Annotated in this window: 103 protein-coding genes, 1 tRNA gene and 1 riboswitch (2 of these 105 cut by a window edge); of the genes, 43 read left to right on the forward strand and 61 right to left on the reverse strand. The window is 39.4% G+C overall.

The features are described from left to right. The 23 genes from ABXG98_RS10510 to ABXG98_RS10620 form a co-directional block, all read right to left on the reverse strand. Positions 1 to 372: the beginning of a YhdP family protein gene (locus tag ABXG98_RS10510; protein WP_353538639.1), read on the reverse strand. The gene continues 3621 nt to the left of window position 1, outside the view; only the first 372 of its 3993 coding nucleotides appear in the window; its start codon is at positions 370 to 372; the stop codon falls past the left edge of the window. 35 nt (positions 373 to 407) lie between these two features. Beyond that, the gene (gene rng, locus ABXG98_RS10515) at positions 408 to 1865 is read right to left on the reverse strand and encodes a ribonuclease G (RefSeq protein WP_353538640.1); all 1458 of its coding nucleotides are present in this window, start codon (positions 1863 to 1865) and stop codon (positions 408 to 410) included. 1 nt (position 1866) lies between these two features. After that, a complete protein-coding gene (locus tag ABXG98_RS10520; RefSeq protein ID WP_353538641.1) occupies positions 1867 to 2484 on the reverse strand; it encodes a Maf family protein in 618 nt (205 codons plus the stop codon). Positions 2485 to 2512: 28 nt separating this feature from the next. After that, positions 2513 to 2992 carry a rod shape-determining protein MreD gene (gene mreD / locus ABXG98_RS10525; protein ID WP_353538642.1) on the reverse strand — a complete coding sequence of 160 codons (480 nt, stop codon included), beginning with the start codon at positions 2990 to 2992 and terminating at the stop codon, positions 2513 to 2515. Continuing rightward, positions 2992 to 3906 carry a rod shape-determining protein MreC gene (gene mreC, locus ABXG98_RS10530; RefSeq protein WP_353538643.1) on the reverse strand — a complete coding sequence of 305 codons (915 nt, stop codon included), beginning with the start codon at positions 3904 to 3906 and terminating at the stop codon, positions 2992 to 2994. The genes mreD and mreC overlap by 1 nt, the downstream gene beginning before the upstream one ends. Positions 3907 to 4084: 178 nt before the next feature. Beyond that, positions 4085 to 5128, reverse strand: coding sequence for a rod shape-determining protein (locus ABXG98_RS10535; RefSeq protein ID WP_353538644.1), 1044 nt, complete (start codon positions 5126 to 5128; stop codon positions 4085 to 4087). Between the two features lie 152 nt (positions 5129 to 5280). Then, positions 5281 to 10806 (reverse strand): LamG-like jellyroll fold domain-containing protein, encoded by a 5526-nt coding sequence (locus tag ABXG98_RS10540; RefSeq protein ID WP_353538645.1) that lies wholly within the window; start codon positions 10804 to 10806, stop codon positions 5281 to 5283. Then, positions 10807 to 11274, reverse strand: coding sequence for a hypothetical protein (locus tag ABXG98_RS10545; protein ID WP_353538646.1), 468 nt, complete (start codon positions 11272 to 11274; stop codon positions 10807 to 10809). It lies immediately after the preceding gene. A gap of 145 nt (positions 11275 to 11419) precedes the next feature. Beyond that, complete coding sequence (locus ABXG98_RS10550; RefSeq protein WP_353538647.1) at positions 11420 to 12310, reverse strand: PulJ/GspJ family protein; 891 nt, start codon at positions 12308 to 12310, stop codon at positions 11420 to 11422. After that, a complete protein-coding gene (locus ABXG98_RS10555; protein WP_353538648.1) occupies positions 12310 to 12897 on the reverse strand; it encodes a prepilin-type N-terminal cleavage/methylation domain-containing protein in 588 nt (195 codons plus the stop codon). The genes ABXG98_RS10550 and ABXG98_RS10555 overlap by 1 nt, the downstream gene beginning before the upstream one ends. Beyond that, positions 12887 to 13426: a prepilin-type N-terminal cleavage/methylation domain-containing protein gene (locus ABXG98_RS10560; protein ID WP_353538649.1), complete on the reverse strand. Its 540-nt coding sequence runs from the start codon at positions 13424 to 13426 to the stop codon at positions 12887 to 12889. The genes ABXG98_RS10555 and ABXG98_RS10560 overlap by 11 nt, the downstream gene beginning before the upstream one ends. 101 nt (positions 13427 to 13527) lie before the next feature. Then, complete coding sequence (locus ABXG98_RS10565; RefSeq protein WP_353538650.1) at positions 13528 to 14067, reverse strand: type II secretion system protein; 540 nt, start codon at positions 14065 to 14067, stop codon at positions 13528 to 13530. Between the two features lie 69 nt (positions 14068 to 14136). After that, positions 14137 to 14748, reverse strand: a complete 612-nt coding sequence (locus tag ABXG98_RS10570) for a type II secretion system protein (RefSeq protein WP_353538651.1) — start codon at positions 14746 to 14748, stop codon at positions 14137 to 14139. A 111-nt stretch (positions 14749 to 14859) separates the two neighbouring features. Continuing rightward, a complete protein-coding gene (locus ABXG98_RS10575) occupies positions 14860 to 15375 on the reverse strand; it encodes a hypothetical protein (RefSeq protein ID WP_353538652.1) in 516 nt (171 codons plus the stop codon). A gap of 341 nt (positions 15376 to 15716) precedes the next feature. Beyond that, positions 15717 to 16952, reverse strand: a complete 1236-nt coding sequence (locus ABXG98_RS10580) for a type II secretion system F family protein (RefSeq protein WP_353538653.1) — start codon at positions 16950 to 16952, stop codon at positions 15717 to 15719. Between the two features lie 43 nt (positions 16953 to 16995). Beyond that, positions 16996 to 18708 (reverse strand): GspE/PulE family protein, encoded by a 1713-nt coding sequence (locus ABXG98_RS10585; RefSeq protein WP_353538654.1) that lies wholly within the window; start codon positions 18706 to 18708, stop codon positions 16996 to 16998. Positions 18709 to 18814: 106 nt separating this feature from the next. Further along, positions 18815 to 20005: a tetratricopeptide repeat protein gene (locus tag ABXG98_RS10590; protein WP_353538655.1), complete on the reverse strand. Its 1191-nt coding sequence runs from the start codon at positions 20003 to 20005 to the stop codon at positions 18815 to 18817. Beyond that, positions 20002 to 20937 (reverse strand): ExeA family protein, encoded by a 936-nt coding sequence (locus tag ABXG98_RS10595; RefSeq protein ID WP_353538656.1) that lies wholly within the window; start codon positions 20935 to 20937, stop codon positions 20002 to 20004. Before ABXG98_RS10595 ends, ABXG98_RS10590 begins: the two co-directional genes overlap by 4 nt. A gap of 15 nt (positions 20938 to 20952) precedes the next feature. Then, entirely contained in the window at positions 20953 to 22623 is a 1671-nt protein-coding gene (gene mshL, locus ABXG98_RS10600; protein WP_353538657.1) for a pilus (MSHA type) biogenesis protein MshL, read from the reverse strand. A 57-nt stretch (positions 22624 to 22680) separates the two neighbouring features. Continuing rightward, entirely contained in the window at positions 22681 to 23022 is a 342-nt protein-coding gene (locus ABXG98_RS10605) for a hypothetical protein (RefSeq protein WP_353538658.1), read from the reverse strand. Continuing rightward, on the reverse strand, positions 23015 to 23743 hold the full coding sequence (locus ABXG98_RS10610; RefSeq protein WP_353538659.1) for a hypothetical protein: 729 nt from the start codon (positions 23741 to 23743) through the stop codon (positions 23015 to 23017). The genes ABXG98_RS10605 and ABXG98_RS10610 overlap by 8 nt, the downstream gene beginning before the upstream one ends. After that, a complete protein-coding gene (locus tag ABXG98_RS10615; RefSeq protein ID WP_353538660.1) occupies positions 23736 to 24371 on the reverse strand; it encodes a PilN domain-containing protein in 636 nt (211 codons plus the stop codon). Before ABXG98_RS10615 ends, ABXG98_RS10610 begins: the two co-directional genes overlap by 8 nt. Further along, entirely contained in the window at positions 24361 to 25323 is a 963-nt protein-coding gene (locus tag ABXG98_RS10620; RefSeq protein ID WP_353538661.1) for a hypothetical protein, read from the reverse strand. The genes ABXG98_RS10615 and ABXG98_RS10620 overlap by 11 nt, the downstream gene beginning before the upstream one ends. A 162-nt stretch (positions 25324 to 25485) precedes the next feature. Here ABXG98_RS10620 and ABXG98_RS10625 point away from each other — a divergent pair, with 162 nt between their 5' ends. Beyond that, positions 25486 to 26451: a 1-aminocyclopropane-1-carboxylate deaminase/D-cysteine desulfhydrase gene (locus ABXG98_RS10625; protein WP_353538662.1), complete on the forward strand. Its 966-nt coding sequence runs from the start codon at positions 25486 to 25488 to the stop codon at positions 26449 to 26451. 63 nt (positions 26452 to 26514) lie between these two features. Here the strand turns inward: ABXG98_RS10625 and rplI are convergent, their stop codons facing one another. The 8 genes from rplI to ABXG98_RS10665 form a co-directional block, all read right to left on the reverse strand. Continuing rightward, positions 26515 to 26967 (reverse strand): 50S ribosomal protein L9, encoded by a 453-nt coding sequence (gene rplI, locus ABXG98_RS10630; protein ID WP_353538663.1) that lies wholly within the window; start codon positions 26965 to 26967, stop codon positions 26515 to 26517. Positions 26968 to 26985: 18 nt separating this feature from the next. Beyond that, positions 26986 to 27213, reverse strand: coding sequence for a 30S ribosomal protein S18 (rpsR, locus tag ABXG98_RS10635; protein WP_011041278.1), 228 nt, complete (start codon positions 27211 to 27213; stop codon positions 26986 to 26988). Between the two features lie 51 nt (positions 27214 to 27264). After that, entirely contained in the window at positions 27265 to 27576 is a 312-nt protein-coding gene (priB, locus tag ABXG98_RS10640) for a primosomal replication protein N (RefSeq protein WP_353538880.1), read from the reverse strand. A 9-nt stretch (positions 27577 to 27585) separates the two neighbouring features. Further along, the gene (gene rpsF / locus ABXG98_RS10645; protein WP_353538664.1) at positions 27586 to 28017 is read right to left on the reverse strand and encodes a 30S ribosomal protein S6; all 432 of its coding nucleotides are present in this window, start codon (positions 28015 to 28017) and stop codon (positions 27586 to 27588) included. Positions 28018 to 28208: 191 nt separating this feature from the next. After that, a complete protein-coding gene (locus tag ABXG98_RS10650; protein WP_353538665.1) occupies positions 28209 to 29492 on the reverse strand; it encodes a DUF945 family protein in 1284 nt (427 codons plus the stop codon). 139 nt (positions 29493 to 29631) lie between these two features. Next, a complete protein-coding gene (gene rlmB / locus ABXG98_RS10655; RefSeq protein ID WP_353538666.1) occupies positions 29632 to 30393 on the reverse strand; it encodes a 23S rRNA (guanosine(2251)-2'-O)-methyltransferase RlmB in 762 nt (253 codons plus the stop codon). A 39-nt stretch (positions 30394 to 30432) separates the two neighbouring features. Beyond that, complete coding sequence (gene rnr / locus ABXG98_RS10660) at positions 30433 to 32874, reverse strand: ribonuclease R (protein ID WP_353538667.1); 2442 nt, start codon at positions 32872 to 32874, stop codon at positions 30433 to 30435. Between the two features lie 139 nt (positions 32875 to 33013). Continuing rightward, positions 33014 to 33631, reverse strand: a complete 618-nt coding sequence (locus ABXG98_RS10665; RefSeq protein ID WP_353538668.1) for a tetratricopeptide repeat protein — start codon at positions 33629 to 33631, stop codon at positions 33014 to 33016. Between the two features lie 244 nt (positions 33632 to 33875). Between ABXG98_RS10665 and ABXG98_RS10670 the strand changes: the two genes are divergently transcribed. Continuing rightward, positions 33876 to 35027 (forward strand): cyclic di-GMP phosphodiesterase, encoded by a 1152-nt coding sequence (locus ABXG98_RS10670; RefSeq protein WP_353538669.1) that lies wholly within the window; start codon positions 33876 to 33878, stop codon positions 35025 to 35027. Between the two features lie 59 nt (positions 35028 to 35086). Then, a complete protein-coding gene (locus ABXG98_RS10675) occupies positions 35087 to 36121 on the forward strand; it encodes a DUF484 family protein (protein ID WP_353538670.1) in 1035 nt (344 codons plus the stop codon). 86 nt (positions 36122 to 36207) lie between these two features. On the opposite strand, the gene erpA is transcribed toward ABXG98_RS10675, so the two are convergent. Beyond that, complete coding sequence (gene erpA / locus ABXG98_RS10680) at positions 36208 to 36561, reverse strand: iron-sulfur cluster insertion protein ErpA (protein WP_353538671.1); 354 nt, start codon at positions 36559 to 36561, stop codon at positions 36208 to 36210. An 89-nt stretch (positions 36562 to 36650) separates the two neighbouring features. Continuing rightward, positions 36651 to 37367 (reverse strand): DUF6776 family protein, encoded by a 717-nt coding sequence (locus ABXG98_RS10685; protein WP_353538672.1) that lies wholly within the window; start codon positions 37365 to 37367, stop codon positions 36651 to 36653. A gap of 80 nt (positions 37368 to 37447) precedes the next feature. Here ABXG98_RS10685 and ABXG98_RS10690 point away from each other — a divergent pair, with 80 nt between their 5' ends. The 5 genes from ABXG98_RS10690 to ABXG98_RS10710 all read left to right on the forward strand — a co-directional run bounded on the left by ABXG98_RS10690 (position 37448) and on the right by ABXG98_RS10710 (position 46727). Next, positions 37448 to 39262: a chloride channel protein gene (locus ABXG98_RS10690; protein ID WP_353538673.1), complete on the forward strand. Its 1815-nt coding sequence runs from the start codon at positions 37448 to 37450 to the stop codon at positions 39260 to 39262. A 5-nt stretch (positions 39263 to 39267) separates the two neighbouring features. Beyond that, positions 39268 to 39720 carry a protoporphyrinogen oxidase HemJ gene (gene hemJ / locus ABXG98_RS10695; RefSeq protein ID WP_353538674.1) on the forward strand — a complete coding sequence of 151 codons (453 nt, stop codon included), beginning with the start codon at positions 39268 to 39270 and terminating at the stop codon, positions 39718 to 39720. Between the two features lie 159 nt (positions 39721 to 39879). Further along, the gene (locus ABXG98_RS10700) at positions 39880 to 42360 is read left to right on the forward strand and encodes an FG-GAP-like repeat-containing protein (protein ID WP_353538675.1); all 2481 of its coding nucleotides are present in this window, start codon (positions 39880 to 39882) and stop codon (positions 42358 to 42360) included. A 48-nt stretch (positions 42361 to 42408) separates the two neighbouring features. Continuing rightward, on the forward strand, positions 42409 to 46353 hold the full coding sequence (locus tag ABXG98_RS10705) for an RHS repeat domain-containing protein (RefSeq protein ID WP_353538676.1): 3945 nt from the start codon (positions 42409 to 42411) through the stop codon (positions 46351 to 46353). Between the two features lie 8 nt (positions 46354 to 46361). Beyond that, positions 46362 to 46727 carry a hypothetical protein gene (locus ABXG98_RS10710; protein WP_353538677.1) on the forward strand — a complete coding sequence of 122 codons (366 nt, stop codon included), beginning with the start codon at positions 46362 to 46364 and terminating at the stop codon, positions 46725 to 46727. Between the two features lie 787 nt (positions 46728 to 47514). On the opposite strand, the gene ABXG98_RS10715 is transcribed toward ABXG98_RS10710, so the two are convergent. Continuing rightward, the gene (locus ABXG98_RS10715; protein ID WP_353538678.1) at positions 47515 to 48540 is read right to left on the reverse strand and encodes an IS110 family RNA-guided transposase; all 1026 of its coding nucleotides are present in this window, start codon (positions 48538 to 48540) and stop codon (positions 47515 to 47517) included. 426 nt (positions 48541 to 48966) lie between these two features. Between ABXG98_RS10715 and ABXG98_RS10720 the strand changes: the two genes are divergently transcribed. The 3 genes from ABXG98_RS10720 to hemL all read left to right on the forward strand — a co-directional run bounded on the left by ABXG98_RS10720 (position 48967) and on the right by hemL (position 53580). Beyond that, positions 48967 to 50982, forward strand: a complete 2016-nt coding sequence (locus tag ABXG98_RS10720; RefSeq protein ID WP_353538679.1) for an alpha-amylase — start codon at positions 48967 to 48969, stop codon at positions 50980 to 50982. Positions 50983 to 51174: 192 nt separating this feature from the next. Next, entirely contained in the window at positions 51175 to 52185 is a 1011-nt protein-coding gene (locus ABXG98_RS10725) for an aspartate carbamoyltransferase (RefSeq protein ID WP_353538680.1), read from the forward strand. Between the two features lie 87 nt (positions 52186 to 52272). Continuing rightward, positions 52273 to 53580 (forward strand): glutamate-1-semialdehyde 2,1-aminomutase, encoded by a 1308-nt coding sequence (gene hemL, locus ABXG98_RS10730; protein ID WP_353538681.1) that lies wholly within the window; start codon positions 52273 to 52275, stop codon positions 53578 to 53580. 63 nt (positions 53581 to 53643) lie between these two features. Here the strand turns inward: hemL and moeA are convergent, their stop codons facing one another. After that, positions 53644 to 54879 (reverse strand): molybdopterin molybdotransferase MoeA, encoded by a 1236-nt coding sequence (gene moeA, locus ABXG98_RS10735; protein WP_353538682.1) that lies wholly within the window; start codon positions 54877 to 54879, stop codon positions 53644 to 53646. Positions 54880 to 55078: 199 nt separating this feature from the next. Next, positions 55079 to 55244, forward strand: a riboswitch (molybdenum cofactor riboswitch). Between moeA and moaA the strand changes: the two genes are divergently transcribed. The 10 genes from moaA (at position 55231) to ABXG98_RS10785 (ending at position 62134) form a co-directional block, all read left to right on the forward strand. Beyond that, complete coding sequence (gene moaA / locus ABXG98_RS10740) at positions 55231 to 56202, forward strand: GTP 3',8-cyclase MoaA (protein ID WP_353538683.1); 972 nt, start codon at positions 55231 to 55233, stop codon at positions 56200 to 56202. It overlaps the preceding riboswitch by 14 nt. A 1-nt stretch (position 56203) precedes the next feature. Beyond that, entirely contained in the window at positions 56204 to 56848 is a 645-nt protein-coding gene (gene mobA / locus ABXG98_RS10745) for a molybdenum cofactor guanylyltransferase (RefSeq protein ID WP_353538684.1), read from the forward strand. 58 nt (positions 56849 to 56906) lie between these two features. After that, positions 56907 to 57449 carry a molybdenum cofactor biosynthesis protein B gene (gene moaB, locus ABXG98_RS10750; RefSeq protein ID WP_353538685.1) on the forward strand — a complete coding sequence of 181 codons (543 nt, stop codon included), beginning with the start codon at positions 56907 to 56909 and terminating at the stop codon, positions 57447 to 57449. Next, on the forward strand, positions 57449 to 57949 hold the full coding sequence (moaC, locus tag ABXG98_RS10755; protein WP_353538686.1) for a cyclic pyranopterin monophosphate synthase MoaC: 501 nt from the start codon (positions 57449 to 57451) through the stop codon (positions 57947 to 57949). The genes moaB and moaC overlap by 1 nt, the downstream gene beginning before the upstream one ends. A gap of 44 nt (positions 57950 to 57993) precedes the next feature. Then, positions 57994 to 58242 carry a molybdopterin converting factor subunit 1 gene (gene moaD, locus ABXG98_RS10760; RefSeq protein ID WP_353538687.1) on the forward strand — a complete coding sequence of 83 codons (249 nt, stop codon included), beginning with the start codon at positions 57994 to 57996 and terminating at the stop codon, positions 58240 to 58242. Position 58243: 1 nt separating this feature from the next. Then, a complete protein-coding gene (moaE, locus tag ABXG98_RS10765) occupies positions 58244 to 58723 on the forward strand; it encodes a molybdopterin synthase catalytic subunit MoaE (RefSeq protein WP_353538688.1) in 480 nt (159 codons plus the stop codon). 9 nt (positions 58724 to 58732) lie between these two features. After that, positions 58733 to 59539 carry a molybdate ABC transporter substrate-binding protein gene (modA, locus tag ABXG98_RS10770; RefSeq protein ID WP_353538689.1) on the forward strand — a complete coding sequence of 269 codons (807 nt, stop codon included), beginning with the start codon at positions 58733 to 58735 and terminating at the stop codon, positions 59537 to 59539. Next, complete coding sequence (gene modB / locus ABXG98_RS10775; protein ID WP_353538690.1) at positions 59526 to 60221, forward strand: molybdate ABC transporter permease subunit; 696 nt, start codon at positions 59526 to 59528, stop codon at positions 60219 to 60221. The genes modA and modB overlap by 14 nt, the downstream gene beginning before the upstream one ends. Beyond that, entirely contained in the window at positions 60211 to 61308 is a 1098-nt protein-coding gene (modC, locus tag ABXG98_RS10780; RefSeq protein WP_353538691.1) for a molybdenum ABC transporter ATP-binding protein, read from the forward strand. The genes modB and modC overlap by 11 nt, the downstream gene beginning before the upstream one ends. A 34-nt stretch (positions 61309 to 61342) precedes the next feature. Further along, positions 61343 to 62134, forward strand: a complete 792-nt coding sequence (locus ABXG98_RS10785; RefSeq protein WP_353538692.1) for a HesA/MoeB/ThiF family protein — start codon at positions 61343 to 61345, stop codon at positions 62132 to 62134. 88 nt (positions 62135 to 62222) lie between these two features. Here ABXG98_RS10785 and rmf read toward each other — a convergent pair whose 3' ends face one another. Further along, complete coding sequence (gene rmf, locus ABXG98_RS10790) at positions 62223 to 62396, reverse strand: ribosome modulation factor (RefSeq protein WP_353538693.1); 174 nt, start codon at positions 62394 to 62396, stop codon at positions 62223 to 62225. A 535-nt stretch (positions 62397 to 62931) separates the two neighbouring features. Between rmf and ABXG98_RS10795 the strand changes: the two genes are divergently transcribed. The 7 genes from ABXG98_RS10795 to ABXG98_RS10825 all read left to right on the forward strand — a co-directional run bounded on the left by ABXG98_RS10795 (position 62932) and on the right by ABXG98_RS10825 (position 67921). Next, on the forward strand, positions 62932 to 63681 hold the full coding sequence (locus tag ABXG98_RS10795; RefSeq protein WP_353538694.1) for a substrate-binding periplasmic protein: 750 nt from the start codon (positions 62932 to 62934) through the stop codon (positions 63679 to 63681). Positions 63682 to 63758: 77 nt separating this feature from the next. Beyond that, positions 63759 to 64280, forward strand: coding sequence for a gamma carbonic anhydrase family protein (locus ABXG98_RS10800; RefSeq protein ID WP_353538695.1), 522 nt, complete (start codon positions 63759 to 63761; stop codon positions 64278 to 64280). Positions 64281 to 64324: 44 nt separating this feature from the next. After that, positions 64325 to 64786, forward strand: a complete 462-nt coding sequence (locus tag ABXG98_RS10805) for a GNAT family N-acetyltransferase (protein ID WP_353538696.1) — start codon at positions 64325 to 64327, stop codon at positions 64784 to 64786. 198 nt (positions 64787 to 64984) lie between these two features. Beyond that, entirely contained in the window at positions 64985 to 66217 is a 1233-nt protein-coding gene (locus ABXG98_RS10810; RefSeq protein WP_353538697.1) for an HD-GYP domain-containing protein, read from the forward strand. A gap of 137 nt (positions 66218 to 66354) precedes the next feature. Continuing rightward, a complete protein-coding gene (locus ABXG98_RS10815) occupies positions 66355 to 67122 on the forward strand; it encodes a TSUP family transporter (RefSeq protein WP_353538698.1) in 768 nt (255 codons plus the stop codon). Positions 67123 to 67386: 264 nt separating this feature from the next. Beyond that, positions 67387 to 67644, forward strand: a complete 258-nt coding sequence (locus ABXG98_RS10820; RefSeq protein ID WP_353538699.1) for a ribbon-helix-helix domain-containing protein — start codon at positions 67387 to 67389, stop codon at positions 67642 to 67644. Then, the gene (locus ABXG98_RS10825; RefSeq protein ID WP_353538700.1) at positions 67631 to 67921 is read left to right on the forward strand and encodes a type II toxin-antitoxin system RelE/ParE family toxin; all 291 of its coding nucleotides are present in this window, start codon (positions 67631 to 67633) and stop codon (positions 67919 to 67921) included. The genes ABXG98_RS10820 and ABXG98_RS10825 overlap by 14 nt, the downstream gene beginning before the upstream one ends. A 226-nt stretch (positions 67922 to 68147) precedes the next feature. Here ABXG98_RS10825 and ABXG98_RS10830 read toward each other — a convergent pair whose 3' ends face one another. The 4 genes from ABXG98_RS10830 to ABXG98_RS10845 form a co-directional block, all read right to left on the reverse strand. Continuing rightward, entirely contained in the window at positions 68148 to 68342 is a 195-nt protein-coding gene (locus ABXG98_RS10830) for a restriction endonuclease (protein WP_353538881.1), read from the reverse strand. A gap of 9 nt (positions 68343 to 68351) precedes the next feature. Beyond that, positions 68352 to 68663, reverse strand: coding sequence for a hypothetical protein (locus tag ABXG98_RS10835; RefSeq protein WP_353538701.1), 312 nt, complete (start codon positions 68661 to 68663; stop codon positions 68352 to 68354). A 117-nt stretch (positions 68664 to 68780) separates the two neighbouring features. After that, positions 68781 to 68857 (reverse strand) — tRNA-Ile (locus tag ABXG98_RS10840). 198 nt (positions 68858 to 69055) lie between these two features. Further along, positions 69056 to 71809 carry a choice-of-anchor B family protein gene (locus ABXG98_RS10845; RefSeq protein WP_353538702.1) on the reverse strand — a complete coding sequence of 918 codons (2754 nt, stop codon included), beginning with the start codon at positions 71807 to 71809 and terminating at the stop codon, positions 69056 to 69058. Positions 71810 to 71907: 98 nt separating this feature from the next. On the opposite strand from ABXG98_RS10845, the gene ABXG98_RS10850 reads away from it, so the two are divergent. Both ABXG98_RS10850 and ABXG98_RS10855 read left to right on the forward strand, forming a co-directional pair. Then, the gene (locus ABXG98_RS10850) at positions 71908 to 72729 is read left to right on the forward strand and encodes an MbnP family copper-binding protein (RefSeq protein WP_353538703.1); all 822 of its coding nucleotides are present in this window, start codon (positions 71908 to 71910) and stop codon (positions 72727 to 72729) included. Then, positions 72722 to 73867: an MbnH family di-heme enzyme gene (locus ABXG98_RS10855; protein WP_353538704.1), complete on the forward strand. Its 1146-nt coding sequence runs from the start codon at positions 72722 to 72724 to the stop codon at positions 73865 to 73867. Before ABXG98_RS10850 ends, ABXG98_RS10855 begins: the two co-directional genes overlap by 8 nt. Positions 73868 to 73903: 36 nt before the next feature. Here ABXG98_RS10855 and ABXG98_RS10860 read toward each other — a convergent pair whose 3' ends face one another. Beyond that, positions 73904 to 75907 carry a putative bifunctional diguanylate cyclase/phosphodiesterase gene (locus ABXG98_RS10860; RefSeq protein WP_353538705.1) on the reverse strand — a complete coding sequence of 668 codons (2004 nt, stop codon included), beginning with the start codon at positions 75905 to 75907 and terminating at the stop codon, positions 73904 to 73906. Between the two features lie 138 nt (positions 75908 to 76045). Between ABXG98_RS10860 and rraA the strand changes: the two genes are divergently transcribed. Beyond that, positions 76046 to 76531, forward strand: coding sequence for a ribonuclease E activity regulator RraA (gene rraA / locus ABXG98_RS10865; protein WP_353538706.1), 486 nt, complete (start codon positions 76046 to 76048; stop codon positions 76529 to 76531). A gap of 4 nt (positions 76532 to 76535) precedes the next feature. Here the strand turns inward: rraA and ABXG98_RS10870 are convergent, their stop codons facing one another. From ABXG98_RS10870 to rpsU, 5 genes are all read right to left on the reverse strand, one after another. Then, on the reverse strand, positions 76536 to 78125 hold the full coding sequence (locus ABXG98_RS10870; protein ID WP_353538707.1) for an EAL domain-containing protein: 1590 nt from the start codon (positions 78123 to 78125) through the stop codon (positions 76536 to 76538). Positions 78126 to 78399: 274 nt separating this feature from the next. Next, positions 78400 to 80256 carry an RNA polymerase sigma factor RpoD gene (rpoD, locus tag ABXG98_RS10875; RefSeq protein ID WP_353538708.1) on the reverse strand — a complete coding sequence of 619 codons (1857 nt, stop codon included), beginning with the start codon at positions 80254 to 80256 and terminating at the stop codon, positions 78400 to 78402. 203 nt (positions 80257 to 80459) lie between these two features. Beyond that, positions 80460 to 82217 carry a DNA primase gene (gene dnaG / locus ABXG98_RS10880; protein ID WP_353538709.1) on the reverse strand — a complete coding sequence of 586 codons (1758 nt, stop codon included), beginning with the start codon at positions 82215 to 82217 and terminating at the stop codon, positions 80460 to 80462. A 137-nt stretch (positions 82218 to 82354) separates the two neighbouring features. Beyond that, complete coding sequence (locus ABXG98_RS10885) at positions 82355 to 82798, reverse strand: GatB/YqeY domain-containing protein (RefSeq protein ID WP_353538710.1); 444 nt, start codon at positions 82796 to 82798, stop codon at positions 82355 to 82357. Between the two features lie 56 nt (positions 82799 to 82854). Further along, positions 82855 to 83070, reverse strand: coding sequence for a 30S ribosomal protein S21 (gene rpsU / locus ABXG98_RS10890; RefSeq protein ID WP_114326764.1), 216 nt, complete (start codon positions 83068 to 83070; stop codon positions 82855 to 82857). Between the two features lie 245 nt (positions 83071 to 83315). Between rpsU and tsaD the strand changes: the two genes are divergently transcribed. Beyond that, the gene (gene tsaD, locus ABXG98_RS10895; protein WP_353538711.1) at positions 83316 to 84377 is read left to right on the forward strand and encodes a tRNA (adenosine(37)-N6)-threonylcarbamoyltransferase complex transferase subunit TsaD; all 1062 of its coding nucleotides are present in this window, start codon (positions 83316 to 83318) and stop codon (positions 84375 to 84377) included. A gap of 42 nt (positions 84378 to 84419) precedes the next feature. Here the strand turns inward: tsaD and ABXG98_RS10900 are convergent, their stop codons facing one another. Genes ABXG98_RS10900 through plsY form a run of 3 tightly spaced genes read right to left on the reverse strand, consistent with a single transcriptional unit; the run spans position 84420 to position 89247 of the window. Next, positions 84420 to 87479: an efflux RND transporter permease subunit gene (locus ABXG98_RS10900; protein WP_353538712.1), complete on the reverse strand. Its 3060-nt coding sequence runs from the start codon at positions 87477 to 87479 to the stop codon at positions 84420 to 84422. Next, entirely contained in the window at positions 87476 to 88630 is a 1155-nt protein-coding gene (locus tag ABXG98_RS10905) for an efflux RND transporter periplasmic adaptor subunit (RefSeq protein ID WP_353538713.1), read from the reverse strand. The genes ABXG98_RS10900 and ABXG98_RS10905 overlap by 4 nt, the downstream gene beginning before the upstream one ends. 23 nt (positions 88631 to 88653) lie before the next feature. Beyond that, positions 88654 to 89247 (reverse strand): glycerol-3-phosphate 1-O-acyltransferase PlsY, encoded by a 594-nt coding sequence (gene plsY / locus ABXG98_RS10910; protein WP_353538882.1) that lies wholly within the window; start codon positions 89245 to 89247, stop codon positions 88654 to 88656. Positions 89248 to 89371: 124 nt separating this feature from the next. On the opposite strand from plsY, the gene folB reads away from it, so the two are divergent. The 5 genes from folB (at position 89372) to ABXG98_RS10935 (ending at position 94194) form a co-directional block, all read left to right on the forward strand. Then, positions 89372 to 89755 (forward strand): dihydroneopterin aldolase, encoded by a 384-nt coding sequence (folB, locus tag ABXG98_RS10915; RefSeq protein WP_353538714.1) that lies wholly within the window; start codon positions 89372 to 89374, stop codon positions 89753 to 89755. Continuing rightward, the gene (gene folK, locus ABXG98_RS10920; RefSeq protein ID WP_353538715.1) at positions 89755 to 90252 is read left to right on the forward strand and encodes a 2-amino-4-hydroxy-6-hydroxymethyldihydropteridine diphosphokinase; all 498 of its coding nucleotides are present in this window, start codon (positions 89755 to 89757) and stop codon (positions 90250 to 90252) included. The genes folB and folK overlap by 1 nt, the downstream gene beginning before the upstream one ends. A 30-nt stretch (positions 90253 to 90282) precedes the next feature. Continuing rightward, positions 90283 to 91104, forward strand: a complete 822-nt coding sequence (locus tag ABXG98_RS10925; protein WP_353538716.1) for an undecaprenyl-diphosphate phosphatase — start codon at positions 90283 to 90285, stop codon at positions 91102 to 91104. 70 nt (positions 91105 to 91174) lie between these two features. After that, entirely contained in the window at positions 91175 to 92017 is an 843-nt protein-coding gene (locus ABXG98_RS10930; RefSeq protein ID WP_353538717.1) for a tetratricopeptide repeat protein, read from the forward strand. A gap of 257 nt (positions 92018 to 92274) precedes the next feature. Continuing rightward, the gene (locus tag ABXG98_RS10935; RefSeq protein ID WP_353538718.1) at positions 92275 to 94194 is read left to right on the forward strand and encodes an alpha/beta hydrolase family protein; all 1920 of its coding nucleotides are present in this window, start codon (positions 92275 to 92277) and stop codon (positions 94192 to 94194) included. Positions 94195 to 94325: 131 nt separating this feature from the next. Here the strand turns inward: ABXG98_RS10935 and tehB are convergent, their stop codons facing one another. Both tehB and zapE read right to left on the reverse strand, forming a co-directional pair. Continuing rightward, positions 94326 to 94892: a tellurite resistance methyltransferase TehB gene (tehB, locus tag ABXG98_RS10940; RefSeq protein WP_353538719.1), complete on the reverse strand. Its 567-nt coding sequence runs from the start codon at positions 94890 to 94892 to the stop codon at positions 94326 to 94328. Between the two features lie 142 nt (positions 94893 to 95034). Further along, positions 95035 to 96150: a cell division protein ZapE gene (gene zapE, locus ABXG98_RS10945; RefSeq protein WP_353538720.1), complete on the reverse strand. Its 1116-nt coding sequence runs from the start codon at positions 96148 to 96150 to the stop codon at positions 95035 to 95037. Positions 96151 to 96324: 174 nt separating this feature from the next. Here zapE and ABXG98_RS10950 point away from each other — a divergent pair, with 174 nt between their 5' ends. The 3 genes from ABXG98_RS10950 to ABXG98_RS10960 all read left to right on the forward strand — a co-directional run bounded on the left by ABXG98_RS10950 (position 96325) and on the right by ABXG98_RS10960 (position 99545). Further along, complete coding sequence (locus ABXG98_RS10950) at positions 96325 to 96795, forward strand: ZapG family protein (RefSeq protein ID WP_353538721.1); 471 nt, start codon at positions 96325 to 96327, stop codon at positions 96793 to 96795. 138 nt (positions 96796 to 96933) lie between these two features. Beyond that, positions 96934 to 98307 carry a Do family serine endopeptidase gene (locus ABXG98_RS10955; protein WP_353538722.1) on the forward strand — a complete coding sequence of 458 codons (1374 nt, stop codon included), beginning with the start codon at positions 96934 to 96936 and terminating at the stop codon, positions 98305 to 98307. Positions 98308 to 98555: 248 nt separating this feature from the next. Continuing rightward, complete coding sequence (locus tag ABXG98_RS10960; protein ID WP_353538723.1) at positions 98556 to 99545, forward strand: trypsin-like peptidase domain-containing protein; 990 nt, start codon at positions 98556 to 98558, stop codon at positions 99543 to 99545. Between the two features lie 67 nt (positions 99546 to 99612). On the opposite strand, the gene ABXG98_RS10965 is transcribed toward ABXG98_RS10960, so the two are convergent. Both ABXG98_RS10965 and ABXG98_RS10970 read right to left on the reverse strand, forming a co-directional pair. Next, positions 99613 to 102171 (reverse strand): bifunctional diguanylate cyclase/phosphodiesterase, encoded by a 2559-nt coding sequence (locus ABXG98_RS10965; RefSeq protein ID WP_353538724.1) that lies wholly within the window; start codon positions 102169 to 102171, stop codon positions 99613 to 99615. Positions 102172 to 102330: 159 nt separating this feature from the next. After that, a complete protein-coding gene (locus tag ABXG98_RS10970) occupies positions 102331 to 102633 on the reverse strand; it encodes a hypothetical protein (RefSeq protein WP_353538725.1) in 303 nt (100 codons plus the stop codon). 202 nt (positions 102634 to 102835) lie between these two features. Here ABXG98_RS10970 and ABXG98_RS10975 point away from each other — a divergent pair, with 202 nt between their 5' ends. Beyond that, positions 102836 to 103675: an isopenicillin N synthase family dioxygenase gene (locus tag ABXG98_RS10975; RefSeq protein ID WP_353538726.1), complete on the forward strand. Its 840-nt coding sequence runs from the start codon at positions 102836 to 102838 to the stop codon at positions 103673 to 103675. A gap of 17 nt (positions 103676 to 103692) precedes the next feature. Here the strand turns inward: ABXG98_RS10975 and ABXG98_RS10980 are convergent, their stop codons facing one another. The 4 genes from ABXG98_RS10980 to ABXG98_RS10995 all read right to left on the reverse strand — a co-directional run bounded on the left by ABXG98_RS10980 (position 103693) and on the right by ABXG98_RS10995 (position 109209). After that, the gene (locus ABXG98_RS10980; RefSeq protein WP_353538727.1) at positions 103693 to 104418 is read right to left on the reverse strand and encodes a pseudouridine synthase; all 726 of its coding nucleotides are present in this window, start codon (positions 104416 to 104418) and stop codon (positions 103693 to 103695) included. 18 nt (positions 104419 to 104436) lie between these two features. Beyond that, positions 104437 to 104877 (reverse strand): hypothetical protein, encoded by a 441-nt coding sequence (locus ABXG98_RS10985; RefSeq protein WP_353538728.1) that lies wholly within the window; start codon positions 104875 to 104877, stop codon positions 104437 to 104439. Between the two features lie 113 nt (positions 104878 to 104990). Then, positions 104991 to 106052: an efflux RND transporter periplasmic adaptor subunit gene (locus ABXG98_RS10990; RefSeq protein ID WP_353538729.1), complete on the reverse strand. Its 1062-nt coding sequence runs from the start codon at positions 106050 to 106052 to the stop codon at positions 104991 to 104993. 19 nt (positions 106053 to 106071) lie between these two features. Continuing rightward, positions 106072 to 109209, reverse strand: a complete 3138-nt coding sequence (locus ABXG98_RS10995; protein ID WP_353538730.1) for an efflux RND transporter permease subunit — start codon at positions 109207 to 109209, stop codon at positions 106072 to 106074. 229 nt (positions 109210 to 109438) lie between these two features. On the opposite strand from ABXG98_RS10995, the gene ABXG98_RS11000 reads away from it, so the two are divergent. Continuing rightward, positions 109439 to 109975 (forward strand): hypothetical protein, encoded by a 537-nt coding sequence (locus tag ABXG98_RS11000; RefSeq protein WP_353538731.1) that lies wholly within the window; start codon positions 109439 to 109441, stop codon positions 109973 to 109975. A 419-nt stretch (positions 109976 to 110394) separates the two neighbouring features. Here the strand turns inward: ABXG98_RS11000 and ABXG98_RS11005 are convergent, their stop codons facing one another. From ABXG98_RS11005 to ABXG98_RS11015, 3 genes are all read right to left on the reverse strand, one after another. Beyond that, complete coding sequence (locus tag ABXG98_RS11005; RefSeq protein WP_353538732.1) at positions 110395 to 111162, reverse strand: SDR family oxidoreductase; 768 nt, start codon at positions 111160 to 111162, stop codon at positions 110395 to 110397. Between the two features lie 81 nt (positions 111163 to 111243). Further along, entirely contained in the window at positions 111244 to 112281 is a 1038-nt protein-coding gene (locus ABXG98_RS11010; protein ID WP_353538733.1) for a phosphotransferase, read from the reverse strand. Positions 112282 to 112311: 30 nt separating this feature from the next. Then, entirely contained in the window at positions 112312 to 113523 is a 1212-nt protein-coding gene (locus ABXG98_RS11015) for an acyl-CoA dehydrogenase family protein (protein ID WP_353538734.1), read from the reverse strand. A gap of 118 nt (positions 113524 to 113641) precedes the next feature. On the opposite strand from ABXG98_RS11015, the gene ABXG98_RS11020 reads away from it, so the two are divergent. Then, entirely contained in the window at positions 113642 to 114565 is a 924-nt protein-coding gene (locus ABXG98_RS11020) for a LysR family transcriptional regulator (protein ID WP_353538735.1), read from the forward strand. Here the strand turns inward: ABXG98_RS11020 and ABXG98_RS11025 are convergent. Further along, on the reverse strand, positions 114557 to 115343 hold the 3' portion of the coding sequence (locus ABXG98_RS11025; RefSeq protein ID WP_353538736.1) for a hypothetical protein. Its footprint extends 590 nt past the window's final position; only the last 787 of its 1377 coding nucleotides appear in the window; its start codon lies off the right edge, out of view — the gene reads right to left on this strand; the stop codon is at positions 114557 to 114559. The two genes, ABXG98_RS11020 and ABXG98_RS11025, sit on opposite strands and share 9 nt — an antisense overlap.

Consider the following 115343-nt stretch of genomic DNA (forward strand, 5'->3'; position numbering starts at 1 on the left):
TTCTAAAGTAACTACCGCCCCTTCAAGTAGCAAATTACTCGAAATTAATTGCTGGGTTGATAAGGTTGCCCAAAAATCAACTTGGACCTCCAAATGGTCGATATAAACATAAGCATCTTGGGTGTCAATTAACGTCACTCGCTTGGCTATTAATGTGGGGCCAGAGCGCTGCCAGCTCATACCTAAGCCACCAATAACGATATTGGTTTGATTGCTATTATTGATATATTGTTGAAAGTCTTGCCGGTAATTTTCAACATAAGGTAACAGCAAACGAAACGCACTGATCAACACCGCCAACAATACCAGCATAATCGCGAGTATTTTATAAAGGCGGTTCAGCCAACGGTTAGAGACACTTGCAATGGTCATTAATCTGTTCTTTCCTGCAAAGGTATAGCGTTAATCTACATCATTACGACATCAAATTGTTCTTGTGAATACATCGGCTCGGTTTGCACCTTGATTGATTTACCAATAAAGACTTCAACTTCAGCTAAACTATCAAATTCATCATTGACTAAAAAATCACTCACCGCAGAAGACGCATAAACAATAAACTTATCGGCATCGTGAGCTCGATTTACCCGAACAATTTCACGCAATATTTCAAAACACACTGTATCTACAGTCTTTAGGTTACCACGACCAGTGCAAATTGGACATTCATCACATAACACATGCTCTAGGCTCTCACGAGTACGTTTACGTGTCATTTCAACTAAACCTAATGAAGAAAAGCCATGAACACTAAATTTAACATTGTCTTTTGACATTGCCATTTCTAAGCTACTGAGTACGCGACGCTTATGATCTTCATTGTGCATATCAATAAAATCTACAATGATAATGCCGCCTAAATTTCTTAACCTTAGCTGCCTAGCAATGGCTTGAGTGGCTTCAATATTTGTACTAAAAATAGTATCTTCAAGGTTACGGTGACCAACAAACGCCCCAGTATTGATGTCAATAGTGGTCATAGCTTCGGTTTGATCTATCACCAAGTGACCGCCTGATTTTAATTCAATTTTACGTTGCAAGGCTCGTTGTATCTCAACTTCAACGGAAAATAAATCAAAAATAGGTCGCTCACCTGGGTAATATTCCATGACGTGCGTTAATTCTGGAACAAATTCTTCGGTAAATTCGACTAACTGTTCGAAAGTCAGTTTTGAATCAATGCGAATACGCTCAAACTCAACACCAACAAAATCTCTTAACACCCGTAACGATAACGACAAATCTTGATAGAGAGGCATATTAACTTGCTTGCGCTGTTTACGTTCTTGCACCTTTTTCCATACGCGCCGTAAAAACTCTGCATCATGCTTTAGCTCTTTTTCACCAGCACCTTCACCTGCCGTTCGTACAATAAAACCTTGTTCATCATCACAATACGGACTAACAATATCTTTTAACCGTTTGCGTTCTTTCACGTCTTCAATTCGCTGTGAAATACCAGCATGACTAGCATTAGGCATTAATACCAAATATCGAGAAGCAATAGTAATATCTGTTGTTAAACGCGCCCCCTTTGTACCAAGTGGGTCTTTCACCACTTGCACCATTAACAATTGCCCTTCATGCACTAATGCACGAATATCCGGTACTTGATCCACTTCTTCTTTTAAAATTAGTTTTGAGTTAATGTCTGAGGCATGCAGAAAAGCAGCTTTATCTAAGCCAATATCAACAAAAGCCGCTTGCATCCCCGGCAATACCCGAATGACTTTCCCCAAATAAATATTGGAAACAATACCGCGCTTTGATTCACGCTCAATATGCACTTCTTGCAAAGAGCCATGTTCAATTAACGCTACGCGCGTTTCACTTGGTGTAACATTGATTAATAACTCACTACTCATATTATATTAATCCTTGGTTGATACTAGTTGGTAAACCGAATTGCTCCAGCAATTGCGCGGTCTCATATAAGGGTAAGCCAACAACTGCCGAGTAACTCCCTTTAATTGTAGTCACAAATTGACCACCTATCCCCTGAATGGCGTAAGAGCCTGCTTTATCACACGGTTCTCCTGTTTGCCAATAACGTTTTATTTCATCATGCGTTAGGGCTTTAAAGTTAACTTGTGTGACCACTAACTTACTCACTAGTTCGGTTTTATTAAGATGATCTTGGCATACAGCAGCAATTGCTGTCATAACTTGATGCTGCTTATTTTCAAGGCGCATCAGCATTTGAATACAGTCAGCTTCATTTTGAGGCTTTCCCAAAACCTCACCGGCGATCACTACACTTGTATCTGAGCCAAGGACAACTGCTTGTGCTTGTTGCGACGGCGTCAATGTTGAATAAATGGTTTGGGCTTTTTGCTGCGCCAGCCTTAACACGTAGTGTTTTGCACTTTCATTGTCAGCTAAAGTTTCATCTATATCGGGGCTTTGAGCGGTAAATTGATAACCTAATTGTGTTAGCAAATCTTTTCGACGAGGCGATTGTGAAGCGAGAATAAGTTGTTTCATAGTTATCCATGTAAATTTTATACATTTACTACTTAATTGAAAAATGTCGACGTACTTTGCGTAATAAATAAAATACCCAAGGCCACAAGATAATAGTGCTAATTACTGGGTATAAGTAGCTCGAAAGAAACGTTGCATCAATTAAAAATCGCTGTAACCAAAACACCACTAAATGATATAAAGCAGCTAACACTCCAGTAATAAGCGCTTGTTGCCAAATAGAAAAATTACGAATTTTTTGAAAATTCTCTGCCACAATATAAATGGCTATCGCCATTGCCGCAGCATGAACCCCTAACACTGAGCCAAGTAGTACGTCTAATAAAAAACCCATCACCCAAGCCGTGATAATGTTGACCCTGCCCGGTAAAGCCATACACCAATACATTAACACAATTAACACCCAATCGGGTCTAAATACATCAACACTCAACGGTAGCGGCATAATGCTCGCCATTACTGCAATCAGTAATGTAAATAAAATAATAATACCATTATGAGACAGCATTAATGACGCTCCGCTGCTTTGTTAGTGCTGTTCGGGACTTCTCTCATTGGATCATCCGCTACTTTTTGGCTTTTAGGAGCAAAGATACTCATTGGCTCTTCATTTGATAACAGTAACAAATACCGTAACCTATCAATTAATGCTATGGGGGTGCTGTATACCCGAGCGAATTCTCTTGATTCATCATTGCTAACGTAAGACACAGTTGAAACAGGGTACCCTTCTGGATATTTGCCTCCCAAACCAGAAGTAACGAGGACATCACCCACTTTTATGTCTGCACTTTGCGAGACAAAGTTATGATTTAAGCGATCGATGTGTCCACTGCCAGCAGCAAGTAATCTAAGCCCGTTACGTTTAACCCTCACAGGCACTGCATGGGAAATATCAGTTATTAAAATAACCCTTGATGAGGTTTGTCCTACATGTAATATCTGTCCGACCACGCCCAAAGCATCAATCACGGGTTGTCCTTCGTACACGCCATCACCAGCCCCTCGGTTAATCACAATTTGGTGACTATAGGGATCACTATCAACAGATAAAGTCTCTGCCACCATTTTTTTTAATTCACTGCGAAGGGGTGAGGCAAGTAAAGAGCGTAATCGGTCATTCTCTTGTTTAATTATCTCTAGTTGCATGGTTTGTTCATGAAACTGAAGCTCATTTAAACGATACTGCTGATTTTCTGCCAATAGCCGTCGATGCGTGGTGATATTTTCCGATGCCCAAGTCATCGCCTGCTTAGGTGTATTTGCCAGATATTGCAAAGGACTAACCAAGGATTGAAGATAGCCTCGAAATGTCTCAAAGCTTGCCATCTTATGGTCGAAAAAAATTAATAAGGCCGAGCAAAACAGCACCAAAACAAGTCGGTGCAGTGGCGATGTACCTTGTTTAAAAATTGGGTTCATAGAAAACCAGTTACGAGCTTTTAATTACGAATTATATTCATCTATTCTCTTTTAACAAATTGATAGAATCTTCGAAGGAATTTAACTTTAGTACAAGGAAAAAGCACGGAGTTGACGTTAGTCAATGAGTACTTTTGACGCCGTAATCAAGCTAAATAACAAAGAAGATGCAGCAATTTTATTCGTAAGAGAATAAGTCGCCCCCATGCATATCAATCATTTCAAGGGCTTTACCACCGCCTCTAGCAACACAAGTCAGTGGATCATCAGCAACTACAACTGGAATACCGGTTTTTTCCATTAACAAACGATCTAAATCTCTCAGCAATGCGCCACCGCCAGTTAGTACCATACCACGTTCAGAAATGTCTGATGCAAGCTCTGGTGGAGATTGTTCTAACGCCACCATAATGGCACTAACAATGCCTGTTAATGGCTCTTGCAAGGCTTCTAATATTTCATTGCTGTTTAAGGTAAAGCTACGTGGTACACCCTCGGCTAGGTTACGACCCCGAACCTCAATTTCAATGAGCTCATCACCTGGATAGGCTGAGCCAATTTCATGCTTGATGCGCTCAGCCGTTGCTTCACCAATTAAGCTACCAAAGTTGCGACGAACATAATTGATGATCGCATCATCAAACTTATCACCACCAGTGCGCACTGACGATGAATACACCACACCATTTAAAGAAATAATACCTACTTCGGTGGTACCACCACCAATATCAACAACCATAGAGCCTGTTGCTTCAGATACAGGCATACCTGCACCAATAGCCGCCGCCATAGGCTCGTCAATTAAATACACTTCGCGTGCACCTGCGCCCATCGCTGATTCACGAATAGCACGGCGTTCTACTTGAGTTGAACCACAAGGTACACACACCAAAACACGCGGACTAGGGCGTAAAAAATTATTGCTATGCACTTGTTTAATAAAATGTTGTAGCATTTTTTCAGCGACAAAAAAGTTAGCAATAACCCCGTCTTTCATCGGACGAATGGCTTCAATATTACCCGGGGTACGACCCAACATTTGTTTCGCCGCTGTACCAACAGCAGCCACACTTTTTGAGCCACCCGAACGGTCTTGACGAATAGCTACCACAGAAGGTTCGTTTAATACGATACCTTGATCTTTAACGTAAATAAGGGTGTTGGCTGTGCCTAAATCGATAGATAAATCGTTAGAAAACATACCGCGTAATTTTTTAAACATAAGCTCGAAATGTCCTGTGAAAATGCGAGTTAATTAGTAGCTTGTATATAGTGCCTATCATTGATCGAACAATCATACCTGAGTATTGAAACCAATTCTATTGTGGTGGTTATTTTTCATGGTTTATTCAAGCATTTATTTTGGTTTATAAACTAATTATTGACTTCTCGTTGATAAATAATTCGATCATTACCGCGAAATTGACCAAAGGTTGCGGTAGCGGTTGGGTTATCGGTATAAACTTTGGGGCTAACACCATCCCAAAACCAGTCATATTTCAGCCAAGCGTCAATATCATATTCAAGATCGATAGAACCTTGATTTCCTGCTCCTGGTGCCGTTAAGAACATGACGTTAGTTTTACCCTTGTCAAATTGTCCTGAATTTGGGTCAACACCTGTAAAGCTTTTATTTAAAGTGCCTGAGGTCAAAGTCATCTTAGTGCTATCAAAACTGGTACAATCATCTTGATCATTGGTGACAAAATGACCACTAGTATTTAAATATTGGGTCGTAAATGGCTGTGGTAAATCAGCAGTTTCAGGACCAAAACTATTAGCAAGGTAGGCGCGACCAAAGCGCAGATTAATCCCTGCTGTATTAGTTATATCAACAGGCGTGGTAATCCCTACACCATCACTATCAATGAAGTTTGTTTGGTCTATTAAAAAATTGATATCGTTGTCTTGGGCAATAATTTCTGAATTAGCATTACGCGGGTAGTAAAAATTATCTGCTGTGGATAGCTCATAATGCAACACTCCGGGATCAAGGGCCATGCCATAGCTTGGTAAACCATTAACTAGACCATTAAGGCTGACCGTGCCAGTATTGATATTGCTGGTCAAGGGTAACAAATTACCATCATTACCGGTTATAAGCGAATCGGTAGTTGGCTTAACGATAAAATTCGCCGCAGCAACTAGCTTCATAAAACCTGGTTGGGTGTAATTTTGTGTCGGAACACCTTGTGCATTTTTAGCGGTAAGCTCAACCACAGGGCTTACTAAATATGATATGGCGCCTTTGCTATTATTACCTACTACTGTTTGCCCGGTATAAACAAACGGGGTATTTTGATTACAAACCGCATCAAGGCTACCCGGTGCAACTACGCTTTGTTCAAAATAAGCCGGCGTAAAGCGACCAATGTTAATGGCATCGCCAACAATTGTATTACCAGCAAAACCGTAATTTACATCTTGTAGGTCTAGATTGAGTAAACCTACTTCTGAATACATGGCGCTATTAGTAGAAAAAACACCTGAGTTGAAAGGCGTTAATGACACACTTTGATATACGGGAGTAAGGCTGCTAGCAACAACACCATTTCCATAGTTAAAGTTACCATTAATACCACCAGTAGGTGCAGTTCTGGTTAACAATAACTGAATATCATTAGGTAAATAATTAAGGGTTGCATTGTTTTGAGCATTAACTGCGGTCACGGTGAAGTCAAATGCTTGCCCAGCTTTATGTATAGTTGCTGATGTATTGCTATTACCATTAATGACACTACCCAATGCTGATTTTGCGCTTACCAGTAACTTAGCAGGGCTTACCCAAAAATCATTACTCTTACCCTCTAAATTAACCACACCATCATCATATTTAACGCGTAAACGAATTTCACCAGCATCTAAATAGACTGGCGCAGGAATGACTGCTTTGCTATCACTACCAAAATTAAGGGTGATATTGGGCGTATACAATGGATACTTACCAATGGCCGTACCTGTAGCGGCGCCATTAATTTTAAAATTAAGACCCGTGCTGCTGCCAGGGTTAATATTCTGTTGAGATAACTCAACGTCTTTATTGCCAGTAAATAAACCGGTACAAACACCGTTAACATCTTCAACGGCTTGCAGTTTTACTGTTTCATTAAAGTTATTGCCGCTGACTTGATGGTCTATGGTGCTACTTTCTGTAGCACCGTATAAAAACCTAAAAGCAGCACTAGCAAACAAAACGTCGCAGCTGGCGGTAGAGCTATCATCTTTACATTGATAGCTTTGATCTAAACTGAGCGCTGCAATACCAACATTGGTGTAAGCAAACTGGGTAGTAACTGTTCCACCTGTGACTGTAACTGATTTATTGGGTGTACCATTAACTGCTAGTTGTACTATGCGAGTATCAGTATTTAAAGTCGTACAAGCGGCATCTTCACAGGCTTTGATGGTAATCGTTTCTTCTTCACAAGTAAGCCCTTGACCATCATGAGTAATTTCAAAATGATCTAAATAACTGATACAGGGGTGGGTTTTTAGATAAATATCATTAACGTCAGTGGCACTCAGTGCATTGGAATAAAGGCTGACTTCATCAATCAAACCGTGAAAATAACGCCCAGCATAACCTTGGTCTTGCCCTATTTGTAAAGGGTCATTATTTAACGGTAAATTACCTGTAAAAGCTCTGCTGCCTTTTTCAACACCATTTACATAAATTGACTGCTTACCACTTTTATAGGTAATCGCCACATGATACCAATTTCCTGCACTAATACCGGCGCCAACCGTACTAAAAGAGTTGGTACCCCACCACCAGAAAATTTCACCTGAGGAGTTGAGATGAAATTCATAATTTTCATCTTTAGATAGTATAGTTTTAAGACCTGATGAAGGAATGCTTTCGGGCTTAATCCATGTGGCTACTGACAACTCTGTTAATAAATCTAACTCTGGCGCATCACCAATTTCCACATAATCATCAATACCGTCAAACTCACCATAACGGCAAGTACCTGGGTTACCTGATAGTGCCGGCGAACTATTCGCTGTAGTTACCCCACCTTTGGCTTGGCCATTAAAGTTTCCTGTTTGGTCAATTACTTCACCGGCAGCTCCCGTCCATGCAATTTCATCAAAATGCATATCTAATACTATTTGTGCTTCACAGTTTCTAACGGTGCCATCATAGTTAAAACCGTCAGTTTGGAATTTAAAAATAGCATCAACTTCACTGGCAGGTATGGCTCTATCAAACACTAATAGTTCGTCAATAATCCCTTCTACCGCTTGTGAGCTAGCAAAACCGCCCCCAAGGTTATCTTGCTCTTGTCCTAAAATTAAGCTGGTAATACTCAGCGCCTCTGCTGATAGTGCCGCGCTTCCTGTTTGTAATACACCATCGCGATAAAATTTATTGAGTGTGCCAGCACGGGTCCAAACCAAATGATGCCATTCATCATCACCAATGGTTAATGTGGTGATGCTTTTTGTTGATTCGTGCAAAAATGGGCTAAATCGAGTGCTATTAGTAAACCACATAATTAGCTCATTAAAGCTACTGGCATTCGAGCCTGAAAGTAAACTTTGGTTAGTAGTTTTAGGTGATTTTAGCCACAAGGAGATAGTAAAATTACTACGGGTATCTAGTACGCTACTATCTAAGGTAATGTAGTCACCAATACCTGATGCTGTCATATCTGCCGCATTACATACTTTTCCTACTACGGGAGAAACATTGGTAGCTGTAGCATGAAAGTCATTACCGCTACTATCTAGCACAGAATTAGGTAATGACCAATCATCTTCATCAAATCTAATATCGGCTATTGGCGGTGTAATAGGGGGCGGTGGCGGACACACTCTATCGCTACCGTCATAATTAAAACCATTTTTTTGAAAGCCGAAGATCTCATTCACTTCAGTGCCGGAAATCACTCTATCATAAATAAGTAGTTCATCTACTAAGCCTTCTACAGCTTGCGAACTATCAAAACCGCCACCTAGGTTATCTTGCTCTTGTCCTAAAATTAAACTGCTAATATCTAGTGTTTGTGATGATAAGGCCGCGCTGCCAGGTTGCAAAACCCCATCACGATAAAAAAGGTTAGTGCTTCCAGAGCGTGTCCACACCAAGTGATGCCACTCATCATCACCGATAGTCCCAGTGGTAATACTTTTGGTCCCTTCATGTAGAAAAGGGCTAAAACGGGTATTACTGGTAAACCACATAATCAGCTCATTAAAGCTACTAGGGTTTGAGCCTGAAATAATACTTTGATTGCCTGTTTTTGGGGTTTTATACCACAAGGAGATTGAAAATTTATTGCGACCATCTAATGCGCGTTTATCCAAGGTGATATAATCATTTACCCCAGCAACTGTCAAATCTGCAGCGTTACATACTTTGCCGAGTGCGGGAGCAACATTAGTAGAATTAGCATGAAAATCATTGCCACTACTGTCAAGAACAGAATCAGCTCCAGACCAATCGTTTTCATCGAAATGTAAATCGAGTATTGGTGGGGTGATGGGAGGCGGTGGAGGACAGGTTCTTGAACTGCCATCATAACCAAAACCGTTAGACTGATTGTCGTAAATTACGTCTATTTCAGCACTTGAAATAGCGCCATCAAAGATCAATACCTCGTCAATCAATCCCTCAAATGCTTGCGAGCTATCAAATCCGCCACCAACATTGTCCTGTTCTTGCCCTAGCACAAGGCTTTGCACACTTAATGCCTGAGCCGATTGAGTAACACAACCTTTCAATGCATTATCTTGATATAAACAACTTTGCGAGCCTTGCCGTGTCCAGACGAGATGGTGCCATAAGTTATCGGCAATAGTCGCTGTACTCATATCGCCATTAGCGCTGTTTTTAAGATAAGGTCTAAAGGTGTCATGATCAATAAACCACATCAACATTTCATTATTATTGCTGCCTGCACCGGATAAAATACTTTGATTCGCGGTTTTTCCGCTTTGTACCCACAACGACACAGTAAAATCGGTTTTTCCGTCAACTAAACTGCTATCGATAATAGCATAATCTGAAGTACCACTGGCACTGAGATCAAGGGCATTACACACCACTCCGCCTTCAATTGGCTGACTAAACCGGGCTTGACCATTAAAACCACCAACGCTATCAATAATTTCATTTGGGGTGTCTGAATATTCAGTTTCATCAAAACGATATTCTGCAATAATGTTTGAACAGCTCACGGCAGCACGACTACTGCCATCATAATTTTTCTCAATAAATTGATAGCTATAAATATCTGCCACTTCAGCTGGCGTAAGGGCATTATCAAACACAATAAATTCATCTAACGGTGCCCGAAAGCCTTGGGGGTTGCTGCTGCTAACGCCATCGTAAGAAGTGCCGATATATTTTAGCGTGCCGGAGGGTGCTCTATTGACTGTATCTTGTAGTGTACCGTCAATGTATAATTGCGTCTGTCCGGCGTTGTACACTAACGTCATGTGGTGCCAATCATTATTTAGCCCCGCAAAGGAGTAAGTGCCATTAATCGCGCCAGTACTAGCATTGTACACCCCCCATCGCCAGCCATTACCACGATCTAAATAAAGTAGATCTCCTCCTGCTTGCATCGCACCTAAAACAAAATAGGGACTGTCGCTAGTACTGGTTGGTTTTTTAAACCAAGTACTGACACTAAACTGATTAGATAATGGAATAGCTGTTTCAATATGATGAAATTCACTGGAAATATTTGCTGCTAGGGCAATCTTACCTGGTGTGAAGGTGCTCATTGAGCCGTAACTGGTTGCCGAATATGTGCCTGTTTGATCCAGCACTTCAGCGCTGGCACCTGTGTATTTACAGTCATCAAAGCGGTAATTAGCCACAACCTGAGCCTGGACGTTAACATGCACAAAAAACAAGAGTATATGGACGATAATAAGACGAAGCATCATTTATAAATCCCTCGCTTCAACTTGAATTTTTCTACTACTGACCACAACCGCTTTACTATCGTCAGCTAATGCGGAACTTTCGCATTTTCCTGTGCTGGTTAAACGATAAAATTTTTCACCTGTGGTTGGGTGAGTTGCATAGTGCGTACAGCTAGTGGTTGCTTTACAATGATATAAGCCGTCAACATTACTGCCTGTTGAAGAAAAATCATAAGGAGGTGGAGATGCATTACACTGAGATGTGCCATTATTTAATGGGAATAGTTTTTGCAATTCCGCCTGCATTGCCGAGTTTGCAGCCATATAAGCACGGGTGCCTATGACCTCTTGTGCGATTGCTTCGCTGCTACTTGACAACGCTTTCATTAAAGCTCCGCCAAGTAAAATAAGAATAACCATCACAAAAAGTGACATCATTAATGCACTACCGGTTTGCCTTGGCTTGATATTTTGGTTACTTTGCTTCATTTGAGAGGAATATTCCAACATCATAGATAAGAACACGCTTAAAGATAAAGGTAACGCTATGTCACCCTTTATGCAATAAAAGTGGGCAAAAAGACCATTATTGCTAACGTTATCGGCAAGATATTATTAAATTTAGCTCTAATAACTAAGGGATGTTTTCAATATGAACATCGTTATCAAAAGCAATGACTTCTCCATCGCGATCAAAGTTGAGCAAAATATGAACCACAGCATTCCTTCGTAAAGACGGCGATGAATAACTAAAGGGAGCATTATTTATATCCGCAGGAAGATTTTCTGCCATAAGCACATACCCCCCTGAAGGGTCTAGCGACTGCGTAGCGTTAAAATCATACTGATTATAACGTCTTAACTCTGAATCATTGACACAGTAAGATACCGGTTTATCAAAAACATAAAGCCGATTGGTTGGTGAATGCTCTGTAAATATCATGCCGCCGCTCGGCGCTATCGGTAAGGTCCAAATATCACCGGTTAAACCAGCAAAGGGCTGCAGCGCAGTAACTTTGCCATTGCCTGTGCTGATATCAAAGTTGTAAATATCGGCAGGAATCTGTGGGTAAACTACGACAAAATCTGTGCAAGGGGTGGTGCAATGAAAGGGAGCGCCTTGGGCATTAATAAAGGCAATGACCTCTATACTCGTTTTTTTGGGATCTGGTGTCACAGGAATAGCGGTATAGAAGGTACTTGCTTTAATCGGGGTAAACTCAATGCAGTGCCGTATTGTGTCGTTTGTGACACGAATACTGTTAGGCACAGCATTTCTCAGCTCTCTATTTAACCGCTCAACGGCAAAACGTGCACTAGATAACAACTTATCACGCTCACTGACATTTAGGTAAGTTTGCGTGCTCAAAGTAATAAACCCTGCGATACCCAACGACATCACGCCTAAAATAACAATCACAATAATTAACTCTAGTAAGGTAAATCCTCTCGTTTTTTTAGTGATTGCCCCTTGGATTTGACCTTGACTTGTGGTCGTTCTCCGCTTTAATTGGAAATTAAGCATTAGAAATTTGCCTTATGGCTGGCAAATTTAATCTCGGTATCTAAAGGCGTGGTAATAGTAACAGTAATTTTTTTAGCTGCCCGAGCAGCCAAACCTAAAGATGCTCCATCATAGATTACCTCAACTTTAATGGTAAAATTAGCGTAACTTGGGTGTAAACCTTGGCCATCAGCATTAAATTTCAGCTCATAATTATTAAAATCATCAACATCATCAAATAAATCTCGAGTGATTTCACCAGCCTCTGTGCCAAAATCTACGGCATCAGTACAGTCTAAAGCTCCTACACTGGTGTCATCACAACGAATTCTTCCCCCTGCCATATCAGAGTTTTCATCAAAGGCTCGGGCGCTTATATCATTTAAAAAACTTTGCCCTAACTCTGCTGCTTTGACTTGTAAAATTTGATCGGCACTTTTTTGCTCGGTTGGTGCAATCAGCGTTGAAACAATAGATAAGGATATTGACAGCACGACCATACCAACAATAATTTCTATTAAGGTAAAACCACCTTGCCTAGCTGCTAGCTGATGCGGTGCTTGACGCTTTGCACGTAGGGAGCAAAATAAAAAAAAGCTAAATGGCATGAATATACCCTTCTGACTCTATTCTTATTTTCAAGGTTTCCACACTGCTATGGACATTAATCGTACAGCCGCCAAGACAGTTATTCGCTAATGATAGTGAAGCATTCGCAATGGGTCGCCCCATGCTATCAAACGTTACTGCACTAGGGTTAGCTTTACCATCGATATCAAAACTCACTTGATACTTTTTATCCACTTCAAAGCCAGTTGCATCTGGCTGCCATCCCGCAAACGATATTACAGAACAATCTAATCGATTAGGGACGCCATAGCGGGCAACATTGAGAGCTTTGTCAAAAATAACTTGATGGCAGTAGGGTTGGTCAGCGGCTACTGCATCTGGATCAGTTTGTTGCATGGCACGCTGTTGGGTTAACCGTAACGCTGAAATCAGCTGCGCTCTGTGACTATGCGCCTCATAACTAGCGCTACCATCAAATGTTGGTAATACGTTAACCGCCAGTATACCTATCAAAATAATGATGGTGACTAATTCAACGAGGGTAAAACCGTGCTGACTTTTTTTCATAACAAATAATTCATAACAAAAAGTTCATAACACACTATTCATCTATTTCAGGCAAAAAAGGAGAGCTAAGCTCTCCTTTTATCTTTACTAAACACAATAATTTACAAACATGGAACTGCTTGAATATTTGGCACGCCACCAGAGGCAGCTTGAGTATAAAAGGCAAAGCAGTTTGAAGCTGTGGTTGCCGCATAGGGTGAAGCAGGAATAGCCGAGGGTGCACTTTTTCCTGTTGGGTATACAACAAAGCTGCCACCAACAACGGCTGAGGTGAACTCATTTGTGTTCAATTCAAGCAAGTCATTCCAATTTCCTGGGTTAGATGCAGCTGCTGCGCTATAATCAGCTAACGGGTAACCATAATTTATTTGTGTTTGTTTAGAGTTAACTGTGACAAACGCTGTAGCTGCACTAGCTGCACTTTCTCTACCTGCAATCAATGCCTTACTATGCATCAAGGTAGAAGCAGATTGCATTGACGCTTTCACCGCCTGTAAGGTAGCCGTTCGAGCATCGTCTTGTAAGTCAATAAATTTAGGCGCAGCGGTTACCGCTAATATACCTAAGATAACAATGACCACAACTAATTCAATCAAGGTAAAGCCTTGTTGTGATTTTTTCTGAGAATTAATGTACTGCATAATATTTCCTCTGCTTTTTTTCGTAATTATTTGTTTGGTAATTGATGGAATTTTATTTATTTTGTTATTTTAGTTAGTTACGTAAACAATAACCTCGCTATTTGCTGGCTGATAGGTAAAACTATTACCTATTGTGGTGCTATTGGCAGGATTGTCAAATTTTGTTGTATCTGTGGTATTACGGGCTAATGAAGCTCTTAAGTAGAAATGGCAAATATTATTGGTATCTTTTGAGGCAAAATAATCAACGTCGCTATTCACATTTAAATCAGTAGTTGAGATACTCGGTGGCTGCTGAAAAACCGCATTCCACACTTCTACACAGTTTACATTTGCCACTAACGAGGTCGGTGTTGTACCAAGGATATATCCGGGCCTAACACTGTTAGTAATGTCTTCAACCGTTAAATAAACAACCGTACCGTCATAAGTGGTAAAATTTTGCTTCGGTGTGCCACCATCATTTGGTCGTGCTTCAGCTTCCCATTGCGCTCTGACCAATGAAACACCGGTAGCAAAACCACCAGCCATACCTTCAATATTGGCTTGTTTAGCTTGATCGGTTAAATCTAGGAATTTAGGGATTGCCGTTACCGCTAAAAATCCTAGTATAACAACCACTATGACTAATTCAATCAAGGTAAAACCCGAAGATTTCTTTAATTTATTTCTATTATTCATACCTACCTCAATATATCTCATATTTATTTAATTGTAACAGTGATTTATTTATTAAGTCACATATTTAACAGCAATTAATTACAGTTTAGAACAAAATAACAAATAAAACGCTTAATTTAATTTAATCACCTGACTTACTTTGCCTTTAACGCGATCATATTGAAAATAACTGCCATCTGGTAACACATATCTGCATAAATGATTACCCTTTCTAACTTGAGTATTTGTTGACTCACCAGTAGGTAGATTAACCGCTATTGCACTTACCGAAAACTTCATAGCGCTCATTGGAACTTCCATGACTAATTGCCAAATTTTATCACAAGGAAAATCCCCATTGTTTACATCAATCCAACCAGCGTGATTGACTGGTATTGCTTGTGCTTTATTTTGGTCAAATGACGACAAATAAACAATGTTGGGCTGGTTATCCATCATCCACAGTGCGTGAACTGCACCAACCTTTGTATTAAAAGTTTGCGCTACGTTAGCAAATCCTGCTTGCATAAACTTGGCTTCATTTTCAATATAATATCTGATAAAAAACGCCATCATCAAGCCAACAAGCGTAATAATAACGAGAAATTCGGCTAACGATTTTTCTTTTTTGTCTGTTATTGCCGTCATAATTCTATTACTTGTCATTTAACTTGGTTAGATTTCAGTCAAAAATATACAAACACGGGCAATAAATTACCCCCTACATAGATCTCAAAACCGTATTACTAACAATTGTTATCCCTTGCTTAGGCTGGACTCAAGCCAAAACTTACAAACACGGGCAATAAATTACCCCCTACATAGATCTCAAAACCCTATTACTAACAATTGTTATCCCTTGCTTAGGCTGGACTCAAGCCAAAACTTACAAACACGGGCAATAAATTATCCCCTACATAGATCTCAAAATTCTATTACAAACAATTGATGATATCGTATGTAGGTCAGAATTAAGTCGAATAAAATACTTATTTGCCCTGCATAGCAGATGCCATATTCCACATCGGAGTAAATATACCTAATGCCAACACCAATACCATAGCGGCAACAACCACTAATAACAGCGGTTCTATTCTGGCGGTTAACGTACTGAGATCATAATCAACTTCACGTTCATAATAATCGCCCACTTCTTTCAGCAATTCGTCTACTTGCCCTGTCTCTTCACCCACGGCAATCATTTGAATGACCAAAGGGGTAAATAACTTACTTGCTATTGCTGCACGTAGTAGGCTTTCACCACTTTCAATTGCCACACGCATAGTGATGATTTTTTGCTCCATATAGCGATTATCGACAGCATCGGCGACAAGTGTTAACCCTGTAGTCATTGGAATGCCCGACTTTAAGATAATACCAAAACTATGTGAAAACCTAGCTAAAATAGAGCGCTCAATAATACTGCCGATAATAGGCAGTTTTATTTTACGTTTATCCCATTGATGCCGCCCTTTTTCGGTTTTTAATGATTTACGTATTAACGCATAAGCGATAACACCAAAGGCAATCATATGCGGCCAGTAATGAAGAAAAAAGGTCGAGCTAGCAATTAAAAATTTAGTGGCCAAAGGTAATTCGGCCCCTAATTTGGCAAACATACTAGCAAAGGTAGGAATAACAAAAATATTCAATATCACTAACGCGCCAAACAAAGCAAACAACACCATAGTTGGATAACGTAATGCGGTTTTAATACGTTTTCTTGTGGCTTGTTCACGTTCGAGGTAAGTGGTTAGCTTGAGGAAAGACTCCTCAAGTTGACCGGTATTTTCACCAACATGGATTAAAGAAACAAACAACGAACTAAATATGTCAGGATGTTGGTTTAATGCTGAAGATAAAGTATAGCCGCCTTCGAGTTGACTACCGATACTCGCGAGTGCTTTTTTCAGCTTGGGCGAATTGCTTGACTCAGACATGCCACTAATAGCGCGCAAAATAGGTACTCCAGAGCGCATCAATGCATACATTTGCCGAGAGAAAATAATCAATTCATCTAACGATACTTTATCAAAGCCAAACAGTTCTGTGACATCTTTACTTGAAAGGCTGTCATTATTCTTAGCCGTGCCAACCGAAATAGACGTAGGCGTAATGTTTTTATTCAGTAATAGCTCTGCAGCTGCAGAAGTATTGCCTGCTTCTATGGTGCCTTTCACTTGACTACCACTACTATTACGACCGATATATTTAAATGATGCCATATTGTTCTCTGTGTCTATTTCTTCAACACTAGTAAGTCATTGCCTAGGTTACATCAACAGTTTCAACTAAACGTAACACTTCTTCTACGGTTGTGATGCCTTGCATAGCATAATCAAACGCAGCCACAGCCAAGGGGGTAAACGTTGGATTGGCTTTAGAGAGTTCAGTAAACGCTTCAGTATCATCGCGTTTAAGCGCCCCCATCATGGGTTCATTCATTTCTAGTAATTCAAACACACCAATACGACCTTTATAGCCAGTATATTGACAACTCTGACACCCCTTGCCTTGTGTGAATTTAGCAGTTTGTGCTTGTTCGCCGGCTAAATTGGTCAGCCATAATAACTCTTGAGCATCAGGGTGGTAATCTTGTTGACAATTTTCACAAACTTTACGCACCAATCGTTGTGCAATGATCGCCCGTAATGAACTCCCTACCAAAAAGCCTGCGGCGCCCATATCTAATAACCGTAACGCACTGGTAATGGCATCATTGGTATGCAAGGTTGATAAAACTAAATGCCCCGTTAACGCGCCTCGCAAACCAATTTCTACAGTTTCATGATCACGCATCTCACCAACCATCATAATATCTGGATCTTGTCGAAGTGCGGTTCTTAGTACCGATGAAAAAGTGAGATCTATTTTTGCGTTTACCTGCACTTGATTGATGCGTGGTAAACGATATTCAACCGGGTCTTCAACAGTAATAATTTTCTTGCTCGACTGATTTAACTCGCTTAATGCCGCGTATAAAGTTGTGGTTTTACCACTACCGGTTGGCCCCGTCACTAAAACCATGCCATGGGGCCGGGTAATTTGATGACGAACCCGTTTCACTAGATCGTCGGGCATACCGGTTTGATCTAATGACAGCACACCAGACGTTTGATCAAGTAAACGCATAACCACAGACTCGCCATATTGAATCGGCATGGTTGACATACGAACATCAACACTGTGTCCTGATATTTGCATATGGAAGCGGCCATCTTGTGGAATACGCTTCTCTGAAATATCTAGGCCAGCCATCAGCTTTAAACGTAATACCATGGCTGAGGCTATTTTGCTTTCTTTTAGTATACTTTCTTGTAACACCCCATCGATACGCTGACGAATACGAAGTTGGCTTTCATCTGGCTCAATATGTATATCTGAAGCGCGCATTTGCACTGCATCTTCAAAAACTGATTGCAACAATTTGCCTACGGTGGCGTCGCCGGTTTCATCAACAAAAGAGGTGGTTAAATCAAAGCTTGATGATTGTTCATATTCTTCTTCTAACTGGCTTGCAAATGATTCAATATCGGCCGTTCGTCGATACATTCCGTCAAATGCTTCAAACATTTGCGAGTCCATGACTACCGCAAGCTCTATTTTTTTCGGGGAGAGTAGTTGCTCTAGCTGATCGAGCGCATTTAAATCCGCTGGATCACTCATACCAATAAGGACAGAATCACCTTTATCTTCAATAATTAATGCCCGTAACCTTCTGGCATGCACTTCGGATAATAGGCTAGCACTTTCGGTCGCGATGCGAAGTTGGCTAATATCTAAAAATGGCACGTCGAGTTGTTGTGCTAAAAACTCTAACAATTGTCGCTCTGATAAATAGTTTAACTCAATCAAGGTATCCCCGAGCTTCCGTCCGGTGGTTTTTTGACTATTCAACGCCTGCATTAATTGTTCGTTACTAATAATATGCTCATGTACTAGCAAGTCGCCAAGGCGCATTTTTAATTTAGGGGCGGCCATAATTTTTACTCTCCAAGTTGTAATATGAAATCAGGCAAGCCTAATTGTAGTAACAATTGATGCTCTAAAATGGAACACCTTTTCAATTTAGCAGCATTCATGGTATTTACTCTCCTAGCTCTTGTAGGCGTTGCTGTGCAAACTTAGCTGATGATGCCGATATATCGGTTTTAGTTAACGCCTGCGCATAGGCGTTTTTTGCCAAATCAAACTGACTATTTTTGTCATAAACTATGGCCAAACCCAAGTGCCAACGTCCACTAAATGGTTGCATGTTAATCAACACCTTATAAGCGCTAATGGCACTAGAGTATTGTTCAATTTTTTGGGCAATATTCGCTAACATCACTTGGTATTGTTCGTGTTCAAGGGCAGCAAGTGGCATTAAGGTGGTATAAGCGGCTTGATGTTGCCCTTGCGTGAGATGAATTCGTGCTTTTAACAAACGCAATTCGCCATCCTGCCTATCTAATGCGATCCCTTGTGCTAACAAATTCAACGCTTGTTGATACGATTTTCGCCCAAACCATAAGGCTGCAAGATTTTTACGAGCTTGCTTATGCTCAGGCTCGACAATAAGCACATCTTCAAATAACTGTTCAGCTTTAGTTATATCTTTAGTATTAACGGCTTTTTCAGCTTTTGCTAACTTTTGTGCCACTAATTCTTTTGCGGTTAACTGCCTTCTAGAAACCGTCATTTTCGCAGGAACAATTGCTGAAGGTTCAACCATATCAGACTCAGCTATTTTAGCCTTAGGTTGAATCGCTATTTTACTATTATTAGCAAGTACGGGGACTCTAACTTTTTCGTTGGGCTGTGTTGTTAATTCCTTTGCTACTGCTTGAGTTTTTATCGGTTTTAATACGTTGGCAACATTTTCCTGCGCAGGTTCTGACTGGCTTTCATTAGTGGTTTCACTATTAGTTTCCCTATTGGGCTTGGATTTGGCAAACTCAGTTATTGCTTTATTAGGTGCTGCAACAGTTGTTGATTGGCGCTGCTGATCAGGTGTAACCACTGTTGGTAATTGCTGCTGTTGTGTTGGTACGTGTATGTTATTTTGTTCTTGGGTGTTTGCTACCCTTTGCGCTTGCTGACTCTGGTTAATATCGGCCCGCGCTTGTAGATCCCAAATATAGAAACCAAGGGCATTGATGCATAGCAATACCAGTGCCGTTATTGCTACAATGGTTAAGGTTGAGTTCTTTTTCGCTGTCACTGTGGCAATCGGCGTATGCCCTGACTCAGGTGCACGCTCATCCAAATCTTTAAGCATTTGATTTATAACGCTCATAATGCTCCCCCTGACTGATAAAAAGCATAAACAAAATATGCCAATATTATTAAAAGCACAATCATGGCACTTAATGACAAAACACCAACTGTGTTTATCTTAGTGATGTTGCTATCACTACCAGCAACACTCTCAGTATCTTTTATTGCCGCCTTAAGCTGCTTTTTTGTCATTTGATAATGCCCTTGCCCATAGCTTAACATCAGCATTTTATGGCATAAAACGTTGACAATCCTAGGGATACCTTTACTAACTTTAGTGATTTTATTACAAATATTAGTTGAAAAAAGTACCGCGCCTTTATACCCAGCAACGTGTAATCTATGCTGTATATATTGCTGCACTTCTTCGCTATTCATCGCTCTTAACTGATACGAAAAAGTAATACGTTGGCGCAATTGCCTAAATTGGGTTTGGGCTAACCGTTGATCAAGTTCAGGCTGAGCGAACAACACGACTTGCAATAACTTGCGTGTTTCTGTTTCTAAATTAGTAAACAACCTCAAGGCTTCTAGACTTTCAGCCGGCAGCGCTTGTGCCTCATCGAGTATAAGTACCACGGAGTGACCTTTACTATGCAATTCCAACAAACGATTTTGAATGCGCTGTGTTAATAACTGTGCTGACATGCGCTGGGCTTGTTTGACTCCTAGTTCCAGTGCAACCGCACGTCTTAGTTCATCAGGGTTCAAATAAGGGTTGGGAATATAAGCGGTTATAAAATGTTCAGGTATTTCGTTAAGCAGTTTTCGGCATAACAAGGTTTTACCTGTTCCAACTTCACCGACAACTTTAATAAAGCCCTCGCCAGTTTTTAATGCCGTCATTAATACGGCAAGCGCCTCATTATGAGGCTCAAGCGCTAAAAAAAAATGCGTATTGGGTGTCAGGGTAAAGGGTAACTCTGTTAAACCAAAATGGTACAAGTACATAAGGGCTTATCTGCTTTATTCATTATTTTCTTGTTGTTCTTCCGGGAACCATTTTTTTAATAGCGCTCTTGCATCCTGCAGTTGAGTTTTCCATGTGTCCTGTCCAATAACGACGGGTTTCAGTAAAATAACTAATTCTCGTTTTTGTGTTGACTCACTAACACTTTTAAATAAACCACCCACTAACGGAATATCCCCTAATAAAGGGGTTTTTGATTCTTCGTCAACTTTGTAAGTTTCAATTAAACCGCCGATAACCACTATTTCACCTGATTTTGCCCGAATAATGGTGTCTGATTCACGCACTCGACTTTGTGCTAACGGTAAAAGGAGTGTTTCCTCGCCAAGTTGTATGGTTTTATTTTGTTCTGCGGTCAGTGTAACTGAAGGGTGAACATGTAAAATAACCTCCCCTTCTTTATCGATCTGAGGGGTTACGTCTAATGCAATACCTGAGAAAAACGGCGTCAGCTCTACTTCTGGTGTAGTGGTAGTTGAAGTCCCCGTAGTGGTAGTGCTAGAAACGTCAGTAACAAAGTATTCATCTTCACCTACTTTTATCACCGCTTTTTGATTATTAGTGGCGGTAATTCTTGGGCTTGATAGCACTTGCACGTTGCCTTGCGTTTGCAGTAAATTGATGACACCACTAAAATCAGGACCTGAAAAACTTAAAGCGGTTGCGCCACCAATATTGCTTGAAATTGCATTGCCTTGAATATTTCCACTGGTACTGAAGGTTAAATCAGTTTTGCCCAAGCTACCCAGCACTTCATTCCAACGCACACCCTGTTGGTAATCATCATTTAAAGTGACTTCCATTATTTTTGCTTCAATAATCACTTGGCGGTGTAAATGTGACTCAGTATCGCTGATAAACTGTTTAACCGCAGTGATCTCTTCAGGCAACCCACGAACGGTTACTAACCCTGCTTGCGGTGAAACAATCACCGAGCGACCATCTTCTGTTCCTACAAATGCCGTCAGGGTTTCTTTTAACTCAGTCCAAAAATCAGTTTCGTTTTCAGTGTAGATATTAATACCATTGCTTTGACCATTTTGGCTATTTTGGTTATTGCTACTACCACTACTTCTGTTGTTATTATTGCCACCATTATTATTGTTGCCACTATTAGGATCATTTTCTGAAACGCCTCCTGAATTAATACTGGTACTGGAGGTGCCAAACCGTTTTAAAAACAAATAGTTTAATGCCAGTGTTTCAGTACGGATACCTGCTGGATAAACTTGAATGACATTGCCGTTAATACGTATATCAAAGCCATAAATATCTTGAATTACATCAATAGCCTCAGTTAATGTCACATTAGTTAAATTCAAAGTAATAGTGCCACTCACCTCAGGATGAATCGCAATACTATAATCAGATCCCTCGACAATCGCTGTGAAAAAATCTTTCGCATCAACTGATGTAGCCGCTATTTCAAGTCGCTTCTCTGACAACAACCCCTGTTTAGCTTGCGTCATATTCTGCAACATTAGCTCTTGTTGAACTGAATTGGGAACAACAGTTAAAGGTTTAGGGCTATTTAACGTTTTAGTTTCACTGATAGCTTGCTCTAGGCCTTCATTCATATCCACAGGATGATCAGGAACACTTTGACAGCCAGCAAAAGTTAGCAGTAAGCTAGAAAAGGCTATTTTCAATTTTGATTGTTTCATCATTAAATTTATCTTCATCATTCTTGGACTCAAGGGTTAAGTACTATTACTCATTCGCCTTTACTGTTCTTTAGGTGTACTCGCTTTAACAATATCATCCTTAAAAATAGTTAATGTAAGCCGCTGCTTGTCACTGCGTAAAACAATCTGCTGGTCATTAACCTCAGCAAGTTGATATTCACCAATATAGTCAAACATTTTCATTACCTTACCACTAACAATAACAGTATATTCATCATTAACAGAAATAATAGACTCTAACACCAATTTTTTGCCATCAGGCGTTGCCATTGAAGTGGCGCTATAATTAAAAGGGCGTGTTGGATCATCCTGAGCTAAAGCGCCCTGATTTACTGTCAATGACAGTAAAAACACTATAATTCCACCCGTATATTTAAACACCGACAAACTCCTTCTTAGTGCCCAAACTATACATTTGTATTTCTAGCTCACTGTTGGGGTATTGTATTAATTTAAAATTAAAGTCTTGCCAGAAAAACTTCCATGACAGCTTCTCAAGACGAGATAAGTAATTACGCAATTCAAAATAACTACCTGAAAGCTTAATTTTAAAGCCATGGCGGTATAAATTAACCCCTACAGCTGTTTGATCTGCTAAATTTGTTTGACTGGCATTTAGCAACGTTGATTTTTCAGCCGTGGCATGATCTTGTTCATCTGTTAACAAGTCATTACTTAGCAAAGGCTGAGCACCAAGTAATTCAAAAGAGAGTAATGACACTCCTTGCTCAAGTTTTAATAAATCCAGTAAGGCATAACGCATTTGCACAGGACTAATTAACTCACTCGTTAAAGTCAGCAAGCTTTCATCTATTTTTGCAAGTTTAGCTTCATACTGCGCAATTTTGTTTCTAATATCGTCATTTGGATCTTGTTGTAACGCTGCCTGCATGTCTTTTACGGATGCTATAACAGATTTATTACTTACCTTCAGTCGTGAAATAGCTTGAGAAGACTGTGTGTTCTGGTTCATTTGTGGACCAATAAACAGGTAAAAACTAATGAAAATAACCGCAACCAGGCCCGTGAGCAAAATAAGGTATTGCTCACGCATAGTCAGTACTAAGAATTTATCACTGTATGCTTGCCACTGTTTAATCATGTGTAGCTGCCTCTTTGATTTTAGAGCTAACCATAAACTCAGTGATATTGTCTTTGTTTTCAGACAACTTAAAGTGGGAGAAGGACTTTCCTGATAACAACACTGAATGTTCAAAGCCAGCAAGCCAAGCAGGCACGGCCTCAGGCGTTAATGCTAACCCCGCAAAGGTCATGTTTTCATTATTAATATTTATAGTTTGCAAGCGTATATCTTGATGATGCATCTGTGCAAGTTCATCCATAGCCTTAGCGAAACCTGTAACATAGGTAATATTAGGGTTGGTTAGTTTTGTATGTAATGCTTGTTTAACCCCCATTAATAGCTTAATAGTCGCTAATCTATCAGTCAATTGACTATCTACTTTACGGGCGACCAATTGAGCAGAAAATGTTTCTAGCTGAGCGCTATAGGTATTGTTTTCTTGCTGCAAAGCCGTTAATTCAGCATGAAGTGATTGCTGATTATAATGGGTAGCTGCAACCCAACCAACCATAATTAACAGTGCAAAACCCCAAAGTGCAACCACTCTAGGTAACGTTAATAATACCTTGTCAGGGAGCAGCTCTGGCTGCAATAAATTAATATTATACTTATTAACGACACTGCCTTTATTTGTACTAGATGACATTATTAACCTCCTGATCTTGCTCGGTTACTTTTGTGTCATATAGTGTTGCGCCTATTGCTGCAGCATATTCACGGTTTGCTTGATAGCCTTCAGGTAACGCTAACAAGGTAACTGGCACTAGCGAGCTTTCGGCAAGTTTACGAGCAAAAAAGCCTTCATGGCTAATCGGCAATAGTATTTTGATCTCTCTGATAGGGGCTTGTTTTAATTGGCGTTCAAAGAAGTCGGAAGAACGCTGAATCTCTAACGCCAAATTATCTATTACCGTCATAGATAATTCATCTTCAGTTTTATTGGCAATTTGGCTAAATCCGCGTAAACGTCGATGAAAAAACAACCGACCTTGTTTGACAATCAACAATACTATTTCTTCATTAGGCTGTTGGCAAACAAGCAAACACGCATCTTTTTGGTTGGGAATAAGATTAGCAAAAGCAAACTCAGCAATAGTGATACTACAAACCTCTGCCTCACTTTCATTAACGGCAGCAACAAGGCTTTTAAGTTCATTCATCGGGGCACAAACCACATTGATTTTTTCTTGACCACCAGCCAAAACCGGGCCATCAAAATAATCTAACACCATATTTTCAGGTGCGATAGTCACCAGATCTTTTATTTGCCATTTCAGCGCACTGTTAATTTCATCTGCTGGCACTTTAGGTTTATCAACTTGCACTATTTGTGACTGTTGAGCATTGAGAACAACATGGCACTTGCCAGTAAATGGTATTTCTGCTTGCAAGTCAGCAATAGCCGCTGAAAAATCTATTTGGTTTACTTTTACGCTTTTAAATTCAATTGCTTGCTCTGAATCCTCAGCAGACGATGAGCTTGCCCCTAACGCAGGAAGAGAGCATAAGAAAACGGATGCTTGCTGCAACGAAATACCAACCAAGCGTTCCGATGGTTTTTTTGAAAAGATATTGCTTACCTGAGTTAATAAAGACATGGTTCAGTGCTATATTATAGTTACTTTATTTTTAATAATTAAATACTAAACAAGTATTTAAAAGCGGTACTTCTAACATTATCCTTTATTGCCATACACCTGCAAGTATTTTTACTTGTTTTTCCCTTTCACTTTTCTAGCTTGAGAACATACTGCCCGATAATGACCCCTCTATCTGAGTTACAACAACTAGTACATCCATTGTTTCATCAACATAATATAAACGTTTACCTAAAGCGTGATGATTTAATTCATCCTATTATTTCAGGCAATAAGTGGCGAAAGCTTAAGTATAATTTAACTCATGTAAAACAGCATAATCATTTACGGGGTGTACTGAGCTTTGGCGGTAGTTATTCTAATCATATTCATGCGCTTGCTTTTGCCTGCCACCAGCAAAATCTTCCATGTGTGGGAGTGATTCGTGGAGAAGCAAGCTATGCTAATAATTATACTTTAACTTGGGCTCGACATTGGGGGATGAAACTACATTTTGTCGATAGAAAAACCTATCGACGTCGCCATGATGATGATTTCCTTCAACAATTAAAGCATCAATACCCAAATTATTTTATTGTTCCTGAAGGGGGCAGTAATACACTAGCGATAAATGGAGTAAGCGAAGTGATCGCTGAATTAACGGAGCAACTTGAGTTTGATACCTTATTAACACCGGTTGGCAGCGGCGGCACCATAGCCGGACTGATTGCTGGCGACTACACGCTAAACACTTTACAACATAAGCTACTTGGCATTGTGGTATTAAAAGGCGCTCAATACCTAAAAGCTGAGATAGAGCAATTATTACCAAGTGATGTTGACCATAAGCACTGGCAATTACTTCACCAGTATCATCGCGGAGGTTATGCTAAATTCAGCGCTCTTGATATCGCCCGCATTGTCAAATTTAACCACATTACCGGAGTTAATTTTGAGCCGGTGTATTCAGGAAAAATGGTGCTCGCTTTACTGGATTTACTCGATCAGGGCTATTTTTCTGCAGGTGAGCGTATCGTTTTATTGCACACAGGTGGCTTACAAGGATTAGGAGGACTGATTGAACGTGGTATATTAACCGCAACACAATGGTCTGTGCCATGCTTAGAAGGGCAAAAAAAAACACCGTAACCTAAATAAGAGTACGGTGTTTTATTATCTTTAAATGTTAAACTAACTGTTTAACACTAGTAATTACGCTTCAGCGATTACAGTTACTTTAATGCTAGTATCTACATCGTGGTGTAAGTGAAGAGCGATATCGAACTCGCCAGTTTCACGGATTGCACCTAATGGTAAACGTATTTCAGCTTTTGTTACTTCAACGCCAGCTTCGGTGATCGCATCAGCGATATCACGTGTACCAATTGAACCGAATAATTTACCTTCTTCACCAGCTTTTGATGCGATGGTAATTTCAGCCAATTCAACAATTTTAGCTGCACGAGCTTGCGCTGTTGCTAAAACTTGAGCTAAGTTAGCTTCAATTTCAGCACGACGTGCTTCAAAGTGCTCAACGTTTGCTGAAGATGCAAAAACTGCTTTACCTTGTGGTAATAAGTAGTTACGTGCATAACCTGATTTAACAGTTACCTTGTCACCAAGGCCGCCTAATTTGGCGATTTTGTCTAGAAGAATTACTTCCATAATAAACCCCTTATTAGCTTACTTGTGTAAGTCAGTGTATGGTAACAATGACAAGTAACGAGCGCGTTTGATCGCACGAGTTAGTTGGCGTTGGTATTTAGCAGCAGTACCTGTGATACGGCTAGGAACAATTTTACCACTTTCAGTGATATAGTTTTTTAAAGTAGCAATATCTTTATAATCGATAGATGTTGCGCCTTCCGCTGTGAAGCGACAAAACTTACGACGTCTAAAAAAACGAGACATAATATTCTCCGAATTGGGTTTTACGCATTACACTGGGTAATAAATAAAACACTAATTAATCATTTCAATTTGTTGGGCGTGTAATACTAATAACGGATTACCGTTTCTAGATTCATGTCGGTTAATAAAACCAGACACTTTAATTTCACTTCCAACAACTAATTCACGAGTTAAGTGTGATATTTCACCTGTAGCTACAACTTGTATTCTGACAAATGCTTGTCGATTCATACCTGCTTCATTTTGTATAGACTTATGGTCTATTGAAAACTGGCTATGAACAATACCCGCTGGACTTGTTGATTGCTTTGGCGGTTTTACCACCGAGCCGACCAACACCAGGCAATTCTCTTTCGAGAGCATCACAGATGACTATTCTTCGCTAGCAGCTTCTTCTGACTTTTCTTCTGTAGAAACTTCAGTAGCTTCAACTTGCTCAGCAGCAACATCTTTCTTAACTTCACGGCGATCGTCACGACGGTCATCTTTAGCAGCAGCCATTGGCGATGCTTCAGTTACCGCGTCTTTAGTACGCATGATCATATTACGAATAATAACATCGTTATAACGGAAAGAAGTTTCAAGTTCATCAATAACAGACTGTGGCGCTTCAATGTTCATAAGAACATAGTGTGCTTTGTGTAATTTATTGATTGGGTATGCTAATTGACGACGGCCCCAGTCTTCTAGACGGTGGATTTTGCCTTCAGCAGCATTGATCAAGTCTGTGTAGCGCTGGATCATACCAGTCACTTGTTCACTCTGATCAGGGTGAACCATAAATACGATTTCGTAATGACGCATTACGAGCTCCTTATGGGTTGTAGCCTCATTTTCTGGCTCAGCCGACACCAGTTGAAGCAAGGAACAAAAAAGTTCAGGCTGAATTAAGGACGCGTATTGTAGGGAAAATAAGCGGAGAAAGCAAGCAACAAAAGTTTGATTTTTTGATTGCTTGCCGTAACGGTGTTTCGCGAAGGTAAATGGCGGCTGCTTTAAAGTGCCAGCACATTTCCGTTAAGGTTTAATTGTCCTTGGGCAAAGTTAAGCTTAACACTTAAATCTTGCGCGTTTTGTACAATAAACCCTTGCTCAACGTACATGTCAATCATAGGCGCTAATCCTAATTTGCTAAAGAATGGCTTAGGCGCTCTACCATCAGCACTGGCTTGTACTGCAGGCATAATTGACATCATGTTAGCAGCATCGAAACGTTTTTTATCAATGCTCACTTGCATTTTAGATTCAATTTTTCCTTCAGGGGTTTGTACACTTAAGTCTTGTATTTTTAATATCGGATCATCGACTAATAATTTTTCAATTAATACCGCTATTTTTGTTTGGTTTTCTGGTGCAAATATGGCCTCGCTTTCAGGGGGAAGCGTTGCCATTAATGTGTTAATTTCTTGTAATACATTAATATTAAAACGATCGAGCACAATTGCGACATTTGCATTTTCAAGCTGTTGACCTGCAGACAGCATTTTATCGACATGATAAGTAACTTCAGCTTTCATTAACTTATTGGTAACTGCAGATACCGCATTAATAAATACGTTTTCAAGTGTGATCACTGCATTGCCGGCTGAATCTTCCATATTCAATGATGCGATAGTAAAATCAAAATCGCCCGTTGAAATGGCATTACCTTGATAATAATCACCGGCAATTAGCGTTTGATCCAGTGAAAACTCAACGCCGGAAAGTGAAAAGCTTTTATCTTGGGTTGTGGTCGATAACCCAGCCCAATTGAAACGTCCCACCACGCGTTTACTATCTTCTATGGTAAAGTTGGCAATGGCTTTAGCCGAAACAAGCTTATTACCATCAATAGTTTTTGAAATTTCATCTATTTCAATGGCGGTGACGATATCTTTTGTAAATGTTATTAAGCTACTCAAATGAAGTTTATCATTAATAAAGGTCGCAATTTCTTGATCAACGTCTAAGGATTTAAAGTTTATATTCGCTTGTGAATAACTTAGCGCAAATTTAATTCCTTGTTCGGTCAAAATAACGGGGCCAAATAACAAGTTTTCTTCAACGGTAAAGGTAATATCATCAACATCTGGAGAGCCAATATTAATAGTCATCTCGGTCACTGATTTTCCTTCAAACCAATGATGGGTATATTGAGTTGAATTTACGATGATATTAGGGTTTGCATTGAGTTTATCAAAAGCTGAGCTATATTCTGTTTTAACAATGCTGCCAATAAATTTTGGCGCAATCAAACCTGCCGCAACAATAATAATAACTGTAAAGAGTATTCTTTTCATGATCTCGTCCTTGAACTAATTCCATTTTTTATGGGGGGGTTAATACCAATAGGGTATAAATATTGCCCGTGACTATAAAGTAAAATGGCTTCGTTGCAAAGCCATTCATCGACAAAAGTCAATTTCCGTTGGCTAAACGTTAGCGATTTGCTAAGCGTTGTCTCACCATTTCAAATAAACAAATGCCTGTAGCTACTGAAACATTCAAACTTGACACACTGCCAGCCATAGGCAATTTCACCAATTGATCACAATTTTCACGCGTGAGCCGGCGCATACCTTTGCCTTCAGCTCCCATTACCAAAGCCATAGGGCCCGACAATTGAACATCATACAGACATGTATCGGTTTCTCCTGCTGTGCCAATTATCCAAACGCCTTGCTGTTGGAGCTGTTTCATTGTTCGTGAGAGGTTAGTCACTTGTATTAATGGCACTGACTCAGCTGCGCCTACAGCAACTTTACGTACCGTTGCCGTTAACTTTGCCGCATTATCTTTAGGGACAATAATTGCCTGTACACCTGCAGCATCAGCATTTCTCAGACATGCTCCTAAATTATGTGGGTCGGTCACACCATCTAAAATAAGTAGAAAAGGAGGGATATCACGTTGTTCTGCTAACTTGATAATATCGTCTAAATCATTTTCTGTCAGTACTTTTCCAGGTTTCACCCGTGCAACAACACCTTGGTGCTGTTCGCCTTCGCTTTTGTCATCTAATACCCGTCTCTGCACCATTTGAGCTGGTATACCATATTTTCGGGCTAAGTTAGTAATGGGTAGAAAACGTTCATCTTCTCGTCCCTTTAATAACCACAGTTCAATAAAACGCTCAGGAGCCTTTGCTAATAACGCGTTAACTGCATGAATACCAAACACTAACTCTTCATTTTTTGCCATTTTCTTTTTTCTCTTTTATTTTTTACTCAGGGAGCATATTTACTTTGCTTTTTTTCTAGCGTTTTTTCCCGGACGTTTTTTTCGTGCACTACGCTTTTTAACTTTAGACTTCTCTTTAGTTTTCGTTTTAGTTTTGTCTTTAGTTTTAGCATTACCTTTCGCTTTATGCTGTGCTTTACTTTGTCCTGATTTTGACGTGTCGCTGTGTTTATGTTGACGCTTATTTGAGCGCTTAGTTTTACTGCTATTGGCCTGACTTTGCTCCACCATCGCCAAGTCAATTTTCTTTTCATCTAAATTGACCGCAGCCACCTTCACGGTCACAACATCGCCAACCCGATATTTAACACCCGAATTTTCACCTGTTAAACACATCCGAACATCATCATAATGATAATAATCGCTGCTTAGCGAAGTAATATGCACTAAACCTTCTATGTGTAAATCTTGCAGTCTAATAAACAAGCCAAAATTAGTAACAGTACTAATAACGCCACTGAAACTATCACCCACATGATCTTGCATAAACTCACATTTTAACCAGTCGCTGACATCCCGTGTTGCCTCATCAGCTCTTCGCTCAGTCATTGAACAATGTTCACCCAATTCAATCACTTGCTCAAGGTTATAATCATAAGCACCCACATTAGCTTCTTGTTGAGCTTGCTCTTTCGTCTGTTCAAGCAAAATACGTTTAATAACGCGATGAACAACCAAATCAGGGTAACGTCGAATAGGTGAGGTAAAATGGCTATAAGACTCCAGCGCTAAGCCAAAATGCCCTAAATTATCACTTTGATAGACGGCTTGTCGCATTGAGCGCAATAACATGGTTTGAATCAGCTCTTGATCGGGGCGATCCGCAATCTTAGTTAAAATATCACAATAGTCACTAGGCTCAGGTTCATCTCTACTAGGGATTGTTATACCTAATTCAGCCAGATAACTAACAAAATTATTATATTTGTCTTCGCTGGGCTTATCGTGAACTCGAAATAACCCTGGTTTATTGTGCTTTTCTATAAATTGAGCGGTCGCCACATTCGCCAAAATCATGCACTCTTCGATAATTTTATGGGCATCATTGCGGATAAGGGGGATCACACTTTCAATTTTTTTATCGTCATTAAATAAGAATAATGACTCTTGGGTTTCGAAGGCAATAGCCCCTCGTTTAGCTCGTGCATCGCTTAACGCTAGGTACATTGATTTTAGGTTTTCTAAATCTGGTACTAATGCTGAATATTGATTTCTAAGGTTTTCACCTGCTTCAGTGTCTTGCCCGTCAAGCATAGTTGCAACTTTGCTATAAGTAAAACGGGCATGTGAACGCATCACCGCAGGGTAAAACTGACTCTTTGATAAATGCCCTGTCGGGCTAACGGTCATTTCACATACCATACAAAGTCTATCGACATCGGGGTTTAATGAACATAAACCATTAGACAGTTTTTCCGGTAACATCGGAATAACCTGACTAGGAAAATATACAGAGTTTCCACGTGAAATTGCTTCATCGTCTAAGGCGCTGCCGTGACGAACATAATAGCTAACATCAGCAATCGCAACCCACAAACGCCAGCCACCTGACGCGTCTGGTTGGCAATACACTGCATCATCAAAATCTCGAGCATCTTCACCATCAATAGTCACTAGCGGTAAATCACGTAAATCTTTACGGGGTAATTTTGCTGATTCTTCAACTTCATCAGCTATACTAGCAACTTCGGCTTGCACGGTGTGAGGGAATTGATGCGGTAAATCATGGGCGCGCAAGGCTATTTCTATTTCCATACCCGGTGCTAAATGATCACCTAATACCTCAATTACCTCACCAATGGCATGTGAGCGTTTAGTAGGTCTTTGTACCAAGTTAACCACCACCATTTGCCCATGACGCGCCCCCAATTTTGCTTTCGGGTCAATCAGTATTTCTTGCTTTATTTTACTGTCTTCTGATACGACCGAGCACACATGGTGATCAACATAAAAACGCCCAACAATCGGTGCTTTTCTAGGTTCAATAACCTCTAAAATTTTAACTTCTTTTCGGCCTTTACGATCGGTACGATCAACTAATATAGCTTGCACCACATCACCATGAAACACTCGCTTCATTTCATGTGATGAGATATAAAAATCTTTGCCGCGCTTATCTTTAACACTTGCATCATCCGGCGAGAAAAAACCAAAACCATCTCGATGACCAAGCACAGTACCGGTTAACAAGTTACTTTTAGCTGGTATCGCATATTGCTTGAACTTATTAAAATAGAGTTGACCGCTATTTTCCATAGCGCGTAGACGACGTTTTAAACCCACCAACAAATGCTCTTCTTGGTAGTTTAGCGTTTTAACTAGGGTGTTAAAGGTAGGGGGAGGAGCGCATTTTTCGATAATCGAAAGTAATAGCTCACGAGAAGCAACGGGCTTTTCATATTTTTTAGCTTCACGTTTAGCGTGAGGATCGTTTAGGGTCACAATAATTGGGTACTTGTTATAAGTTGAAAAAATAAATTATGTCTGAACCCGTCGAAACCGAGTTCAATCATGCTATTGCAAGTATATCACAAACTTATTAGACCATAGTTAGAAAGTTAACTGCCGTGTCGTACTGCCCCTAATTAGTGTAGTCACTTTTTTTAGCTGCATTCACAACCTTTGCTGGCATTTTTTTCGCTAATTGCTGCTTTAACTGATTAATTTTTTTATGGGTGCTTTTATTATCTGTGATGGCATGATGGAGCTGTGAATATAGTGCAGGGTAGTCCAGAGGACTGCCATGCCCCTGTTGATATAGTGTTGCTAAGCGCATTTGAGCGGCAAGATTATTCATAGCAGCGGCAGCTTTTAGAAACACGATAGCTTGCGCTATGTCCACTTGGACAAACTTGCCAATATGATAATAACGCCCCATTTGTTCAAGACCTTCAATTAAGCCCTGATCAGCTGCTAAACGCATATAGTGTAACCCTAAGGCAATATCTTTTTTTACACAGACACCGTAAGCTAACATATCGCCCCACAAAAATTGATAAGACGGCATTTTAGCCTTTATTGCGCGCGCTTCAATATCTTGCACTAGTTGGCAATCATCTATAACAACCTGGCTTAAATGTTTGTTTTCTTTAATTAAGTTAAGCAACTGATTGTCTGTGTATATTTGCACTGCGGTTAAATTTTGTCCTTGCACAGACGAGATAAAACCAACAAACATGAAAAGTATTAACGTACGCATAAATATTCCAATATAAAAATTGCTGCTTGTAATCATTGATATATTACTGCTATCGGCAGTAAATGATAAAACTGAATACTTGTAGGCTTAATTAAGCAATTAAGAGGCCAGTTTACTGTCAAACTCACAGTTTTATAATCACATTTCATTGTGTAATTTTAATAATATGACTAGTATCAATATAGGGTTAACACCTAAATAGTGCCTTGGTTTTTTTGTCATATATTACATGGTCATCAATTCAATGATTATAGAAAAGCAACTTTGTGAATTAAAAGTAGGTCATTACGTGACTGATATTGCCAAACAAGACGGTGACTTTGTATTAAGTGCTCCAGGGCATATTAAGAGTAATAAGGTCATTAGCAAACTAAAAAACAAACAGGTTACTTCTGTTTTTATCGATACTAGTAAAACCCTAGAACAAATAAAGCTTAACAAAACTAAAGCAGAGATTGCCGCAGAAGTAAAACAAGCAAAAGCCATTTTTCATCAATCAAAAAATGTTCAAAAAGATTTATTTTCTAAGGCTTTAAGTGGCGCTACTATTGATTTAACACCGGTAGTAGAGGTAACCAACCAAACCGTTGATGCTATATTTAATAGCCCTGACTCCTTAGCCTGCATGGTCAATATTCGAAAAAAAGATGAATATTTACTCGAACATTCGGTTGCCGTATCTGTGTACATAACCATTTTCGCACACTTTTTAAAAATGAGTAAGCAGGTAGTGCAACACCTTAGCGTTGGCGCTTTTTTGCATGATATAGGTAAAATCAAAATTCCGGACGAAATACTCAATAAGCCAGGAAAACTCACTGATGAAGAGTTTACTATTATGAAAACTCATGCAAATCACTCTATTGATATTATTAAAAAAACACCAGGCATTAGTAAACTAAGCTTAGAAGTGGCGGCATTACATCATGAAAAACTTAATGGTGAAGGTTACCCTTTTCAAATTAAAGGCAAGGACATCCATAAATATGGCCGCATGATTGCCATTTGTGATATTTTTGATGCCTTAACGGCAAATCGTTGTTACAAAGAAGGATTCCCTCATAATAAAGCATTCTCAATTTTACGAGAACTGGCAAAAAATAATCATTTAGATGCCAAGCTTGTTGACCAGTTCATTCAGTGTCTTGGCGTTTTTCCTATTGGTTCATTGGTGCAGTTAGAGTCTAAAAAACTGGCGGTGGTAGAACAACGTAATAATGAGGATCCTACTAACCCACAAGTCCGTTCCTTCTATAGCGTTAAACTTAATCAGTATCTCAATACCCAAGATGTTGATTTATCTGAAACTGACGACTTTATTGTTAAAGCAGTCAGAGCTGAAGAATTCGATCTTGATATGAATGCAATTATTGAAATGTTATTAACGGAAGGTTAGTATTTGTTAACTGGAATAAAAACCAACCGCCCCTAATTCACTAGCAGGTGTTTCTTCTTATGTCTGAATACACAATAGAATTAGAAAACAAATTAGCTACGCTCATTGAAAACTCTCGCGCCAATGCTGATATCACCGAAAAACTTTTTGAAATTGAAACGCAAATTTTACGTTGTAAAACCAGTCAAGAATTACTGCAACAACTGCTAACCTTAATTAAAGATAAATTTAACTTATCTGGCATATATTTATTATTAGCAGATCCGACCCCGATCAGTTATTTGCTTAGCGGTAATATGCAATCAAACTGGCATTCTAGACATAGCAAAAATATCGCCTTTACATTATTGCAACAACTTCACCCCAACAGAAAACCCTTACTAACTAATACTATTGCAGATATTAGCAGCATACTGCCAAAAAATTTAATTGAGCACACACAGTCAGCAGCCTTTGTGCCTTTAGTGATTGAAGATAAGCTTTTTGGCAGTTTGCTATTTACCGATAACAATAAAAACCGCTTTCAACCCGACTTAGGTACCCTACATTTAGAGCAGCTCGCGGTGAAGGTGAGTTTATGTTTGTCTAATGCGCTGATCAGAGAACAGCTTGAATATATGGCCCATTATGATCGATTAACCGGTGTCGCTAACCGCCGTCTTATGGAAGCATCCATCAATGAAGAGCTCATTCGGCAACGACGCTATCAGGTGCCTTTTTCAGTATTGTTCATTGATTGTAATAAGTTTAAGCAAATTAACGACACTTATGGACATGATTGTGGTGATAAGGTACTCACTTATGTTGCCTCTCAACTACAAGAGCTAATTCGTGAAAACGATAAATGTTTCCGCTATGCCGGCGATGAATTTGTTATCACCTTAGCGAGCCAAACCTACCAAGAAGCTCAACTAGCCTGTAAACGCTTAACAGAATTTTTTATTAAAAACCCCATGCCCTATCAAAACTCTTACCTCCCCATCACTATTAGTTGCGGTGCTGCGGCGAGTGATGGTAACAAAACCATGGAAGAACTTTTAAAAGAAGCAGATGAACAACTATATTTACACAAAAAAGCGGAGGCTACACATTAATGCCTGTCGTCTTTAATAAAATTGAGCGCAAAAAAAACCTGCGTGATAGCAGGTTTATCAAAATAGTTTCAGTATAATCAAGATGACTACATTGAAAACGAAGACCCACAGCCACAAGTAGTGGTGGCATTAGGATTATTAACCACAAAACGACTACCTTCTAAACTTTCTAGATAATCTACTTCGCCATCAACTAAATACTGCAAACTCATAGGATCAATCACCATAATAACGCCTTGTTTTTCTATCGTCATATCACCGTCATTGATTTTTTCATCAAAAGTAAAGCCATACTGAAAACCAGAGCATCCCCCGCCCGTAACGTATACTCTAAGCTTTAACTCAGGATTCTCTTCTTCAGTAATTAACGACAACACTTTTTTTGCCGCGGCATCGGTAAATTTAATCGGTAATTCTGGGGTTTCGATAGGATCTGACATTGAACTCTACTTTACTGTATTAGGAAATATGCTTTAAATCGCGACAATTATCTTAAACCTGACTAATTTAATCAAGTATTATTACGAAATTATTCAATAGACCAAGGAATTGTTTTATTAAGCTTTTGGTATTTTTGCCATTTATTTTTGGTTAAAATCGCAGAAAACTGCACTTTTTCAGCAATAAAATTGCTTGGTAGGGTAAAACTTCCCTCAATGACTTGAAAATACTTAAAGCTGAATGAAAGCGATTTTTTGGTGGTTGAAGAAATATCGGCTAAGGATAATTGGCTTGGCTGATCCGCCAAACTACCTGTTATAACCAAATCGACAAAACCTTTAACATAACGTTTTTTTAATTTTTGTTGCACTAAGACAATTTGAAAATTGTAATGATTAGGGCTTTGACTTGGCGTTATCTTGATATTATCAATCACTAAACCATTAGCGTCTTTTTCCGGCGCCATAACTTTTTCATAAAAGGCGAGTTCTTTTTTAACCTGATAATGTGCTTGCGACATTTCCTTTAACATCGCTTGTGCGTTCTGGCTAGCAAGCTGCTCTACCGCTAATTCCACTTCTAAAGTATGAATACGTTCTACGTGATCAGCCTGTTGTTGATAAAGCTGATCAAGTCGACTTTTTTGTTGCCCTAGAGTCACTGATTGATAATTATGATAGTAATTGCCGAATCTATAACCTATAAATAAACAAAGCACGATTAAAATCATTAGAATAAGTGCCGATTTAAAGGGCCCTAAACGCTCGGTTACTACGGTAAGATTTATTTTTGCTAACCAATTCATTTGTAACGTACAATAACCTTATAATCAGTAAAAAACATCATGACACTTAACTATATATAATAAGCAACTAGTCACTAACAATGAGCTATTTTAGCACAACAAGAAAACATTTATCGTTACCTAAAACTTCATGGCAAATATGTTTACTTGCGATTGTTGGGGGGTTCGCATCGGCATTATTAGTGATCTTATTTACCCTGTTGATTGAAGAGTTGCAACAACTCTACTTAGTTGAACGCGACAACTATAACACCTTAGATGGTGTAAGTCGTTTTGATTTACCCATAATTGGCTCACTGATCATCTTATTATTTGCTTGGCTTACTGGGTATAAATACCTTAGAACCGGCATTCCTTTTGTGTTACACCGATTAAAAGTTGCTCATGGTGTAATCCCGTTTAAAAATACCTTTAATCAATTTTTTGGCAGCGCTGTTGCCCTCGCCTCTGGGTTTTCAGTAGGCCGAGAAGGCCCTGCGGTTCATTTAGGAGCCGCAGCAAGCAGCTTTATTGGCAGTATATTTAAACTCCCATATAACAGTATTCGCACTTTATGTGCATGTGGTATAGCTGCAGGCATAGCAGCAACCTTTAATACTCCCATTGCCGCTGTATTATTTGTGATGGAAGTTATTATGCGCGAATATAAAATTCATATATTTATTCCTGTGATGTTAGCGGCCTTAGTAGGTTCTTTGGTTACCCGCAGTGTTTTTGACGTCTCTCATAACTTTGAATACTTTGATAAAATAGAGCTTATTCCTCAACATTATATTCCTTTGGTAATATTAGGCATTCTGTTAGGAAGCCTCGCCGCCGCTTTTAATAAAACCTTAGTTTCAGTCATCAAACAAAGTGACAAACTTCATATTGTTCCTCGGTTGATGTTAGCCGCTATGATTACCGGTAGCCTTGGTTATCTTGTGCCTGGTGCTATGGGTGTAGGTAGCGGCGCAATTGATGTATCGCTTGCCAGTAGTTGGCATATCGGATTATTAATAAGTTTACTGTTAGCCAAATTTTTAATGACTACCTTTGCTTTAGGCTTGGGGATTCCTGGTGGTATCGTTGGCCCTATCATAGGCATTGGCGCTATTGCTGGTGGTTTGGGTGGCGCTTTAGCAATGCAATTCATTCCTGGTGAACATATAGGTAATGATTTTATTTTAATGGGCATGGCTGGCTTTATGGCTGCAACGTTAAATGCACCGCTTGCCGCTTTACTAGCCGTGGTAGAGTTATCTGGCCAATTAGAAATCATATTGCCAGCAATGATTGTGATCACAGTGGCCAGTATTATTTCTGGTCAGCTATTTAATAATCGCTCTGTTTTTATTATGCAGCTCGATGTGCAAGGTTTGGCTTATCGCAAGCCTCCCATTGAAAAAACCCTGCAAAAAGTGGGCATTTTAAGCTTAATGATCACTAAGTTTGAGTTAGTTGAACAAGCTTCTAGAGAAGCACTAGCTGGACTGATTGTCACCACTGACTCGACCATCCCTGTACTCAACAGAGCGAGCAAAAAAGTAATGCGGCATAATACAGTTACCGAGCAAGTTAGCTATTATTGGGCAGTATTTAATGAGGAGGCTCCCTTAGCGACTAACCCACAATCAAAAACGCCTAATATTGAATCATCAAACTACCAAATTACTGAAAAATTAAAGGTGCATAAATTGATACCTTTATCTCATCAAGCAACGTTAGCCGAAGCCTATCTTGCACTGGTTAATGATCGTTGCGGTGGTGTGTATATCTATCAAAATAGTATTGATGATATTATTGGCATTGTTACTTTTGAGCAAATAAGACAATACCTAGTCACGGGTAAACTGATCAAGAATGTCATACCCACACAAGCATTAGCGAGAGCATGCGTAGTTGAAGGAAAATAAAATTAATGAATGACTTTTTAATGAATAATATTTTGTGGTTTAAAGCCTTCCACGTGATTTTTATGGTTGCTTGGTTTGCCGGTATTTTTTATCTACCACGTTTATTTGTTAACCATGCCGAAACACAATCTGACAAAGTTGCTCAACAATTAAAAGGCATGGAAAAACGCTTACTGTACTTTATAACACCGTTTGCAGTGTTTACTGTTGTCTTAGGTTTATTACTTATTTATACCTATGGCAATGATTGGTTTATTGCCGCCAAATGGCTGCATATTAAAGTGACTTTAGTTATTTTATTACTGTTTTATCATGGCTACTGTTTTAAATTGGTAAAGGTATTCCAACAAGACAACAATACACGCTCAGGTAAATTTTATCGCATCTTCAATGAAATCCCTGTGTTTATATTATTTATTGTTATTATTTTAGCATATGTGAAGCCAGTATTTAGCTAATGTGCCGAGACCTTTGAAAACACATGGTTCTTGCTACCCTACTCTAAAAAGCATTTTAAAATAACTAAGTACTGAAGATAGAATAGAGTATTGTTTTTTATACATAGTTAGTTATAATTCGCGCAAATATAATATCTTTACACATTAAAAGGACTTAAAATGCTAAAAGCAGTGATTGCTTGCGCCTTTATCAGCACAGTTTTATTATCCCTCTTTGTATCATCAACTGAATATCAAACAAATGAAGTTGGCTTTTCCAGTGGCCAGTTGCAAGTCTCTGAAAGTGGCGCAGCCCAATACCATGTACCAATATCCTTACCTTCTGGTGTTGCAGGTGTTAAACCTCAAGTCGCGCTCTCTTACAATAGCCAAGGCGGTGACGGTAGCCTTGGTGTGGGTTGGAGTCTTTCAGCAGGCTCTGCCATTGTGCGATGTGGACAAAACTTTGTTAACGATGGTAAAAATTTAGGTGTAGATTATTCTACAGAAGATAGATTTTGTTATGGCGGACAACGCCTAATCCCCAATAATAGCCAAAGCAATTACTATACACCTGGAACAAGCTACCATACTGAAATTGATAATTTTTCAATTATCACAGGTGTTGGTGGCTCTACCTCGACTGGCCCTCAGTACTTCACTGTTGAAACAAAATCAGGTGAAACCCATTACTTTGGTAACTCTGGTCACCCAAATTCCGCTGATGCGTTTGTACAAACACAGCAAAATGCTGCTATCGCAAGGTACTGGTCGATAAAAGCCATTGAAGATGTAAAAAATAACATTATTCTATTTAACTACACGGAAGATGTAACCAAAGGGCGCCATCAATTAAGTCAAATCACTTATGGCGGTTATCGCACTAACAGTGTTAGCCAAGTGATCAATAACAGCCATTCGGTTAATTTTCATTATGCTAATAACCCAACTTTTGATAATAAAACAGGTTACATTGCAGGTAATTTAGTGGGCAGTGACGTTCACTTATCACGTATTGAAGTAAAGCAAGATAATGACGTCTACCGTAATTACCATTTAACCTATGAGCTACCCGCACACGTTGAAGACAAAAAATACTTAACCGCAATTCAAGAATGTTTAGATGGCACCACATCGCACTGTTTAGCACCAATGAAGTTTGATTGGCAAAAACAAACATCTAGTTCAACTTTTGAACTTGTGAATACTTCGCCATCAACGCATGGCAGTTCTTACATGAGAGAAGGCGGCAGTTTTGTTGACTTGACCGGTGATGGAAAACCTGAACTTATTTACCCCAACAATTATAGTGGCTGGTCAATTTATGGCGCAGATGCAAACGGCAACTATTCAACTGTTGAGGTTGCAAATAGCCATACATCAAATAGTAAAATGCAACACAGCCGAGTTATTGACTACAATGGTGATGGACGCAATGATTTTTTGTTCATTCGTAGTAATAACCAATGGGCAGTTATTACGGCTAAGGCTGGTATAATATCCGATGCCTGTAATCAAATGGGTAGCCAACAACTTTGTACAAATCAAACACAAACTTTTACCTTTGAAACGGTTGATTTAAATCTTGATTCGTATAACAAAGAAAAATCAATGATTATGGACATTGAGGGTGATGGCTTTCACGATATTGTCTTTTCAAAATACAACACAATTAAATACCACAAAAATTTAGGTGGCACTAATGGCTTTGCTGCTGAGCAAACCTTAACGATTTCATCAACTACCTCACTAAACTCTGCATCACTTTCACTCTTAGATAAAGCAACATCTGTCGATATCAATGGTGATGGTATTCCTGATTTAGTGATTGATACATGGAGTGGCGGAACGACTAAAATTATATTGGTTGGCACTGGCACTGGTTTCGAAGAATATGCCTCTTTTAGCTCTCGTGGCGGAAGCGAACTCTATGGTTTTACCCCCGTTGACTTTAATGGTGATGGCCTAACAGACTTTGCTTATATCTATAACAATAAATGGCATTATCGCTTATCAACGGGCACAGGGTTAACAGAGCAAGTACAGCTCAAAATTGCTCCTTCAATGGGGAGTACGCCATCAATTGACATCAACGGTGATTATGCTGACTTTTATAATCAACACCGCTTTGCTGATATCAATGGCGATGGTAAGACAGACGTTATTGCCTATCGTGAGCAATACCCTCAAAGCTACTATGATTATTCTATTTCTTATATTGATACCAATGGTCAAGTGCAGTTTGTTCAACGCGGTACTCAGCAGTTGGCATTTAGAGGTAACTTGAGCTTTGCTGATATTAATGGTGATGGCACCTTAGATATAATGTCTAGGCAAAACGCTGGTGATGCATGGGAGAAGTACGACGCTTTACCAAACAAAACGCCATTTGCGGTGATCACAGGCGTTAACAATGGTTTTGCCCCCAAAACAACCCTAGATTATGCGTTAATCAATGACCCAAGTGTTGCTATTTCAACACCATCAACAAATAACACCAGTGCAGACTACGCTGATATAACTTCAGGTGTTTATGTGGTTCGTCAAGTAGAAACCGAAAACTCTGCAACCAGCAATACCACCAATAAAGTATCTTATGCATACGGCGGCGCACTGGTACATAAAAAAGGACGTGGCTTTTTAGGGTTTGAAGTACTGTAAACTAATAGCCCTCAAAATAAGGTAACAACACAAACGCGTTATCACCAAGTGTTCCCTCTGGCCGGAAAACCCAAAGAAACATTACAATTCTATAAAAATAACTACCTGTTAGCGCACACAACCAACAGTTACGATGTGCTAACATCAGCCAATAGCGGCGTTTTCCCTTATGTTAGCACTACTGAGGCATACCAATGGTCTGTTGATTTACATACGGGTACACCTATCCAATATGAATTAACTAAGTCACTTGCAACCCAGACATTTGATGATTGGGGAAACCTCACGTCAAGCAATATAACCTTATCAGCTCACAATGGCAGCAATGCTGCTACAACCGATACAAACAATACATACTCGCCAAGCGGTTTTGATGCCGTCATGGCAAAACGTTTGGGTCGTATTAGTCAGGCAGTGGTAACTAAAACGCGTAATGGTCAATCAACGAGCAGAGCCTCCTCTTATAGCTATTACAGTGATGGATTACTACAATCCTCTTCTATTAATGGCCTAACGACAACAACACAGTATGATAATCACGGCAATAAAACCCTAGTAAGTAAAACAGGGGCGGTTGATGCTTTTGGTACAATGCAAACGCGCAGCGCTGAAATTGGCTATTCAAGCAACGGGCGATATGCTCTATGGAAAGAAAACGCCCTAGGCGAAAGAGTGAACTACACCTACAACGGTTATTCTGGTGATTCAGTGACCGGGCGAATTTGGCAAATGAAAACAACAGATGCCAATAGCTTATCCTCAACAACACATTTTGGCTATGCGGGTGAAACCGTTAAAATTGCCCATTCAGATGGCAATGAGAGTTTGCTAAGTCGAGAATTTTGCTCAACCACCTATTGTGAAAATACACAAGCTTATTACGTTGAAATAATCGATGCACCCGGAAAACCCTCCTCAAAAGCATTTTATAATCACTTCGGCCAAAAAATCGAAAAACGCACCAAAGGCTTTGACGGTCGTTGGGTTGTGGTTAAGACAGAATTTGATGACTTTAGCAGGCCGGCGCGTGTATCTCAGCCTCACTTTGATGGCAGTACACCCTATTATAGTGAGCAAACCTATGATGATTTAGGTCGTGTTGTTAACGAAAAAACACCAGATGTTAATAATAGCTTCTCTGAGATATCTCGCCAATATAAAGGGCTAACAACGGTCATTACAGACCCGCGCAACAATCAACACACTGAATTGAGAGCCCCTGATGGCAAACTTGAGCAAAAAACCAATCTAAGCGGCGCTGGTCACCAACAAACTATCGATTATAGTTACAACCCCTATGGGCAGTTAACACAAGCGACAACCTCTGATTCCTCAATGCCAGGTAAGCAATCGGTCATCGTGAATGGTTATGACAGTTATGGTCAAAAAATTTCCATGGATGACCCCGACAAAGGCGCATGGACTTTTGATTATAACGCCTTTGGTGAGCAAATTTCAGTGTTAAATGCTAACAACCAAACATTGACTAACAGCTATGATATTTTAGGTCGCGTAATACATCGAACCGATGCTGATGGCGAAACTTGCTGGAACTACGGCTCAGTTGCTGATGCCGGTATTAAGGCCGTTGGCAAACTAAAATCAGTGAGCCAAGGCACTGGAAACACTTGTAGCACACCAACGTATTCAGAACATTATTACTTTGATAGCCTAGGCCGTTTATCTCAAACCGACACCTTAAATCAGGGGGTTAATTTTACATCGAGCTTAACCTATGACCAATATAGCCGTGTGCAAGAAGTTAACTACCCTACTGGCTTTCAAGCATTTTCTATTATCAATGAATACAATGCCAATCACTACCCTTATAAACAAACCAATGGCCGAACGAATGCGCTTTTAAAAGAAGTGAAGGCAACGGATGCTTATGGCAATGTGACCGATGAGCGTTTTGGTAATGGCACAGAAACAACGCGAATTTTCAGAGCTGAAACCGGACATATTAGTAGCCTTAGTTTAACTGATGGTGCCAATAATAGCCTGCATCAAATTTCTTATGATGGTTTTGATAAATCAGGCAATTTAACCAATAGGTCGACCACTTATGGCAACGTAGCTAGCTCAAGTTATAGTGAAGTGTTTACCTATGATAGATTAAACAGACTAACCAACCGCAGTTTTAGTGGGCAATTACCAAGCCAGCCGGCTTTAGCAACAAACTTTAGTTATACCTATGATGGCTTTGGTAACTTTACCGATAAAGCCGGTGATAGTAGTTATGAATACAGTAATTCAGCAAAACCCAATCGATTAACCCGTTGGGATGGACAAACCTTAAGCTATGACGACAATGGTAACGTGTTAACTGATGGCGACCGTACCTTCACTTATACTGCGTTTGATAAAGCCAGTAATATTAGCAACACGGCGGGACATTCAACCAGTTACCAATATGGTCATAAACGTCAAGTTATTTACCGCACTGACCATGTTCAAGAAGAGAATAAATGGCTGACTAAATCAACCCACTATGTTGGCGGTAGCTATCAACGTGTTAATACCCATTATGATGATGGCAGCCAAGCAGATAAAGTTGAACATCACTATTTTGTTGGTGGTATAAAAGTCACGCAATATGAAGCAACTAACACTGAGCGAACCACATACCTACATCAAGATTTTCAAGGGTCAACTATCACAGTAACCGATGACAATGCGACGGTGTTAAAACAATACATTTATACCCCTTTTGGTGAACAAAAAGTCATCTCGGGTGGATTACTCGCCAGTAACATGGCACGTGGCTATACTGGCCATGAAATGGTAAACCACCTCAATATTATTCAAATGGGTGGTCGCATCTATGACGCTAAAATGGGACGATTCTTACAAGCAGATATTGCTGTTCAAGCACCGAACAACACCCAAAGTTTTAACCGTTACAGTTATGTGATGAATAACCCGATGAGCTATACTGACCCCAGTGGTTATTTTTTCTCAAAAGTGGCTAGAATTGCAGGAAAAATTGCAAAAGGCTCAGGTAAAGCGTTTCGACAGGCTGCGCAGTTCGGGAAAAAAGTATTTACTGATATTGCGGAAATTCCAATTTTGAATGCTGCGTTACAGTTTGCTGCTTGTGCCTATGGTGGGCCTGCAGGATGTGCCGCATATGCTGCCATTTCGACTTATGCTGTTACTGGCAGTTTAAAAGGCGCGATTATTGGTGCGATCACTGCAGGTATAGGAGGAAGTCAAGGATTCTTGACTGCAGGATTGATAGGTGGTCTTGCAAGTAAAGCACAAGGCGGTAATTTTGGTCATGGATTCTGGGCTGCTGGCTTAGGTGCTGCACTAGGAGGACAAATTAAACTAGGCAATGCGTATGTCAATGTTATCGCTTCTGCTGTTGTCGGAGGAACAATTTCGAAACTGACGGGCGGGAAATTTGCTAATGGCGCGCAAACATGGGCATTTAGTGCTGCTTTGGCGCAGGATTGGGGTAAAGCAACACCTTTGAAAGAAGAGAGCCCAGAGTGGGAAGCGAGAGAAGAGGCATATCATCAGGATGAGACTGCCCAAGATTTGGCAATGTTGGTTGATGGGAAAGGTTTGTTGGCATCGAATTGGCCTTCATTTCCACAAGAGATAGTAAACTTTTCTGCAGGCTTAGGAGATGCGTTGTTATTTGGATATGGAGATGAATTAAGAGGTATGCTTGATATAACAAGTGTAAATATTAATTCGGATGCATATTCTTATGGGGAATACTCTAGTTATGCATTAGGTGGAGCAAGATTAAGTTATTCTGGACTTATTAAAGGGTATTCATATTTGGCCCCGTCAGGCTTGGCCGCTTCAGCATTTAGAAGTAATATGAAATCATTGTTTAGGTTTGGTACTGGTAAAAATTGGCGACCTGTAGATTTGTCCAAATATCCTACAGATGCCTTGCTTAGATCAGCAGCAGGTAGAAGTAATGTGGGCGTTAATGCATATGCTGTTGGTGTGGTAACACAACCGGGTGATTGGTAGGAAATTTAATGAAAACATACAAAATTTGTACAGAAAGCGGCCAACAAATTGCTTTTGAATTTGATTCAATTTATTTATCATTAAATTCTCTATGTTCGTTGTTAAAGGGTATAGATGGGGTCAGTGATATCAGAAAAAGAGATTCAATGAGTAAGTCACCTGATGTGCAAGTGAAATTTAAGTATTTTGATAGTGAATTGATCATTTTGGAACCTTTTGGTGATAGTAGTAGATACTGGTGTGGCTCTGAATCAGCGAATAGTGCAAAACAGATACAAAAGTTAGAAAGAAGTTTCAAACAATATAAGCCAACAATAATTAGAAAACTCATAGGAGATGTTATTACTTTGAACTTTGTGTTGCCGACCAAATAATATGTCAGAATAATCAAAGGGGTCACCCATTAGGGATCTCCCGTCAAGTAGGCAAAGCAGTTTCTCTTAACCTTTTTCATTAAGTGACAAATATACATGTTATTGCTTATTTGTTGGCTAGCTATGCGCCTAAAAATCTCATGGTTTGGTGTCAACTAATATGCACCCGTCACCCATCTGAATTAAGGCAATTTGTTGATAGCAATAAATCGATATCAACAGCCCTTGACTTATCGTCTCAGAAATCATTTAGTGCCGCACTTTGTCCAAGTCGTTGGAATAATTATTTATTCGCGATGACAGTGAAATGGCTAAATCAAAGGGGTCACCCATTAGGGATCTCCCGTCAAGTAGGTAAAGCAGTTTCTCTTAACCTTTTTCATTAAGTGGCAAATATACATGTTATTGCTTATTTGTTAGCTAGCTATGCACCTAAAAATCTCATGGTTTGGTGTCAACTAATATGCACCCGTCACCCATCTGAATTAAGGCAATTTGTTGATAGCAATAAATCGATATCAACAGCCCTTGACTTATCGTCTCAGAAATCATTTAGTGCCGCACTTTGTCCAAGTCGTTGGAATAATTATTTATTCGCGATGACAGTGAAATGGCTCATACCTTCGGTATGTCCAGCCCCTTATGGCTCAAAGCGCAGGCATATTAGCTTTTACAAAAAACATAAGTTGGTTAAACGAACGGTTCAATCAGTGACATGGTTTTACCAAACCCCTTTACAGAATCTCGTTCGCTTAACCAAAACTATCAATATTTCATATTATTTCTCTTAAGGATGAGCGCCAAACGCTTTGTTAACATCAAAAACAACACCGTCTCGTAGAATGTAATAACATGCTCTTGCTAGTTTATGTGCGACGGCTCCTTTGGCTATCATGATATGTGTTTTTGCTAACTTTCGTTGGTAATATTTTTTTATGCTGTCGTTATAGCGAATTGCGTAATTAGCCGCTTCGACAAATGCCCATGCTAAATATTTATTACCGTTTTTCGTATTAGTTTTAGACTTCTTCTTGCCATTACTATATCTAGCACCATTTACACAACGGCAATAGGAGGCATATTGTCCAACTTTATCAAAACGAGAAATATCTCCCGTTTCTAACATGATAGTTAACCCCAGTATTAGGCCAATGCCATCGATACTCGTTAAGTTAATAAACTCATCGCTTAGTTGAACTTGTTTGCTGAGTGATTTTTCAATGATTTTCACTTGCTGACTTACACAGTTAAGTGCAATTAAATTACTCTCGATTGATAAACAAACATTGGAGTCACTAAAGTGTTTTTCGATTTTCTCTTTTGTTAGTTGCTTTACATTATTAGCGCTGATCCTACCGTTGATATGTCTATCATATAAACCCTGGATTGAAAGAAGGTTTTTCGTTCTTTGTTGTACTAATTGGCCACGCTTACGTAACAAATCCCTGATCATCCGTTGCTCTTTGGGGTAAATATAACCTTCGGGTAAAATATTAAGACGTAGCATCGTGGCTAACCATTTTGCATCACTATCATCATCCCCATACTTTAAACCGCTGTATTGTTGTATCGCGGCAGTATTCGCTAAATGAAGTTTATATCCCGCTTCCATTAAGCCATCAACTAGCCAATACCAGTTGTATGTAGATTCAACCACTAAACCCGTTAGCTCATTGAAATAAGGCTTAAGGTAAGCTTTGATTTGAGTAAGATCATTTGCGATACGTTTCTTAAAAACAGTATTAGCATTTTCATCAATAATATTTATTACGGAATTATTTGAATGCAAATCTAATCCACCATATAGTTTCATTTGTATCTCCCCCGTGGAGTCAGTGAGTGTTGTTGGAACCACTACTGTACCGTGATGCGGAGGGAGATCCCTATATGATTATCAATGACGCTTGAGAGTTGTTCTCATTTGTTATGATTTCAAACCTCAGTTTCCCAAAGGTTTTGCTTATTTGCGTATAAATATGTCAATAGGATCAATGGCGTTGATTTACACCTTATCAAATGGGTGGTCGTACCTACTCAATGTAAGTGGCAATAAATTAAATGCCCAAAATTTAAACATCAAAACCCTTCACAATAACGACATATAAAATAACAATCAATAGAGATTTAGTGCATACGTATTCAACGCTTTTTTGTGTGAATTTGTTGTTATTTTGAGCAATTATAATATCCCCCCGCATATTTAGAAAACCTAATAATACCAATAATAACAGGATCAAAAATGAAACTAAAAATGACGAAAAACCTTATATCAACTGGCTTAGCTATAGCGTTACCTTTAATAGCCAGCTCTCACGTACAAGCCGCTGAGCAACGTACTACTTTTGTGCATCTATTCGAATGGAATTGGCAAGATATTGCGCAAGAGTGTGAAGACTACCTAGGACCAAAAGGCTATGCCGCAGTACAAGTCTCTCCTCCCAATGAGCATATTCAGGGTTCACCTTGGTGGACTCGTTATCAACCGGTAAGTTATCAATTAGAAAGTCGCGGCGGAAATCGTGGACAATTTATTGATATGGTCAATCGTTGTAAGGCTGTAGGAGTAGATATTTATGTCGATGCCGTTATTAATCATATGGCTAACGGCAGTGGTACAGGCGTAGCCGGCAGTAATTATGGTAATAAAAACTATCCTATTTATAGCACGCAAGACTTTCATAATACGTGTGCAATAACCAGTTACAACAATAGGTTTGAGGTACAAAATTGTGAGTTAGTAGGTTTACCTGATTTAAATACTAGCGCTTCATATGTGCAAGACACGGTTGCTGGATACCTAAATGATTTGACCGATATCGGTGTGGCAGGCTTTCGATTTGATGCTTCAAAACATATGGCAGTAGAAGATATTCAAGGGGTTTTGTCAAAAGTTAATGGCTCACCATTAGTATTTCAAGAAGTTATTGATCAAGGCGGCGAGACCATTAGTTCATCTGAGTACACCAGTGCAGGGTTAGTGACAGAATTCAAATACACCACCAAATTAGGAGATACCTTTAAAAATGGAAAACTCTCATGGTTAAGTAATTTTGGCGAAGGCTGGGGCTTTATGCCAAGTAGCTCTGCGGTAGTTTTTGTTGACAACCATGACAACCAAAGAGGGCATGGTGGTGGCGGTAGTGTCATTACCTTCGAAGACGGCCGCTTATATGATTTAGCTAACGTATTTATGCTAGCTTATCCATATGGTTACCCAAAAGTAATGTCCAGTTATGATTACCACGGAGATACAGATGCAGGTGCGCCTTCGGTGCCAGTGCATAACAACGGCAACTTAGAGTGCTTTAATGATAATTGGCAGTGTGAACACAGGTGGTCATACATCTCAGGAGCAGTAGATTTTAGAAACAACACCGCTGACAACTGGAGTACTACCAACTGGTGGGACAACGGTAATAATCAAATTGCCTTTGGCCGTGGCGGCTCAGGTTTTGTTGCTATTAACAAAGAAAATACTAATTTAACTGCAGCTCTACCAACGGGCATGACAGCAGGCAGTTACTGTAATGTACTTAAGGGTGAATTATCTATCGATGGGCAATCTTGTAGTGGTGAAACCATTACGGTCAATAGTGATGGCACTATTAACGCTAATGTAGGTGCATGGGATGCATTTGCTATTCATCAAGGTGCTAAAATTAATAGTGATATTATTCCTCCCGAAGGTGACTGGCAACGTACCGTTATATTTATTCAAGCACAAACTCAAAGTGGCCAAGACATGTTTATTCGAGGTGGAATTGATCACAATTACGCAAACAACACCTTAGGAAAAAACTGTCAAACCACTAACTTTGACTGTGCCATGCCTATTAAGCATAACAATTTACGCAATAGCACCACTTCACCTTGGAAGGTTAACGAAAACTACTTAGATTGGTATGGCAGTGAAGTTGGGCAAAGCAATCAAGCACAAGGAACACCGCTTGATTGGACAACCAATGTTTGGCCAAGCAGTTGGGGGGCAATACGTACCACTACTACAGATGGTTATGGCGAAGATCCCTTCAATAGTTGGGGGCAGCATCACTGGATGTTAGATGTAGATATGGACTGTAGTAAAGCTGTTAATGGTGCATTTGAAATCAAAGCTTTCATCAAAAATGGTCAAGGCTGGGAAGGTGATATAATTCAAGCCAATACACCTTACACTTCTAACAACCACTTTGCCCAATGCGGAAAAATTAATAAGTTCGACTTCAATAGTAACAATGTGGAAATTAGAAACTTTTAAGCAATAACTGATTACGGGTAAACTAATCCTATCAAACGAACAACTAGAAAGGTCAATTTTTATTGGCCTTTTTGTTTCTATAAAAAGTAACTAAATAAGTGCTTTATTTAGTTTTACCATTCTAAAAATCATGATTTTGTGCTATATTTCTGCAAATTTTTTCGCGCTTTATAAGCGACAGAGCTTCTCAAAATGATGAAATTCCAAGGCAGTCATATCCTGTCAGTATCACAATTTGATCGCGATGCTATTGCAAAGATATTAGATGTTTCCGCACAAATGGCGCCTTATGCCGCCCGTCAGAAACGTTGTACCGTGCTTGAAGGCGCAATTCTAAGTAATCTTTTTTTTGAACCAAGTACTCGAACCCGGGTTAGCTTTGGCACAGCCTTTAACTTACTCGGCGGTTTTGTCCGAGAAACTGTTGGCCAAGAAAATTCATCATTAAGCAAAGGCGAATCTTTATTTGACACCGCACAGGTGATCAGTGGTTACAGTGATGTTATTGCCATGCGTCATCCGCAAATGCATTCTGTTGAACAATTTGCAAAAGGCAGTACTGTACCAGTGATTAATGGTGGTGACGGCGCCAATGAACATCCAACACAAGCATTGCTAGATTTATTCACCATACAATCTGAAATGATGCATTATCAAAAAGGCTTAGATAACCTAGATATTGTTTTGATGGGAGATTTAAAACACGGTCGTACCGTGCATTCCTTGTCAAAATTGCTTAGTTTGTATAATAACGTCAAGGTAACCATGGTTTCTCCCGAAGCTTTAAGAATGCCTGATAGCGTTATTTCCACACTAGAAAATGCTGGCCACCAAGTGATAGTAACCGATAGCATGGCGGGTAATTTATCTTGTGATGTGATTTATCAAACACGTATTCAACAAGAACGCTTTGCTAGTAAAGATGAGGCTGACTTATACCGTGGCCATTTCAGTTTAAACAAAAGCGTTTATCAGCAATATTGCCGAGAAAACACAGTCATTATGCACCCATTGCCTCGGGATTCTCGTCCCGAAGCCAATGAACTTGATATCGATTTAAATGACTTAGACAGCTTGGCTATTTTCAGACAAGCGCAAAATGGCGTGTTAGTTAGAATGGCATTATTTGCCTTAACTTTAGGTGTTGAAGATCAATTAACTCAATACGAAAAAGATGTAAACTGGCACACAAATAAGCGTTAATACTTTATTTAATTTATAACCTTCAATGTGAAATCTTACCTACATTAGGTTAAGCAAGTAGCGAATGAACCCAAAAGAGTTTTTATTATGAATGGATCAACTAATCTTTCTACCAGCAATTCAGAGCAACTATTTTCTCAAGCAAAAGAGGTTATTCCTGGTGGTGTAAACTCACCTGTTCGAGCATTTAACAGTGTTGGTGGCGTACCTTCTTTTATCAAGCGCGCTGAAGGCGCTTACATTTATGATGTTGACGATAATGCTTATGTTGATTATGTTGGCTCATGGGGACCTATGATATTAGGCCATAACCATCCAGCAATTCTAGAAGCTGTACTTAATACCGCAAAAAACGGCTTAAGCTTTGGTGCCCCAACTGAATTAGAAATTACCATGGCTAAAAAAGTACGTGAGTTAGTACCGTCAATGGAATCATTACGCATGGTAAGCTCTGGCACTGAAGCGACCATGAGTGCTATTCGTTTAGCGCGTGGATTTACTGGTCGTGACAAAATTTTAAAATTTGAAGGCTGTTACCATGGACACGCGGACTCGCTGCTGGTAAAAGCTGGCTCTGGTGCGCTGACTTTAGGCGTACCTAACTCCCCGGGTATTCCTGCTGACTTTGCCAAACACACCCTAACCGTAAGCTACAACAACCTTGAACAGGTAAAAGAAATTTTCGCCCAATATCCCGATCAAATTGCCTGTATTATTGTTGAGCCCGTCGCTGGAAATATGAATTGTATTCCGCCGGTTGAAGGTTTTCTTGAGGGACTGCGCGAGGTATGTGATGAGTACAGCTCAGTACTTATTTTTGATGAAGTTATGACTGGATTTCGAGTTGCCTTAGGTGGAGCCCAAGCCCATTATGATATCAAACCTGATTTAACTACTTTAGGAAAAGTCATTGGTGGCGGTATGCCTGTTGGCGCCTTTGGCGGTAAACAAATAATTATGGATCATATTGCCCCTGTTGGCCCTGTTTATCAGGCGGGTACTTTATCAGGCAACCCTATCGCGATGGCAGCAGGTCTAGCGTCCTTAACAGAATTAGCCCAAGGTGATAAGCATCAGCAACTCAGTGCTGCCACTGAAAAATTAGCCATGGGCTTAAAAGCAGCAGCAGATAGACAGGGTGTCAGTTTAAATATTAACTATGTCGGCGCTATGTTTGGTTTTTTCTTTACTGATGATGAAACCCCAATTACGACTTATGAACAAGTCATGGCGTGTGATGGTGAAAAATTTAAACGTTTTTTCCACTTAATGCTTGAGCATGGGGTTTATCTAGCACCATCGGCTTTTGAAACAGGCTTTGTATCTTTGTCTCACACCGATGAAATTATTGAACAAACCCTAGAAGCCGCGGCTAAGTGTTTCGCACAATTATAGACTCCTTAAAAAACAATCAAAGAAGCGTTATGACCCAATAGCGCTTCTTCTTAATACTGAATATCAACAAATAAACTGATCAAACAACTGCACAGTCACCATTTCACCGGCTGCTACCTTGCCCTGTTCACTTGGTAAAACAATAAAACAATTTGCCCGTGCCAAACTTGATAAAATGCCTGAGCCTTGTGAGCCAGTTGACTCAACCACGTTTTCCCCTTGCTCATTAACGCTTAACACACCGCGTTGAAAATCCATGCGCCCGGGTGATTTTTTTAAGTCACTGATACATTTCACTTGAATACTGGTACGTTTAAGCGCATCAGCATTTTGCATTTTAGTTAAGGCAACCAGTGCCAGTTGATGAAAAGTAACTAAGGCTGAGACCGGATTGCCCGGCAAGCCAAAAAAGAAACTATGAGGTAACTTACCAAAAGCAAATGGCTTACCCGGCTTCATAGCTATTTTCCAAAAGCCAATTTCGCCTAAGTCATCTAGTACCGTTTTAGTATAGTCGGCATCACCAACCGAAACACCACCCGATGATATAACCGCATCGGCTTGGCTATCAGCACTAACAAAAGCAGCTTTTATGGCGTCAAAGTCATCTTCGATAATACCAAAATCGATAACATCAACATGTAATTTTTCTAGCATGCCACGTAGCACAAAACTGTTACTCTCATAAATATCGCCTGAACTTAGCGCTTGACCCGGTAATTTCAACTCATCACCCGTGGCTATTAACGCCACTTTTAACTTACGATACACAGTGACGTCACTAACACCGAGCGATGCTAAAATACCGACATCAACCGCCGAAATTTTATGTCCTTGGCTCAGCACATGTTGGCCTAATTGAATATCTTCACCTGCTTTTCGAACATGAGAGCCTAGCTGCTTGTCTTGCAAAAAGGTAATTTGCTCTGCTTCAACGTGCACATTCTCTTGCATTTCTACACTGTCACAACAAGCAGGCATTTTAGCGCCTGTCATAATACGAATACACTCGCCTAGTTTGCATTCACCTTGGAAAGGCGCACCGGCCATAGAGCGGCCAACCAACTTTAAGGTATTACCTTGAGCTAAACTTTCAATAGCAAACGCATAGCCATCCATTGCAGAGTTATCATGATTGGGAACATTCAGTGGGCTAGCAATATCTTGGGCTAACACATAATTTAGCGCTTGGGTTATCGGCAAGGTTAGTGTTTGTGTCACGGGAGCGATTTGTGACAACATATTTTCCAACGCACAATCAAATGGCAATAACCCTGGGGCGGAACAACAATCAGACATGCTTAACTCACTTAATGTAAAAAATTCAAAGATTCAATTACGCTATTATCACTTACTTCGTCTTAACATTAATAGTGCTTTCAGCTTTTATATTGCTTAAATTAGCGATTTATTGATACCAATCAAAAAGCCTAGTATCAATAAATATTATTATATTTGTTATTAAATGATATACTCTATCTAAGTCATTTGACTAAGAACCACTACTTTACACCGAGCTGATATAACTAACGCCATGGTATAAACACCCGGCCATGTTATTTTAAGCCGTAGTAACTACTTGATAAAAAATAGTTTACTGCCAGGGTTAACAAGGAAACGCGTTAGCCTCCCGACATTTGGAAAGGTGAGATGTTAACAGACAATTTTGGCCGTAGGTTTTATTACCTTCGCCTATCTATTACCGACGTATGTAATTTTAAATGCAATTACTGCCTGCCTGACGGTTATCAATGCGACCAGCCTCGTGATTTTATGACGCTGCCTGAAATTAAGCGCTTAACGTCTGCTTTTGCTGGCTTAGGTACGGAAAAAATTCGCATTACTGGCGGAGAGCCGGCCCTTCGTAAAGATCTTCCTGACATTATTGCTAGCTGCAAGCAAACGCAAGGCATTAAAAAAGTGGCGATCACTAGCAATGGTTTTAAATTGCCTGAGCATTTACCTCAATGGTTAGATGCCGGCATTGACGCTATTAACATCAGTATTGACAGTTTAGACCCTCGTCAATTTCTTGCGATTACCGGCCATAATAAACTCGATACTATTTTAAAAGGTATTGATATGGCACTCGCTGATGGTCGCCCTTCAGTAAAAGTAAATACAGTATTGATGCGTGAATATAGCGGAAGTGATATTCAAAGTTATTTAGATTGGTTAAAAGATACGCCCGTCACATTACGTTTTATTGAGCTAATGCAAACAGGCGATAACCAAGCTTTTTTTGACGCGCAACATGTGCAAGGTTCACGGATTAAACAAAACTTAATTTTAGATGGCTGGTTACCTGTATTACAGGATAAAGCGGCTGGCCCTGCACAAGAGTTTTATCATCCTGACTATAAAGGCCGCATTGGGTTGATCATGCCCTATTCAAAAGATTTTTGTGATAGCTGTAATCGCCTTAGAGTTAGCTCCTCAGGCAAACTGCATTTGTGTTTATTTGGCGAAAATGGTTTGTCATTACGCGAGCAAATGCAAAGTGATGATATTGAGCCATTGCAAGCACAAATTTTATCTTTGTTAGGCGATAAAAAGGCTGCTCATTTCTTACATGATAAACTCACGGGTGGCACTAAACATTTAGCGATGCTAGGCGGTTAACATGTCCTCTTTTATAAATGCTGATTTAGATATTGTTAATCTAAATACTGAGTGTTTAGGTGTGGTACTTGCTGGAGGGCTTTCTTCCCGCATGGGGCAAGACAAAGCACAATTACTAAGAAGTGATCAGGCTGCGCTTTCGATGTTAGCGTTTTCCAAACAAATGCTAAGCGATTCAGGCATAAAGAATATTATCGTTAGTGGCGACAATTATGATGTGCCAGACACTGTTAAGAAAAGCGGGCCTGTTGGCGGAATCTTAAGTGTCCTAGCTCGTTATCCTCAAGCTAAATCACTATTAATATTACCGGTTGATTTACCTTTTATCACCGCAAAAGCGTTAGCTGAATTGCGAGTTAAAGGCGAGTTAGCACAAAAAGCAACCCACTTTGAAGATCATAATATTCCGTTGTATTTACCTAATAACGGTTATCTTGAACTATTTATGGCGCAAGCGTTTAGCAATCAAGTGAGCAACGACAACAAAAACATAAAAGCCACGCATTCTCGCTTCAAGGCTAAAGGGCCATCGATAAAAGCCTTGTTAACACAAGTGCCGCATCAAGCCATTAAATGTCAAAATGCAAACACCTTGTTTAATACGAATACGCCTGAGCAATGGCAACAGGCAATACAACAATTTTAATTTTTAGCTAGGTTAGCATGCTAATTTAGCCTCTTTATCTAGTAAAAAGGAACAACCTATGTCAGCACACGGCGGCACAACATTTATCCCTCTAAACATTGCAGTATTAACAGTGTCAGACACCCGTACCGCAGCAAATGATACGTCTGGTCAGGCGTTAGTTGATCGTCTTACTGATGCCGGTCACAACTTAGCCGATAGAGCGATTGTGATTGATGATGTTTATCAACTGCGTGCTCAAGTTTCTAAGTGGATTGCAGACGACAGTATCAATGCCATTATTTCAACCGGTGGCACAGGTTTTACAGAACGAGACAATACCCCAGAGGCATTGATGGCATTATTTGACAAAAATGTTGAAGGCTTTGGTGAAGTATTTCGTCATGTATCCTTAAGCGAAATTGGCACTTCAACCATTCAATCACGCGCATTTGGTGGCATAGCCAATAAAACCGTTATTTTATGCGTTCCTGGTTCAACTAATGCTTGTAAAACCGCTTGGGACAAGGTTATTAAAGAGCAGTTAGACGCCAGCCACCGCCCATGTAATTTTGTGCCGCACCTTAATATTAGTGCTCAACAATGTGAGACTAGAGGCTAATGACTGATTCAACCGTAACCGACCAAGTCGCACTAAGCCACCTGAACCAACAAGGTGAAGCGAACATGGTTGATGTCACCGAAAAAGCGATGACCTCACGAACTGCAACTGCACAAGGCTTCATTAAAATGAATCGTGCAACCTTTGATCTGATCACCACAGGTAAACACAAAAAAGGTGATGTGTTTGCTGTTGCCCGCATTGCCGGCATACAAGCAGCAAAAAAATGCAGTGATTTAATCCCGTTGTGTCATCCGCTAATGCTAAGCAAGGTGCAGGTTGATTTCACCCTTGATAATGAAAATTCGCACGTCATAGTTACCAGCCTTTGTCGATTAACAGGGCAAACGGGTGTTGAAATGGAAGCATTAACAGCAGTATCTGTGGCTTGTTTAACTTTGTTTGATATGTGTAAAGCGGCCGATCCAGCCATGGAGATTCATGGCATTAAAGTGCTTACCAAAGCAGGTGGCAAATCAGGTCAATGGCACGCGAATTAATGATATTTCGAGCATAATTAAAAGAGATTGAAAGAGAGAATACCATGATCAAAGTTGTTTTTTTTGCTGCACTACGCGAACAATTAAATTGCAGCGAGTTATCAATCAATAGTGATAATCTTGCCACTGTCGCCGATTTAAAAAATCACCTTGCGAGTAAAGATGAAAATTGGCAACAAGTTTTTGCTAACAGCGCATTATTGTCTGCCGTTAATCACGACATGGTTAGCAGTGAACAAGCCATTAAAGCAGGTGATGAAGTCGCTTTTTTCCCACCGGTAACTGGCGGTTAATATGACCAAAGTAAGTAATACCGCAGCAGCGAACACAGAAATATCAATTCAAACCGCAGATTTTAGTTTAGCTGATGAAGTTGCTTTACTTGAGCGCGATAATGCTATCGATGGTGCAGTCGTCACTTTTACCGGAAGAGTACGCAACCAAAATGAAGGTAAAGCAGTAACGAGTTTAACTCTTGAACATTACCCGGGGATGACCGAAAAATCGTTAGCAAAAATAATCGCTCAAGCAAAAGAGCGGTGGCGAATTGGTCGAGTTAAAGTAATCCACCGTGTGGGTGAACTTTTTATTGGCGACCAAATTGTCTTTGTTGGCGTCACCAGCAAGCACCGCCAAGATGCATTTGCTGCTAACGAGTTCATTATGGACTACTTAAAAGTACAAGCCCCGTTTTGGAAAAAAGAAGCCAGTACTGATGGAGCAAACTGGTTAGACGCCAAAACAACCGACGAAAATAAAGCGGCCAAGTGGTAACCTTAGACGATGGCGTATCTTGCTAAGTTACTCAGTTTTATTTGCACGTTAAGTCTTCTTAGTGTTAGCTGCTTTTTTAGTAAACACGCATTAAGTGCTACTGACATCAACCAAAACCCGTTGCGCATAGCTGTTGCTGCTAACTTTACCCCGATATTAAAAGAATTATTGAAGGATTTTAACCAGCAAACCAATATTGATAGTCAAATTATCAGTGGCGCAACTGGCGCACTATTTTTGCAAATCCAACATGGTGCTCCTTTTGATATTTTTATTGCTGCTGACAGCAACAGACCTGCACAGTTAGAGCAAGACAACTTAATTGTTGCGCACAGTAGAAAAACCTATGCGTTAGGCCAGTTAGCTTTGTTTTCAATGACCTCAAGCGCACAATTAAGTGATTTACACCGTATTCCTAACTACTTTGCAATCGCGAACCCTGATACCGCCCCGTATGGAAAAGCAGCCAAGCAAACCCTACAACATCTAGGCTTATGGTCGCAGTACCAAACTAAATTAATTCAAGGCATTAACGTTAACCAAACCTTTGCCCAAATTCGCAGCCAAGCAGTAAGCAGTGGTTTAGTCGCCAACAGCCAACTGGTGCTCAATAAATTAACCGGTGTTATTATTCCGCCAGAATATCACCAGCCTATTGCACAACAATTAGTTATTATTAAAACAAGTACTAATATAGACAAGGCAAAAAAACTAAGTAATTACTTACTTTCGCCACTAATTCAACAAAAAATCATCGGTTACGGTTACGCTAATTTTGCCCAAGATAAAATTGGAACAGTAGATGATAAATCCTGATTTACTCGCCTTATTTACCACCTTAAAAATGGCCGCCTTAACCACGGTAATTTTATTGTTTATTGGTACCCCGTTGGCGTGGTATCTTGCCAAAATGCAAAGCCGCTTCAAAGTGATCATCGAAGCAATGGTTGCCTTACCTTTAGTGCTTCCGCCAACAGTATTAGGTTTTTATTTGCTGATAGCATTTTCACCCCAGTATTTACCGGGACAGCTTTGGCAACAAGCAACAGGTCAACAACTCGCCTTTAGCTTTTCTGCTATTGTCATTGGCTCTGTACTCTACTCTATGCCTTTTGTAGTACAGCCATTACAAAAAGCTTTTGAACAACTCGGTGAACCATTACTTGAAGCAGGTGCTATGTTAGGTGCTGGTCCCTTAGACCGTTTTTTTACCATTGTGTTACCCATCACTAAAGCAAGCTTTATTACTGCGGCGAGCTTGGGCTTTGCACATACTGTTGGTGAGTTTGGCGTAATATTAATGATTGGTGGCAACATTCCCGGTGAAACCAGAGTGTTGTCAATTGCATTATTTGATCATGTGGAAGCTTTTGACTATGCCAAGGCTCATATGTTAGCTATTAGCTTATTAATAGGCTCAATGGTGTTGTTAGCTGCTATTTATTTGTTGAATCGCCCAAAAACAAACACCGCTAAGGACTTCAATAATGAAGCTTAACCTTAGCTTTAAACTTGACTTCCCTACCTTTAGTTTCAATATTGACCAAGCGCTTTCTTTGCAGGGTATTACTGGTATTTTCGGGCACTCAGGCTCTGGTAAATCTACGCTTTTACGGGCAATTTCTGGTTTAGAAAAAAATCTCGATGGTAGTATCTCGCTTAATGACTGCTCGCTAATTAACAGCCACACTAAACATTTTGTTAAAACCGAGCATCGACACATAGGCCTGGTGTTTCAAGATTCACGTTTATTTCCGCATTTAACCGTTTTAGAAAACCTTAAGTTCGCTGCTAAGCGCTGCAAAAGCCCACGCTTGAATTTTAATGAAATAATCACTTTAACTGAGTTAACCCCCCTACTGACTAAAGCCGTAGATCAACTTTCAGGGGGACAAAAGCAACGAGTAGCTCTTGCTAGAGCCATTATTGCTGAGCCGCAATTGCTGTTACTGGACGAGCCATTAAGTGCTTTAGATAGACAAGCAAAAACCAGCCTACTTAAGTTAATGCTTAAAATACAGCAGCAGCTGCAACTACCTATGCTGTATGTTAGCCACTCTATGGACGAGTTGCAGCAAGTTTGCGATAAGCTTTTAGTTTTATCGCAAGGCAAGGTCATGGGTTATGGCAATATACATTCGATGATTCATCAATTAAACCAGACTCAAGATAATAACTTTATTCCCAAACAAACCAGTTTATCGTTGCCGATAAAAACCTATGATAACGGCCATGGCTTGGCAGTATTATCGCTAGGAGCAGCACAAGAAATATATTTACCCACCCTTGAGAATGAAACAACCAATAAATTGTTACGTTGCTTTATTTTAGCCCGGGATATTAGTATTTCCTTAACTGAGCCGCTAAATTCTTCTATTGTTAATCATCTTTTTGCTAAAATAAAGACCATTAACATTCAAGGGCATCATGTGCTGATCACGGCAGTATGTGGCGAAAATGAAAATGAACTACAAGAGTTCTTTGTCAATATAAGCGCCTTTTCTCAGCAAAAATTAGCGCTTTGTAAAGACCAGAATGTCTATTTGCAATTCAAAGCTAGTGCAGTTCGTACCTATCTTTACTAAACAATGATAACCATAATTACATACAGGATTTAACGTGTTAACAACGCAAGAACAACTTAAATATTCTCGACAAATCATGATGACTAAGGTTGGCGAACAAGGCCAATTAGCCTTACGAAATGCTAGAGTGTTAATTGTTGGGGTTGGCGGTTTAGGTAACCCGGTGAGCTTATATTTAGCAGCCGCTGGTGTTGGCACACTGTATTTAGCTGATGGCGATAACATTGAGCTGAGTAATTTACCTAGGCAAATTCAATTTAGTGAGCAAGACATTGCGCACAATAAAGCCGATGTTGCCGCTGAAAAGCTCAATGCACAATTTCCAGACAGTGAAATTGAAGCTATTGATGAAATGTTAGATCAAGAACTCTGTGACTATTATTTACCCCAAGTAGATTTAGTTTTAGATTGCTCTGACAACATCCAAACGCGCTATTTAATCAACCAAGCCTGTGTAACACATCAAGTACCTTTAGTCATAGGTGCTGCCACAGGGTTTGATGGACAGCAATTAGTGGTTGACCCACGAAACGAACATAGCGCTTGTTACCATTGTTTATTTCCTTCCTCAGAAAAAGCGCCTGCCAATAATTGTCAAACTATCGGTATTTTAGGCCCTGTGTTAGCCATTATTGCAGGTATGCAAGCTTTACAAGCAATAAAGCTTATCATCGGGAACCATCATGAAAGTGACTCTTCAGATGCAGCCAATAAGATGCCAAATAATGTACAAATAAACCAATTAAATTTATTTGATGGCTTATCAAATCAATGGCAACAATTTACCATGAAAAAACAAAAAAATTGCAGTGTTTGCGGGAAATAGTGTACTTGGTAGGTAATGGTAGGTGAGGCTTCGGCATTGAAATGTGCCGTATGAAATGCTCACCTACAGGTAGTTTTGGTAAAAAGAGTTATTTAAACAGCCCCATATTTCTATCGGTTACCGCTTCACGCCATCCCCCTAGCCATTGCGATTTTGCATCTATACTTTGATAAGGACAATGCTCTTTTGACTTGCCGCTAAGACCTGCTTGATAACCGTTTGAATGTGCTCTACCTAACTTATCTCTTTTTTGTCTTCTCATTTTTAACACCTCGTAACTATATCTTAAAATACCTTTTAAATTATTACCTTGGGTAACAAGTACCCGATAATAAAACTACGTTGTGGCCAAATATATCGTGCTAAACATTTTAGCTAGACCGTAATTTGACGATTTATTTAAAAGGATTTACGCAGACGATGCAAGTGCAAAAATAATATATGAATAGCAATAAAAATTATAATAACACTGATCTTTTTCGCTGATTTTTTGAGCAACAAACTTCTTTCAAATAAAACAAATCATTAGCAAATTGCAATCATTTTTTTATAGAACTTGCTGCTATAAAAACAAAAAACTATAGATAAATTTAGTTTAATAAATTAAAAGACAATACCAATTAAGCAAACTGAATGATTAGTATGAGCAGAAAAAAATACTATAATGACTTAATCGCGTTTACCGATTGACGGCAAAAAAAATCATAAACCACTGTTTTAAAATTATTTTATTTATATTCTCTGTTTGCTAATAACTAGTCTATACTAATTTTAGAACCCTTTTTTATCAAGTGTATATGCGCACGTTATTTCGTTACTTCATTTTCATTTTGTTAGTTACCCTGCCGTGTGTTATTCAGGCTAAACAATTGTTAACTATTGGCGTAGGTAATTTCCCTCCGTTTTTTATTAAACAAAATGAGAGTGGCTTATTTCTTGATATTACCAAAGCAATTTTTCATAACCTACCTGAATATCAAATTCGCTTTGTATTTATGAGTAATGATCGATTATTACATGAAATCAATAGCGGCAAACGTATTGATGTGGCTTGTAATATAATTAAAAATTCAGCAGTAAAGGCTCATTTATCTACACCTGTTTTTCGCTATAGCGATGTTGCCATTTCAAAAAAATCAAAAAATTTAATCCTTAATTCCACATCAGATTTAAACGGTTTATCAATTGCGGCATACCAAGGTGCGAGTGATTTATTAGGAGAAGAGTTTAAAAAAATGGCCTTGTCTAATCCAAGCTATGCTGAGCACCCTCACCCAAAAGAAACCACGCACTTGTTACTCTCAGATCTTAAAGATGTTCGAATTGGAGATATTCATATTTTTTATCATGATTTAAAACATCCATTCTATAAAGACAGTGAACACACTGACATTGATAACTATAATATCCATTATTTATGGCCAAACGTTTATTCACACATGGCATTTAAAGATAAAACTCTCAGAGATGCAGTTAATGATGAAATACAAAAACTGACCCAAAATGGCACACTCGCTAACATATACCAACGCTATGAAATCAAATAAATCCCATCAAAAGCATTGCATTCCTTCTTAGAACGAGTTATCAGTATTGATATCGATACCAACTCAAAAGAGAAATTATGATCTATCAATTACATAATGATATACCAGACATTGCCCAAGCCAGCTTTATTGCCCCAAGCGCTGACGTCATAGGTAAAGTAACACTGAAACAAAATACCAGTGTTTGGTTTAATACCGTGATCCGAGCAGATTTTGCTAAAATTACTATTGATGAAAATACCAATATTCAAGATGGTTGCGTTTTACATGTTGATGAAGATAAGCCTATGCACATCGGCAAAAATGTGACCGTAGGCCATAAGGTAATGTTACATGACTGCACTATTGGCGACGGAAGTTTAATTGGCATGAATGCCGTGGTATTAGGTGGCGCTAAAATTGGTAAAAACTGCATTATTGGTGCTAATGCCTTAGTGACTGAAAAAATGGAAATTCCTGATGGTCATATGGCGCTTGGATCGCCAGTTAAAGTAATAAAACCACTCGATGCAGCAACTCAAGCTAAACTATCAGCTGCAGCACAACATTATGTGCATAATAGTATGAGTTTTACTGCTGGCCTCAAACCTTTAGCCTAGTGATGGTATTAAGCTCAACTATTAATGAGAACGAAGAGATAAAAATGGAAATACAACTTGGTGACTTAGACAGTTCAGCTGTAAAGTCTTTACTGCAACAACATCATAGCGACATGCTAAATCATTCGCCTACAGAAAGTGTTCATGCCCTCGATCTATCTTCATTAAAAGCAGATGATGTCACTTTTTGGACTATCTGGGATGGTCAATCATTAGCAGGGTGTGGCGCGTTGAAAAAACTTAATGATAACCATGCTGAAATTAAATCAATGCGAACATCAGCCAAGCATTTAAGACAAGGTGTGGCCGCTAAGTTACTAGCCCATATATTAACTGTTGCGCAACAACAGTCTTACAAAAAAGTAAGCCTAGAAACCGGCACAGCAGATGCGTTTATACCCGCACAAAAATTATATCAAAAATTTGGCTTTATTCCCTGCAAGCCCTTTGCTCATTATACACTTGATCCATACAGTATGTTTTTTACCAAACACCTGAAGATATAGTCACTATCAATCACTTTTGACTAGCATTCACATATTTCCATAAAAGACACAACCACAAATATTTTAGCCTAAAAATTAGCAATAACTCATTTTTAGGCTAAGGTTAAAGTTTACCCCTGTTACAAAAACAGATATGTAATAAACTCAACATAAAATTAGACGGCCAGTAAATTGGCCTATAATTATAAGGATATTCAAATGGTAAACAGCATAATTAATGACTCATTTTCTTCCTATCAGAAAAATATTGATTCCGCTAATATTCAATGCTCTCTTGGTATAGATATCACCAGTAAAGATAAAAGCAAAATATTCCTTAAAGCTAACACGCCCATTACAGAAAAAATAAGCAGCAAAATCAGAGAACTCAAACAGGCTGGTGTTATAGCAGCCTATGCCCCTGATGATGCTATTAAAATTACTAACCCTACTAAAAAAGATGAATTACTCACATCCATCATTGGTTCAGTACAAGCTGATCCTGTACTCACGAATTTCGAATTAACCGAAACATTAGCAACCATTACCGACTATGTGAATAACGAAACAATGCCTGAGAAAATTGTTGAGCATTTAACCGTATTTTCTCAGTTTAACCCTAAAGAATTTGAGCATACGCTTTTTAATCTAGTATTTGGCACACATATTGGAAAAGCAAAAAATTATTCCCCCTCAGAATTACACGATTTAATGTGTGTTTTATTTTATGAAGACATTGGTTTTGCTCGATTAGACCCTGCCATGAAAAATGCTTACAAGGTTCATCCTATAATAAGTAAAGAAATTGTGGAATATGCTGGGATTACTAACCCAATGATTTTAGATGCTATTTTGCAGCATGAAGAAAAACTTGATGGCACGGGTTACCCAAATAATATTACCGAAATAAATGAATATGCTCAAATATCGCAAATAGCTAACCAATATTCGCTGTTATTTAAAACTGGCGGTAATACTGCATCAACTATGGGGGAAATTATTCTACTCGGGCAACAATTCGACTTTAGAACCAGCTGCTATAAGCCTTCTGTTTATCATTCATTACTACAAAAGCCCTTAATGAAAATTTCAATAGAGAAACTAGAGTCTTCACAACAACTCAATCAGTATGCCCAGCATTTACACCAAGAACTTTCGAATGTCATTAAATGGAGCAATACCAAAGCAACTAGCAATGAAGAAGTACGCCTTATCCAGCAAAAAATTAAAAACACCTTATGGGTTAGCAACGACTCATCTGATCCTTTTCAGGTAAGTGCTAGTGAGCTATCCGATACGCAATTGTGTCAAGATTTTATCAGTGATGCCATGCGTTTTATTTATTCTATTGTTGACGCCGCTAACTATTTAAATTGTCAATTGCATAACCCAATTGAAAAAAATGGCAGCCCGCTTTCTGGAGATAGCTTTTTGCAAATGGTGAACCCCTAACTTTGATAGCCCAACAAGCTTTTAGCTAGCTGATACTTCTTAACTGATCTTCCTTGACAAATATTTCTTGGATATTAGCTAGCTAAAGGTGTATAAACAATAGTAACTTTTTATATTACTTCAGCAGCCACTGCTGCTTGCGGTGCATTAAAATCGAACTATCCTCTCATATTTTCCTCATCCTGATTATGGTCGCCTTTATTGCTGGCTTTATTAGTTCAATTGCTGGCGCTGGTGGTGCTATTGTATTACCTATATTGTTATGGGTTGGTTTGCCTCCACTTAATGCATTAGCTACCAATAAATTTCAAAGTGTTTTTGGTACTTTATCATCAACCATTAACTTTTTAGGCAAGGGCTATATAGATTTTCGAGCTATACTGCCAGCCCTTTGCTATGCCTTTGTTGGCTCTGTCTTGGGCACCTATTTTGTTCAACAAATATCTACAGAGTATTTATCACAATTAATGCCTTATCTGCTCATTCTATTAGCACTTTATATGCTAGTGTCACCGACACTTTCTGATAAAGATTTACCTGAGAAACTAACTGATAACACCTTCGCACCTTTGATTGGTGGAGGAATTGGAGTATATGGTGGTTTTTTTGGCCCCGGTATGGGTTCGTTCTTTGCTATAGCCTTTGCTTCTTTAAGAGGCTTCAATATGCGCAAAGCCACAGCATACACTAAACCCTTAGTGCTAACTGTTAATACCACCTCTATGGTTGTATTTTTGTGGGGCGGGTACATTGTATGGAGCTTAGCCATTACCATGGCCATTGCCCAAGTGATAGGTGCCCGTTTAGGCTCGAACCTAGTGATTGACCGCGGCACAGCCTTGATCAAACCGGTTATTGTACTAGTGACATTGGCCATAGCTTTTAAATTGCTATATCAACAATGATAAAACATCAGCTTTCGATAGAAGCGGTCTGACAAAACCGGAGCGAAATTTTTATGGCTGTTATGGCCGGCTGTTATCAGGCCCCATTAGCGAGATTGTCACCCCACCTATTTTGCAGCTTAAAGGTGGTTATGACCACTTCCTTAGCGATATCCTTATCACCCTGCATTTGAATAGTAACGTCTAGATTGAATTTCCAACATTCCGTACTAAACTTATATATGGTAGTATAAAGTAGGAATATATCCTTACGAGGTGTCTATTATGGCTATGGTAAAGAAAAGTATCACTGTAACTGATCAGCAAGAGTTGTGGTTGCAATCTCAACTTGCTACAGGAAACTATGCAAGTGATAGTGAGTTGTTACGTGATTTGATTAGAAAAGAACAAGCACGTTCTAATGAAATTGATGTTATTAGGAAAGAGCTTATTAAAGCCGAACAAAGTGGCTTTAGTTCTCGTTCAACAGAGGATATTGTTAATGCAGTAATTGCACGAAAGCAGGCTAATGGCGAACTATAAATTAAGTAGCGCTGCTGATAAGGATTTCGAGCAGCTTTTTGAATATGGTATTGATAACTTTGGTTTATCAACAGCCAAATCATATGTTGATGGCTTAATCATTAAATTCCAGACCATTGCTGAAAATCCACTTCATTATCAAGCCGTAGACTATATACGTTCAGGATATCGGCGCAGTGTTTATGGCAAACACGCTATTTATTACATAGTTTCGAACGACTGTGTTGATATTATGCGAATATTAAGATCTGAAAACCTAGCAACAGCTTTCGAGTAATCAATTTGTCTAACTCACTGCCAGAAAGATTATCGCAAATAGATAGTAGACTTCAGCAGCTTGCTGAAGAGCTAACAAAATCCCTAATAGCTACCTGATCAGCTAAACTAACCCTTTGTATTTAAAGTGTTTTCAAAGCATCCCGATAATCGCTATCCCATGTTTTAAGCTCAATCACTTGTTCTACTTGCATACCAAGATTGTAATCGTAAATGTATTTGGCTAACTAAAGACCATCAATTAAAACAAGAGTTGCTGAATTGTTCAGATTGTTTGCATATTCGTATGCCGACTTTGTATAAGAAGATGTTGCTATGAATATTCCGTTATTTGACTGGGCTACGGCTAATGCTCCTACAAACTTTTGAATTTCTTCACGACCAATTTTATTATCTTTACCGTACCTTCTTGGCCTGTATATGAATCCTACCTAACCCAAGAATATCTTCTTTAATATTACCGTCAAGCCACCATCATTAGATGCTTGAGTTACCGAACCAGCATCTTTAACTTGCCCTTTGTAACCCATTTTATCGAGTAAGTTAACTACAAGGTGTTCTAAATCATAGGAGGACTTGCTAATAATTGTGTCTAAAATTTCGTTATATACAGAAAGTCTAATATTTTCAAAAGAGCTATATAACTGCTCTTGTGGTGTTGACTCATTGATCGCATCTTCTGTATTTGAGTCTACTTTCAAGGTTGATAATTTATTTTTGTTAGCTTCTTTTAATATCGCCATAAAGATTAGGAAAATCTAAGTGGTCCAAGCTGACCATGGTTGGAATTGGCGACTTATTTGGTAAAACTAAGAAATGTGAGTGTTTAATTACTATCTAGCCCACGTATTATGTGGAGATGGTGGCCCCTCCCTGACTTGAACAGGGGACCTGCCGATTATGAGTCGGATGCTCTAACCAACTGAGCTAAGGGGCCATATACATAGAATTGTATATACTAAAGTAAGAATTTAAAATAAACAGCTTACGAAAGCGCGAGCAGTATAAGCATTTTTTATTTTATTGTCACCATCTGAATTTAAAAAAACAGATAAAATTCAGTTCAGTTGCTTCATTAATAAACAATAATCAAACCATATGCAGTCTCAAGTGTGTGACTATGGGTTGATCCTTGCTAGTTATTAGAAAAACGTTTTCTAAACAGCGCTCCCATGAGCAATAAAACTAAAACATGCTGACCGCCACCACTTGATTTTTTAGCGGAGGAGTCAACTAATGTTGGTATAACCTCAACGGGCGCAATAATACTCACAATCACAGTATCGCTTGCTGCTTTAGTTTTGCTATCAGTTGCCGTTAAAGTAAAGCTTAATGATCCTGCTGTAGAGGGTGCAACAAAGTTTGCTGATAATTTATCGGTATCTTTTAAAATGACTGTTTCTCCTGAAACCTGTTGCCAAAGGTAGTTTAGCTCATCATTCTCAGCATCATTTACAGTCGCGGTTAACGTGACTGTTTGCCCTGTATTTGCTTGAAAATCTTCAGTTACCGTTACTACAGGGGCGGTATTACTATCATCATCAGAAATAGTAATCGCCATAGATGTATTAGCTCCTAAATTAGTGCTAGTGAGGGCCTCTAGCACTAAACTAAAGTTTTCTGCTGGTTCCTCAACATCATCATTAATTAAGGTGATTGCAACTTGCTTATTCGCTGCATCTCCATCTTGCCATGTTAAAGTACCTGAGCTAGCCTCTACATCCTGACCCACCAAAGCTGTTCCACTTTGTAGTGAGTAATTAACGGATAACTCTCCTGAAGATTTACCATCTCGGGAGACCTCTATAAAAATGTTCTGCTGATTTTCAGCTAGCAACAATTCTCTTTGAATAAAACTGGCTGAGCCGTGATCTTTTTGACCATCGATATTTACCGTAAGATAAGTGGGCGCTGTAAGCGTAGCGCCATTACTCGGGTTATATAAACGCAGGTAAAAGCTTTCTTGATACTCTTGACCACTTGCGTCGTCATTAATCGAAACCGCAATGGTTTTAGCGGTATTATCATTACCTTGCCAAGTTAATATGCCTGAAGAAACAAGGTAATCGTTTGCTTGTTCTGCACTTCCGTCAAACATTTCATAAGCTACGCTAACTGACGTTGCACTATTGCTGTTTTCGAGGCGGTTTACTGATATCTCGACAACTTCACCTTGAGCAGCTTGTATACTCGTTTGTGAAAATGAAAGCTGACCTTGGCTTGATGCGAGGGTATTATCCTTTAAAACATATAGGCCGCTATTAATATCACTCACTAAAATATTGCCTGAGGGTAAAAAAGGGTAAGTACCCCATGCACCATTAAAACTTGCATTGTTTGATGGGGTAAAAGTATCGAAAAAACCAATTTCAGTGGGCGCAGCAGGGTTACTAATATCTAACACGGTTAAACCACGTTCGTAATTTGACATGTAATAGCGATTACCACGAACAAAACCATTATGATCGATGGCTCTTGTCGGTCCTGTCCATTGTCCAACTTGGGCTGGGTTATTTAAGTCTTTTATAGAGAAAATCCGTAACGTAGAGTTTAAACCACCTTTGTATTCATCAAATTCATCATGCACAAAAACATACTGTTGGTCTTCACTGCCCCACCCTGAATGAACATACATGTTTGCTTTGCTCACATCGCTGTATTCAGCAGCGCCTAAAAGTTTTGAGCTGCTGGCATCGCTAATGTCCCATAGTTTCATTTCTTTTTCGTTAAAGTCGATAAATACACTACAGGTCTCGCTAGCACTTTGACAGCCAGTTGATGCACGATCATCCGAAATTAATAACGAGGCACCGTCATGGGTATAGCCACTGCCTGCAGATTGGGCCGTTAACAATGCAATATTTTCAGGATCAGTTAACGAATAACTATGAAATGCACCTGCAAAAGTATTTGCACCAGTTATTTGTAAGGTGGGTGTCACGCCTGATAGGGCAATATTTAAACTATGATCTATATTTGAAATGTAAACATTATGGGCTTTGGATACCGCTTTATTTTTTTGCACTAAACTTATTGAATTGGGTAAATGGTTTAAATCTATCACCGTTATATAATCAACAGAGCCATCAAGCGTGGCATAGGCATAAGCGCGCCATAAATTAAGTGTTTTATCAAAATATTGGTAAACTTTAATGTCTCGCCATATGTTTGTTTTTCCTCTGATGGTTCCCACTTCAACGGGGTTGTTAGGCTCAGTAACATTGACGACAGCCACGCCATTGTCTAAACCGATAATCGCATACTCGTCGCCATTATTTAAATCTACATGTCCCCAAATATCATTGGCCGCACGCGGTGTTGACGAGAATTCCTGCAGCGGCATATGTGCAAGCAAATCAATATTATTACAATCAAAGTCACCGGCTAAGTTATTTATGCATGCTTGATCAGTTTGTTTTTCAGACAACAAATTATATGCGGCTAATTTTTTTTGCAGCTTTTTATCGCGCATTTGCGCCTTGCCATCTGCAATAACGGCAAAACCTTTCATACGTAGGCTAGCCACCAATTCGCTGGGTACGCCAAGTAATGTGGTTAAATTACTGTCTGGGCTTTGGCTTTGATAATGATCAAACCGATTGTATCCGCCAAACACTGGCACTATTTCACTTTTAAGATAAAATAACTCTTCACTTGAGTTAATAGCATATTGACCGGATGACACCAGTACTTTATCGCCTTTGTTGGCTTGTTGAACCGCATAGGCAATTGACTTACATGGTCGTAATACAATGTCGCATTTGCCTTTGTCGTTACCTGAAGGTGAAACAAAGCGCGCCTTGTCATGCTCAGAATGGGCAAATACGGGTGTCGAAAAAAAACTCAACAGTAATAGGGTTAAAGGTAAGGCAACCATTGGCTTAAACATAATCATCCATTAATAATAACTGTTAGCATGTTATAATCTTGTTAAAAATATACCGCATCTATCTAAGTTTAGCTAATCATCGCGTTAAAAGGACAGACATGATCAATTTTAAACCGCTTATATTGATTTTTTTGATTAACCTATTTCTTATCATGAGTTGTGATAACTTAGGTATGTCAGCTAGAGAAACCCCTGATGAGGTAGCATTTATTCCTAGCTATAACGGTGAGTCAATAGGCTGTGATAGCGTTATTACTCACTCAGATGATCGCTGGCACTACACCCAGTTACAGTTTTATATTAGCGACATTTCACTAAAAGATAGTATGGGTAAGTGGCAAAAAGCCCCTTTAATACCATCCCCCTATCAAACGTCCAATGTTGCTTTACTTGGTGAAAATTGCAATTTAGGAAAAGAAAACAGCAAGGCCAATTGGTCAGTAATACTGACCAAACAGGCTAGACTTATCAACAGCAGCCATATACGTTTCACTTTAGGGCTGCCTTTTGCCGTTAATCACTTAAATCCGTTAACACAACAAAGCCCGTTAAATGTTCCAACTATGTTTTGGGGCTGGCAGCAAGGCCACAAATTTTTACGCTTAGAAATGTCATCTAGCAAGCATGACTGGCTATTTCATTTAGGCTCTGTTGCTTGCCAATCAGCCAGTCCTTTGCGAGCACCAATTAAGGAATGTCGTTATCCTAACCGTTATACGTTTGAGTTACCCCTAAGTAAGGCAAACCCTGTCGTTATATTTGAGCTATCGGCATTACTCAAAAACATCATGATATCAGAGCAAAATCATTGTCAATCATCGCCTAATAAGCCAAGTTGTCAAATATTAGTCACTAATTTACAGCAACAAGGCGCACTAGCGGTATTTCAAAATAACCAACAAACGAGGCCACATGAGTAAGTACTTACGCTTTAGTGTTTTGTTTTTATTGGTAATCTCAGTGTTATCATGCTCCGAGATAAAAAAACCACCTAGCAGCTACCAATGGCCTATTATTGAAGGGTTTCCAAAGCCACAGGTGCCTGCAAATAATCCTATGTCACTAGCCAAAGTGACTTTGGGTAAACAGCTTTTTTATGATGTTAATTTATCCGCTAATCAAACCCAAGCCTGTGCTAGCTGCCATATTCAAGAGCACGCATTTGCTGAGCCACTGCCAACCTCTATCGGCTCTACAGGGCATAAGCATCGTCGCAATTCGCCAGCATTAGTAAACATTGCTTACAATAAAACCCTGACGTGGGCGCATGATGGTTTAACGTCTATTGAACAACAATTATTACTGCCCATGTTCAGTGAAAACCCAGTAGAACTAGGCATAACTAACCATGAAGCTACAGTACTTGCACGTTTCAATACAGCTCAATATAAAGCGCTTTTTCAACAAGCATTTCCCGAGCACAATGGTCAACACATCACTTATGATTTAATCACCAAAGCGCTTGCTAGCTTTGTCCGAAGTTTAATTTCTTTACAGTCACCATTTGATCAATACGCTTATTATAATAAAGATGAGGCTATTTCAGCATCGGCACTGCGAGGAATGACATTATTCTTCTCTGAAAAATTAGAATGTCATCACTGCCATGGAGGCTTTAATTTTACTCAATCAACCAGTCATGAGAAGCAACTCATTGACCGACGACCTTTTCATAACACCGGCTTATATCAAACTTTAGATAAAGTCACAGGTCACCTTGGTTATCCAAGCGATGATATCGGTTTAGCTGAAATAAGTACCATTACAGCAGATAATGGAAGATTTCGGGCGCCAACACTAAGAAACATAGCAGTATCAGCTCCTTATATGCATGATGGTAGTATAGCAACACTTGCGCAAGTGCTAGACTTTTACGCCGCAGGTGGCAGACATATCACCTCAGGCGAACACCAAGGGGATGGCCGGCTAAACTCACTTAAAAGCCCATTTATTAAGGGTTTTAGTATGAGTGAGCAAGACAAAATAGATCTTATTAGTTTTTTACATACGCTTACCGATGAGGCGTTTTTAACCAACCCTGAACACGCAAAACCTTAACCTTATAATACGCACAAGAAGTAAAAACCGGCTAATTTAAACCTTCTTAGCAAGGTAGGTCGCTATTTTTTCTTCCGATAAAGGTTTATCAATAAAAAAGCCCTGTACTGCGTCACAGCCTAAATTTCGCAGTATATTAAGTTGATTTTTGTTTTCTACCCCTTCAGCAAGCACTCGTTTGCCCAAGCCATGAGAAAGTTTGATCATAGAGTCAACAATGGTCATATCAGAGTCATTAGTTGCAACTTCTGTAATAAAGCCTCGATCGATTTTAATTTTATCTATGGGCAGTTTACGCAAATAAGCCAATGAAGAATAGCCGGTACCAAAATCATCAATTGACACTCTAATCCCCATGCTTTGGAGCTTTGTAATCGTATCCATTGCGGTGTCAATATCGGTCATAACAACATTTTCAGTGATCTCTAATTCTAAATATTTTGACGGTAAATTATTTGCTAACAACAGGTGCTGAATATTGGTGACCAAATTAGGGTCTTGAAACTCTACCGCGGTAATATTCACAGCGATCACCACACGACGCTTGAATGCTTTATACCACCTTGCATTAGCACAACAAGCCTTATTTAAAATATAATTGTCAAACTCGCTGTTCATGTTTAACGCATCAATATCATAAAGAAAGTGCGCCGGTGATAACAAACCTTTTTCTGGATGCTGCCAACGAGCTAATGCTTCCACACCTTCTAGTCGGTTGGTTAATAAGTTTAACTGCGGCTGAAAATGTAACACAAACTCATCATTACTAATCGCCGCTTTTAGTTCTTTCTCTTTCAATAATAATCGCCGCCCTTCGGCTTGCATCCCTGGCTCAAACGCAACGGTTGGCATGTTATTCGTTTCGGCATGGTGTAATGCAAGGTTTGCACGCTGCAACAAGGTTTCTGCGTGATCGCCATCATCAGGAAACGTACAAAAACCAATACTGGCTTGAATTGTTACTTTTTGGTTGTCGCAGAGGTATGATCGATTAATAAGTTGATGCAAGTGTTCAGGCACTCTAGCAATCGTGGGCAAGCGTTGATATTCAATAACAAACATAAACGAATCGCCACTTAAACGCCCTACAGCTTTAGGCTGTAATATACTATGATTTAATCGCTTGGCTATTTCTCCAAGAATAAAGTCACCAGCTTTTAACCCATAGGTATCATTAACAAATTTAAATTGCTTAATGTCTATTAAAAAGATTGCGAGCTGATGAGATTGCTGGCGAGCAGTGATCATCACTTCAGATAACTTTTCTATCACTTGAACACGATTTAATGCGCCAGTTAAAGAATCATGATGTCCTAAGTATTGTGCTCTATTGAGAGCATGTACCACCATACTGCGCTCATCGCCTTGCAACCAAATGAGTAAAATAAACCCTAAAACACTGAACGCGGCAATATCAAAGTATAATAAAGATAAGGTAAACGCACTAAACCATAGTTCTTGAACTGAAAGCATTGAGACAAATGCGTAAAATACATAGCGAATAACAAGGATAAAACAAAAAACCAACAATATTTTACTGGAAAAGTGCGGCTTTTGATCACGCAAAAGATACACGCTGGCCAGTAAAAAACCACCAGCAAAAATAAAGCTTTGTAGACCGTGTTGGAGGAAGAAACGATTGAAAACATTAAATTGATCAAAGGCATAAACCAATGGAGTACTTAAACCAAGTAAAGCAGCAAACGTGATAGTGACCACCATTATTTTGCTTTTAGGATGCTTACCGCTTTTAGCGCAGTATAAGCCAAATAAGAAAAACACTAAAAACAGATAAAAAGACACCTGCTGAAATTGCAGATAAAATAACTGAAAATAACTGCTAACGCTTGATATGGTAGTACTAGGAAGCATTGCACCACTGGCAAAATAGCCACTTAATGCAGTTAAAGATAACAACCAATATTTAGCATATTCGCGGTGATATGCGCGAGCATACATAAAAAACACAAACGACAAAACAGCAAACACTATAGCTTGTGTGGCAAATAAAAAAGCTACTGGGTCTACACTGGCAAACATTATCTCTATTCTATTGTAGATAAAAAAGTACTAATGCTATTAGAGAGATTTTTACCGTAAAATACAAGTCTCTATTTTATTTTCATTGCAACCAGTTATACTGGCATTAACAATTGCCCTTTATTGAAGGTTACTCTTATGGAATATGATACCTCACAGTTATGTGACACCTATGCAGATCTCGTTGATGTTGTTGACCCTATTTTTAGTAATTATGGCGGGCGACATTCATTTGGTGGCAAAGTTGTTACTATCAAATGTTTTGAAGGTACGGGCTTAATCGAAAAAATTGTCGAGGCCGATGGCACCAGTAAAGTACTGGTGATTGATGGTGGTGGTTCAACCAGACGGGCATTGATAGACAGTAACATCGCACAAATTGCTGCTAATAATGGTTGGGAAGGCATCGTTTGCTACGGCAGTGTTCGTGACGTTGATGCGCTAGAAGATATTGAATTAGGTATTCAAGGCTTAGTCTCTATTCCTGTTGGCGCTAATGATAATGAATTTGGTGAAACTGATATCGCCATTAATTTTGGCGGGGTTACTATACTGCCTGACGATCATATTTACGTAGACAATACAGGTATAATTTTATCTCCTGAGCCGTTAGATATTGAGTAGGGTCTTATATAGACTGTGGTTTAGATGCCGGATGTTTAGCAAACCAAGCACTAAGCCACGCTTCAATTGCATCTGGCGCTATACCAACATCAATATAGCTACCTTGCAGTAAGTTACCGCCCATTGAGGTATAGCGATGCGCGGTTTCTTGATTATCTATATGCGTGCCGATTAAAGGTAATTTCATATTACCGGTGAGCGTTATCAAGGTATTAACAATGGCTTGATCTGCTTGATTATCCGCACTAGATTCTAATTCCTGACAATCAATTTTCACTTGGTGAACAGCCATCTTTCTCAAATACCTTAATGATTCATAACTTCCTGAAAAGTTATTAATGGCAATACCAATATCTAATGATTTTAATTGATCTATAATATTTTTGGCTTGCTGACAGGCTGAGAGCATGATTTTTTCGTTGAGCTCAATCATCACATATTTACCAGCAATGTTATAATTGGTCATTTGTTGTTCAATATAATCAACTAAGTCAGGTTCAAGCACATTTTTGTTCGCTAAGTTAACCGATACGCGCTGGTATACCCCTAATTTGTGCAAAGAAAAAAGAGCTTTGAAGGCCTGCTTAAACATTTGTTTGGTTAATAAATAAAGTTCGCCACTGTGTTCAGCTAAATCGATAAAGTCCGTTAATTCAAGGGGTTCATTTTCATTTGCCAGCCAATTTACGGTTAACTCAAACCCAACTAGCGCGTGCTCTTTGATATCCACTTGTGGTTGTAATTGCCAGCGCAAGTTCTCAGATATAATATCTTGTCGCAACCGCTCCATCAGCCTTAATTGCTTTTCAGTATATAACACAGCGCTGTTGTCAAAATATTCAATGGACTGGTTAGACATAGTCGCTTTTAATAAAGCATCCGTTGCATGTGCTACGGTTTCGTTAACCCCACAACCATGCTCACCTGTGATAGCGACACCAAACGCTAGCTCAAAATTTAATGAAAAACTTTTAAAGCTCATGGCATTTGGCACAGCTTGCGCGAGCTGCTGACATAAGCTACTAATCATATCGGTCGGAGCATGCTTACTGCTAGAGACATCATAAACAACTAAAAAGTCTAACCCTTGCAACCTTGCTACCTTAACCACTTCTGGCGCGCATTCAAAACTAAGTAAACTCGGGTTTTGTTCAACATTTTTTTTCAAACAAAAGGCTAGCTGTAACAATAAAATATCTGAATTATGGTGACCTAATACTTTATTGACTTGTTGAAAATTTACCGGTTTAAAGACGATAGCTGCATACTTATTGCTCGGTGATATTTTCAGCACTTGGTTAAACTTTTTCAACGCATGTTGTGCTGTGGGTAAGTTGGTCACTAAATCATGGGTATAGCTAAACAACTCTTCTGAGGACACAGAATTAATGTCTTGTGGTGCGGTATTATTACTCTTAGGCTTGCACAGCAGTTTCCAAATAAAGCAAACCAATAGTGGTAAACTCAGTCCAAGCAAAAAAGCTTTGGTGTTAATCAGAGAAAACACGGCATTATCAGCAGCAAAACAAGAAAATGAGCTTAGCAAAGCAATAATCAATAAAACTATATTCAACTGAGTTCTTTGATGAGCCATTATTATATCCACTATAGTGATTGAGGAAACACCTCGACAAAAATCCATCTTAAATTAGCTTATAGTCAACCTTTGACCCGGTAAACTATCAGCTGCGCTAACAAAACAAACATTAGTAGCTTACAAAATACTATCACTAAAGCGTAAAGGTTTAAATACTTACTTTCTGTAGGGCTTTATCTGTGTAGTTTTTGCTATGCAATAAAAAAGAGCATGTTAGTTAAACTAACATGCTCTTATATTTTGTTGTGCACTAAGTTGCGATCAGGGCTATTTACTCGCCATCTAAGAAACTTTTAAGCTGTTCTGAGCGAGAAGGATGACGTAATTTACGTAATGCTTTGGCTTCAATTTGACGTATACGTTCTCGAGTCACATCAAACTGCTTGCCCACTTCTTCTAATGTATGATCAGTATTCATATCAATACCAAAACGCATTCTCAATACTTTGGCTTCACGGGCGGTTAAACCTGCAAGGACTTCATGGGTTGCCCCTTTAAGATTTTCAGAGGTTGCTGAGTCTACCGGTAGTTCACCGCTGCCATCTTCTATAAAGTCACCTAAGTGCGAATCTTCATCATCACCAATCGGTGTTTCCATCGAAATCGGCTCTTTCGCTATTTTTAATACCTTACGAATTTTATCTTCTGGCATAATCATGCGTTCAGCCAATTCTTCAGGCGTTGGCTCGCGTCCCATTTCTTGCAACATTTGACGAGAAACACGATTCAACTTATTGATGGTTTCAATCATATGTACCGGAATACGAATAGTACGGGCTTGGTCAGCAATAGAACGCGTGATTGCTTGGCGTATCCACCAAGTTGCATAAGTAGAGAACTTATAACCACGGCGATATTCAAACTTATCTACCGCTTTCATTAAACCGATATTACCTTCTTGAATCAAATCTAAGAATTGTAAGCCACGGTTAGTATATTTTTTCGCAATAGAAATAACCAAACGTAGGTTGGCTTCAACCATTTCTTTTTTCGCGCGGCGGGCTTTTGCTTCACCAATTGACATACGACGGTTAATGTCTTTAATGCCATGAATATTTAAATGGGTTTCTTCTTCAATTTGGTTCAACTTGTAGATACAACGTTCTACGTCTAGCTCGATATCAGCAAGCTTAGCTGAATAACTATGTCCTGCGGCTTTTTCCGCTTCAAACCACTCTTTTGACGTTTCATTACCTGGGAAAATTTTAATGAAAGTGGTTTTAGGCATACCCGCGCCCATAACACAGTGTTTCATGATCAAACGTTCTTGCACACGTAATCTGTCCATCACACTACGCATATTTTTCACTAACTTATCAAATAACTTAGGAATTAAACGAAACTCTTTAAAAACCTCGGCAACGACATCAATTGCAGCTTGGGCATCTTTATGACCACGGCCTTTAGCATCGATAACCTTGTTAGCATTTTCATAAGCATCACGTAATGACGCAAATTTTTCACGAGCTAATTCAGGATCAGGACCTGTGTCCTCTTCTTCATCATCTTCGCTTTCTTCATCATCAGAATCAACGTCATCTTTATCTTCGTCATCCAATTCTTCTTTAGATAATTCAGAGCCTACATGAGTTGCAGCTGCGGGTACTTCTTCATCTTCTGCATCTGGGTCTAAAAAACCAGAAATAATATCAGTTAAGCGTACTTCTTCTGCTTCAAAGTTATCCCACATATCCAGCAAGTAATTAATTGCAGGCGGGTATTCTGACACACTACGTTGTACTTCTTTAATGCCTTCTTCAATCCGCTTTGCAATGACGATTTCGCCTTTGCGGGTCAACAACTCTACAGTACCCATTTCGCGCATATACATGCGAACTGGATCAGTTGTTCGGCCAATTTCGCTTTCAACAGTAGCTAAAGCTTGTGCTGCAGCCTCAGCTGCATCTTCATCGGTGTTAGCTTCACTCATCATCAATGTATCGGCATCAGGGGCATTTTCAAACACCTGAATCCCCATATCATTGATCATGCTAACAATATCTTCTACTTGATCTGAGTCGATAATATCTTGAGGAAGATGATCGTTAACTTGCGCAAACGTTAAATAACCTTGCTCTTTACCTTTGGTTATTAAATCTTTCAATCTAGATTGAGGGGCTTTTTCCATTGACGAGTGTCCACCTATGTCTGGTAAATATGGTTTTGTAAAACAATACTCTAAAAATGAGGTCGCAAATGCTGCACAAATAAATAAAGCGGGAAATTATAGCGAGTTTTTCGCACTATTTCCACCCATGAATTTAAAACTGACTACCTAAAGTCGCTATTTTATGTTACTCAAGTATAGTCACTAATATCAACATTGCGTGGTTATGCGTTAAGTATTGCTTGTAACTCTTGCCTTTCCTGTGGTGATATTTGTTTTATTCTGGCTTTTTGTAATAAAAACTCAGTACGTTGAGCAACAAAATCATTAAGTAGTTTTTCAATACTATCAAGAAATACATCTGCTGCTGCATCAGCAGTAATATGATGCTCCCAACACATTAATTTTGCCAACTGTTTGCCTTGAGCAGTATCGCGAAAATACTCTAATAGTTGCGCCGTCTTGATACCGGGTTTTTGCTGGCAAAGCGTCAACAATTGAATCAGTAAATCGACACCGGGTACATTTAGTGGCGCTAACACACCAATATCATTGAGTTCATTAACTATATGGGGATGTTCTAATAATAATGCAATAGCTAATCTAACCGGGGTAATTTTAGTACTCGGTTTCGCTTTTTTATGCTGGCTTTCGACATGAGTGTTTTTATTGATTTTGGCTAAAAACTGTTCACTACCGGTGCCAAAATTATTGGCAATTTCATTGATAATGGCATCTTTTAACAAGCTTTCAGGTAACTTGGTTAAGTGCGGTTGAAAAGATTCGGCTAAAGCTGCGCGACCTTCTAAGGAATTCATGTCAACTTGACTCATCAGCTGTTCAAACAAAAATTTAGACAAAGGCATAGCCTGATCTAAAAACTGCTCAAACGCCTGTTGCCCTTTTTCTCGAATAAATGAATCAGGGTCTTCGCCATCGGGTACAAAAACAAATTTAAGTGCAAAGCCATCTCGAATAAGCGGTAAGGCATTTTCCATGGCACGCCAAGCCGCATCTCGCCCAGCTCTATCGCCATCGTAGCAACAAATGACCTCTTTTACGGTGCGAAACATGGTTTGCAATTGCTCTGATGTGGTTGCCGTACCCAATGAAGCAACAGCGTAATCAACACCATGTTGTGCTAGTGCCACCACATCCATATAGCCTTCAACAACTACAAGTCGTTGTAAGTTTTTATTCGCTTGTTTAGCTTCATATAAGCCATATAATTCTTGCCCTTTATGATAAATTCGCGTTTCTGGTGAGTTTAAGTATTTTGGCTTTTCATCACCAAGTACTCTTCCACCAAAGCCAATTACACGGCCTCGCTTATCATGAATTGGAAACATAATACGGCCACGAAATCTATCATATGGGCGGTTTTTATCCCCTGATATTGCCATACCTAAATCAACTAACTGCTGATTTGCTTTACCTTGTGGCGAAAAGACTTTCATCATGCCATCCCAGCCATCACTGATGTAGCCGATACCAAAGCGTTTGACTACTTCTCCACTTAAACCACGGCCTTTTAAATAAGTAATTGCGATGTCTTTATCTGTAGCAACCTTCAATTGTTGTTGGTAAAACCGGCTAATTTGAGCTAATAATTCATAGTCATCTTGCTTTTGCTGTTGATTTTTTTGCTGTTGTCGCTGCTCGGCGGGGCTAGCATGGTTTTCTTCACGAATGACTTCCATGCCACAATAACTGGCAAGCTCTTCAATGGCATCAACAAACTCTAAACGGTCAAATTCCATTAAAAATGAGATGGCATTACCGTGTTCTCCACAACCAAAACAGTGATAAAACTGTTTATCATGGCTGACAGTAAAAGAGGGGGATTTTTCATTGTGAAAAGGGCAACAGGCTTGATAGTTTTTACCTGCTTTTTTTAATGGTACGCGTGACTCTACTACATCAACAATATCAGCACGTGCTAATAAATCATCAATAAATTGTCGAGTAATTCGTCCGGCCATAATGCTTATTTGTTAGAAACTGGGTAGCACTTATTGTACACAAATTAAAATGACTACGTTGTGATAATTTAAGGGATTGACAGAAAAAAACCGTAATAACGTGAGTCATTACGGTTTTATTAAATATTTTGCCTGAGCTAATTTAAGGCTGATCTTATTTGGCCGCTAACAGCGCCCATATCCGCTCTACCTTGCATTAACGGCTTTAACATGGCCATAACTTTACCCATGTCAGCCATTGAAGCTGCACCGGTTTCTGTAATTGCATTGCTAATTAATTGGTCAATTTCTGCCGTTGTTAATGGCTGAGGAAGAAAATAAGTTAATGCTTCAACTTCCTCGGCTTCTTTTGCTGCAAGCTCTTCTCGACCACCGTCGTTAAACATTTTGATAGACTCTTTACGCTGTTTAACCATTTTGGTTAAAATAGCAATAATATTGTCATCGGTTGCTTCGGTGTTGTTGTCAATTTCTGCTTGCTTAACAGCAGATAAAGCCATACGAATAACCCCAAGACGTAATTTGTCTTTGGCACGCATGGCATTTTTCATTTCATCTTTGAGTTGTATTAGTAGTGACATCTAAATCAGCTCACTCTTTCGATTGGGAAAGATTACTAAGGGTTCTTTATCAGAGCTTAGTACATGCGAACGTGACGAGCGTTCTCACGAGAAACTTTTTTCGCTGCACGTTTTACTGCCGCTGCTTTTTTACGTTTACGTTCCCAAGTTGGCTTTTCATAACATTCGCGACGACGAACTTCAGAAAGGATTCCTGCTTTTTCACATGAACGTTTAAAACGACGTAGTGCTACGTCAAATGGTTCGTTTTCTCTTACTTTAATTACTGGCATGTACTATTTTACCTTAGAATATATCTATATAAATTGGTGTTTAACTTCAGTTTGCAACGCACTTATTACGTTATTAAACCTTGTCTACACCCGCTCTATCAAAAATGGGTGCCGTATTCTACTGCTAAGTAAGCCATGATGTAAAGGCTATTTTCACTATCAAGGGAAATAAACTAGCGAAAGTGAGTAATGCTAGGTAAAATCCGCCTCATAATATTTTATTCCCGCTTTTTAGAGAACCTTGTATGCGAATTTTAGGTATTGAAACCTCGTGTGATGAAACCGGTATTGCTATTTATGATGATGGACAAGGTGATCGTCCACAAGGTATTTTAGCGCATCGGCTTTATAGTCAAATCGCTGTACATGCCGATTACGGTGGGGTTGTGCCCGAATTGGCGTCCAGAGACCATGTTCGAAAAACAATCCCGTTGATTAAAGCCGTATTAAAAGACGCCAATTTAACACCACAAGATCTAGACGGTGTTGCTTATACTGCAGGTCCTGGGCTTGTAGGTGCTTTATTAGTTGGCTGCTCAATCGGGCGAAGCTTAGCATATGGGTGGAATTTACCCGCTGTGCCCGTTCATCACATGGAAGGTCATTTGCTGGCTCCGATGTTAGAAGATGATGTGCCTGAATTTCCGTTTGTAGCTTTGCTCGTTTCTGGCGGCCATACTATGCTAGTGCGAGTTGATGGCATTGGTCAATATAAGTTACTCGGTGAATCTGTTGATGATGCCGCAGGTGAAGCCTTTGATAAAACCGCCAAATTATTAGGGTTAGATTATCCGGGCGGCCCCGCATTATCAAAAATGGCGGAATCGGGTATCGCTGGACGTTTTAAATTACCTCGCCCTATGACCGACAGACCTGGCTTAGACTTTAGCTTTAGTGGTTTAAAAACAGCTGCAGGCACTTTAGTTCGTAAAGAATGTATTGCCAGTGATGGTACAACAATAGACGAAGCTGAACTTAAGCAAACCCATGCAGATATTGCTCATGCGTTTCAGCAAGCCGTTATTGAGACACTTGCAATAAAGTGCAAACGTGCATTAAAACAAGAAAACTTAAAGCGTTTGGTTATTGCTGGTGGTGTGAGTGCTAATACCGCGCTACGTGAAAAGCTCGCAGACACAACCAGTAAATTAGGTGGTAGTGTCTTTTATCCTAGGCCAGAATTTTGTACCGATAACGGTGCTATGATTGCCTATGCTGGTTTACAGCGGTTAAAAGCGAACACTCATGCTGATTTAACTTTTAAAGCAAATCCTCGTTGGTCACTAGATTCGCTTCCCGCTGTTTAATTTTCAGGTTGGAATGTGCTGTAGGTTGGAATTAATGCCAACCTACCCTTTCTTGCCCATCTGCAATAAGCTAGGTAAAAAGATCAAAGTGAAAATCGTGCTGACCCCCATTCCTCCGACAATTACCGCGGCAATACCTCGGTAAAGCTCGGCGCCAGCACCAGGTATTAACAACAGCGGTAACATACCGCAAATACTGGTGAGAGTACTCATAAGAATAGGTCTTAGTCTAAGCCTTACCGCTTGTTCAACTGCGTCATGTCGAGACAAGCCTTCGTTTTCGCCCATGCGTGTTTGGTACACTAATAAAATGGCATTATTGACCACTAAGCCTAATAAAATAATAAAGCCGATCATGGTTAATAAATCTAACGGTTGAAATATCACTAAATTGGTTAATTGCAAAAAGCCAATACCACCAATGGTGGCTAACGGGATCGTTAGCACGACTAAAATACTGTCTTTGAATGAGCGAAATAGTGCCGCCATAAGTAAATACAGAATGATCAGTGCCAAGATAAAACTTTGGCTCATATTAGTTAATGCTTGGGTAAGTGCTTCAGCAGTACCACGATAACTTATGCTTGCAACACTACCGCTTTCATTGACCTCATCTTCTGATAACACCGCTAAAATGGCGGGCTCTGCCTGTGTTTTAATTTGCGCTATTGCCTCTTCTAAACTAATTCCATCGGGTGGGCTTACTTGCAAGGTGATTGTCCTTTGTCTATTAACCCGTCTAATCGAGCTTGGTCCTGCAGTTCTCACAATGTCGACTAATTCACCAACGGGTTGAACATCAGCATTAGGCGTGTATAAAGGAATCGCGGCAAGCTCTTCTGGTGATTGCCAGTCAGTAGCCCTTAGAAAAACATCTAAACGCTTTTGACCATTAAAGAAGTCTCCGACATACAAACCTGTACCTAACGCTCTTGAAATAGCTGACATTTGCGATCGGCTCCAGCCTGCTTCAGCTAAACGTCTTTCATTGGGTAACATTTGTAATTCTGGCTCTGCTAGGGTTAAGCCCGGTTGCGGCTGAATTTGTGCGCCGGGCAAAGCTTGGCTAATAGCGCCATAGCCAGCTTGTGCGGCATTAAGTAAGGTATTAACATTATTGCCCTGAATATCCACGTCAATTCGCCGACCACCACCTAAACTGCTAAATATTTGTGACTGCGAGGCAAAAGCCATTGTATCGGGAAAGCCTTGTAAAAACTCACGGTTAATCACCGCTATAATTTCACCAATATCATCGACGTTTTTAACATGTCCGCCCATAAAGCCAAATGAACCAAAAAAACCCATCCAAGTATGGGCAATTTGCGGCTGCTTTTCGCCCGTTAAATAAGGCGCGATACGGCGATTTATTTCATCGCTCATTTCAAAACGCGCCGCCGGATAACTTAAGCCCGGTGGAGGTAAAATAAACGCTTGAAACTGGTTCTGATTACCCTTTGGCAAATAGTCTATTTTAGGAAATAAAGCCCAGCTGCCCGCAAATGCAAACAACATTAAGCCAAAAACCCAAGCGTAGCGTTTACTTGGGGTACTGGTAATATGCATAACCCCTTTAGTGATACTTCGCCACCAGTGGCTATGAGGATCAGCCTCACTCTTGTCTGCTAATAACTTACGAGCGGCTGTGGGTAATACTGTTACTGCCACAATTAACGAAGCAACTATGGCCACCGCAATGGTTATGGCTAAATCAGCAAAAAGCTGCCCCGAAACTGCATCTAAAAAGGCGATGGGTAAGAAAATAGCGACAGTGGTAATCGTTGACGCAATTAACGCTCCCCAAACTTGGGTAGCCCCGTGTAAAGCTGCCTTTTCTGGCGCTTCGCCTTTCTCTCGTAATCGAACAATGTTTTCTAACACGACAATAGCGGCATCAAGCACCATACCGACAGCAAAAGCTAGACCCGCCATCGAGATAATGTTCAAGGTTCGCCCAGCGCTATACATTACAATGAGTGTAATCACTAAAGAAATAGGTATGGCTAAGGCAACAATTAACGTGGCACGAAACTTCCGCAAAAACCACCACAATACAATGATGGCCAGAGCAATACCCATCAGTAAGTTATTACGAACCAAGTCCATTGAGCGATTAATATAAATGGTTTCATCTGACATTTGGATCATTTCAAGGCCAACACGTTTTAATGGCCCTTCATTAAGTTCACGCATCGCGCTTTGCAAGCCTTCCATGACTTCAATCACATTAACGCCCTGCTCTGCTTGAGCATTCATAGCAATGGCTTGGTCACCGTCTAAGGTTAAAATACCGGTTCTATCTTGCAAGGCAACAGCGACAGTAGCAACATCACGAAGAAGAATTGGCTGACCATCACGCCAGTCTAGGATCATCTCACCGAGTTGCTCTTCACCATATTTCCCGGCAAACCGTAGGGTGTATTTTCGGCGGCCAACTTCATTAAAACCACCTGAGCTATCGCTATTATTAGCCAAGGCTGCTGCGATTTCAGGAATGTTTAAGCCAAGTGCAGCGGCTTTATAGGGATCAAAGGTTATACGTAATTCTGTTGATAAACCACCGAATGCATTCGATTTTGAAATACCGGCAACACGCTCTATTCGCGTTTGAATGACTTCTTCTACGTAATCCTGATAACTGACAATATCACGGGTATTGCCCTCAAGAGGTTTTAACGCAAACCAAGCAATTGCAGTAAAGGTATTATTACCACCAACAGAAATCACCGGCTCAGTCGCATCAGCAGGATAATTAGGCACTTGATTTAACGCACTCATCACATCAATTAAGGCGCGTTCTAAGTTGATGCCTGACTGATAACGCAAGGTAATGCTGCCGCTACCTTGATCTGAAGAAGAAATTAACGACTCAAGCCCTTGTAGCCCTTTGAGCACATCTTCTTGTCGTTCAATAATTTCCGCTTCTATTTCTTCAGGTGCTGCAGAGCGCCATCCCGTTGCAATAACAATTTCGGGTTTGCTAATATCAGGCGTTAACTGAATAGGTAATTTAAATAAGCTGATAAAACCAAACAGTGCCACCAATAAAATTGCAACAATAACAGCAGTTGGGTTTTTTAATGCAGATGATGTTAAATTCATCGCACGCTTCCTTTGTTCACAGACTGAGTTGTGTTGGTCTCATTTTCTGCAGTTTTCCCACCAAGCACTAGGTCTTTATTGTTGCTTTTTATGGCAACACCTTGACCCGATTGTAAGCGCTCGGCGCCACGAATAACGATCAAATCGCCAACATTAATTGGTTGTTGTTCACTTGCGCTAGTCACTGCAACCAAACCATCCATACCAACACCGACTGTCACCGCTATTTGCTCAGCTTGAGCGCCTTGCTCATTTTGATTCACCCGAAACACACTAGCACCATCACGACGCAAGACTAATGCATCGCGAGGTACAGCTAACGACATTTCACTAGGACCATTAGCCACTTTCGCCTTAATGTTTAAACCTATTGGCCAATCAAAGGTTGACATATCTAAACGTACTTCCATTAAATGAGAACGAGCATCAGCAACTGGCACTAGGGTTTTAATTCTAGCTTTTCCCTCCCCCAGAGGTGATTGAACCGCTAATTCTGTTGCTGTTTTTAGAAATTGATAAGCAACAATAGGGGCAAAAATAGTCGCCTCGCTGTGTTGGGTTTGTACCAAGCGTATAATCGCTTTACCATCATTAACAAACTCCCCTAAACTGGCAAGGCGTTGAGCAACAATGCCACTGAATGGCGCTTTCACTATGCTGTAGTCTAGTGCTTGTTCTGTTTTATTTAATTGTGCTTGAGCGACAATGACATCACCCTTAGCAATATCACGTTCAGAAATGGTTTTATCTAATTCGGTACTCGGTGATAGCTTTTGCTTGACCAACTGTGTTTTTCGTTTTACTTCCGCTTCAAGAAAGTGCAAACGAGCTTTACTGTTAAGCACATTCGCTTGTGCTTCACTGTGTTCTATTTTTAATTGCTTATCATCAATTTGGGCAATAATATCACCGCGCGCGACTAACTGACCAATAGCAGCTAAACTGATCAAACGACCCGATATTTCAGATGCTATTTTAGCATCATTTTGGCTCACCACAGTACCTGACACCCAAACTACCGGCGAAAGCGCCATCATTTTTGCGGGTACTACATTGACATTAGCAGGCGGAAAGTTCATTGACTGAGCAACATTTGTTATGGCAAAAAGCGCAATAAAACACAGCAGTTTATGGGTATGTTGATATTTCATAGTGCTCCTAAATAAGTATGAGGCTAAGATATTTTGGTGGTAATTTTATTCTCTGTGCCTTTAAGTAAACGTACAATATTGTCTTTGTGACGAAAGATAATAAGCGCACTCAACATTAAAGTAGGGTAAACATACAGCGGTTTTAATAGAAACACATACAGTGGTGCCATTGATACGGTAACTATCGCTGCTAAACTTGAATATTTTGTGACTTTAGCTACAAATACCCAAGTAATAATCAGTAAAGCACCTAGCCCTAAACCAATGGGCAATAAAGTGCCTAATGCCGTAGCAACCGCTTTGCCGCCTTGAAAGTTAAAAAATACTGGGTACATATGCCCCAAACAAGCCGCAACGCCAATAATGCCCAGATAAATCGGCTCTATTTGCAAAAAATAAGCGCCCCATACGGGAACTGTCCCTTTTAATACATCTAAAAAGAGTACCGTTGCTGCCGTTAATTTATTACTGATTCTTAACACATTGGTTGCACCGGGATTTTTCGACCCTGTGGTTCGAGGATCTGGAAAGCCGAGCAGTTTGCATATTAAAATAGCACTCGAAATCGAGCCTATTAAATACGCAATAATGATCATAGTAAGCGTTAAAAACAGCATCACAATAGAAATTGGTCAGAAAAATAACAATATTATTCATTCTAGCTTGTTCTGTGCTAGTTTTTCTACACCTTGGCAGGTAAACTCGCTTTTATTTTGTAAGAATTATCATAATAGGTAGAAAATGGATAAGGTTTTCATTAAAGGTTTGCATATTCAAACCACCATTGGCTTTTTTCAGTGGGAAAAAGAAATCAAACAAACCCTAGTGATTGATGTAGCAATGGGCTGGAATACCGCCGGTGCAGCACTAAATGATGAACTCGCAAAAACGTTAGATTATGCACAAATATCTACCGCCATTGAAACCTTTGCCAATGAAAACCCCGTTGATTTATTAGAAACATTAGCTGAACGGTTAGCTGCTTTTTTAATGACTACTTACCATATTCCTTGGTTAAAACTCACCATAGGAAAGCCTGGTGCCGTGCACAACGCTGATACTGTAGGTGTTGAAATTGAGCGAAGTCAATCCTCACAGACAGCTATTGAGACATCAGTAAACTAATGGCGATGATTTATATTTCCTTAGGGAGCAATGTTGAACGTGAATACCATGTTCAACACGGATTGAACGCCTTAGCTAACCGTTTCAACCTAGCATTTGAACAGTTAGTGTTATCATCGCTGTTTGAAAGTGAAGCCATTGGCTTTAATGGTAAAGCTTTTTATAACATGGTAGTTGGTATAAAAACCTCTTTAACAGTTGAGCAAGTCGCTCACATACTCCGTGATATTGAAGTACAGTATGGCCGCGCTGTCGATGCAAAAAAGTTTAGCCCTAGAACGTTAGATCTCGACTTATTGCTTTACGATGACATTATCACAGACACGCCAGCACAATTACCCCGAGATGAAATAGATAAAAATGCTTTTGTGCTTTGGCCATTAAGTGAAATAGCCCCAACACTAGTACACCCGATATTAAAGCAAAATTATCAAACACTATGGCAAAACTATAATAAAACCAGCCAACAACTTAATGTTGTCAACAATTGTTGGTAACGATTTTACATAAAGGAATAAAGAGATTTTATGAGTACTTTAGAAATAATGATATTAGCACTCTTACAGGGGTTAACCGAGTTCTTACCTATTTCTAGCTCTGCTCATTTAATACTGCCCTCGCAAATTTTAGGCTGGGAGGATCAAGGGCTGGGTTTTGATGTAGCCGTGCATGTAGGGACTTTGTTGGCTGTTATGTTGTATTTTCGCAAAGAGTTAGGCGTTATGTCTGTCGCTTGGTTAGGAACAATTAATATCGGCCCTGATAAAAATAGCAACGCTTTTGATGGTAAGCTTGCGTGGTGGATTATCTTTGCCACCATACCTGCTGGCTTATTTGGCTTATTGGGCAAAGACTTTATTGAAGCACATTTACGCTCTGCACTGGTCATTGCAGCAACAACGCTGCTATTTGGCTTCTTACTTGGTTTTGCTGATAGTAAAGCTGGACACAGAAAAACCCATAAACCGATGGAAAAACTCGGCTTAAAAGGTGCCATGCTGATTGGCGTTGCCCAAGCTGTGGCCTTGATTCCTGGGACGTCGCGTTCTGGCATCACCATGACTATCGGTTTATTGTTAGGACTATCACGAGACAATGCAGCCAGATTTTCATTTTTACTTTCTATCCCAGCTATTGCCATGGCAGGCAGCTACTTAACCCTTAAATTGGTATTATCAACCGAAGCAGTAAACTGGCAAGCCATTGGCCTTGGTAGTTTAATCGCTTTTGTCAGCGCCTATACTTGTATTCATTACTTTCTTATTTTATTAAATAAATTAGGTATGATGCCTTTTGTAATATATCGTTTAATTTTAGGGACCGGCCTTTTATGGTTTGTATTGGCCTAGTGACACACTCATGATACGAAACTTGATGTCCAAATAACCTTTATCAACAGAACTAATAGTGAATAAAAATATGACTGCAATTACCCTGGAAAATTTTGAGCAAATCGTTTTAGAAGAATCAAAAACAACATTAGTGTTAGTGGCTTTTTGGGCTGATCAAATCACTGAAAGTGTTGAGTTAAGAGACAAGTTAGCTGCTAAAGTCGCTCCTTTTAGCGAGCAAATGCTGATGGCAACCGTTGATTGTCAAACACAGCAACAAATCGCTCAGCAGTTTGGTATTCAAGGCTTGCCAACAGCTATTTTAGTGAAGGATGGTCAACCTCTTGATGGGCTATCTGGGCCACAAACCGATGAAACCATTGCCGCCTTTTTAGATAAACACTTACCAAAAGCACAAGATATGCTGCTCACTAAGGCTCAAGCGGCTCTTGCTGAGAACAAACTTAACGATGCGTTAACTGAAATCAGCCAAGCGCATCAACTGGATGCACAGCGAGCAGACATAAAATTAGTGCTAATCGATGTGTATATTCAACTAGGAAAAACTGCAGACGCACAAACGTTACTTGATACCATAACAATGGTCGATCAAGACAGTTATTACCAAGCTTTAGTGGCTAAACTAGAGTTAGCCAACCAAGCAGCCAACTCCCCAGAAATTCAAGCACTAGAAGCTAAACTTGCAAGTCAGCCGAACGACATTGAAATTCAACACCAACTTGCCGCGCAATACAGCCAAGTAAACCGCCATGAAGATGCCTTAACGCTATTATTTCGCTTAGTTCAAGCTGGTGATGCCGATACAAAAGATCACAGTAAGACACTTTTTTTAGATATTCTTAAAGCACTACCTGATGGTGATCCTATTGCCAGCAAATATCGCCGAAAACTTTATACGCTAATGTATTAAAATAATTGAGGCTAAGCAGGTTTTCTAGAATAGATCAATATCATCAACAAAACCCTCTATCGTTAGTATGGATTCCAACCTGAAATATCATAGGAATGACAACTTAGGTCAAGATGGGATGACAATTTACAGCCTGCTTATTAATTGTATTGAGTATTTTTTTTATGCTAAACAGATGCTCAATAACGAAAGGTTATATCTCAATTAAAACCTGAACCATCAAATATATCTATTTTAATCTTTCAACAAGGAATGTTATGTCCATTTATCGCTTTATTATATTATTTTTATCTCTATCCATTACAGCATTGTCTTCTGCAAACGAAACGCTACCTATAGAAATTTATGGTGCCTTGCCCGAAGTCAGTATGATGGTGATTTCACCTAGTGGAGAGAAAATTGCTTACCGTCGAACAGAACAAGAAAAAGATTACATGGTGATCTACAACCTTGCTGATAACAAGTTACTTGGCGCCATGGACTTATCAAACATTAAACCTAGTGACGTCTATTTTATTGATGAAAAAAAATTAATTATCGTAGTTAAGAGGAACAATAGATTATGGGGTTACCGTGGTCGACATGAGATCAGTTCCGCATATGCTTATGATCTAGAAAAAAATAAGATGGTGCAATTACTGACCTTAGGCTCTGGAATACATGATGGTCAAACCCAATTAGGCAATATAGTAGGGCTTTCGGCTGATGGGGATAGTGTCTATATGCCCGCATGGGCCAATGCAACCTCTTTCAGTTTGATGAGGGCATCATTAGAAAGGAGAAAAGTTAAACAATTTAAACGAGGCAATCGAGATGTAATAGATTACTTTGTAAACGATCAGGATACAATATTGGCTAGAGTGCTTTATAACAATAAGCTTGATTTACACAGTATTGAGGCGCTGACAGATGGAAAATGGCATCAAATTTTTAGTGAAAAAACTATTTTTCCTACAAAATCCTTTGTGGGGTTAACACCTGATTTTAAGCACTTAATTATGTTAGACAAAAACGCTAATACGGGCCATATTGCCTATTACACCATGCGCTTAAAAGATGGCAAAATAAGCAATGCGATTTTCAGTAAGTCAAACAAAAGCGTGGAATCAGTTTTAACAGATATAAATCGTGTGGTTTATGGCGTGAGATACGCAGGCTTCAAGCCAAGTTATGAACTTTTTAACCAAAAAACGCATAATTTGGTCGCATCAATTATACAATCCATGCCAAATAATAGCTTAAGGTTAGTCAATCATACGCCTGATTGGAGCAAGATGATTTTTTTAATCGAAGGTGAGCATGCAAAAGGCGACTACTTCATTTATGCCAATGGTAAGTTTTCATCAGTGGGTAGCCAACGTTCAAGAATTGCCCCAACTCAAGTTCATCAGGTCTATGAAACTGAGTTTAAAGCAAGAGATGGTCTAAAAATCCCTCTATTATTAACATTACCAAACATTGAACTAAAAGCTTTACCCGCTATTTTAATGCCTCATGGCGGCCCAGAATCATACGATAGAGTGGGTTTTGATTGGATGGCACAATTTTTTGCGAGTCGAGGCTTCTTGGTAATTCAGCCACAATTTCGAGGCTCAGACGGTTTTGGCTCTGATTTTATTCTAAAAGGACGAGGAGAGTGGGGTCAAAAGATGCAACACGACCTGACAGATGCAGTAAAAACCTTAATAAAATCGGACTATGTTAACCCTAACAAAGTGTGCATTGTCGGCGCTAGTTATGGTGGCTATGCCGCATTAGCTGGAGCAGCCTTTACTCCTGAGCTCTATCAATGTGCGGTTTCTATTAATGGTGTAGCTGATGTTAAACGAATGCTAAAAGATGAAAAGAACGAATATGGTTCTGATCATTGGGTACTTGCTTACTGGCAAGAAAGCATCATAAATGGAACAACAGCCAACAACCACTTAAAAAAAATATCACCGATAACTCATATTAACAATATCAAAATTCCGATATTACTCATCCATGGCGAATATGATGAGGTGGTTCCAATTCGCCAGTCTGAAAATATGTATGAAGAATTAAAAGATGCTGGCAAGCCTGTTGAGTTTATAACGCTAGAGAAAGGTGATCACCATTTAAGTAAAGGGGGTAACCGCATGAAAGCGCTGAAAGCCATCGATAATTTCATAATGAGCGCTATAGGGGTAAATTAATTAAAGGTAACAAACTCTTACAATAAAGCATATGGTGATTTATCTGTTAGGCACCAAGCCTCTCAATATGTTGAACCCTAAATATTGCAGTGACTTGGTATTATATTGATGTAACAACAAAATATTAGAGACTAAGCAGGTTTTCTAGCCAATAAAGTCGCAAACTGCAATTTAGCGCCATTATGCATAGTACCTACATCTTCATTGTATTTAATAAGCTCCCAACCTTGATAAGCGTCACTTAACTGCCCTGCTTTTAGCGTATAAGGAAAAGGAACTGGGCAGGGATGCACTTCTGTGTTCATTGCGCAAACAATCAGATTATAACCACCAGCAAGCGTACACTGTTGCATATCAGCAATAATGCTTGCTACCCGTGTTGGGTCTGCAAACATCAAGGTAACAGTGCAGCTAATAAAACCATAATCTTGGCCAAGGTTAGCGGTATTAATATCATAGACTTGCGCCTTAACGTTCTGCATGTCTTGTTCGATACTAATGCTTTGCAGCATATCAATGGCGCCCGGGTTAGTGTCTACCCCAGTAACGTTAAAACCAAGCTGTCCAAGATATATTGCATTTCGGCCATTTGAGCATCCCATATCTAACGTGTCACAAGGTGCAATAATTTTGCTTGCGGCAACGACTTCACTATGGGCAGGATTTAAGCCGTAACGGCTATTTAGGTCAATGGTCATGGTTACTTCTCAATTAATAGTATAAAGACTAAATCTTATACTATTAATTGGAAGCTTTAATTGATCCGTTTAGGATCATTGTGTTTTTGTGCTGTTTTTTTTAATACCAAGTTGATTAAGTATACTTAATCATTACTGAACACTATGGTAGGTGCTGGCTGGCTAAATAATCATGCGACTGCATTTCTTGTAAACGACTCAAACAACGTTTAAATTCAAACGCTAAATTGCCACCTGTGTACAACTGCTCTAATGGCATTTCAGCTGACATAATCAGTTTCACATTGCGTTCATAAAATTCATCGACTAACGCGATAAAACGTCTCGTACTGTCATCACTTTCTTGTCCCATTTGTTTAACATTCGCCATTAAAACAGTGTGATACAACTGGCTAATTTCCATGTAATCGCCCTGAGAGCGAGCACTTTCACATAGGACTGTATAGTCAAAATAGACAATACCATCGGCAACCCTAATAGTAGATAACTGGCGATTGTTTATTTCAATATCGACATTTTGTTGACCTGCTTCACAAGCAAGTTGCTTAAAATAATGATGCAAATTGTCATTGGCTTGCTGATCAAGCGGATAATGATAAATCTCTGCTTGCTCTAATGTCCGCAAGCGATAATCAACCCCACTATCAACGTTAACTATTTCGGTATGTTCATTAATTAATTTAATTGCTGGCAAAAAGCGTTCTCGCTGTAAACCGTTGCGGTAAAGCTCATCGGGGATAATATTAGATGTTGCCACTAAAATAACTTGGTGTGCAAATAGCTCTTCAAATAGCGCTCCTAAAATCATGGCATCGGTAATATCAGAAACAAAGAATTCATCAAAACAAATAATTCGCGTTTCACTAGCAAACTTTTTGGCAATAATTTTTAAGGGATCTGACTGACCCGTTAGGGCTTTTAGTTCTTGGTGTACTCGATGCATAAAACGATGAAAGTGCACGCGCATTTTATTTTTAAAGGGCAGGCAATCGTAAAAAGTATCAACTAAATACGTTTTTCCTCGTCCAACGCCTCCCCAAAAATAAAGGCCTTTTATTGGCTTATCTGTTTGTTTTTTGTAAACTTTTGTCCAACGATTTAAAACCTTTTTAAAGCTAGACACTTCAACAGGTTTAGTTTGTAAGTCTTCATAAAGTCGTTGCAAATGCTTTACTGCATCTTCTTGGGCCGCATCAAACAAAAAATCATCCTGTGTCAGGTCTTGTTGATACTTTTGGATTGGAGAAAGTTTTATCATGAATTAACCACGTTGAACTTGTCATTAGTTACTTGAAAAAAGAAAAATTGCCAACATATATTATTTATAAGCGAGTTAACACTACAAATATTTACGCTATCACTATATTATTGTAAACCATAACAGTAGTAATTAATCACAAAATTTATTTTCAATCTATTTAAAGGTACCCTTATGACCGTAGTAATCGCATTAATTGTTTTCGTTGTTGGTGCTGTTGTTGGCTTTTTTGCTAATTATTTAATTTCATCGACCAATCAAGAACAACGTAAACTTGCGGAGCAAGTCAATAAAACAGAGGCGGCATTATCACAATATAAAATTGATGTTGCAGATCACCTTGAATGCTCAGCTAAATTGCTTAATGAAATGAATAGCACCTGCCAAACTGCGATGAAACAAATGGAAGAAAGCACTCAGCTATTGCAAAGAGCTACTGCCAGTGATAGCGATGGCATGCCTTTTTTCTCTCAAGAAACGCAAGAACAACTGGCGCAAACTGCGGCATTACGACATGCAAAACGCATGGATGAAAAGGCAGGATTAAGCACAGATTTCAACACAGAAGCGCCTTTAGATTATTCTGGCAAAGCCAGTGGCTTGTTTAGTGATCAAGGACCAAACGATCCAATTAAAGCCGGCTAATTTAAGCGTAAATATATAATAAAATGTTACAAATGCCGCGCAGGCATTTGTGAACTAAAATTCTTTCACTAAGTCTATTTTGAGGTGCAACAGCTTTGTATAAAGTTGATTAAATTATGTTTTAGGAGAATCTTTCCCATGAAAAAATTATCTATCTTACCAATATCGGCTATTTTAAGCGCCGCTTTACTCTCAAGTACTTTAATTCCACTCAGCGCTGATGCTGCTGGCTCTATATGGCCAAGCAGTGTTGAAGGGCAAAGCATGCCTAGTTTAGCGCCAATGCTTGAAAAATCGACACCGGCTGTTGTCAGTATTGCTGTCAAAGGGACCCATGAAGTTAAACAAAATGTGCCCAATATTTTTCGCTTTTTTGGTAACCCCAACCAACACCCAAATCAGGCACAACAACGTCCTTTTCGCGGTTTAGGCTCTGGCGTGATTATTGATGCTGACGAAGGTTACATCGTCACTAATAATCACGTTATTGAAAAAGCAGATGAAATAATGATAACCCTTAAGGATGGCCGCCAAATTGAAGCGAAAAAAATTGGCTCTGATGCAGATAGCGATATTGCATTATTACAAATTGATGCTGACGATTTAACCGCTATAAAAATTGCCGATTCCGATAAGTTACGTGTAGGCGATTTTGCTATTGCTATTGGTAGCCCTTTTGGCTTGGGACAAACCGTTACCTCAGGTATTGTCAGTGCATTAGGCCGTAGCGGATTAAACATTGAAGATTATGAAGACTTTATACAAACAGATGCCGCGATTAATAGTGGCAACTCTGGCGGAGCGTTAGTCAATTTACGTGGTGAACTCATAGGAATTAACACAGCTATTTTAGGGCCCAATGGCGGCAATGTTGGTATTGGCTTTGCTATTCCGAGCAATATGATGCACAACTTAGCCAAACAAATTATTGAATTTGGTGAAGTAAATCGTGGTGTACTTGGCGTTTCTGGCAGAAGTGTTAACAGTGACATTGCCAGTGCGATGGAGTTAGAAACTAACCAAGGCGGCTTTGTTGAGCAAGTAATACCTGACTCAGCAGCAGATGAAGCTGGCTTAAAGCCTGGAGATGTTATAACTAAGGTGAATGGCAAGTCTATAAAAACCTTTAATGAATTGCGTGGCAAAATTGGCTCTATTGGTGCGGGAAAAAATGTCAAATTAACCATAGTGCGCAATGGCAGTGAAAAACAATTTACCGTTAAGTTGAAACAATCTCAAGCCAATAACGTCGCTGCTGCAACTATACATAGAATGTTTGAAGGAGCAAAACTAGAAAATAACAACACTAACAATGGTGTTGTTATTAAAGAGGTTAAAGAAGGCTCTCCGGCTGAGTTAGTTGGCTTGCAATCGGGTGATTTAATTACCGGAATTAACCGAACTCGTATCAAAAATGTAGCTGAATTACGCAGTTACCTAAAAGACAGAAAAGGTGTGTTTGCATTAAATATTATTCGTGATAACTACTCACAATATTTAATGATTCGCTAATACCGACTCAAATCACTTGAAGGTTTGATAACGCTTATCTTCAAACAAAGTGAGGGTGAGTGCTTTATTTAAAAAGGTTAGTGAAAACTAACCTTTTTTATTTTCTGCGCTGATAATATTTTGTGTTAAACTCATGACTATAATAAAAATCAGAATATTTTTGCCTTGAGAACTCTCCTTTGAAACTAAAATCCACATTAAAATACATCATAAATTCAATTAGTTACGGGGTTCTGTTTGGGGTTGCTTTGTTATTATTAGTGCCCAATTTAAATGATAATCCGTTTATACAACGAATGTTGAATACCAAAAAAACCACACTTCAGCCGCTTTCTTATGCTAAAGCCGTGAGCATAGCTAGCCCTGCCGTGGTCAATATATATTCAGAAGATATAGTCTCTAGTGGTGGTTATGGACGACAGGCGAGGAAAACCACCACTTTAGGCTCTGGTGTTATTATGGATAGTAATGGCTACTTGTTAACTAATCTGCATGTTATTCAAAATGCTGATTTAATTCATGTTGTTTTACAAAGCGGTCAACAGTTTCCGGCTGAATTAATCGGCTTTGATCAAATTACTGATCTCGCTGTACTCAAAGTAAACGCAAGTAATTTGCCCACCATTCCTCAACAAGCCAATTTACAATCTTTTGCCGGAGACATTGTACTTGCTATTGGTAATCCATTAAATTTAGGTCAAACAGTCACACAAGGCATAATCAGCGCCACTGGTCGCAGTGGCTTAAGTAATACCAATTACCTCAACTTTTTACAAATGGATGCGGCAATTAATAACGGTAACTCGGGCGGCGCCTTAATTAATAGCAATGGCGTATTGGTCGGGATTAACTCTCGACAATTCACTGAGTCGAATCCTCAGCTGAACATTCAAGGTATTTTCTTTGCAGTGCCCTATCAGTTAGCGGCTAAAATAATGCGAAAAATTATAGAGAATGGGCGTGTAGTCCGTGGCTGGCTTGGTATTTCTGCTGAACGCTATTTAGCTGATGTAAAAGGTTTTGTTGTAGAAGCGGTTAGTCCAAACAGCCCTGCTTTTTCAGGAGGCATTCTACCTGGCGATATTATCTACCAAATTGGTCAACACCCAATTAGTAGCATTACCCAAGCGTTAGATATAGTTGCAGAAACCCCGCCTAACACGGCTTTGATATTTAAACTTTATCGACAAGGTAAGCCTGTAGAAGCCAGTGTCACCATAGCTGAATTTGGTAAATAATGACGATGCTCCAAGGTCAAGTTTAATTAACTACTTTACTCAACTATTTTGTTGCGTTATTTGTAAACTAGGCGTTATTTTTGAGGATGTATTGCTCCATAGTAATGGCATCCATTGGTTTAGCAAAGTAGTAACCTTGACCATATAAACATTCCATTTTTTGTAGTAGTTGCGCATCTTCAATGTTTTCTATGCCTTCACCCACTGTTGCCATACGAAGGTTAGTGGCGAGATCAACAATGGTTTTAATAATGGCTCTATTGTTTTGGTGTTCATGAACATTATTAATAAACGACTTATCAATTTTTAACACATCAATAGGAAAACGGTGTAAATAACTAAGACTAGAATAACCGGTGCCAAAATCATCCAATAATATTTTTACCCCTAACCGTTTTAATGCTTTCATATTTGACAACACTATATCGGTGTTTTCTAACAGCGCTCGTTCAGTTAACTCTACCCTTAAACTTTCAGGTTTTAGCGCTGTTTCAGTTAAAATATGTTCTATTTCTTCTGGTAACGAGGGATTAAAGAATTGATTACAAAATAAGTTACAACTGACGTAAAGTTCATCACAAGATAATGTTTGTTGCCATATTTTTAGCTGTTGACAGGACTTTTTCAAAATTTGTAAATCAATGGCTTGAACTAAATTTGTTTCTTCAGCCAATGGGATAAAGTCATCAGGAAAAACAAAACCTCGCTTAGTACTTTGCCAACGCGCTAACGCTTCAAACCCTTGTATTTCACCATTATCTAATTTAATAATAGGCTGGTAGTACGGGATAAACTCTTGCCATTCAATCGCTTCTCTAATGTCAGCTTCAAGTGATAGCGCATTTTGTACTCTTTGATGCATACTGGCATCAAAAACTTCATAACGGCCCTTACCGCTATCTTTTGCATGATACATAGCCGTGTCGGCATCTCTTAACATGGTGTCAGCATTATCATAACGGTCATCACTGAACAAAATACCAATACTCGTGCCGGTAAACACTAATTGGTTATTGATGGTAAACGGCTCTTCTAAAAATTTAGTTATACGTTTAGCTATATCAAATGCTTTATCATTTGACTTAAGATCCTCAATTAAAATAACAAATTCATCACCGCCTAACCTCGCAACAGTATCCATATTACGGACAATGGCAGAAAGCTCTCTGGCAATCATTTGTAACAGCGTATCACCTGCTTGATGGCCTAAACTGTCGTTTACCACTTTAAAACGATCTAGGTCTAAAAATAATATCGCAAAGCTAAAGTCAGGCTTACGTTTATTGCAGGCTATAGCATGGTTTAATAAATCAATAAATACGGCTCTATTGGGCAAGCCAGTTAAGCTGTCGTGAGAGGCGGTATGTTTTAATTTTGTCTCTGCCTGTTTACGTTGGGCAATTTCCTCTTCTAGCGCCAGTGTTCTTAATTTAACTTGTTGCTCTAATAGTTCATGGCTTTGCCTTTCAATATCTGAAATTTCTCTTCGTTTAATTGCAGCAGAAACATGATTTGATACAAAATTGAGCAATTCCGCATCTTGTTGAGTATAAATGGTTTTGTTGGTATAGCTTTGAATGACCATGACCCCTAATAGCTTACCCGCATATATAAGCGGAACTCCTAGCCAAGAATGTTCATTAGCCGCTGGCTCTTGCGTTTCTCCTCGTTTATATAGTTCATCCATATCCGTTTTGGTCAACAAAACTGTTTTTTGTTGACGAATGACAAGCTCAGAATGGTGGTTAGATAGCTTTCTTGTTTCAAAAAAGTTTTCAGGTAAATTGGAATCTTCGTCAACAACATAGACATATTCTATGGTGTCTTGCTCTTGATCATATTTTGCAATAAAAAAGTTGGTCGCGTTGATCAACTGGCCGACAATATTATGTACTTTTGAGTAAAAAACATTGATATCAAAACTAGCATCATTAGCTAATTCTGAAATACGATATAGGGATTCTTGCAATAGCTCAGATTTTTCACGTTCGCGAATTTGCGCCATCAACTCCTGAGTACGAGCGTTAACCGCATTGGTTAAACGTTCTTTGTCTTGCAAACGCGTCATAGCCCCAACCACATGTTGACCTGCAAATGTGAGCATCTCAACATCTTGTTCCGTGTAACGCGTTTTTTCGCTATAGCTCTGTACTACCATTACACCTATGACTAAATCATTATGCAATAAAGGCACTCCCAGCCAGTCAATGCCTAAAGTACCATAAGATTTTATTAATCCTTGTTGCTCAAGTTGCTTTTCTACATCTGGGGTGATTAACAATGGTTGCATCGACTCAATCACTAGACTTGTGAACGAACCTTTATAATCACTGTAATCGATAAGCCCTTCAGGCCTTGCATCTTTTTCATCAACATAATAAACAAACTCCAAGGTCGAGAATGTTTGATCATAACTAACAATGTAGAAGTTTTCCGCCGTCATCAATGAGGCAATAGTACGATGAACTTGCAGGTAGAAATGGCTTAAATCGTCACACTGTTGCGATAGTTGATTTAAGCTAAACAAAGCGCTATAGCGTGTTTGCAACTGTTGATGTTGCTGTTGCAACATAAGCAGTTCGCTAGCTAATGCATCTTGGGGAGGAGTATTTTCTTTTTCTTCCATCGCAGTAGTTACCACCAATAAAAAACAACCATAATCATTAGTATCAATTACTTACCCATACACTAATAACAAAAAAATAGAACCAGCATAATGAACTTTTATTAAAAAAAGATCCACTATTGTAGGTAAACCATACTAAATTTTGATTTTGACCGTCAGTTATTGATTACTTGATTCCTTAGTCATATTTTGTCTTATCTGTTCCGTTTTATGCTTATTACCGCAAATAGCCATTTGTTTCTCATCACGATAATACCGAATATCAATACAGTCTTCTTGGTATCTTCGTTCAAGCTCGGTACGAATTAATGGTTTCCCTTTAGCATTCACTATTTGTCGGTGCAACGCTTGGCATTGTTGAATTTGTTCTGAGGCCAAGGTGATATCTTCACAAGCTTCATTGCTAGCACAACCTGCTAATAGCATGGCAAAGCTTCCCGCTAAGAAAAAAGTAGAGTTCATGTTAATCGCTTAATTATTTTAATAATATTATCTCTTAGTAACAGTATATACCTATACTACTTCAAGATGCGAGTTTCAACACGGCTCAATAGAGCATAATCCCATCCTTTACTCCTTTAAAAAACGGCTCAAACGTTTTATTTTGTTCACAAGCAATAATCAGGCTACAATCACTGAATTATTGCTAAATAGAGAGAAGCACATGTCATTGCCTATCGTTGATTACACCGCCAAAGATGCCCCTGAAAAATTTGTAAAAAGCCTACGAGAAACAGGATTCGGTGTATTAACAAATCATCCAATACAACAATCAATGGTTGAATCTATCTATAACAACTGGCAGGCGTTTTTTAATGGCCAAGAGAAGCAAAATTTCGCCTTTGATCCGGAAAAGCAAGATGGTTATTTTGCCACTGAAATATCAGAAACAGCTAAAGGGCACACCCAAAAAGATATAAAAGAATACTTTCATGTCTATCCGTGGGGACGTATTCCAGCGGCATTAAAAGAAGAAATATTAAACTATTATCAATTAGCCTCAGATTTAGCCGGTGAATTATTAGACTGGGTAGAAGCATATAGCCCTGAAAGCATTTCAAAGCATTATTCAGAGCCACTATCTCATATGATTAAAAACACACCTAATACTTTGCTGCGTATATTGCATTATCCGCCGTTAACCGGTAATGAAGAGGTCGGCGCAATTAGAGCTGCTGCTCATGAAGATATAAACTTGCTGACCATATTGCCGGCTGCGAACGAGCCGGGCTTACAAGTACAAAACCAAGACGGCAGCTGGCTCGATGTACCTAGTGATTTTGGTAACTTAATCATCAATATTGGAGATATGTTACAAGAAGCCTCTGCAGGCTATTTTCCATCTACCACGCACAGGGTTATCAACCCCAGTGGACAAGCTAACAATAAATCACGTATTTCATTGCCACTTTTCTTGCATCCTCGCGGTGAGGTGCAACTATCCGCACAACATACCCAAGCCAGTTACTTACTTGAACGTTTACGCGAGTTAGGCGTTAAATAAGTAATTAGCAACATAGGTCAGACGTTAACCTTTAAGGTCTGACCATCAAGTGTTATTGGTTGACTTTCTCCGGGCTGTAAGCTGTCAGATAATACATACTCACCAATAGACGTTCGGTGTAAACCAATAACAGGGTTACTAAAGCGGCCAAACATTCTTTTGATTTGATGGTATTTTCCTTCCATCAAAATCACTTCTGCTTGGTGGGGTGAAATAATAGTTAATGTGGCGGGCAAGGTAGTGATATTTTCATAGGCAAAGTACATTCCTTCAGCAAACGCTTTGATGTATGCCTGGCTTAATGGATTTTTTAGGGTTACACGGTAGTGTTTAGTCACTTTATTATTTGGCGAAGTAAGCTGCTCAGACCAACGACTGTCATTCGTTAATAGCACTAAACCTGACGTGTTTAAATCTAATCGTCCGACAATATGTAAGCTGGCTTTTTCTTCTGTACTTAACCCTGCGTCTAATAAATCAATGACTGTTTTGTGTTGTAGATCTTTTGTAGCACAAACAACGCCAACGGGTTTATGCATCATAATATATAACGCTTTATTTTGCTGAACAACCTGATTATCTACTGAGATTACAGAAAACTTATCTATTGCTTGAGCCACATCTGCGGCAATTACTCCATCGACAGTGACACGTTTTTGCGCCAATAATAACCGCACGTTTTTTCGGTTAATCTGACACTTTTCACTGATGAAGCGATCAAGACGGGCGCGACTAATTGACATAATTAAGCTGAATAGGGTTCACGGTAAAATAGGAGGTAACTGCAATTGCTTTGCAATAAGGTTAAGTACCTTTTGCAGTTTAACTCGAAGTAACGCAGCTATTATTTTATTTTGCTGAGTTAACAGCACAAGCTCTGATTCAGTGATTGCAATATGGCAAATTAATATTTGCTGCTTAGCATCGTAAGCTTGATAACTAAAAGCATCATCCGAATACATATGAAATTGCATTGATTGTTGTTTAGTTTGCTGCGTTTCTTGCTGAGTGAGTAGAAAACTGTCCGGTGTTTCAAGACATAGGCGCACCAACACAATATGCGCTTCATCACCATACCAATCAGCCGTCATAGTTTGAAAATTTAGCTGTGCTTCAAGTTTGTTGCTAACCGAAGTGATTTTTGCAAATTGTGCGATTAAATCATCACAAACATGAATTGAAATAGGTAAGGACACTGTCATCTTGATATTAACTTATTATAATAACGCACTATTTTTATAACATTTTTTACCTTATTTGTTTAGCGCTATATTGTTTTAAAAAAGTAATTCGATAGTAACTTACAGCTAAGCGATTATTGCACCACCACCGCTTGTCCTTCTTTTAAACGTTCTGCACCACGAATAGCTATTTTATCCCCTGGACTTACTTCACCATAAATACTGACCCGATCAAGTGTGCCCTTACCGACAGTAACGAGTAAACGGTGCGCTTTATTCTCATTATCTACCTTGACCACAAAAGTGCCTTCTTTACGCAGAATTAGGGCATCTCGATGCACTGTCAAACTTGGCTTAGTCGCCTGAATTGGTAGTGACACTTTAACTAACTGCCCTGCTGTCCAAAATTCATTTAAATGCTCGGGTATTTGTATTCTTACTTCAAAGGTCTGCGACAAGGGATCTGTTCGAGGAATTATTGACGTTACTGGTGTTGAAATCGTTTGCCCAATTGCTTGCATATTTAGCGTTAGGCCCTTACTAACAAAAGCTAAATATTTAACGGGGACAAACAACCTAGCCTCTAGATGTTCTGTATCTAATAACTTTAATAAAATATCACTGCGGTTAATGTCACTACCAGCCCTCACAATACGCTCAGTGACAACACCGCTAAATGGCGCTTTAACCGTGGCTCTATCGAGTTCATCTTCAATTTGGGCTAATTTTAACTTGGCAATTTCTATATCTGATTGTGCTAATTCAAATTGTGATTTTGTTTGATCTAATTGAAACTGTGAAGTTGAGTTCGTTTGCTTTAATTTATGGAGTCGTTGTAGTTCATTATTAAAATAACGCGCATTGATACTGGCACGCTTTATTTGCGCTTGTTGCTCTGCTTGCTTTAATTGTAATGGTAATAAATCCATTTTCGCTAACACTTGACCTTGTTGCACCATAACACCAGGTTCTTGTAACCAAGCTAATCGGCCACTAACGCCCGCAGTAATATCAACATAAGAACGACTGTGTAGTGTTGCCATTAAATCAGCTGTGGCAGCCAGAGATATTTCAGTAACCGTATCAACTTTTACTGGGCTTAACGGTGCATTGGCTGCATAAGAAAACTGGCTATTCAATAAAACACATACTAGCGCGCTGCTGAAAAGGTTTTTTAAGGTAAATTTTGATAACATAAATCGCTCCTAGCTTGCTCTAGCTAATAATCTTGTCTTGTTGTGGTAATCTGGCATGGCTGACCGGGTATAAATCTTTAATAGGACTTCTTTTATTGCCTTGTTTTGGTGATGTCTTTTCACCCAAGCGTAACAAGCTTGGAAACAATACTAGCGTAAAAATTGCGCTAATTAACATGCCGCCAACAATTACAGTGGCAAGACCACGATATATTTCACTACCAACCCCAGGCATAACCATCAAAGGCAACATGCCAAACAAGCTGGTCAATGTACTCATGTATACAGGTCTGGCACGAATGCGAATGGCCTGTGCAACTGCACGTCTTCTTGAGAAACCTTCTTTTTCCGCCTGCCTAGTTTGGTCAACAATTAATATGGCATTATTAACCACTAACCCCAGTAAAATAATAAAGCCGATCATCGTCAACAAATCTAACGATTGATAAGTCACTAGATTTAATAAATTTAAGCCCACAACACCACCGGCAACTGCTAATGGCATCACCAGCAGCACTAATAGGCTATCTTTAGCTGATTTAAATAATGCGGTCATTAATAAAAATAAAATAACTAACGCTAAGATAAAGTTTTTCACCATATCAGTTATTGCCGCCGCCATTTTATTTGCATTACCGCTCAATTGGATCGAGGCTTCAATTGGTAACTGTGCTTTCATTTTAGGAATGACTTTTTCATTAATCATCACTAATGCTTCTTCTAACGACATGGTTGCCGGCGGTGAAATTTGTATGCTAATAGTTCTTTTGCCGTCAACACGGCGTAAGCTAGTTGGACCAGCGGTTCTTGAAAGTGTTGTTAACTCACCTAAAGTTTGTATGCCAGCTAAAGGCGAGTGAATAGGTAAAGCAGCTAGTTCATCAGGTGTTTGCCATTGCTCTCCACGTAAAATAACGTTCACTCTATCATTGCCATCAAAGTACTCACCAATAAATAAGCCACTGGTATAGGCACGGATCGCATTGGCTACATCTCGACGGGTTAAGCCCGCCTGAGTGATACGTTGATCATTAGGAGCCAGTTTGAGTTCAGGTTCTGACAAGGTTAACCCCGGATTAGGGAAAGCCGTTGTGCCAGGCATAGTGTCATTAATTGCATCTATTCCTACTTGCGCGACTGACATTAAGCTTTCAATATCTGGCCCTTGTACATTAATTTCTACTGTGCGGCCATTCCCCCCACCTGACACATTAATCATCGAGCCTCTAAATAAAAATACTTGGGTATCGGGTAGCCCGCCTAATACTTGTTCTCGAATAACCTTCATCAACGGCTCTACGCGTGTGGGATCAGCCGCATAGATGAAACCACCTGTTGCACCTGAGCCAAACGAGTAGAAGTTATAACTCTTTATTTTGGGGAGTTTTTCTCCGGTCAAATAAGGCGCTAACCTGTCTTTAACTAAAGTTGCCATTTCTTTTTCAATAAACTCAACATTGCCTCCTGGCGGCATATTTAAACTAAAAAAGAAACCATCAATGGGCGCGCGTGGCATAAAATCAGTTTTTGGCAGCAACAGGGTTATCGCTAAAACAGAGCCACCTAATAAAAATGCAACCCAACTTAAGCGCTTAGTTTGGCTATTTGTTAAACGCATCACCAAGGTGGTGAGTTTTTCCCAATAGTGTGCGAAGGGATCATTATCGGTATTCGATTTAAGCCAATATCGGGTAGCAATGGGTAAAATGGTGATCGCGGTTACCAGTGAAGCAATCACGGCAATAGAGAGGGTCAAGGCTAAATCTGAGAATAATTGCCCTTCAATACCCGCCATAAACAAAATCGGTAAGAAAATGGCTACACTGGTTGCCGTTGAAGCAAATAACGCCCCTGTTACTTGCAAAGCGCCCCGCAATACTGCTTTATTGGTTGCCATCCCTAAACCACGTAAGCGCACAATATTTTCTTGTACTATTATGGCAGCATCTAACACCAGCCCCACAGAAAAAGCTAAACCGGCTAACGAGATCACATTAAGACTGCGTTCAAACACACTTAACGCTACAAAAGCGACCATTAACGAAATAGGAATCGTCAGAGCGATAATCAAAATATTGCGCCAACCCCGAAGAAATAACCATAAGATAACCAATGCCAAAACAATGCCTAAGCCAAGGTTGTTTTGCACTAGCTTTAAAGCATTTCGAATGTGAACTGAAGAGTCAAAACTCAGTTCTATTACTAACCCAGCAGCTTTCATTGGTCCATCATTAAGCTCTTTAACTGCGAGGTTAATTTCATCCAACAGTGCCACAGTATTGGCATCATTTTGACGTTTCAAAGTAAAATAGTAAGAAGGTTGACCACTTCTCATATTAAAACCAAAGCGATCAACTAGGGTGTTTTCCACTCGAGCAACATCTTTTAAATATATTGGACGTTCATCACTATAAGCAATGATCATTTCAGCTAAATTTGTTACATCATATTGACCCGAAAAACGCACGGTATATTGTCGTCGACCAACATTAGCAACACCGGCTGACACATCGTTGGCGCGTGCAATAGTTGAACTAATACTAGACAGTGACAACCCTAACGCTGCAGTCTTTAATGGATCAAAGGTTATTCTAAGTTCTCTAGGACGATGACTTTGCAAGTTCACTTGCCCCATACCTGGAATACGAGAAAAACGCGGACGTACAACATCTTCTATTAATTTTTGATATTGACCTAAATCATGAGTGGGATTATCAGGTAAGGTTTTAATCATCAATGATGCGGTATTAGGCCCTCCACGTCCTCCGCCTGCTGAAACAATAGGGTCCATAGCATCTAGCGGAATAGGAGGCGCTTGGTTAAGATTATTGATAACATCCAACATTGCCTTTTGCATATCAGCACCCACATCAAATGTTAGGGTAATATTGCCAAAGCCTCGCTGAATATTAGTCGTTACTTTAGTGACTCCTTGAGTATTTTTAACTACATTCTCAATGGGTTCAATAATTACTGATTCCATTTCAGCAGGGGCGGCACTGCGCCAGCCAGTAGCAATATTAATTTGTGGCTGTTCGATGTCGGGGGTAAGTTGGATAGGTAACTTGAACACACTCATGATGCCAAACACCAAAACCAAAGCAACAATAACAATTATGGCAGCAGGATTTTTCAAAGCGGCTCGGGTTAAGTTCATTATCCTACTCTTATAAATGTTTTGGTTTGTTAATGAGTATATATAGCGTTTGCAAAAAATTTACAATGAATGGGGTCAACGACAGTTATTTTGCGATAAAATCAAGTTTAGACACACACGCTTACAAATTGTCATGGTTTGAAAAAGGATTATTGTTATCTAAAAATGGCTTTATAAAAACACAACCGTGGTATATTCTTATGTCTTCAGATATCAAAAGGAACTATTGATGAACAAACAAAAAGTGAATTTACGCTATTCTTTACCTACTAATTCTGCTGAGGCTATGAAAAATCTAGCCCTTATATTAAAGGTACCTACCCACAAGTTAGTTGGCAATAAAGAAAAAATTGTAGTTGCTATGAGTGGAATCATTCTATATCGGCATTTGAACCGTCTAGATAAAATGTCAGTAATGCAAATGGTTCAAGATTTATCCCATCCACAATTACAAAATGAGCTTAGAATTAAGTGTTTAGAGCCACTTATTAATCCGCAATGGGCTGAGTGGTCATTAACTAATGAAGAATTAAAAGAAGTCTTATCTTTTCATAACCAGTTAAATAGGTGGTCTAGTTTGTTAGGCGCCAATCCTGGTGCATATGGTGTTGGCGGCTCTATTTGGAGTATTGCTAAACAAGGAGCATCAAGAGGAAATATAGCTGTTTTAACAGCATCACTTATGCTTATCGGTTTACATGAGTTTTCATATAATGAGACCCAGAAGTATAGTAGTGAATTAGAACGAAGAAAAGTCTTAAATTAGGTCTTTCTATGAATTACATTAAGGCTTACGGTTTATTTATAATAAGTTATCTTACTTTTACATTTACTGGTGTTTTTATTAATTCTTTTTTTAATATTACACCTGAAGTTGGTTTAAACATTGCTGCATTAATTATTACCACTTTGTTGGTAACCCGGTTTAAACACATAGACTTTTTTAAGAGCTACTCTCGAATTATTTTTTCGTTATTTGGTGGAGGAGTTAGTGTGATAACTACTAGCATTTTAGCAAATATTTTCAGTAGTTTCATCGAACCAAACATTGTTGAAAGTCTTGTTATCTTTGTCTTTAACTCAGTAGTCATTTATTTGACCATTCAAATTTCACACAAGAACTCATAATTAAGTAGCTGGAAGCATTTAGCCTCCAGCTCATGCTGTCATACGACTCAAGTTAGGCTAGATGGTCAAACCGCCATCAACAACAATGCATTCACCATTAGTATAACTACTCGCATTGGAGGCTAAATACAACACCGCACCCGCCATTTCATTTGGCTCAGCATGTCGACTCATCGGAATATTTGCTACCGCTTTTTTGTAGATTTCATCATTGGTAAACAATGCTCCGGCAAATTTAGTTTTAGTAAAGCCTGGTAATAATGCATTACAACGAATACCAAACGGCGCACATTCTTTGGCGAATGATTTAGTCATGTTCACTACGGCAGCTTTGGTGATTGAATAAATACCTTGCATATCACCTGGCTGAATGGCATTTACCGAAGCCGTATTAACAATTGACCCGCCACCTTGTTCACGCATCAGCTTACCCGCCTCTATCGACATAAAGAAATAGCCGCGAATGTTAACATCAACCGTTTTATTAAATGCAGCAATATCAGTATCTAAAATGTGACCAAAATACGGGTTGGCCGCACCATTATTGATAAGGATATCTAACTTGCCATTATGCTGTTGCTTAATGTGTTGAAATGTCGCGGTAATATCGTCCATATTACCCACATTACAAGTGAGCGCTTCAGCGCTGCCACCATTGGCAATAATTTTATCCGCAACTGACTGACAGCCTTCAATTCTTCGACTTGACACAATAACGTGTGCGCCATACTCAGCAAGGCACAAAGCAATTTCTTCGCCAATGCCTCGACTGGCACCACTAACTAAGGCGACTTTCCCAGTTAAATCAAACATATTTTTATACATATTATTTTCCTATTATTCGAGTGTATTTACATAGCTGAACTGTTTATTAAAGCGCTACGCTTCTGTGATAATTTTTCAACGCTACTTTCCTTTATCAATGATCTCAAGCGCCATTTGCGCTAACGGCTCAACAAATTTTCCGGTTGCCGTTGCTTGTTTATTCGATGCGTTTCCTTGCGTAGCTCGCTTAGCAACTCCTTGAGCAATGGCGGCTAAACGGAAAAAGCAGAAAGCTAAATAAAATGACCAGTTGCTGATGCTTTCAACCCCTGTTAGTTGACAGTACAAGGCAACAATTTCTTGCTCAGTTGGAATACCTAAGGCTTCACGATCAACCCCCATCAATCCTTTTGAAGCGGGTGATTGTGACGGCATGCGTAATTGCATACAGTGGTAAGCTAAATCAGCATAAGGATGACCTAAGGTAGATAACTCCCAATCTAGCACGGCAATCACTTCTGGTTTTTCTGGATGAAACATCAAGTTATCAAGACGGTAATCACCATGAGCAATAGACACTAAGCCATCGTCTGGCGGCGTATTCGCTGCTATCCAAGTGATCAGTTTTTCCATGGCAGGAATATTGTCAATTTCTGAGGCGCGATATTGTGTAACCCAACGGGTTATTTGGCGTTGATAATAATTACCCGGCCGGCCGTATTCACTTAGGCCCGCCGCGTTAATATCTACTTTATGTAACTTGGCTAAGGTATGAATAACCTCTTGGTGAATGGCACGGCGCTGATCTTTATTTTGCGCTTGGGGCAGTGCCGAATCCCAAAATACTCGTCCGGGTAAATATTCCATTAAATAAAACATTGAGCCAATCACATCTCGGTTTTCGCATAAATGAAACACTTTAGCTACCGGTACCTCTGTCGCAGCCAATGCCGACAAAATTTTATATTCGCGGTCAACCGCATGCGCCGATTTAAGTAACTTACCCGGCGGTTGGCGACGCAAAACATAAACCCCTGATGCCGCATTGACTTTAAAGGTGGGGTTAGACTGGCCGCCAGCAAATTTTTCAAGGGTGAGCGGACCTTTAAACCCCTTTACATTTTGCTCTAAATATCGACCTAATAAGGTAACATCTATTTGTTCACTAGTACTGGTCATACATAAACTCCGTGAAAATGAGGTAAAAAATTAAGCGCAGTGTTTCTTAACTAAATCACGCCCTAGTTGCATCATATGTACTTGATCAGGCCCATCAGCAAATTTTAACGAACGAGCATAAGCAAACATATGTGCTAGAGGCGTATCTTGACTAACGCCCAAGGCGCCATGGGCTTGAATAGAACGTTCAATCACATTTAATGCCATTTGTGGGGCAACAATTTTAATCATTGAAATTAATTCTTTTGCCCCTTTATTCCCAAGCTCATCCATCGCTTTTGCTGCTTTTAAGGTTAACAAGCGCGCTTGTTCTATCTCACAATAAGATTTAGCTATATCTTCACGTACTGATTGTTGTTTAATCAATGGACGGCCAAACACAATACGATTATTAGCGCGCTCCATATGTAACTCCAAGGCACGTTGTGCCATGCCTATCATCCGCATACAATGGTGAATACGTCCAGGCCCTAAACGGCCTTGTGCAATTTCAAAGCCACGGCCTTCTCCGAGAATAAGGTTACTAGCTGGCACTCGCACGTTATCAAAGGTAATTTCAGCGTGCCCTTCTGGCGCATCATCATAGCCAAACACTTTCATGGCACGCGTAACGGTTACCCCGGGAGTGTTCATCGGCACTAAGATTTGTGATTGTTGTATATAGCGATTTTTATTGTCTGGGTCGGTTTTACCCATCACAATCATAATTTCACATTGTTTTCGGTTAGCCCCTGAAATATAGAACTTTTTGCCATTGATGACATAGTCATCACCGTCACGGACAATAGCAGTTTCAATATTTGTTGCATCACTTGAAGCAACCGCAGGCTCTGTCATCGCAAATGCTGAACGAATATCACCATTAAGCAAAGGCATTAACCATTGTTGCTTTTGTTCTTCATTGGCATATTTAGCTAATACTTCCATATTACCCGTATCAGGTGCCGCGCAATTAAAGACTTCAGAGCACCAAATAACTCGGCCCATTTCTTCCGCTAAAACCGCATACTCTAAATTAGTTAAGCCACCACTGTAGTGCCCATGCTCAAGGGGCAAAAATAAATTCCATAGTCCCGCAGCTTTGGCCGCTAACTTTAGCTGCTCAGTTAACGGCCCAGTTGACCAAGGGTCCAGAGCGACTTGTTGTTCAAACAATGCCTCATTTGGATAAATATGTTCATTCATAAAGTCACGAAGTTTAGCGACTAACGCGTTAACTTTTTCTGTATGTTCAAAGTTCATTGCCCTCTCCTCAATAGTTGTGATGTGTTGATCATGGCGATACATCTACTTTAATACTGGACTTATTATAAATAAAATTTATTATATGAATAAAACCTGATTCACACTATGAATAAGCATGAATTTAAACAACATCGATTTAAATTTATTTTTGGTCTTTAATGCCATTTATAACGAACGTAATTTAACCAAAGCGGCCAATATACTTTGCATTACCCAGCCCGCCGTAAGTAATGCTTTAAAACGCTTTCGTTCAATAGTCAATGATCCGCTTTTTATTAGAACCCCCACAGGAATGGCACCAACTCCAGTAGCAGAAAGCATGATTACTCCAGTTCAACAAGCTATTCAACTATTGGACTTAAGCGTCACTAGTAATCAAGTGTTTGATCCTAAAACTGCGGATAAGAACTTTGTCTTCAATATGAATGACATGGTTGAGATCATGCTGCTACCATCCCTGATGTCCATCCTCAGCGATCGCGCGCCAAAAGCGTCTTTGGAAACCATACAAATAGATCGAGCTAACATTGAAAAAGAGTTAACTTCCGGTGAATTAGATTTCGCCATTGATGTCCCCCATGTCGCTTCGCCACAACTAAAGCAACGTGTACTTATAAAAGACCGATATGTTTGTGTTGCTCGTAAGGATCACCCACTTATTGGTAGCAGTATTACCCTTGAACAATACTTATCGATGGGCCATATCCATATTTCCAGTCGACGACGGGGGAGAGGTTTTGTTGATATTGCACTACAAAAAATGGGGATCAACCGAAATATACAGATGCGCGCACAACATCATTGGGCACTACCGAATTTATTGGCAAATACCAACTTACTCAGTATTATGCCAGCAACTATGGCAAAATCATCGACACTGAAAGTAGTTGAGTTACCCTTTGCCATAGAGCCAGTAGAATGGCGACTATACTGGCATAAAAGTGCAGATTCAGATCCTCGAAATATTTGGATGCGAGATATGATTGATTTGGTGGTGAATAACCACCTCATAGACAGCAACTCGCTCAGTTTACTCTAACTTCATGGCTTCAATATTAACAATTTCACTGCGATTCAAAGTAATTTTAAACCGTTGTAAATGCTCGCCTTCTTTATCAATACAGCGCAAAATCAGATTGATTTGATAGCGGCGTTCCACCCCTTGACTCGATATTTTTTGACCGTCTAAACTATACAAGCGCCCAGCCCCTTTCTTCAAAAAACGAACAAATGGGGTTAAATTAAAAAATATTTGCTGCTGTATCTCGTCATATCCGGGTAAAAACTCCTTAGCTAGTACTTTATTGTCACAGCGAAAGTGAAACAAGCGCGCATCTTGTTTATTCTGCTGGCCCCGCTGTTGAAACAACTCATTCACCGAGTTAGGCAAGTCTTTATTGTTGATGTATTCTAACCACAAAATTTGGCTCAAAATTCGCTTTTGGTTAACACTGTGTACAAATAGATTTTGCCATTTGGGTCGACCTTTTTGCACTTTACGCCAAATCAGTTTAGTGAGATCTTCTTTAAATGTTTCTCGTAAACCATACACTAAGCCTAAAAATGCAATCAGTGCCAAAGTTACTTCAGCAAAATTAGAGCGAGCATTAAGTACTAAGGTCATCACAAAGGCCATGATCACCGCTGTAACACTTCCTGTGACTAAACGCTTTAACTGAAGATCCAAATAGCGGGTTTTTTTCTGAAAAACAACCCCGTATTCAATTAAGCGCTGTAACAACCGCATTTTATTGGTGATTCTGTTTGGGTCATCTAAGGTGACTTGCGAATTGTATTTGCAATCTATGCGGTATGCA

This window comes from Colwellia sp. KU-HH00111, assembly GCF_040362745.1.
GTDB lineage: Bacteria > Pseudomonadota > Gammaproteobacteria > Enterobacterales > Alteromonadaceae > Colwellia.

Coding starts and splice junctions, on each gene's coding strand:
- rng (WP_353538640.1), bottom strand. CDS start 1,865: ATGAGTAGTGAGTTATTAATCAATGTTACACCAAGTGAAACGCGCGTA.
- ABXG98_RS10520 (WP_353538641.1), bottom strand. CDS start 2,484: ATGAAACAACTTATTCTCGCTTCACAATCGCCTCGTCGAAAAGATTTG.
- mreD (WP_353538642.1), bottom strand. CDS start 2,992: ATGCTGTCTCATAATGGTATTATTATTTTATTTACATTACTGATTGCA.
- mreC (WP_353538643.1), bottom strand. CDS start 3,906: ATGAACCCAATTTTTAAACAAGGTACATCGCCACTGCACCGACTTGTT.
- ABXG98_RS10535 (WP_353538644.1), bottom strand. CDS start 5,128: ATGTTTAAAAAATTACGCGGTATGTTTTCTAACGATTTATCTATCGAT.
- ABXG98_RS10540 (WP_353538645.1), bottom strand. CDS start 10,806: ATGATGCTTCGTCTTATTATCGTCCATATACTCTTGTTTTTTGTGCAT.
- ABXG98_RS10545 (WP_353538646.1), bottom strand. CDS start 11,274: ATGAAGCAAAGTAACCAAAATATCAAGCCAAGGCAAACCGGTAGTGCA.
- ABXG98_RS10550 (WP_353538647.1), bottom strand. CDS start 12,310: ATGCTTAATTTCCAATTAAAGCGGAGAACGACCACAAGTCAAGGTCAA.
- ABXG98_RS10555 (WP_353538648.1), bottom strand. CDS start 12,897: ATGCCATTTAGCTTTTTTTTATTTTGCTCCCTACGTGCAAAGCGTCAA.
- ABXG98_RS10560 (WP_353538649.1), bottom strand. CDS start 13,426: ATGAAAAAAAGTCAGCACGGTTTTACCCTCGTTGAATTAGTCACCATC.
- ABXG98_RS10565 (WP_353538650.1), bottom strand. CDS start 14,067: ATGCAGTACATTAATTCTCAGAAAAAATCACAACAAGGCTTTACCTTG.
- ABXG98_RS10570 (WP_353538651.1), bottom strand. CDS start 14,748: ATGAATAATAGAAATAAATTAAAGAAATCTTCGGGTTTTACCTTGATT.
- ABXG98_RS10575 (WP_353538652.1), bottom strand. CDS start 15,375: ATGACGGCAATAACAGACAAAAAAGAAAAATCGTTAGCCGAATTTCTC.
- ABXG98_RS10580 (WP_353538653.1), bottom strand. CDS start 16,952: ATGGCATCATTTAAATATATCGGTCGTAATAGTAGTGGTAGTCAAGTG.
- ABXG98_RS10585 (WP_353538654.1), bottom strand. CDS start 18,708: ATGGCCGCCCCTAAATTAAAAATGCGCCTTGGCGACTTGCTAGTACAT.
- ABXG98_RS10590 (WP_353538655.1), bottom strand. CDS start 20,005: ATGAGCGTTATAAATCAAATGCTTAAAGATTTGGATGAGCGTGCACCT.
- ABXG98_RS10595 (WP_353538656.1), bottom strand. CDS start 20,937: ATGTACTTGTACCATTTTGGTTTAACAGAGTTACCCTTTACCCTGACA.
- mshL (WP_353538657.1), bottom strand. CDS start 22,623: ATGATGAAACAATCAAAATTGAAAATAGCCTTTTCTAGCTTACTGCTA.
- ABXG98_RS10610 (WP_353538659.1), bottom strand. CDS start 23,743: ATGATTAAACAGTGGCAAGCATACAGTGATAAATTCTTAGTACTGACT.
- ABXG98_RS10615 (WP_353538660.1), bottom strand. CDS start 24,371: ATGTCATCTAGTACAAATAAAGGCAGTGTCGTTAATAAGTATAATATT.
- ABXG98_RS10620 (WP_353538661.1), bottom strand. CDS start 25,323: ATGTCTTTATTAACTCAGGTAAGCAATATCTTTTCAAAAAAACCATCG.
- ABXG98_RS10625 (WP_353538662.1), top strand. CDS start 25,486: ATGACCCCTCTATCTGAGTTACAACAACTAGTACATCCATTGTTTCAT.
- rplI (WP_353538663.1), bottom strand. CDS start 26,967: ATGGAAGTAATTCTTCTAGACAAAATCGCCAAATTAGGCGGCCTTGGT.
- rpsR (WP_011041278.1), bottom strand. CDS start 27,213: ATGTCTCGTTTTTTTAGACGTCGTAAGTTTTGTCGCTTCACAGCGGAA.
- priB (WP_353538880.1), bottom strand. CDS start 27,576: ATGCTCTCGAAAGAGAATTGCCTGGTGTTGGTCGGCTCGGTGGTAAAA.
- rpsF (WP_353538664.1), bottom strand. CDS start 28,017: ATGCGTCATTACGAAATCGTATTTATGGTTCACCCTGATCAGAGTGAA.
- ABXG98_RS10650 (WP_353538665.1), bottom strand. CDS start 29,492: ATGAAAAGAATACTCTTTACAGTTATTATTATTGTTGCGGCAGGTTTG.
- rlmB (WP_353538666.1), bottom strand. CDS start 30,393: ATGGCAAAAAATGAAGAGTTAGTGTTTGGTATTCATGCAGTTAACGCG.
- ABXG98_RS10665 (WP_353538668.1), bottom strand. CDS start 33,631: ATGCGTACGTTAATACTTTTCATGTTTGTTGGTTTTATCTCGTCTGTG.
- ABXG98_RS10670 (WP_353538669.1), top strand. CDS start 33,876: ATGATTATAGAAAAGCAACTTTGTGAATTAAAAGTAGGTCATTACGTG.
- ABXG98_RS10675 (WP_353538670.1), top strand. CDS start 35,087: ATGTCTGAATACACAATAGAATTAGAAAACAAATTAGCTACGCTCATT.
- erpA (WP_353538671.1), bottom strand. CDS start 36,561: ATGTCAGATCCTATCGAAACCCCAGAATTACCGATTAAATTTACCGAT.
- ABXG98_RS10685 (WP_353538672.1), bottom strand. CDS start 37,367: ATGAATTGGTTAGCAAAAATAAATCTTACCGTAGTAACCGAGCGTTTA.
- ABXG98_RS10690 (WP_353538673.1), top strand. CDS start 37,448: ATGAGCTATTTTAGCACAACAAGAAAACATTTATCGTTACCTAAAACT.
- hemJ (WP_353538674.1), top strand. CDS start 39,268: ATGAATGACTTTTTAATGAATAATATTTTGTGGTTTAAAGCCTTCCAC.
- ABXG98_RS10700 (WP_353538675.1), top strand. CDS start 39,880: ATGCTAAAAGCAGTGATTGCTTGCGCCTTTATCAGCACAGTTTTATTA.
- ABXG98_RS10710 (WP_353538677.1), top strand. CDS start 46,362: ATGAAAACATACAAAATTTGTACAGAAAGCGGCCAACAAATTGCTTTT.
- ABXG98_RS10715 (WP_353538678.1), bottom strand. CDS start 48,540: ATGAAACTATATGGTGGATTAGATTTGCATTCAAATAATTCCGTAATA.
- ABXG98_RS10720 (WP_353538679.1), top strand. CDS start 48,967: ATGAAACTAAAAATGACGAAAAACCTTATATCAACTGGCTTAGCTATA.
- ABXG98_RS10725 (WP_353538680.1), top strand. CDS start 51,175: ATGATGAAATTCCAAGGCAGTCATATCCTGTCAGTATCACAATTTGAT.
- hemL (WP_353538681.1), top strand. CDS start 52,273: ATGAATGGATCAACTAATCTTTCTACCAGCAATTCAGAGCAACTATTT.
- moeA (WP_353538682.1), bottom strand. CDS start 54,879: ATGTCTGATTGTTGTTCCGCCCCAGGGTTATTGCCATTTGATTGTGCG.
- moaA (WP_353538683.1), top strand. CDS start 55,231: ATGTTAACAGACAATTTTGGCCGTAGGTTTTATTACCTTCGCCTATCT.
- mobA (WP_353538684.1), top strand. CDS start 56,204: ATGTCCTCTTTTATAAATGCTGATTTAGATATTGTTAATCTAAATACT.
- moaB (WP_353538685.1), top strand. CDS start 56,907: ATGTCAGCACACGGCGGCACAACATTTATCCCTCTAAACATTGCAGTA.
- moaC (WP_353538686.1), top strand. CDS start 57,449: ATGACTGATTCAACCGTAACCGACCAAGTCGCACTAAGCCACCTGAAC.
- moaD (WP_353538687.1), top strand. CDS start 57,994: ATGATCAAAGTTGTTTTTTTTGCTGCACTACGCGAACAATTAAATTGC.
- moaE (WP_353538688.1), top strand. CDS start 58,244: ATGACCAAAGTAAGTAATACCGCAGCAGCGAACACAGAAATATCAATT.
- modA (WP_353538689.1), top strand. CDS start 58,733: ATGGCGTATCTTGCTAAGTTACTCAGTTTTATTTGCACGTTAAGTCTT.
- modB (WP_353538690.1), top strand. CDS start 59,526: ATGATAAATCCTGATTTACTCGCCTTATTTACCACCTTAAAAATGGCC.
- modC (WP_353538691.1), top strand. CDS start 60,211: ATGAAGCTTAACCTTAGCTTTAAACTTGACTTCCCTACCTTTAGTTTC.
- rmf (WP_353538693.1), bottom strand. CDS start 62,396: ATGAGAAGACAAAAAAGAGATAAGTTAGGTAGAGCACATTCAAACGGT.
- ABXG98_RS10795 (WP_353538694.1), top strand. CDS start 62,932: ATGCGCACGTTATTTCGTTACTTCATTTTCATTTTGTTAGTTACCCTG.
- ABXG98_RS10800 (WP_353538695.1), top strand. CDS start 63,759: ATGATCTATCAATTACATAATGATATACCAGACATTGCCCAAGCCAGC.
- ABXG98_RS10805 (WP_353538696.1), top strand. CDS start 64,325: ATGGAAATACAACTTGGTGACTTAGACAGTTCAGCTGTAAAGTCTTTA.
- ABXG98_RS10810 (WP_353538697.1), top strand. CDS start 64,985: ATGGTAAACAGCATAATTAATGACTCATTTTCTTCCTATCAGAAAAAT.
- ABXG98_RS10820 (WP_353538699.1), top strand. CDS start 67,387: ATGGCTATGGTAAAGAAAAGTATCACTGTAACTGATCAGCAAGAGTTG.
- ABXG98_RS10825 (WP_353538700.1), top strand. CDS start 67,631: ATGGCGAACTATAAATTAAGTAGCGCTGCTGATAAGGATTTCGAGCAG.
- ABXG98_RS10835 (WP_353538701.1), bottom strand. CDS start 68,663: ATGGCGATATTAAAAGAAGCTAACAAAAATAAATTATCAACCTTGAAA.
- ABXG98_RS10845 (WP_353538702.1), bottom strand. CDS start 71,809: ATGTTTAAGCCAATGGTTGCCTTACCTTTAACCCTATTACTGTTGAGT.
- ABXG98_RS10850 (WP_353538703.1), top strand. CDS start 71,908: ATGATCAATTTTAAACCGCTTATATTGATTTTTTTGATTAACCTATTT.
- ABXG98_RS10855 (WP_353538704.1), top strand. CDS start 72,722: ATGAGTAAGTACTTACGCTTTAGTGTTTTGTTTTTATTGGTAATCTCA.
- ABXG98_RS10860 (WP_353538705.1), bottom strand. CDS start 75,907: ATGTTTGCCAGTGTAGACCCAGTAGCTTTTTTATTTGCCACACAAGCT.
- rraA (WP_353538706.1), top strand. CDS start 76,046: ATGGAATATGATACCTCACAGTTATGTGACACCTATGCAGATCTCGTT.
- ABXG98_RS10870 (WP_353538707.1), bottom strand. CDS start 78,125: ATGGCTCATCAAAGAACTCAGTTGAATATAGTTTTATTGATTATTGCT.
- rpoD (WP_353538708.1), bottom strand. CDS start 80,256: ATGGAAAAAGCCCCTCAATCTAGATTGAAAGATTTAATAACCAAAGGT.
- dnaG (WP_353538709.1), bottom strand. CDS start 82,217: ATGGCCGGACGAATTACTCGACAATTTATTGATGATTTATTAGCACGT.
- ABXG98_RS10885 (WP_353538710.1), bottom strand. CDS start 82,798: ATGTCACTACTAATACAACTCAAAGATGAAATGAAAAATGCCATGCGT.
- rpsU (WP_114326764.1), bottom strand. CDS start 83,070: ATGCCAGTAATTAAAGTAAGAGAAAACGAACCATTTGACGTAGCACTA.
- tsaD (WP_353538711.1), top strand. CDS start 83,316: ATGCGAATTTTAGGTATTGAAACCTCGTGTGATGAAACCGGTATTGCT.
- ABXG98_RS10900 (WP_353538712.1), bottom strand. CDS start 87,479: ATGAATTTAACATCATCTGCATTAAAAAACCCAACTGCTGTTATTGTT.
- ABXG98_RS10905 (WP_353538713.1), bottom strand. CDS start 88,630: ATGAAATATCAACATACCCATAAACTGCTGTGTTTTATTGCGCTTTTT.
- plsY (WP_353538882.1), bottom strand. CDS start 89,247: ATGCTGTTTTTAACGCTTACTATGATCATTATTGCGTATTTAATAGGC.
- folB (WP_353538714.1), top strand. CDS start 89,372: ATGGATAAGGTTTTCATTAAAGGTTTGCATATTCAAACCACCATTGGC.
- folK (WP_353538715.1), top strand. CDS start 89,755: ATGGCGATGATTTATATTTCCTTAGGGAGCAATGTTGAACGTGAATAC.
- ABXG98_RS10925 (WP_353538716.1), top strand. CDS start 90,283: ATGAGTACTTTAGAAATAATGATATTAGCACTCTTACAGGGGTTAACC.
- ABXG98_RS10930 (WP_353538717.1), top strand. CDS start 91,175: ATGACTGCAATTACCCTGGAAAATTTTGAGCAAATCGTTTTAGAAGAA.
- ABXG98_RS10935 (WP_353538718.1), top strand. CDS start 92,275: ATGTCCATTTATCGCTTTATTATATTATTTTTATCTCTATCCATTACA.
- tehB (WP_353538719.1), bottom strand. CDS start 94,892: ATGACCATTGACCTAAATAGCCGTTACGGCTTAAATCCTGCCCATAGT.
- zapE (WP_353538720.1), bottom strand. CDS start 96,150: ATGATAAAACTTTCTCCAATCCAAAAGTATCAACAAGACCTGACACAG.
- ABXG98_RS10950 (WP_353538721.1), top strand. CDS start 96,325: ATGACCGTAGTAATCGCATTAATTGTTTTCGTTGTTGGTGCTGTTGTT.
- ABXG98_RS10955 (WP_353538722.1), top strand. CDS start 96,934: ATGAAAAAATTATCTATCTTACCAATATCGGCTATTTTAAGCGCCGCT.
- ABXG98_RS10965 (WP_353538724.1), bottom strand. CDS start 102,171: ATGGAAGAAAAAGAAAATACTCCTCCCCAAGATGCATTAGCTAGCGAA.
- ABXG98_RS10970 (WP_353538725.1), bottom strand. CDS start 102,633: ATGAACTCTACTTTTTTCTTAGCGGGAAGCTTTGCCATGCTATTAGCA.
- ABXG98_RS10975 (WP_353538726.1), top strand. CDS start 102,836: ATGTCATTGCCTATCGTTGATTACACCGCCAAAGATGCCCCTGAAAAA.
- ABXG98_RS10980 (WP_353538727.1), bottom strand. CDS start 104,418: ATGTCAATTAGTCGCGCCCGTCTTGATCGCTTCATCAGTGAAAAGTGT.
- ABXG98_RS10985 (WP_353538728.1), bottom strand. CDS start 104,877: ATGACAGTGTCCTTACCTATTTCAATTCATGTTTGTGATGATTTAATC.
- ABXG98_RS10990 (WP_353538729.1), bottom strand. CDS start 106,052: ATGTTATCAAAATTTACCTTAAAAAACCTTTTCAGCAGCGCGCTAGTA.
- ABXG98_RS10995 (WP_353538730.1), bottom strand. CDS start 109,209: ATGAACTTAACCCGAGCCGCTTTGAAAAATCCTGCTGCCATAATTGTT.
- ABXG98_RS11000 (WP_353538731.1), top strand. CDS start 109,439: ATGAACAAACAAAAAGTGAATTTACGCTATTCTTTACCTACTAATTCT.
- ABXG98_RS11005 (WP_353538732.1), bottom strand. CDS start 111,162: ATGTATAAAAATATGTTTGATTTAACTGGGAAAGTCGCCTTAGTTAGT.
- ABXG98_RS11010 (WP_353538733.1), bottom strand. CDS start 112,281: ATGACCAGTACTAGTGAACAAATAGATGTTACCTTATTAGGTCGATAT.
- ABXG98_RS11015 (WP_353538734.1), bottom strand. CDS start 113,523: ATGAACTTTGAACATACAGAAAAAGTTAACGCGTTAGTCGCTAAACTT.
- ABXG98_RS11020 (WP_353538735.1), top strand. CDS start 113,642: ATGAATTTAAACAACATCGATTTAAATTTATTTTTGGTCTTTAATGCC.